We start from the raw sequence: 104681 nt of genomic DNA on the forward strand, positions 1-104681 counted from the left end.
CGGCACAACCGCCGGGGGCGTCACGGCCGGGCGGCACAACCGCCGGGGGCGTCACGGCCGGGCGGCACAACCGCCGGGGGCGTCACGGCCGGGCGGCACAACCGCCGGGGGCGTCACGGCCGGGCGGCGGCCTTAGGCCGGGGTCGGAGCCGGGGTCGGGGTCGGGGTCGGGGTCGGGGTCGTGAGTGTTGGGCGGCGGCGGATCACCAGGGCCATCAGCGCCGCCGCGGCGCACAACGCGCCCGACGCGTACCAGACCACGTCGTACGAGCCGAAGACGTCCCGCGCCAGTCCGCCCAGGAAGGCGACCAGGGCCGCGCCGATCTGGTGGGAGGCGAGGACCCAGCCGAAGACGATCGCACTGTCGTCGCCATAGTGCTCGCGGCACAGGGCGAGGGTGGGCGGGACGGTGGCGACCCAGTCGAGACCGTAGAAGACGATGAAGAAGATCATCGGCGGGCGCACGGAGGGGTCCAGCAGAATCGGCAGGAAGAGAAGCGAGAGGCCGCGCAGCGCGTAGTACACCGCCAGCAGCCGACGCGGCTCGAAGCGGTCCGTGAACCAGCCGGAGGCGATCGTGCCGACCACGTCGAAGACGCCGATCACCGCGAGAAGCGAGGCCGCTGCCGTCACCGGCATGCCGTGGTCGTGGGCCGCCGGGACGAAGTGGGTCTGGATCAGACCGTTCGTCGAGGCCCCGCAGATCGCGAAGGTACCGGCCAGCAGCCAGAACGGCCCCGTGCGGACCGCCGCGAAGAGCACCCGCAGCGTGCGTCGCGCAGCGCCCTCCACCGGGGGCGGCTTCGGCACGAACTCCTGTGCCCCGTACGGCTTCTGGCCGACGTCAGCCGGGTGGTCGCGCAGCAGCAGCCACACGAAGGGGACGACGGCGAGCGCGGCCAGCGCCACCGTCACGGCCGCCGGACGCCAGTCGTAGCGCGTGACGATCCACGACAGCAGCGGCAGGAAGATCAGCTGGCCGGAGGCGGAGGCCGCGGTCAGAATGCCGCTGACCAGGCCCCGGCGTGCGGTGAACCAGCGGTCGGTGACCGTCGCCGCGAAGGCCAGCGCCATCGAGCCCGAGCCCAGGCCCACCAACAGGCCCCAGCACAGCAGCAGTTGCCAGGCCGCCGTCATCCACACCGTCAGAAGCGAACCGGCCGAGATCACGGTCAGGGCCACGGCGACCACCCGACGGATGCCGAAACGATCCATCAGCGCCGCCGCGAACGGGGCTGTAAGGCCGTACAGCGCCAGGTTGATCGAGACCGCCGCGCCGACCGTGCCGCGCGACCAGCCGAAGTCCTCGTGCAACGGATCGATGAGCAGTCCCGGAAGCGACCGGAAGGCCGCCGCACCGATGATCGTGACGAAGGTGACGGCGGCGACGAACCAGGCGCGATGGATACGGATACGGATACGGGACGGCTGCTTCCGCCCCAGCGCCGCCGGGGCGACAGGGGTCTCAGAAGTTCCAGGTGCTTCAGAGGCTTCAGAGGCTTCAGGGGCTTCAGGGGCTTCAGGGGCTTCGGCTGTCTGGGTCACGTCAAAGAGCATCCAATGTCCGTCTTCTCCCAACGAGTGGCCCGAGAGACAGCATTCGCTAGGATCGGGCCATGCGTCGTCACACGGAGCAAGGCTTCCGCCCCCACCGCGTCGTCGTCCTCGCCCTCGACGGCCTCCTCCCCTTCGAGCTGGGCATCCCGCACCGCATCTTCGGCCGCCCCAAGGACGCCGAGGGACGGCACCTGTACGAGGTCGTCACCTGCTCGATCCGGCCTCCGGGGCCCGTCGAGACGGACGCCGACTTCGCGATCACGGTCGCGAACGGCCCCGAGACCCTGGCCACCGCCGACACCGTGATCGTCCCGGCCTGCTACGAGCTCGGCCCGGTCTTCGAGGAGGGCGTGCTCACCGACGGCCTCGCCACCGCCCTCGCCCACATCCGGCCCGGCACCCGACTCGCCTCCATCTGCACCGGCGTGTACGTCCTGGCCGCCGCCGGCCTCCTCGACGGCCGCCCCGCCACCACCCATTGGGCCGACGCCGACCGCCTCCAGCGGCTCTTCCCGCAGATCGACGTCGACCCGGACGTCCTGTTCATCGACGACGGCGACGTCCTCACCTCCGCCGGTGTCGCCGCCGGCATCGACCTGTGCCTGCACATCGTGCGCCGCGACCACGGCACCGCCGTAGCCAACGACGTCGCCCGCCGCACGGTCGTACCGCCGCACCGCGACGGCGGCCAGGCGCAGTACATCGAGCGCCCCGTGCCCGATCCGCAGACGGCGACCACGACCGCCGCCCGCGCATGGGCGCTGGGCCGCCTCCACGAGCCGATCCAGCTGCGCGACATGGCCGAACAGGAGGCCATGTCCGTGCGGACGTTCACGCGCCGCTTCCGCGAGGAGGTCGGGATCAGCCCCGGCCAGTGGCTCACCCAGCAGCGCGTCGAGCGGGCCCGGCACCTGCTGGAGTCCAGCGACCTGTCCGTCGACCAGATCGCCCGGGACGCCGGTTTCGGCACCGCCCAGTCGATGCGCCAGCACCTACAGACGGCGCTCGGCGTCACTCCGACCGCGTATCGCCGCACCTTCCGAACCGGAGCCGGCAGACCGGGAGTCGGCGGGCCCGGAGTCGTCGGATCCGGAGTCGGCACGACCGAGCGCAACCGCAGCAGCGGAACCAGCGCAAGCAGTGCAACCAGTGCAACCAGTGCAAGCAACGGAAGCGGCCGCGCCCTCCGAAGCAGCCGAGTCCTCGGAACCAGCCGATCCATCGCAGTCAGCGGAGGCGGCGAAAGCCACGGCGGGATCGGCGCCCTGCGCTGAGCGGTCGGCGTGCCGCATCTCGCCCCACCAGCCGAGCGCGGTCAGCGCCAGCGTCAGACCCACCCCGGCCAGGATCGCGGTCGACGGCGCCACCGCCTGGAGCAGCGCGCCGGCGAGCGATCCCGTCGCCGCGTAACCCGCCCCCGCCGCCGCGTACATGACGGAGTAGCCCGCGGCCAGGGCGCCCGGCGGCAGGGCCTCGCGCAGGGACAGGTTGCGGGTGAGCATCGCGCCCGTCTGGAGCGTGCCGCCCACGGCAAGCGCCGCAGCGATCCCGACGACGCCCGGTATCAGCGCGGCGAGCGTCACACAGACCGACGTCCCGACCATCAGCGCCACACTGCGGGTGCGGAGCATCCCCGGCCAGGCCCGCAGCCCGTAGACGAACCCCCCGAGTCCCCCGCCCACGGCCATCCCGGTCAGCAACGGTCCGGACCAGCCCACCTCGACGCCCCGCTGTTCGAGCAGCGCCGGCAGGACGAGCTCGGCCAGCCCGAGCAGGGCCAGACTCGCCGCGCCCGTGACATACACCGGCCAGGCCCCGGCCAGCACCCGCAGCCGCGCCCCGCCACCGCCGGCGTGGTCCGCACCCCAGGCGGCCGGCAGAAGCCACAGGCCCGCGACCGACGACGCCATCAGGGCGGCGGCCAGCAGCAGCGGGACGCGCGGCGCGACGCCGAGGGCCAGCCCGGCGACCGCGGCCGGCGAGGCCGCCCACACGCCGGCCGTCAGCATCGACTCGACCGACAGCGCCTGCGCCGCCGACCGTTCCGGGACCAGCGTCGTGAGCAGCGTGCGCAGCCCGCCGGTGGCGGCGGCCGGAGCTGCCCCGGCCACGAACGCGAACCCACCGAGAACGGCGGGGTGCGCGCCCGGTAAGCCCCCCAGTCCCGCGAACCCGACGGCCCCGCACGCAAGCCCGACGGCCAGGTGCAGGCGGACCCGCTCATACCGCAGCCGCATTCCGAGAACCGGAGCGCCCACGATCTCGCCGATGACATACGCCGCCGCGAGCATCGCGCCCAGCGAGTAGCCGCCGGGCCGCTCGCGCACCAGGAACACCAGGGCCAACGGGGCCATGGCAACCGGCATACGAGCGCCGACGGCGGTGCAGGCCCAGATCAACACCTGTCGGGAGACGACATCGCGGTAACTCATGAACCGACCGTAGGCGGTACAGCTGACACGGCCCACGGGTTTCCCGACCCTGTGGACAACCCCGCCGGGGCGAGTGCCGGCGCGACGGCCTCTCGTCCTTCGAACACCGTTGCCGGCCGGTGCCGCCCATCAGGGAGTCGGCAGCTGGTCGTACATTCGGAAGGTGTAGGTCGCGTCGTACGCCATCAGATTCTGGCTCGACGCCGGCAGGCCGAGCCGGCGGTTGAGTGGCACTGTCAGCGGCCCGCAGTCTTCAGCGGCGGGGGCGACGAAGGCGTCGTCGTACGCCGAGAACTTGATCACCGGCGGATCCTGGGAGACCCACTCCGAAGGGCCCGACCGCTTCAGCTGAAAGTCGACCGGCGCGCTCGCCCCGATGATGCATCCCTGTGGCAGCAGCGGGCTCAGCAGCCGGAAGCGCAGGCTGAATTGCCCGGTATAGAAGTCGGATCGGCCACCGTACTCCGGCTTGATCGCCAATCGAGGCTGCCGCGAGTGCTCACCGGCCGCACTGCCTGTCAGCCCGCCTGGAACGGCGGTTGCTGCACCGTGCATCGCACCCCATACCTGCCCGTCGGTACCGTCCGGCATGGGCCCCTCGGCATGCGTCATGGTGATCGGAGCGAGAGTCACGCTGATCTTGCCCATCGTCAACTTCGGTGCCGCAGTGTGCACTTCACATCTCCAGCGGGCCGGGTCGACCCCGGTGGGGAGGGCCGGGCAGTCGCTGAAATCGGCCGCGGACGGGGCCGCGGCGGCACTCGGCTCGGCGTACGCGGGACCCGGCGTGTACACGCCCGCAAGACCTGCCAGGGCAGCGGTGCCGGCGAGGGTGACCGCGACGCGGCGGGCGAGAGACGGGCGGGGGCCATCGGCAGTGTTCGACATGATCAACAGTCTGCTGGCCATGACCGGCCGCCCGCTATCAGTGACTCCCCTGCCGCACCCCTGAGCCGACCCTGATGGATCGTCAGGGTCCACCCGGACGGACGGTCGAACGGGACAGCCGTCCGAACGGGACAGCCGTCCGAACGGGACAGCCGTCCGAACGTCAGAACGTCAGAACGTCAGCACACCTCGCGCCACCCGCCCGGCCTCCGCGTCCGCCGTCGCCTTCTCGAAGTCCTCGACCGGATAGGTCTGCGTGACGAGTTCGTCGAGCAGCAGTCGGCCCTCGCGGTACAGCTCGGCGTAGAGGGCGACGTCCCGCTGCGGCCGTGAGGCGCCGTAGCGGCAGCCCAGGATCGACTTGTCCAGGAACAGTGAGGAGACGAGGAAGGACGCCTCGGCGGTCGCGGGCGGCACCCCGAGCAGCACCGCCTGCCCGCGCCGGTCGAGCAGGTCGATCGCGGCCCGGATCAGCTCGACCCGCCCCACGCACTCGAAGACATGGTCCGCCCCCGTCGGCAGCAGGTCCCGCACGTCCTTCACGGACGTCAGGAAGTCGGTCGCCCCGAACAGCCGCGCCACCGCCTCCTTCGCCGGATTGGAGTCCACCGCGACGATCCGCAGCGCCCCCGCGATCCGCGCCCCCTGCAGCACGTTCAGCCCGATCCCGCCCGTCCCGATGACGACGACGCTCTCCCCGTACCCCACCCGCGCGCGGTTGAGCACGGCCCCGACGCCGGTCAGCACCCCGCACCCGATGAGCGCTGCGGACGTCAGGGGGATGTCCGTCGGGATCCGCACCGCCTGCACGGCCTTGACGACCGTCCGCTCGGCGAACGCGGAGTTGGCCGCGAACTGGTACACCGACCTCCCCGCGCGCGTGAACGGCTTCTGCGGGCGTCCGATGGCCTGTCGGCACATGGTCGGCCGGCCGCGGTCGCACTCCGCGCAGGCACCGCAGTTGGCGAGCGTGGACAGCGCGACATGGTCCCCGGGGACGACATGCGTGACGCCCGCGCCGACCGCCTCCACCACGCCCGCGCCCTCATGCCCGAGGACGACAGGAGCCGGGAACGGAATCGTCCCGTCGACGACCGACAGGTCGCTGTGGCACAGCCCCGCCGCCGAGATCGCGACCAGCACCTCGCCCGGCCCCGGATCCCGCACCTGAAGATCGTCGACGACCTCGGCCCGCTTCCCGTCGAACACCACGCCTCGCATCAGACGACCCCCTTGCGCTCTCTGGGCAGGCCGAGCACCCGCTCGGCGATGATCGTGCGCTGGATCTGGTCCGAGCCGCCGTAGATCGTGTCGGCCCGGGAGAACAGGAACAGGTACTGCTCGTCGTCGAGTTCGTACGGCGAGGACGGCGACCAGTCCACCGGTCCGACGCCCGCCGCCGCCCCCCGAACCTGCACCGCCGCCTCCCCCAGCCGCTGATGCCAGCCCGCCCACAGCAGCTTGGCCACGCTCGGCGCGCCCGGCCCGCCGGAGCCCCCCAGCGTCCGCAACGCGTTCCACCGCATGGTGCGCAACTCGGCCCACAGCCGCACCAGCCGATCGCGTACGACGGGGTCGTCGGCCGCGCCCGTCTCGACAGCCGTACGCACCACCCGCCCCAACTCCTCGGCGAAGCCGATCTGCTGGGCGAGGGTCGACACCCCGCGTTCGAAGCCGAGGAGACTCATCGCGACCCGCCAGCCGTCGCCCTGCGCACCCACGAGGTGCTCCACGCGCGCGTGCGCCCCTTCGAAGAAGACCTCGTTGAACTCGCTGGTCCCGGTCAGCTGCCGAATGGGCCGCACCTCGATCCGCCCCGGCTGGTCCATGGGCACGAGCAGGAAACTCAGCCCGCGATGACGCGTCGACTCCGGGTCGGTCCGCGCCAGCACGAAGCACCAGTCGGCCTCATGGGCGAGCGAGGTCCAGATCTTCTGCCCGGTGACGCGGTACGACCGTCCGTCGGGGGCGAGTTCGGCTCTCGTACGGACTCCGGCGAGGTCGGACCCGGCGCCCGGCTCGCTGTACCCCTGGCACCACAGTTCGGCGCCGGCGGCGATCGGCGGCAGGAAGCGCGCCTTCTGCTCCGCCGTGCCGTGCGCGAGGAGGGTCGGCGCGAGCAGGTTCTCCCCGATGTGCCCGGAGCGGGCCGGGGCCCCCGACCGCGCGTACTCCTCGGCCCAGGCGACCTGCTGCGTAAGACTGGCGACCCGGTTTCCGTATCCGTTTTCCGCCCACCCGATCCCGATCCAGCCGGCGGCCCCGAGGGTGCGTTCCCATGAGCGTCGTTCGCCGGTGTGCGGGGCGCTCGCCTCGAGCCAGGCACGCGCCTCGGCGCGGAACGCCTCGTCCTCGGCAGTGAATCCAAAGTTCACGGAGCTCTCCTCTCGGCGCTGGTCGCGACAATCACCCCAGGGGCGCGGGACTGTACCGATGTGCGGCTCCGCCGCGTGGGCGCGACCAGCCGCAAGCAGCCCGCAGTCGCCGCACGCCACATCCCCCGAGCTACTGGGCGTTCGGTCGGGCCCCCTCCCGCGCGGCCCGAGCCATCTCCTCCAACCGCTCCAGCATCGGCATCGGATCGACCCCCACCGTCGCCGGCAGGGACTCCGCGATGGTTTCGGGCGTCCATCCGCCGGAGGCGTACGCCGAACGCAGTTCACGCGGCTGCGCCCACACCGCGATCTTCGGCCCGGCGACGGTGTACACCTGCCCGGTGACCCCCGCGTCCCGCGCACGGTCCGACAGCAGATACACCACGAACGCGGCCACGTCCTCGGGTTCGCCGATCTCCGCCAGCTCCATCGGCACGCCCGCCGACATGCGCGTACGGGCCACGGGGGCCACCGCGTTCGCCGTCACCCCGTACTTGTGCAGGCCCAGCGCGGCGCTCCGCACGAGCGAGATGATCCCGCCCTTGGCCGCGCTGTAGTTGGCCTGGGACACCGATCCCTGGTGGTTGCCGCTGGTGAACCCGATCAGCGTGCCCGCCCGTTGCGCCCGCATCACCGCCGACGCCGCCCGGAACACGGTGAACGTGCCCTTCAGATGGGTGGCGACGACCGGGTCCCACTCCTCCTCGGACATGTTGAACAGCATCCGCTCGCGCAGGATCCCGGCCACGCACACGACCCCGTCGAGCCTGCCGTACGACGCGACCGCCACGTCGACGAGCCGCTGACCGCCCGCCATGGTGGAGATGTCGTCGGCGACGGCGACGGCCTCTCCGCCGGCCGCCGCTATCTCCTTGACGACGGCCTCGGCGACCTCGCTCGTGGGCGCGGCCCCGTCCACGCCCACGCCGTAGTCGTTGACGACGACCCGCGCGCCCTCCGCCGCCGCCGCGCGCGCCACCGCCCGTCCGATGCCACGTCCTGCCCCCGTGACGGCGACGACCTTGCCGGCCAAGAATTTCCCCACGCCCGGCCCCCTCCCACAGTTTCTGACGGACCGTTAGATTTGGGTTGCGAGGTCTAGGTTGACCCGTCAGTCGGTCGGGGACAAGCCCCGGGGAGGCATGGAATGACACTGCCGGTCGAGTTCCACGACATCGCGAAGCGCGTCAACAACTGGGGGCGCTGGGGGGCCGACGACGAGATCGGCACACTGAACCTCGTCACCGACGACGTCGTCCGCGCGGCCGTCGCCGAGGTCCGCACCGGCCGCCGCGTCCCGCTCGCGCTGCCCCTGCGGGAGGACGGCGTGCAGAGCGGGCTGATCCCGGGCCGGGTCAACCCGCTGCACGCCATGGTGCAGATCAACCAGGAGATCTTCGGCCCGGGCACGGTGGCGTGCTCCGACGACGTCGTGACGATGGGCCTGCAGGCGGGCACCCATTGGGACGCGCTGACGCATGTCTCGCACTCGGGGAAGCTCTACAACGGCCGTCCGGCCGCCACCGTCACCGCGCACGGCGGGGCCGAGTTCAGCGGCATCGACAAGGCACGGCACGTCGTCTCGCGCGGGGTGCTGCTCGACGTGGCACGCGCGCGTGGCGTCGACCGGCTGACGGGCGGGCACGCGGTCACTCCGGAGGACCTGGAGGCGGCAGAGGATCTGGCCGGCACGCGCGTGCGTGCGGGCGACATCGTGCTCGTACGGACCGGGCAGGTCCAGGTCTATCTGGCCGGCGACAAGCAGGGGTACGGCTTTCCCTCGCCGGGGTTGTCGGTCCGCGCCCCGGAGTGGTTCCACGCGCGCGATGTGGCCGCCGTCGCCAACGACACCCTGACCTTCGAGGTCTTCCCGCCCGAGATCGACGACCTGTGGCTGCCCGTGCACGCGCTCCACCTCGTGGAGATGGGGATGCTGCAGGGGCAGAACTGGAATCTCGAAGAGTTGTCCACAGCCTGTGGAGAAACCGGCCGGTACGCGTTCCTGCTGTCGGCGATGCCCGAACCGTTCGTCGGCGGGACGGGAACTCCGGTGGCCCCCGTAGCCGTTCTCTGAACACCACGCATCCCCGAGCCGCCAAGCCCCACAGACCCCCGACATCCACGAACAACGTCGGCTGGCGGCGCGCAGCTGCCCGCCCCGAGCACGGCACCGCGCACCGCCATCCGACTCCGGCGTGCCTCCCCGCTCTCCGCTTCGCTCGAGCGGGGGGACCCCCATCGACTCCCCTCGGCCCTGAGGGAACCGACGCCGAATCACGACCCACACTCGGCGAGGGCCTCCGTCACCGAAGCCCTCGTCGTCCCCTCACGGCGAATCGCTGACCACAAGCGTGATCAAACGGACACGTCACGTCAACACCCGAACGGAGATTTATTACTTACGCCCTATTTGCGGTGGGCGCGCACGGAAGCACAGCCAGGCGCACCGCCCCCTGACCGGCCAAGGCCGACAGCGCTTTCTGCGCCCGTGCCCCACAGCCTGCCGACCCTCCGACGCCATGCGCCCATCAGGAGGGGCTCCCAGGCACTCCCGGAAACACCGAGGCCGACCAAGGCCGGCCGAGGAACACCCGGGTCGCTCAGACCACCTCGAAGGCGAACCCTTCACAGGCCGACTCCTGGCCGACCGCGCTTCCGCACTCCGTCACGTTCCCGTGGCCCACCGCGGCCTCGTCGGGCCCGGCGCAACGGTCCAGTTCGCACCAGATCCGCTTGCCCGCGCCCTCGACGCTCCACCCCCAGCGGTCCGCGAGGCCGTCCACGAGGGCCAGGCCACGGCCGCCGGTCGCGTCGTCACCGGCACACCGGGGCACGGGGGCCCGGTCGCTGGCGTCGGCCACCTCCAGGCGGACGACGGACGCTTCGGCCGAGTCGTCGGCCGTCTCGCCCGCCGGCGCGGACGGCAGGGACAGCCGCAGCACGGCCGGACAGCCGGTGTGCACCACGGCGTTGGTGACCAGTTCGGAGACGAGCAGGATCAGCGTCTCGGCGAGCGGCTCCTCGTCCCCTATCCCGGACCCGGCAAGACGCGAACGGGCCCACCTCCGGGCGCGCCCCACCTCAGCGGGGTCGGGCCGGATCTCCAGCTGCACTTGAAGCACCTGCACCGCTCACACCATCCGAACCGGCGGACACATGGCCGTGCGCCACGCAAGCCACGCGAGCCGCGTGTGCACCATGACGACGGGGGCCACGATCGTAGCCATTTTCTGCATGGCCAGAACAACAGCCAGAGGCAGGGTGACGGAACGTGAATCCCTTACGAGACAGCTTGGTTGACGTACAGTCACCTCAACAAGCGCTTCGGGCATATTCCAGCGCGAAGGAGTACCCGTGCGGCATACTGTGCGACGCTCGTTGCGGGGAGTCGAACAGGCGGGGGCCGACTGCCCGTCCGCCCAGCAAGTGGCGGCGCGCACCGCCGGATCCGGCACCGCCCCAGGGGCACCGCCGGCATGGCTCATGCTCGGAACCACTCGCATCACACAGAAGGTACCGGAGCGACCCTCCGACTCCGGGCCGTGACGGGTCACGCATCGGACACAACCCGATATCAACGCTCCGTGATTCCGGTATGCCACAATCCGCGACATCCGTACGACCGTCCGACCGGCCCCCTGCCGTCACCGCAGGCAGCAGCGGTCGTACGCGGTCAACGGCCCGCCCCTGACAGCAGGTCACCCGCGAGCAGCTCCTCACTCTCCGTAGCGCCTCCAGCACGTCGAGTGCGCACCCAGGCCCGCTTGAGCAGCAGATGTACGTCTGCCTCCCAGGTGAAACCCATGCCGCCGTGCACCTGGAGGCAGTCGCGCGCGCCGCGCACGGCCGCCTCGTCGGCGAGGAGCCGGGCGGCCGCGATGTCGGCCGGGTCGGCGGTGACGGCCGCCGCGTAGAGCGCCGCGCGGGCCACCTCGACCCGCACCAGCAGCTCCGCGCACAGATGCTTGACCGCTTGGAAGGCCCCGATCGGCTGTCCGAACTGCTCGCGCGCCCGGGCGTGTTGCACGGCCAGCTCGCACGCGCGCGTGGCGGTGCCGAGCTGTTCGGCGGCGGTGAGGAGGACGGCGACGGGGTCCACGGCGACCGCTGCGCCCGGGCACGCCTGAACCCGGTGCAGCGGCGTCAACGGATCCACAGACCGCATCCGTACGACCCCCTCAAGGCCCCTGACGCCCTTGAGGTCCTCAAGGTCCTTGAGGTCGTCAGCGCCCCCGGTGTCCGTAGCGCCGGCCCTCGTGCCCCCGCTGCCCCCGCTGCCCCCGCTGCCCCCGATCTTCCCGCCGCCCCCAAGGACGACGTCCGCCTCCGTCAGCCACTCCACCACCCCGCCGCCGTCCACCGCCGCGACGACCGTCTCGCCGTCCGCCGCGCCGGGCACGTGTCCTGCCGCGAGGTGGGTGGCGATCAGCGGGCCGGGCAGCAGGGCCCGGCCCGCCTCCTCGAACGCCAACACCGCTTCGGGCAGGCCCAGTCCGACGCCGCCGTCCGCCTCGGGCAGCCGCAGTGCGAAGAACCCGGCCGCCCCGAGCTCCCGCCACAGCGCCCGGTCCAGCCGTCCCGGCCGGTCCACGGCGGCCCGCAGCGCCGTACGGTCGAAACGGCGCGCGAGCAGCCCCCGCATCCCGTCCCGCAGCGCCCGCTGATCTTCCGTCAGTTGGAAACGCATGGCTGAGCGTTCACCGCCCCTTCGGCAGCCCCAGGATCCGTTCGGCCACGATGTTGCGCTGGATCTGCGAGGTGCCGGCCGCGATGGTGTAGGACAGCGAGGAGAGCCGGTCGCCGACCCAGGGGTGGTCGAGGTCGAGACAGGCGTCGCCCAGGACGTCGGCCGCGGTGTCGTACAGGTCCTGGCGCGCCTGCGAGTACCTCAGTTTGAAAACCGAACCCCCGACGCCCGGCAGGCCCCCCGTGGCCTCCGCCTCGCTCACGTTCCACTGCGTCAGCCGCCACAGCGCCCTGAACTCGGCGTTGAGGCGGCCCAGCCGCTGCCGTAGCGCGGGATCGTCCCAGCGGCCGTTGCTCCGTGCCTCGCGGGCGAGTTCGCCCAGCACACGGCGGCAGGCGACGACCTCGCCGACGAAGGCGGTGCCGCGCTCGAAGGACAGCGTCACCATCGTCACGCGCCAGCCGTCGTTCTCCTCGCCCACCCTGTTGGCCGCCGGCACCCGCACCTCGTCGAGGAACACCTCGGCGAACTCGGCGGACCCGGCGAGGGTGCGCAGCGGCCGTACCGTGACGCCCGGCGCGTCCATGGGCATCGCCAGCCAGGTGATGCCCTTGTGCTTCGGCGCGCCCGGGTCGGTGCGGACCAACAGCTCGCACCAGTCGGCGACTTCCGCGTGCGAGGTCCAGATCTTGGAGCCGCTCACCACGTAGTCGTCGCCGTCGCGCCACGCGCGCGTGCGCAGCGCCGCGAGGTCGGAGCCGGCGTCGGGCTCGCTGAAGCCCTGGCACCAGACCTCCTCGCCGCGCAGGATCGGCGGCAGCCAGCGCTCGCGCTGCCCTGCCGTCCCCTCGGCGGCGATGGTCGGTCCGGCGTGCAGCAGCCCGACGAAGCCCGCCCCCACGTAGGGGGCGCCCGCCTTCTCCGTCTCCTCCAGGAAGATCAGCCGGACGGTCGGGGAGGCGTCCCAGTGGACGTCGGCGTATCCCGCCTCGTACAGCGTCCGCTGCCAGCCGAGGTCGTAGGCGCGGCGGCCGGGCCAGTCGTCCGGGGACGGCTTCGGCGGGAGCGTCGGCAGCGCCTTGCCGAGCCAGTCCCGCAGCCGGGCCCGGAACTCCGCGTCCTCGGGGCTGTCCGAGAGGTCCATCAGCTGTCGAAGTCCAGGTCCAGCATGCGGATCGCGTTGCCCCGCATCAGCTTGTAGACCGTCTCGTCGTCGAGGCCCTTGACGTGGTCGAGGGCGACCTCCTTGGTGTGCGGGAAGGTCGAGTCGACGTGCGGGTAGTCGGTTTCGAAGGTGGCGTTGTCGCGCCCCACGACGTCCAGGGAGGCGACGCCGTGCTTGTCGCGGAAGAAGCAGCAGAAGATCTGCCGGTAGTAGTACGTGGACGGCGGCTCGGGGATGAGGTCCCGGACGCCGCCCCACGCGCGGTGCTCCTCCCAGACGTCGTCGGCGCGCTCCAGGGCGTACGGGATCCAGCCCATCTGGCCCTCGGAGTAGGCGAGTTTGAGGCGCGGGAAGCGGACCAGGACCCCGCTGAAGAGGTAGTCCATCATCGAGGCCATCGCGTTGTTGAAGGACAGGGACGCCTGGACGGCCGGGGGCGCGTCCGGTGAGGCGGCCGGCATCTGCGACGACGACCCGATGTGCATGTTGACGACTGTGCCCGTCTCCTCGCAGACCGCGAAGAACGGGTCCCAGTACCCGGAGTGGATGGACGGCAGCCCCAGGTGGCTGGGGATCTCGGAGAACGTCACCGCGCGCACCCCGCGCTCCGCGTTGCGCCGGATCTCCGCGACCGCCAGCTCGACGTCCCAGAGCGGGATCAGGCACAGCGGGATCAGCCGGCCGCCGCTGCCCCCGCACCACTCCTCGACCATCCAGTCGTTGTAGGCGCGCACGCAGGCCAGCGCGACCTCCTTGTCGTGCGCCTCGGCGAACGTCTGCCCGCAGAAGCGCGGGAAGGACGGGAAGCAGAGGGAGGCCTCGACGTGGTTGAGGTCCATGTCGGCCAGGCGTGCCTTCGGGTCCCAGCAGCCGCGGCGCATCTCCTCCCGGGTGATGCCCTCCAGCGTCATCTCGTCGCGGTCGAAGCCGACGGCGGCGATGTTGCGCTTGTACGGGAACTTCAGGTCCTCGTAGATCCACCAGTCGGTGGGCTGGCCGTCCGGGTCCATCGTGATCTGGTACTTCCCGGCGACGTAGGCGAGCTCGCCGATCCCGGCGGTGAGGGGCTGCGGCCCCCGGTCCCGGTACCTGCGGGGCAGCCAGGTCGCGAAGAGGTGCGCGGGCTCGATCACGTGGTCGTCGACGCTGATGATGCGGGGCAGTTCGGTCATGGGACTCCCCTATTATCTGATGGACCGTCAGATTCGGTTGTACCGAGAAGGCTAGTGCGGCCCCCCTGGACCAGCAAGGCACCGGGCTCTACGCTCTGCCCACGATCTGACAGTCCGTCAGCTTTTGGGGGCCGCCGTGACCGACACCGCCCGCGCGCTGAGCGCGTCCCGCACCCTCTGGGAGCTCCTCGCCCGCCGAGCCGACCTCACCCCCGACCGCCGGGTCCTCCTTCAGGATGACCGCGCGCTCACCTTCGGCGAGCTACGCGCGCGTGCCGAGCGGACGGCGGCCGGACTGCACGACCTGGGCGTCCGCCCCGGCACGGTCGTCGCCTGGCAGCTGCCCACCCGCCTCGAAACGGCCGTCCTGTCCTTCGCCCTGGCCCGCCTGGGGGCCGTGCAGTCACCCGTCATCCCCTTCTACCGCGACCGGGAGGTCGGCTTCGCGCTGCGCGAGTCGAAGGCGGAGTTCTTCGCGGTGCCGGGCGTGTGGCGGGGCTTCGACCACACCGAGATGGCGCGACGACTCGGCGCGAAGGGCGTCTTCGAGGCGTACGACGACCTGCCCGAAGGGGATCCCGCGGTCCTCCCCGCCCCGCCCGCCGAGGGCGTCTCGGTGCGCTGGATCTACTGGACCTCGGGCACCACCTCCGACCCCAAGGGCGTGCTGCACACCGACCGTTCGCTGATCGCGGGCGGGTCGTGTCTCGCGCACGCGCTGCACCTGTCGGCGGACGACGTCGGCTCCATGGCGTTCCCGTACGCCCACATCGCCGGCCCCGACTACACCGTCATGCTGCTGCTGTACGGCTTCCCGGCGGTGATGTTCGAGCACTTCGCACTGCCGGACGCGCTGGAGGGCTACCGGCGGCACGGGGTGACGGTCGCGGGCGGATCGACGGCGTTCTACTCGATGTTCCTCGCCGAGCAGCGCAAGCAGCCGGGCGTTCCGGTGATTCCCACCCTGCGGCTGCTCGCGGGCGGCGGCGCGCCCAAGCCACCGGATGTGTACCACGCCGTCGTGCGCGAGATGGGCGTGCAGCTCACGCACGGGTACGGGATGACCGAGGTGCCGATGATCACCATGGGCGCGCCGGACGACACCGCGGAGAACCTCGCGACGACGGAGGGACGGCCGCCCGAGGGCATGGAGATACGGATCGCGGAGGGCGGTGAGGTGCGGTTGCGCGGGGAGGCCGTGTGCCGGGGCTATCTGGACCCCGCCCAGACCGCCGAGGCCTTCGACGCGGAGGGGTTCCTGCGCACCGGCGACCTGGGGCACGTGACCGCGGGCGGGCACCTGGTCCTCACCGGGCGGCTGAAGGACGTCATCATCCGCAAGGGGGAGAACGTTTCGGCCAAGGAGATCGAGGACCTGCTCGCCGCCCACCCGGCCGTCGGGGACGTGGCGGTGATCGGCCTGCCGGACGCGGAACGCGGGGAACTGGTGTGCGCGGTGGTGGAGGCGGCGGCGGAGGAGGCCGGGGAGCCGCTGACTCTGGAAGCGGTTGCCTCCTATCTGCGCGCGGCCGGACTCTCCGTGCACAAGCTGCCGGAGCGGCTGGAGGTGGTGGACGCACTTCCGCGCAACGAGACGCTCAGGAAGGTACTCAAGTACAAACTGCGCGAGCGCTACTCGGGGACGGTGAAGTAGCGGGCGAAGGCGGGCACGATCTCCGCCTCGCCGACCTTGCCGTCCGCGTCGGCGTCGAGAACCGCGGCGGCTCCGCGGGCGACCTCGTCGGGGGCTCCGAGGGCCTTGAGGACCCGTACGGTGTCCGCGACCGTGGCCCGGCCGTCACTGTCGGCGTCGGCGATGTCCAGGGCCGCGTGCAGGAAGGGGCGGGCGATCTCGGCGAACCGCTCCGGGTTGTCGCGCAGGCGCTTGACCGCGCCGTTCACGAACTCCTCCCGGGTGATGCGCTGGTCGCCGTCCCGGTCGGCGATGCCGGCCATGCCCTGCCAGAACGCCTCGGCCCCCGCGTACAGGGCCTGCCCCTTGTCGGAGCGGGCCGCGACGTCGAACTCGGCGAGCAGTGCCTTGGCCGCCGCACCGAAGTCCGCCCGGTCGATGTAGCCGTTGCCGTCCTGGTCGAAGGTGGCGAACCGGGCGGCGATCCTGCGTTCGTACTCACTGCTGACCATGGCTTGTCGGCCGCCTTACGTCATCACGTGGGGATACTTCCGGCAGGAGCGTACGACGCCGGCGACGCCCCGACAGCGGGAAGGTGACGTCTGTACCAAGACCGGGGGAATTCCGGTACGAGGGTGTGGCAGAGCGGATCCCGGACTCCCGCCGGCCCCCGCCGAGCCCGTTCTGGCTCGCGCATAGCGCGGTTTCGGCTGCGCCGAGCGGGTTCCGGCTACGCCGAGAGCGGTTCCGTCCCGTCGTCCACGGCGTCCGCGAGGTCCGCGTAGACGTCGAAGAGACGGCGGACGCCCAGCGCGCCCAGGACCCGGTTGACGTGCGAGTCCTCGGCCGCTCCCCGCGCGGGAAGGATCAGGCGCAGCCTCCCCCGGCAGGAGCGGATGAGACGGCGGGAGGCTATGAGCACGCCGACGCCGCTGGAGTCGCAGAAGTACACCTCGGAGAGGTCCAGGACGAGATGGTGGCGACCCTCGGCCACCTCGTCGTGCACCCGCTGCCGCAGCACCGGCGACGTCACCAGGTCCAGCTCGCCCGACACATGGAGCACGGCCCATCCGCCCTGCTCGCCGCCGGTCACTTTGAAGGCCACCACCACGCCCTTCGCTCGCTGTAGCTCGCTGTAAACGGAAGCTGTCCCTTCGCTTCCTTGCAGCGCGGCTGCCCAGCGGCCGTGCCCCGAAACGCCGAAGGAAAAACAGAAACCAAAGGAAAGAGGCTTGTTTCCGTCACTTCCAGTCCGGTTCGATCCGTAACTGTCGGGTAGACGCGGCCCATACCAGGCGCTCGCGGACAGGGGGCGCACATTGAAACAAAGGGGCGTGCATAACCGGACGTGCCGACTACATTCGAGGTGACGGTGGACGCAGGCTGGACACAGGCACGGCCGAAGGCACAGGCGGGTGCCTGGGCACGGGTGAGGGGGCCGCATGGCGAAGAAGGACGCACCGCCCCGCTGGGACCGCAAGATGCAACAGCGACTCGCACGCGGTGAGGCGGCCGCCCTCGGCGAGCTCTACGACCGTTTCGCTTCACTCGTGCACGGTCTCGCCCACCGCGTGCTCGAAGACGAACACGCGGCGGACGGCATCACCCGCGAGGTCTTCGCCCACGTCTGGGAGCACCCCGACGCCTACGACCCGAAGCAGGGCCCCCTGCGCACCTGGGTCGCCGCGCTGACCCACCGCCTCGCCGTACAGCGACTGCACGCCACCGAGACCGCCGCGCTGGCCGAGACCGGCCACGGCTCCGCCGAGGCGACCGAGGAACTGGAACGCAAGGTGCGCCACGCCTCCGTCGCCGCCCGCGCCGACTACATCGTCCAGGCCATGCCCGCCCCGCTGCGCGCCGCCCTGGAACTGGCCTACTTCCAGCGCCGCGACTACCGCCAGACCGCGGTCGACCTCGGCGTCACCGAGGACGAGGCCCGCCGCCGGCTCCGCCTCGGCCTCCAACTCCTCTCCACCGCCCACGACGCCCCGTCCCCCGGCGCACCCCCCGGCTACGGGGGTGCGGCGTGAGCGACACGAACGGCTTCGAGTCGTACGACGGCGAGAACGAGGAGGACAGGAAGAACGGGGAGGACGGAGCGAACAGGGAGGACGCGAAGGGCCGCGAGGAGACGGGGCGGACAGACGGAACGGACGAGGAGAGCGTGGACACGAACGCCCAGGGCGGCACATCCGCGCCCACGCCCCGCATCCCGCTCCCCCGCGCCTCCGTGGAGGACAGCGGCCTGCCGCTGCCCGTGCTGGAGGACCCGACCTCCCCGGCACCGCCACCGCCACCGCTCACCCTCGACCACCCGGTGCTCAAGTCCCTGCTGGGCGCATGGGCGCTGGCCGCCTGCTCGGCCGAGGAGACGGCGGCCGTCGAGGAACACCTCGGCGACTGCGGGGCCTGCGCCGACGAGGCACGGCGACTGCGCGAGGCGGTCGGCCTGCTCCAGCGCCCGGAGAGCCTCGACCTCGACCCCGGCCTGCGCACCCGCGTCCTCGACGGCTGCCTGGACCGACGCCCGCCCCGCATCCCGGTGCCGGCCTGGGCCGCGTCGTACGACGCCGAGACCGCGCGGCTCGACGCCCTGCTCCAGGACTTCGGGGACGCCGAGTGGCACGCGCCCGTACGGCTGCGCTGGTTCCGCGGCGCGGGCGAGACGTATCGCCGGACGACCGTCGCCGGCGTCATCGCCCACCTGCTCGCCGTGGACGGACTGGTCGCGCTGGCCCTGGGCCTGGACGACCCGCTGGACGCCGTCGAAAAACCGGAAGAGCGGGAAGAGCGGGAAGAGCGGGAGCGGCTCGTGGGCGGGCCGCTGGACACGCCCGCCCGCCGCACCGAGGCGCTCTGGGCGGGCTCGCACTACCCGCCCACCCGTTCGGTGCGCGCCCCCTGGCGCGAACAGGCCCACGCCCTCGTGCGCACGGTCTCCTTCACCGGCGCCGGCCCGGGCCCCGGCACCCTGCCCGTCTCGTACGGCGGCTTCGAGCTGCCGCTGCGGGACGCGATGCTCGACCGCGCCTTCGAGTGCTGGGTGCACGCCGAGGACATCGCGGACGCCGTCGACTACCCCTACGCGCCACCCGCCCCGCGCCATCTCCACGGCATGATCGACCTGGCCGCACGGATGCTCCCGGAGACGCTCGCGGCCCGCCGCCGGGCCGGCCTCGCCACCCCCTCGCACACCCGCCACCTGGTGCCCGCCGGCCGCCCCGGCCGCAGTCTCCGCCTGGAGATCGAGGGCTCGGGCGGCGGCCAGTGGCTGATCCCCCTGGACTCCCCCGGCGCGGTCGGCTCCGCCGACCACGAGGTCGCCCACGTAGCCCTGGACGACGTCGAGTTCTGCCGCCTGGCCGCAGGCCACGTATCCCCGGAGGAAGCGGCGGCCGGCCAGTTGGGCGACCGGGACGCCATCAGGGACGTACTGTTCGCGGCGGCGGCGCTGAGCAGGATGTAGGGCGCTGAGCAGGAGGTAGGGGGCGGCGGGCCTACGGGAAGACGACCGTCCGGCGTCCGTTCAGCAGGATTCGTCGTTCCGCGTGCCACTTGACCGCGCGGGCCAGGGCCTGGCATTCGACGTCGCGGCCGATGGCGACCAGCTGGTCGGGGGTGACGCCGTGGCCGACGCGTTCGACCTCCTGCTCGATGATCGGGCCCTCGTCGAGGTCGGCGGTGACGTAGTGCGCCGTCGCGCCGATCAGCTTCACGCCCCGCGCGTGCGCCTGGTGGTATGGCTTCGCGCCCTTGAAGCTCGGCAGGAAGGAGTGGTGGATGTTGATGATCCGGCCGCTGAGCTGCTTGCACAGGTCGTCCGACAGCACCTGCATGTAGCGGGCCAGGACGACCAGCTCGACGCCCTGCTCCCGGACCAGCTCCAGCAGCTCCGCCTCGGCCTGCGGCTTGTTGTCCTTCGTCACCGGGATGTGGCGGAAGGGAATGTCGTACGAGCCCACGAGCTCGGCGTAGTCGGTGTGGTTGGACACCACGGCCGCGATCTCCACCGGCAGCGCGCCGATGCTGGCGCGGAAGAGCAGGTCGTTCAGGCAGTGACCGAACTTGCTGACCATGAGGACGATGCGCATCTTGTCGTCGGCCCGGTTGATCTGCCAGTCCATGTGGAAGGAGTCGCCGATCGCCGCGAAGCTCGCCCGCAGCTTGTCCACCGTCACCGGCGACTCGGCCGAGAAGTGGACGCGCAGGAAGAACAGACCCGTGTCGCGGTCGCCGAACTGCTGACTGTCCTCGATGTTGCAGCCGGTCATGAAGAGGTAGCTCGACACGGCGTGCACGATGCCCTGCTTGTCGGGGCAGGAAAGCGTGAGGACGTACTGATCGGCGGGGGTCGCCGCGGCTCGGGTGGACTGCTCAGTCATGCAGCCCAGGGTCTCATGCCCCTACCGGCCGGACGGAACGCTGTCCGCTACGCGGACCGGCCCTACGCGGACCTGGTCATGATCCGCAGCACCTCGAGGGTTCGGGGCGGGGCGTCGGGTTCGTCGCCGTCGGCCGTCGCCATCCGTACATGCGCGTCGCGCGCCGCCCGTACGGCGTCCGGCCAGCCCTGGTGCTCGACGTACGCGGAGACCGGGGCGTCCGGCCCGACCTGGTGCATGATCCGCAGCACGCGCAGCACGGCGGTGTCGACGAGCGCCGCCTCCTGCGAGTCGCGGAAGATCGTGCCGACGTACTTCTCGGCGGACCAGTTGTCGAGCCAGGTGTCCTCGACGAGGCGGTACACGGCGTCCGTGACGTCCCCGTAGCCCTCGACGCCGGCCAGCCAGACGTTCTGCTGGAACACCGGGTCGGAGAGCATGTGCAGCGCGGAGCGCACATTGCTGCGCCAGCGCCACCACGGCATGTCGTTGAGTGGCATGCCGCCCATGGTGGAGGAGCGACGGCCGCGACGGGAAGAGTTCTCCGAACCTTGCACGGTCATCGATCGTACGTTTCCCCGTCACAGCAGCCTCACGGGCCCCCGCAATTCACCTCGACGTCACCCCTCGTTGACCGTGAGTCACTCGCAGGTTGGCTGTGTGACGGAATCGTGCGTGTCCATGACCGGCAAGCGACGCACTTCCCTGCGAAGTACCTTCCTCCCCAGGTCCTTCCGCTTCACCAGGTCCGTCAGAGCGACCGCCCTCTCGGCGGGCGCCGTGGCCGCCTGTGCGTCACTCGCCGTCGGTTGCGGGGTCGTCCCCGGTACCACGGGGGGTTCCGGGGACGGCCCGATCGTCGTCATGACATGGGCGCCCGAAGAGACGTCGGCGACCAACAAGCCGGGCATGCCCGCCTTCGCCCGCGCCTACGCCCGCTGGATCAACGCGAACGGCGGCCTGAACGGCCGCAAGCTCAAGGTGCTGACCTGCAACGACCACAACGACACGGTGTCCGCCGCGAAGTGCGCCCGCCGGGCGGTCAAGGAGGACGCGGTCGCCGTCGTCGGCTCCTACAGCCAGCACTCCGACGCCTTCTTCCCCTACCTGGAGGGCGACGGCATCCCCTACATAGGCGGCTACGGCGTCACGAACGAGGAGTTCACCAGCCCGTTGTCGTACCCCGTCAACGGCGGCCAGTCCTCCCTCCTGGCGGGCCTCGGCAAGGAGCTGGCCGCGACCTGCGGCCCCGTCTCCCTCGTCCGCCCCGACACCATCGCCGGCGACGCGCTGCCCACGATGCTCAACGCCGGGCTGACCGCGGGCGGCCACGCCAAGGCCAAGGACCAGCGCGCACCGGAGGACGCCACCGAGTACTCGGCACAGTCCGAGACCGCCCTGGAGCACGCGACCGACGGCAAGAGCCGGAGCGGGAAGGGGTGCGTGGTGCCCGCCCTCGGGGACCGCACCAGCACCTTCATGGACTCCTTCCGGCGCGCCCGCACGGACTACACCGCCGTCAACACCGCGACCGTCCTCGGCAGCGTCGACCAGACGGTCATCGACGCGGCCGGCGGCGGCTCCGGGCCGTACGAGGGGTCCTACGTCACCGGCTGGTACCCCGTGGCGAGCGACCCCGCCTGGGACCCGATGAAGAAGGTCATCAGCGAGCAGGCGTTCTCCGACACCCGCATCGACGCCGGCGACACCGGAGTGCAGACCACCTGGATCGCCTACAACGTGTTCCGGCAGGCCGTGGAGTCACTGGGCGACGGCGAGGTGACCTCCTCCTCCGTGCGGAGCGCCCTGGACGACGGGCTGAAGGTCACCACCGGCGGGCTCACCCCGACGCTCCGCTGGCAGTTCACCGACCGCCTCGCCTCCATCGGCTTCCCCCGCCTCGTCAACGCCGACGTCACCCTCCAGACCGTGCAGAAGGGCCGGCTGGTGGCCGCGAAGAAAGGCTTCACCGACGTGACGAAGACCCTGGAGAAGGCGGACGTCGACTGACGGACCGCCCCCGCCGCCTCCTGGCTGGAGCTGGGTCCGCCGACTGAGGCCGGCTGGAGCCTGGTGGGCAGGCTAGAGCTGGGTGGGCTGGCGCTGGGTCAGGCCGTACGTCTTCGCGATCTCGTTCCACAACGTCGCGGCCTGCGACTTCTGCGCGCTGGCGGTGCCGCTCGCGCGGTTGCCGGCCTGGGTCTCGGAGGTGGTGCGGGCCGAGCCCTTCTTGCAGCTCTTCTTCTTGCTGCCGGCGACCTGGTCGGCCCAGGCCGCGTAGTGGTCGTCGGCGGACGCGGACGCCTGCCACGCCTTGGTGAGGGCGGTGGTCAGGGCGGCGTGGTTCGGCAACTGGTCGACCTTCAGCCCGGACAGGCTCGTCACCAGGTCGGTGCGCTGCTTCGCCGCGGCCCGCAGGTCGGTGGCGGCCTGGGCCAGGTTGCCGCAGGACTTCACCTCCGCCACCGCGCTGATCACGCTGGCCCGGCTGCTGCCGCTGTCCGCCAGCAGCTTGTCCAACGCGACGGCCTGCTGCTCGGCCGCACCGGCGCCCTGTGACGCGGACCCGCCGGTCGCGGGAGCGGACGCGGCGACGGTCTTGTTGTCGTCGCCCGTGCCGCCGCCCCCGCCGGAGAGCAGCGCGCCCGCGCCGACCCCGACGACCGCGAGGGCCACCCCGATCGCCGCGAACAACGGCACCCGCGACCCGCTACGGCCATCCCGGCCGCCGTCGTCGTCACGCCCCCCGAGCCGCCCGCCCGCCGCCGGGTCACCGGGCGGGGTGTAGGCGGGCTGCGGGGAGCGGGCGGCGGGCCCGGCGCCGGCGCCGTAACCCTGCGGGCCGCCGTGAGCGCCATGACCGCCATGGCCTCCGTAACCGCCGTATCCGGGGGGCTCCGGCTCGGAGAAGCGCGGAAGCTGCTGTGTGGAACCGGCCGGGCTCTCGCTGCCCGGGCCGCTGCGGAAGAGGTTCTCGAACTCGGCGGGCGGCTGCCGGTCCCCGCCGGCCTGCGCGGGGACGGGCGGGAGATACTGCGTGGCCTCGGCGTCGGAGTGCGCGCCCGGCTGGCCGTGGGCGGGCATCGGACCGGGGCCCGGAGCCGGAGCGTTCTGCGGGGCGCGGCCCAGGAAGTGGGTCGACTCGGCCGGGGTCTCGGGCGGCAACGCGCCCGGCGCGACCGGCGGCAGGTACTGCGTCGCACCCTCGTCGACAGGTGCGGCGGCGGGGACGGGCGGCAGGTACTGGGTGGCGCCCTCGTCGGCCGGGGACGCCGGACTCGGGGCCGACGGTATCGGCGGTATGTACTGCGTCGCGCCGTCGTCGAAGGCCGCCGAGGACGCGGAGGCGGCAGAAGCGGCGGGGGGAGCGGCCGGCGGCAGCGGGGCGCTCGGCGTGCCCTGGCCGTACGTCGGATGCGCCGGGGCCGGTGCGCCCTCGGGCGGGAGCGGACCCGCGCCCGCCTGCGTGCCGCCGCTCCACGGGGCCGCCTGCAGGGCGTTCCACTGGTCCTGCTGATCCTGCTGATCCTGCTGCTGGTGTGCCTGGCCCGTCCGGCCCGTCCGGCCCGTCCGGCCCGTCTGGTCCGCGGGGAGCGGCCAGCCCTGGGACGGCTGCTGCGGGGCGGGCGTCTGCTGGTCCGGGCCCCAGGGCTGCCCCCAGGTCTGGCCGCCGGCCGGCGTCTGCTGCCCGTACTCCGGTTGACCGTACTGCCGCTGCCCATACTCGGACTGCCCGTACTCGGACTGCCCGTACTCGGACTGCGCGTACTCGGGCTGCCCGTACTGCTGCTGGCCGCCGTAGTGCTGCTGACTGTGCTGCTGAGCGCCGTACTGGCCGGAACGGTCGTCCGACGGCGGGGCCGGCGGCTGTTCCGGACGGGGCGCCCGCCGTGGGGCGCTCGCCGTCATTCCCGGCAGCAGGGGTTCCCCACCGTCGGAGGGCAGCACGATGCCTTCGCGCGCGGGCTGCGCCGAGGGCTCCTCGCCCTGTCCACTCTGCGTCACCGGGACTCCTACGAATGGGGGACCTTCGGAATCGTCGGCTCACGCTACCGGGTCCCCGGAACCCCGTGCCACGCAGCTCAGAACGTGATCTCCCTCCCAGCGAGGCCGAAGTGACGTCGGTAACAGATCCGGAGCGCCGTGCGCTGTATCCGTGGCTCGCTGTGCGGGACCTCGCTGTTTCCCGCACGTTCACGCAGCGGCGCCCCGTCCGTTCACGCCGCGGTCTGCAGCTCCAGCCGCGCCCCGAACTCCCTCACCACCGACTCGTCCCGGAACGGCTCCAGTCGCTGCTGAAGATCCTCCAGGTACTCCGCGCCCCGGTTCGAGCGGAGCGTCTCCAGCAACTCGACCGCTTTCAGACCGGTGTTGCAGGCCTGTTCGATCTCGCGCTGCTGCACCTGCGCGGTGGCCAGCAGGACGTACCCGATCGCACGCCGGCGCGCACGGCTCCGCGGATGCCCGGCCAGGGCCTGCTGTGCGCAGCGCGCCGCCGCCTCGGCCTGGCCCAGGTCGCGGTGGCAGTGCGCCAACTCGTCGGCCAGATAGGCCTCGTCGAAGTGCGCGATCCACACCGGGTCGTCCCCGGAGGACGGATCGGCCGCCTCCAGCGCCGACACCGCCCGCCCGGACGCTTCCTGCGCGCCGCGCGCGTCACCCATCAGCGCGTGCCCGCGCGCCTCCGCCGCGAGGAACATCGCCTCCGCGCGCGGCGTCACGCGTCCACGCGCCCCCTCCTGTGCCGCCCGCGCCAACTGGGCGATCTCGCGCGGGTTTCCAAGCTGGGCCGCGAGATGGCTCATGGACGCGGCGAGGACGTACCCGCCGTACCCTCGGTCGCCCGCCGCCTGGGCGAGCCGCAGGGCCTGGATGTAGTAGCGCTGGGCGAGGCCCGGTTGGCCGGTGTCGACGGCCATGTACCCGGCGAGCTCCGTCAACCGGGCCACGGCCGCGAAGAGTTCCCGCCCGACGGCCTCCCGGTAGGAGCCGGCCAGCAGCCCCGAGACCACGCTGTTGAGGTAGTGCACGACGACCGGGCGGACGTGCCCGCTGCCGTACTGGTGGTCCAGGTCGACCAGCGCCTGCGTCATCGCCTTGACGGCGGCGACGTCGGACAGCCCCACCCGGGGTCCCGCCGAGCGCGCCACCTGCGCGTCGGGCGAGGAGATCAGCCAGTCGCGGCTCGGCTCGACCAACGCCGAGGCGGCCACGGACGATCCGGACAGGAAATCCCGCCGGCCCACGTCACTGCGCCACAGCTCGCAGACCTGCTCGATGGCCCCCAGTACCGTCGGCGAGAACTGGAGACCCACACCCGAGGCGAGGTTCTTGCCGTTGGCCATGCCGATCTCGTCGATCGTGACCGTACGGCCGAGCTTGCGGCCCAGCGCCTCGGCGATGATCGCCGGGGCGCGTCCGCGCGGCTGCTGTCCGCGCAGCCAACGGGCCACGGACGTCTTGTCGTAGCGCAGGTCGAGTCCGTGCTCCGCACCGCACATGTTGACGCGGCGGGCGAGCCCGGCGTTCGAGCACCCCGCCTCCTGGATGAGCGCCTGCAGCCGTTCGTTCGGCTGCCGCGCGACTAGCGGCCTTGCGGCCATTGGCACTACCCCCTGTGGAGTTCCGTACCGAAAAGTTCCGGCCGAGAAGATCAATGCCCCACGGACATGGCGAAAATGCGAGGCATGCGAGGATTGCCGAGTATTTCCGGGTTACCGACGGAAGCCCTCCCCTACCGTGACTACCCGCTCCCGCGCCCGTTCCTCCCGCGCGCCCCCGCACATGCACCCATGCGCCCCGGACGCGGAATCGATGCTCCTCCCCCGCGCAAACGGGCGGGCGTAACCCCTGATGACCACTAGAGTTGTGCTCATCGTGGAAGAGACCATCGCGGGCGCCGAAGCCACTCAAATCCCGAAGCAGCGCGGGGAATCGCTGCTCGAGACCGCTGTTCGCTATGCCGAGGAACGTCATTGGGACGTCTTCCCCGGCACCTGGCTGGAACCCGTCGACGGAGTGCAGCGCTGCTCCTGCGGCGAAGCGGCGTGCGACGCGCCGGGTGCGCACCCTGCGCGCCCCGACTGGGAGACGCAGGCCACCGGCAGTGCGACGGTCGCGCGCCGGATGTGGCAGAAGCAGCCGACCGCCTCGATCCTACTGCCGACGGGGCGTACGTTCGATGCGATCTCCGTTCCGGAGACGGCCGGGTTCCTCGCGTTGGCGCGCATGGAGCGGATGGAGTTGACGCTCGGTCCTGTCGCGTTGACGCCGGATCGGCGGATGCAGTTCTTCGTGCTGCCGGGGGCGTCGGCGAAGGTGCCGGACCTGGTGCGCAAGCTGGGCTGGTCGCTGGGGGCGCTGGATCTGGTGACGTTGGGCGAGGGGACGTTCGTCGCCGCGCCGCCCACGCGGTTCGGATCGCGGGGGGCTGTGCAGTGGGCCTGCCGTCCGACCGCCGCCAATCGGTGGCTGCCGGACGCGGAGGAGTTGATCTCGCCGTTGGCCTACGCGTGCGGCAGGGATCGTTAACGACAGATCGTCAATGGCGTGAACGACGTCAGCGGCAGATCGTTGACGACAGATGGTCAACAGTGCGCCGTAGGGTTCCCTGTATGACGTCCGTACGCGTGCGTGGGCTCTGGAAGCGGTTCGGTCAGCAGGTCGCTGTCGCCGGGATCGATCTCGATCTGCCCGCCGGGAAGTTCATCGGGCTGGTCGGGCCCAACGGGGCGGGAAAGACGACCACTCTGTCGATGGTGACCGGGCTGCTGCGGCCCGATCAGGGGTCCGTCGAGGTCGTCGGACACGACGTGTGGCGGGATCCCGTGGCGGTGAAGGCGCGGATCGGAGTGCTGCCGGAGGGACTACGGCTGTTCGAGCGGCTGTCGGGGCGTGAACTTCTCGGATACAGCGGGCGGTTGCGCGGGCTGCCCGGCGCCGAGGTCGACAAGCGGGCCACGCAGCTGCTCGACGTCCTCGACCTGGCCGGCGCCCAGCACAAGCTCGTCGTCGACTACTCGACCGGCATGCGGAAGAAGATCGGGCTCGCGGCCGCGCTGCTCCACAATCCCGAAGTCCTCTTTCTCGACGAGCCGTTCGAGGGCGTCGACCCGGTGTCCGCGCAGATCATCCGAGGGGTGCTGGAGCGGTACACGGCATCCGGGGCGACGGTCGTCTTCTCGTCCCATGTGATGGAGCTCGTCGAGTCGCTGTGCGACTGGGTGGCGGTGATGGCGGCGGGACGGATCCGGGCGCACGGGACGCTGGCGGAGGTGCGGGGGTCGTCCCCCTCGTTGCAGCGGGCGTTCCTCGAACTGGTCGGGGCGCACGGGCGGGACACGGGCTCCGACCTCGACTGGCTGGGCGGCGGGGCCGCCCGATGAGCGGCGTGACCGCCACCCTCGTCCGGCTGAAGCTGTCACTGCTGCGCAACGGGTTGCGGCAGTCGGGCGGGCGGCGGGCCGCCTACGTCGCCTCCGCCGTCGTCACCCTGCTGTTCGCCGCGTTGCAGCTGCTCGGGTTGATCGCGTTGCGCGGGCACGACCACGCCGTCTCGCTGGTGGTGCTCCTGGGGGCGGTGCTGGGGCTGGGGTGGGCGGTGATGCCGCTGTTCTTCCCCAGCGGCGACGAGACCCTGGACCCGACCCGGCTGGTGATGCTGCCGCTGCGGCCCCGGCCGCTGGTGCGGGCGCTGCTGGCGGCCTCGCTGGTGGGCATCGGGCCGCTGTTCACGCTGCTGATGCTGGTGGGGTCGGTGGTGGCCGTGGCGCACGGCGCGGCGGCCTGGACGGTGGCCGTCCTCGCCGTCGTGCTCGGGCTGCTGGTGTGCGTGGCGCTCGCGCGGGCCGTGGCCGCCGCCAACATCCGGCTGCTGTCCAGCCGCAAGGGCCGCGATCTGGCCGTGCTGAGCGGGCTGGTGATCGCGGTCGGCGCGCAGGTCGTCAACTTCGGGGCACAGCGGCTCGGGACGTCCGGGCTGGGGCAGCTCGACCCGGTGGCGGACGTGCTGCGGTGGCTGCCGCCCGCCTCCGCGGTCGGCGCGGTGGACTCGGTGAGCGAGGGGGCCTACGGGGTCGCCGTCGCGCAGATCGCCGTCAGCGCGGGGGCGTTGGCGCTGCTGGTGGGGGTGTGGGCGCGGACTCTGACGCGGCTGATGACCTCGCCCGACGGCTCCACCCTCCAGGCCGCCGAGCCGGCCGCGCGGAAACGGCGCAGCGCGGCGGGGTCGACCGGGCCGGCGGGGCCGGCGCGGCTGCTGCCCGGCGGGCGCACCGGACCCGTGATGGAACGCAGCCTGCGCTACATCTGGCGCGACCCGAAGACGAAGGCGGCCTGGGTGACCTCGCTGGCGATCGGGCTGATCGTGCCGGTCTTCAACGCGCTGCAGGGCACCGGCTCGATCTACTTCGCCTGCTTCGCCGCCGGGATGCTCGGCATCCAGATGTACAACCAGTTCGGACAGGACACGTCCGCGTTCTGGATGGTCGCGCTGACCATTTCCTCGTCCCGGGACGCCTACGAGGAGCTGCGGGCGCGGGCGCTGGCCCTGCTGGTGATCACCCTGCCGTACGCGACGCTGGTGACCGTGCTGACGACGGCGCTGCTCGGCGACTGGCCGAAGCTGCCCGAGGCGCTGGGGCTGTCCTTCGCGCTGCTCGGCGCGATGCTGGCGACGGGCGCCTGGACCTCGGCGCGCTTTCCCTACTCGATCCCGCAGGAGGGGCACAAGAACGTCGCCCCCGGCCAGGCCGGACTCGCCTGGATCGCGATCTTCGGCGGCATGGTCGCGGCGGCCCTGCTGTGCTCGCCCGTCATCGCGCTGACGATCTGGCTGAACGTCAGCGCGGGCGGCGACGCCTGGACCTGGCTGCTGCTGCCGGGAGGCGCGGTGTACGGCGTGGGCATCACCGTGCTGGGACTACGGCTGGCCGCCCCGAGGACGGCGGAACGGCTGCCGGAGATCCTCACGGCGGTCAGCAAGGGGTGAGGGAACGGCGACCGCAGCAGGGGCGACCGTGGGGAGGAGTCGGGGTTCTCAGGCAGTGTGTCGGTTCTCAGGCGGTGCGTCGGGGTTCTCAGGCAGTGTCGGGGGTGAGTACGGCGTCGAGGAACGGCTCGATCGCCGAGCGCCAGGCCTCCGGCTGGTCGTAGTACACGAGGTGCCCCGCGTCGGAGACCTCCGCGTACTCACCGCGGGGCAGCACCCGCACCATCTCCTGGGCCTCGGCCCGCCCGAGCTCACCGTCGAGGCCCCGCACGACCAGCGCCGGGCACTGCACCTGTGTGAGCTCCTCCCAGTGCGCGTCGTAGACCCAGGTCTCGCGGGACTTCAGCATCTGCTCGGGCTCGAAGACGGGCCGCCAGCCGTCGGGCGACTCCTGCATGACCTCGGCGTAGAACTCGCCTCGGGAGGGGTTCGGGCGCTCCACCCAGGGGTCGTCCTCGCCGAACCACTTGCGGACGTCGGCGAGGGTGGCGAAGGGGACCGGCCAGGACTTGAACCAGTCACCCCATTCGCGTTGTGAGGCCGCGCCGAGCGCGGAGGCCCGCATGTCGCAGACGACCAGGCCGCGCACCAGGTCGGGACGCTTGGCGGCGAGCTGCCAGGCCGTCAGTGCGCCCATGGCGTGGCCGATGAGGACGGCCGGGGCGAGGCCGAGCTGCTCCAGGGCGGCCTCCGCGTCCTCGACGTAGGCCTCGCGGGTGAAGGCGGCCTCCGGCGGCTTCTCGCTCTGGCCGTGGCCGCGCTGGTCGAGGGCGACCGCGCGGTGCCGCTCGGAGAGCCAGCGGGCGGTGGACGCCCAGTGCGAGGCCCGGCCCATCAGACCGTGCAGTAACAGGACGCCCGAGGACACCCCTGCCCCGGCGCCTTCCGCTTCCGCGGCGCTCGGGGCCCCTGCGGACTGTGCCGGGATCACCTTGGGTGGGTCCCCGAACTCCCAGGCCGCCAGGCGTACGCCGCCCGCCCCGGTCACGTCGATGCGTCGCGCCACAGTTCCTGGCACCCCCCTGGCCCTCGTACCGTTGTGCTGTCGTCAGACTTCGGATCACACGCAGGCTATCGAATACCCTTTCGAGATGGGCACTCTCCGCAAGCAACACCCCTCGTTCGAGTGACCTCGTCCAAGGAATGATCGCCGCTGCCGAGGGGAGACCTTCAGCGGGAGGCGGACCGGTCGGGGAAACCGGTCCGAGGGGAACGACCTTGAGAGCTCGGGGCTCCAGGTCGAAAAAGGGGAGGACAGGCCCCGGTGCCACCCGGCACCGGGGCCCTCCGCTCGTCTGCGGCAGACCATCCCCGCCCCCCTCAGGTCATATGCCTCACGCGACAGCGTGGCACGGGAAGCGCGTGCGCGCTGCCATTCGACACAGGGAATCTGCGATTCGACGAGATCGACAGGACGCCGCAACTGCCCCATGCGCCCCAGGAGTTGAACAATCCTCAGCGCTTCGCCACGAACACGTGGGACGCCACGTCCGACTGCAGCTCGGCCGCCTCGCCGCCGCTGCCGACCAGCACACCGCCCGCCGACTCCGTCACGCTCACCACCGAGCCGGGCTGCACGCCCGCGCGGCGCAGCGTGTACATCAGCTGCGCGTCCGTCTGGATCGGCTCGCCGATACGGCGCACCACGACCGTCTTGCCCTCCAGGCCCGGGTCGAGGTCGGCCAGCGAGACCATGCCCTCGTCCAGGAACGGGTCCGCGCCGTCCTTCTCGCCCAGCTCCTCCAGACCCGGGATCGGGTTGCCGTACGGCGACTCGGTCGGGTGCCGCAGCAGCTCCAGCACCCGCCGCTCGACGGCCTCGCTCATCACGTGCTCCCAGCGACACGCCTCCGCGTGCACCTGCTCCCACTCCAGGCCGATCACGTCGACGAGGAGACACTCGGCCAGCCGGTGCTTGCGCATCACCCGCGTGGCCAGCCGACGCCCCTCGTCGGTGAGCTCCAGGTGCCGGTCGCTGGCCACGGAGACCAGGCCGTCGCGCTCCATCCGCGCGACCGTCTGGCTGACCGTCGGACCGCTCTGGTCGAGCCGTTCGGCGATCCGGGCGCGCATGGGGACCACACCTTCCTCCTCCAGCTCGAGGATGGTGCGGAGATACATCTCCGTGGTGTCGATCAGTCCGGACATTCGTAGCCCCTCGATTAGCTCTGCCGAAGGCTGGACGGCTCTCCGGCGCGTGCGCTGGCCCTGGAGTCAATTCTGCCGGATACCACTGACAAGCGTGCCGCGCCGCCGAAACGAGGCGGTTACATCGGAGTGCGCGGCAGGGTGCGCGGCGACGGAGCGAGGACGGTCGCCGCCTCCGCTCCCCGCCGGCCCCCGCCGTATTGACAGGGCACTGGTCCAGACCGCACGGTGATCCGCGACCCGGGAACCGACCCGGACACCCGACACGGCAAAGGGGCCCCTCGGATGAGCGACCGCAAGCTCGCCGCCCAGTTCTTCGACGCCGCGATCACACTGCTGCAGCGGGCCCGCGACGAGGAGGCCGAGGCCGTCGAAGCCGCCGGAACGCTCCTCGCCGACACCGTCGCCGACGGCGGCCGCCTCTTCGCCTTCGGCGCCGGCCACTCCTCCCTCGCCGCCCAGGACGTCGTCTACCGCGCGGGCGGCCTCGCCCTGATGAACCTGCTCGCGGTGCCGGGCGTCGTCGGCGTCGACGTCATGCCCGCCACCCTCGGCTCCGCCCTGGAACGCGTCGACGGCCTCGCGAGCGCCGTCCTGGACACCTCGCCCCTGCGCGCGGGCGACGCCCTCGTCATCGTCTCGCTCTCCGGCCGCAACGCCCTGCCCGTGGAGATGGCCCAGAACGCCCGCGACCTGGGCGTGAAGGTCATCGGCGTGACCTCGGTGGCGTACGCCTCGCAGACGACGTCCCGGCACACCTCCGGGACGTTCCTCAAGGACCACTGCGACATCGTCCTGGACTCGAAGATCGCCGTCGGCGACGCCGAGCTCACCCTCGACACCGTCCCCGCGCCGTTCGCCCCCGCCTCCACGGTCGTCACCGCCGCCCTCCTCCAGGCCGTCATGGCCACGGCGGCCGGCGCCCTCGCCGACCGCGGCATCGAGCCCCCGCTCCTGCGCTCCGGCAACGTCGACGGCGGCCACGACTGGAACGGACGGATCATGGAGGAGTACCGGGACCGGATCTTCTACCGCCGCTGACACCGCTGCCGTCGTCGCGGCTGAACGCAGGCACGGCACGCGCCGCACGCGCGCGTGTCAGCCGCGGTCGGCCGGATCGACCAGGTCGGCCAGGTCCAGGGCCGTCGCTATGCGGACGGCGACGTCCTCGGCGTAGTTCGCGTCGGAGCGTTCGAAGGCGGTGCGGCCGGCGCCCCGCAGGAACGTCACGACGCCCAGCGTGCGGCCGCGGCTGCGCAGCACCGCGCACAGGGCGTACACCGTGTCCTCGGGCCACTGACGCGCCCGCGCCCACTCACGGGCCTCGTCCGCCGGGACGGTGCCGACGCCCGCCCGCACGGAGCCCGCCCGCGCGACGCACTGCAGCGCCGGATGCCCGTCGCCGTAGCGGACGGGCAGGCCCGTGTGTCCGGTGAGCGCGCTGGGGCCCGGACCGCCCGACGGAGTGGCCGCGACCCGCATCAGCCGCACCGGCCCCGCTCCCTCCACGTCGACCGACGCACCGCCCATCACCCGGTCGACCAGGGCGTGGTCGGCGAAGCCGGCGAGCGCGAAGTCGAGGTGGACGGTGGCGGCCTCGGCCGGGTCCTCGCACTCGGCTGCCGCACGGGCCGCCCGGTGCAGCTGGTTGGCGCGGAACCGCAGCATGGCGGCCTCCTGCTCGCCCTGTTTGGCCTCCGTGACGTCCTGGAACAGCCAGCCGACGCCGAGCGGCACCGGCTCCTCGGCGAGCGGCGACGCCAGCCGCAGGAAGCCGCTGCGCCAGCAGCGCCGCTTCTCGCCGTCCGGGGTCCGCACCCCGACCCACAGCTCGGCGGGCGCGGGCGGAGCGCCCTCGGCCAGGACGTGCGTCAGCGCGTTCTCCAGCTCCTCGGCGCCCCGGGTGAGCAGCTCCCCCAGCGGGCGGCCCAGGACGGCCGTACGGCCTGTGCCGAGTGCGCGGGCGGCGTGCGCGTTGACGACGGCGGGGCGCAGGTCGGCGTCGACCAGGACCACCCCCCAGGAGGCGTCGTCGAAGAGGGCCTCGCTGAGCGCGATGGAACGCTCCAGGTCGATCTGCGCATGCACCTCGCTGAAGGCGCAGTACAGCCCGGCGGGCTTGCCGTCCGGCCCGTGCACCGCGGCGGACTGCGTCCGCACGAGCACCCGGCCGCCGTCCTTCGTCAACAGAGCGAACTCGTGCACCTGACGGCCCGGCGCGTGCATGGCGGCCATCAGCCGCCCCTCGATGTCCTCGGCGTCCGCCTCGCGCACGGCCCAGCCGGCGAAGCCGTGCCGCCCCACGGCCTCGGCCGCGCTCCATCCGAGGATGCGCTCGGCCTCGCGGTTCCAGTGGGTGACCACTCCGTCGGCGTCGAAGGCGCACAGGGCCGCGTCCATGCCGTCGAGCAGCGCGGCGAGCAGGTCGGCGCCGTCCGGGCCGACCGGTCCGGCCTCGGTGTGCGCGCCCTCCGGGGTCTCCGGGCCGTCCTCGCCCGACCGCTCGGGCTGCTCGGGCTCGTCCGGCCCCAGCTCGTCGGTGGTCCCACTACGCCGGGAAGCACTCACCTGGACCCCCTGCAGGTTCGCTCACTTGCCCTCATTCAACTCGAACGTGACGCAGCCCACATATGATTCCCGCAAGATTGCCGAGGAATCGTTGCACCGGGCTCTAGTCAGGGTGGGGCATGAGCCGCAGGTCGACCCATTCCGCCGTCTCGCCGTCGAGCACATACCGCTCGACCTCGACGAACCCACGCGCCCGCGCGAACCGCAGCCCGCCCTCGTTGACGGCCAGCACGCACGTCTCGACCACCCGGGCGCCCAGCACGCGCGCGTGGGCGAGCGCGTGCTCGTACAGGGCAGCCCCGTACCCGCGGCCCCGGTATGCGGGCAGCACGCGCGCGATGACGGTCGCCACCGCCTCCTCGCCGTCGGGCGGCCGCACGGTCGAGCACCCGACGAGAACGTCACCGACGTAGGCGTTCTCCAGCCGATACCGCCCCGCGCGCTCACGCACCTCGTCCAGGGACATCGCAGCCGGCGGCACGATCGTGTTGTGGACGTGCCGCCACCCCTCCAGCGCGGCCTCTCCGACGACGGCCTCGACATGCAGACGAAGATCACTCACGCGAGCAGGGAACCGCTTCCCGGTCCGCCGGGTCAACCTCCCGGAAAAAAACACTTGAGCGAGCGCAGAGGGCTTCTTAGGGTGTGGCGTACCGAATGAAGGGAGGTGGTCCGAAGCATGTATGCACACCGGACGTCGGAGGTGGCTGCGGGCTAGTGGCCCGTCGCCCACTGAGTGCGGTGCCGGACCAGCGTGTGTGAGTCGCACGCAACCGGCCAATTCAACGCAGTCACCCGACCCGCGAGTCGCCGGTACGTCCGGCCGGCCCTCCTCTGGGAGGACCCGACTCGCGGGTCGTCTGCTTTTCCGGACCTCGGTCTTTTCCGGACCTCCGTCTTTTCCTGACCTCCGTCCGCAAGGTTTGCGGGGCGTGAGACGGGACACGTGCGAATTTTTTGGCAAGCAGTACTCTGGGCGCATGCTTTCGCTTGTTCGACGCCGCCATGTGGACTATGTCCGCGTCACGAGCATGGGCTGTCGACGCTCCATCTGAGCCCGTCCAGCCCCTTCGCGGTTCACCGCCGCCCGCGTTTTCGCACTTTCCTTTCTCTGACCGCCTGGCACCCGTGCGCCGCCCCACCCACGGCGGCGGCGGGCCCCGTACACCCACGGACGCATCATGACGAACGTGACACCCCTCGCGACGAACCCGTCGTATCGGCAACCGTCGTATCAGCACCCGTCGTATCAGCAACTGCCGATCATCGATCTCTCCGCCGCCGACCGCGGGCCCCAGGCGCGGGCGCTGCTGCATGCGCAGTTGCACAGTGCCGCGCATGACGTGGGGTTCTTCCAGTTGGTCGGGCACGGGGTGAGCCCTCAGGAGACGGATGAGCTGCTCTCCGCCATGCGTCGGTTCTTCGCGTTGCCCGAGGAGCAGCGGCTTGCGATCGACAACGTGAACTCGCCGCACTTCCGTGGGTACACGCGGACCGGTGACGAGCGGACCGGCGGTCGGCAGGACTGGCGGGACCAGCTCGACATCGGGGCGGAGCGGCCCGCGCGGATACCGGGTCCGGGTGAGCCGGCGTACTGGTGGCTTCAGGGGCCCAATCAGTGGCCCGACGGGTTGCCCGAGCTGCGGAGCGCCGCGCTCGCCTGGGTCGAGCGGCTCAGCGGTGTCGCCGAGCGGCTGCTGCACGAGCTGCTCGCCGCGATCGGGGCGCCGGTCGATTTCTACGACGCGGTGTTCGGGGAGCGGGCGCATCCGCATCTGAAGCTCGTGCGGTATCCGGGGAGTGCGGGGGACGGGGGCGGTCAGGGGGTGGGGGCTCACAAGGACTACGGGTTCCTGACGCTGCTGCTTCAGGACCGGGTGGGCGGGCTTCAGGTGCAGCGGGAGGACGGGCTGTTCCATGATGTGCCGCCGCTGGAGGGGGCTTTCGTGGTGAATCTCGGGGAGCTGCTGGAGGTGGCGACCAACGGGTATCTGCTCGCCACCAACCATCGGGTCGTGTCGCCCCCGAGTGCGGTGGAGCGGTTCTCGGTGCCGTTCTTCTACAACCCGCGGCTGGACGCCCGGGTCGAGCCGCTGCCCTTCCCGCATGCCTCCGCCGCGCCCGGCGTGACCGACGATCCGGCCAACCCGCTGTTCGCGGAGTACGGCTTCAACGAGCTGAAGGGCAAGTTGCGGGCGCATCCGCTGGTGGCCGAGCGGCATCACGCGGAGCTGCTCAGCCCCGCGTGATCACCGGCCTCGTGAGCACCGGCACGGCCCGTAGCGCGGCCGGTGGTACGGCTCAGCTCGCGATGTCGCCGTAGCCCTCGATCTCCTGGGGATTGCGGGTGCCGGGGCCGATGTAGCGGGCCGACGGGCGGACCAGGCGGCCGGTGCGCTTCTGTTCCAGGATGTGCGCGGACCAGCCGGCGGTGCGGGCGCAGGTGAACATCGAGGTGAACATGTGTGCCGGGACTTCGGCGAAGTCCAGGACGATGGCCGCCCAGAACTCGACGTTCGTCGCCAGGACGCGGTCCGGGCGGCGGGCGTGGAGTTCGGCCAGGGCGGCCTTCTCGAGGGCTTCGGCGATCTCGAAGCGGGGTGCGCCCAGTTCGCGGGCGGTGCGGCGCAGCACGCGCGCGCGTGGGTCCTCGGCGCGGTAGACGCGGTGGCCGAAGCCCATGAGGCGCTCGCCCTTGTCGAGGGCCTGCTTGACGTAGGCGTCGGCGTCGCCGGTGCGTTCGATCTCCTCGATCATGCCGAGGACGCGGGAGGGGGCGCCGCCGTGCAGGGGGCCCGACATGGCTCCTACGGCGCCGGAGAGGGCTGCGGCGACGTCGGCGCCGGTGGAGGCGATGACGCGTGCGGTGAAGGTGGAGGCGTTCATGCCGTGTTCGGCGGCCGATGTCCAGTAGGCGTCGACGGCCGCCACGTGCTTGGGGTCCGGCTCGCCGCGCCAGCGGATCATGAACCGTTCGACGACGGACTGGGCCTTGTCGATCTCCCGCTGCGGGACCATCGGCCGGCCTTGGCCGCGGGCGGACTGGGCGACGTAGGAGAGGGCCATGACGGCGGCGCGGGCGAGGTCCTCGCGGGCCTGCTCGGCGTCGATGTCGAGGAGGGGTTTGAGGCCCCAGACGGGTGCGAGCATGGCGAGCGCGGACTGGACGTCGACGCGGATGTCGCCGGAGTGGACGGGGATCGGGAAGGGTTCGGCGGGCGGCAGGCCGGGGTTGAAGGCGCCGTCGACGAGCAGCCCCCAGACGTTGCCGAAGGAGACATGGCCGACCAGGTCCTCGATGTCGACGCCCCGGTATCGCAGGGCGCCGCCCTCCTTGTCCGGTTCGGCGATCTCCGTCTCGAACGCGACGACTCCTTCGAGTCCGGGTACGAAGTCGGACATCAGGCGGCTCCTCGTGATGTGTGCGACGGACGGCTCCGGTGGATCCGCGGTCCCGGGGGACTCGCGGTCGTGGGCGGTCACCCCAGTGATGCCCCGTGCGGCGGGAGGTCACCCCACTGGGATGGCATCTGCACCATATCCCCGAGTGCCACCTTTGGGGAGTGGTTGCGGCACTCAGTGCCACCTTCGATGGTGTGGGGTGCGGTGGTGGGGCATGCGGCAGGATGACCTTGTGACCGACGCAGACGCCGTCTCTCCCGGCCCCGTTCCCGACCCCGCCGCGATGCGCAAGCAGTACCGGGCCGAGGGGTTCACCGAGGCCGAGCTGGCCGCCACGCCGGTGCAGCAGTTCGCCCGCTGGTTCAAGGACGCGGCCGTCGAGGCCCAGCTCTTCGAGCCGAACGCCATGGTCGTCTCCACGGCGGACGCCGAGGGGCGGCCCAGCTCCCGGACGGTGCTGCTGAAGCAGTTCGACGAGCAGGGCTTCGTCTTCTACACCAACTACGACTCCCGCAAGGCCCTCGACCTCGCCGAGAATCCGTACGTCTCGCTGCTCTTTCCGTGGCATCCGATGGCCCGGCAGGTCGTGGTGCGGGGCGTGGCTCGGCGTACCGGGCGGGACGAGACCGCCGCGTACTTCCGCACCCGGCCGCATGGCTCGCAGCTCGGCGCGTGGGCCAGCGCCCAGTCGTCGGTGATCGCCACCCGGGCCGACCTCGACGCGTCGTACGCCGAGCTGGCGGCCCGCTATCCGGAGGGCGAGCAGGTGCCGGTGCCGCCGCACTGGGGTGGTTTCCGGGTGGCGCCGGAGTCGGTGGAGTTCTGGCAGGGCCGGTTGAACCGGTTGCACGACCGGTTGCGGTATGTGGCGGAGGCGGACGGGAGCTGGCGGGTGGAGCGGCTCAGTCCGTGAGGCGGTGGGCCCCTCGGGGCGTCAGACCTTGCCCGGCAGGAACGCCGTACGGCGCCCGCCCAGCAGCTCGCCCATGCGGGCGCGGAAGTCCTCGCTGAGCGTGGGCCAGTTCCAGAACTGGAAGCCGAGGTGGACGAAGGCCAGGTGGTCGTCGGTCCAGTCCCACTCGGGCAGCGGGGCGGACTCGGCGCAGGAGGCGCACTCGGCGTCGGCCGTGCCCGTCTCGTACCAGACGTCCATCACGGTGAACACGTGCGACGACCAGACCGGGTCGTCGGGATCGGCGGCCGTCCCGCAGCGCGGGCAGATCGCCGTCGCCCCCTTGCCGGTGTTGAAGGTGCTGTAGAAGACGTGCCGCTCGGTGTGGACGGCGACGCCCTCCGGAGCGCCCCAGCGGGCGTGGGTGACCGCCTTGTGCCAGTTGGGGCCGGGTGGGTGGGCCGAATCGGCCCCCAGGGCCCAGCCGGGCTCCGCGTCGGCGAGCACGATGCCCTCGGCCACGAGCCACTCCACCACGGGCCGGGCGAGGCTCGGTGCGTCCTGTGGACCCGCGTAACGGTCGACGATCGTCTGGTAGGTGTCCCCCATGCCCGAACCGTAAGCCCTGCCACTGACAGGCAACCGGAGCATCAACGGGCCCGGCACGGCTGACCTGGGCGATCAGCCCAGCGTCTGCTCCAGCAGCCCCGACCACTGCGTCACCACCCGGTCGCGGCGTGCCGCGTCGTCGGTGAGGAGGTTGGCGAGGCCGAGGCCGCGGGCCATGTCCAGCAGGCCCTGGACGGTCTCGCGGACGCCGGGCACGCTCTCGTCGGCGCCGAGCAGTTCCACGGCTATGCGGTGGGTCTCGCGGCCGACGCGGGCTTCCAGTTCGGTCACGCGCGGGCGTAGGGGTTCCTCGTTGGAGGCGGCCACCCACAGGTGCAGGGCGGCGCGGAAGAGGGGGCCGGTGTAGAGGTCGACGAGGGCGGTGACGACCGCGCGGCGATCGCCGGCGGCGCCCTGGGGGAACAGTGCGCGCAACGCGCCGGAGCGTTCCTCGGCGACGTACTCGACGGCTGCGGTGAACAGGTCCTCGCGGGTGGGGAAGTGGTGTTGGGCGGCGCCCCGGGAGACGCCCGCGCGTTCGGCGACGACCAGGACGGTGGAGCCTGCCCAGCCGTGTTCGGCGAGGCAGGCGACGGCGGCCTCCAGGAGCCGCTGCCGGGTGGCCCGGCTGCGGTCCTGTTTGGGGGCGCGGTCGCCCGGGCCACGGTCGCCGGGGAGACGTGCGGCCGTGGTCACAGCACCCATGGGGGATCCCGTCGTTCGAGGAAGGCCGCCATTCCCTCGCGGGCGTCGCGGTCGGCGAACAACGAGGCCGAGAGCCAGGTCATCGAGCCCACGTCCTCGACGAACGCCTCCAGCACCTTAGCCGTGAGCAGCTTCTTCGTCCTGGCCAGGGCTTTGGGCGAGGCCCGCCGCAGGCCGTCGAGGACGGGTGCGAGGGCCTCGTCCAGGTCGGTGTCGCCGGCGGACTGGGTGACGAGGCCGATGCGGGCCGCTTCGGCGGCGCCGAAGGTCTCTCCGGTGAGGCAGTAGCGGGTGAGGGCGCGCGGGTCGACGCGGGGCAGCAGGGGCAGCGAGATGACGGCGGGCGCGACTCCGATGCGCACCTCGGTGAACGCGAAGGTCGACGTCTCGGAGGCGATCGCGATGTCGCAGGCGCCGAGCAGCCCCAGGCCGCCCGCCCTGACGTGCCCGGCGACCCGGGCCACGACGGGCTTGCGCAGCTCGAGGATCTGCTGGAGCAGCCGGGGCACCGCCTTGGGGCGCGGCGGGTCCTTGAGGTCGGCGCCGGCGCTGAAGGTGTTGCCGGTGTGGGTGAGGACGACGGCGCGTACGTCGTCGTCCTTGTGGCAGTTGGCGAGCGCGTCGGTCAGTTCGCTGACGAGGGCGTGGGAGAGGGCGTTGCGGGTGCCGGGTGAGTCGAGGCTGAGGGTCTCGATGCCCCGTTCGCGGGTGCGGCCGACGAGGGGCGCCGTCATGGGTGTCGTCATGCGCGTTCCCTCAGTTGCCGGCGGAGTATCTTCCCGGAGACGGCGCGCGGCACGGTGTCGATGAAGGTGACCTCGCGGACGCGCTTGTAGGGGGCGACGCGTTCGGCGACGTACATGGCGATCTCTCCTTCGGAGAGGTCGGGGGACGTCGGCTGGCGGACCACGTAGGCGTGCGGGACTTCGTTGCCGTCGTCGTTGTAGGCGCCGATGACGGCGGCGTCCGCTATGCCGGGGTGGGTGAGCAGGAGCGCTTCGAGTTCGGCGGGGGCCACCTGGAAGCCCTTGTACTTGATGAGTTCCTTGACGCGGTCGACGACGAACAGCCAGCCGTCGGCGTCGACGTGCCCGACGTCGCCGGTGTGCAGCCAGCCGTCGGCGTCGATCATGGCGGCGGTGGCGTCGGGGCGGCCCAGGTAGCCCTTCATGATCTGGGGTCCCCGGATGAGGATCTCGCCGGGTTCGCCGATGCCGAGGTCCTTGCCGGGGTCGTCGAGGGAGACGATGCGCATCTCGGTGCCGGCGATGAGTCTGCCGACGGTGCCGGCGGGGGCTTCGCGCATGGCGTCGAGCGGGACGACGTGGGTGCCGGGGGACAGTTCCGTCATGCCGTAGGCCTGGCCGAGGGGCGGCAGGTTGAGGCGTTCGGCGCAGGCCGCGGCGAGTTCGGCGTCCAGGGGTGCGGCGGAGCAGATGACGTACCGCAGCGACGACAGGTCGTACTGGGCGACCGCGGGGTGTTTGGCGAGGGCGAGGACGATCGGCGGGGCCACGTAGAGGGCGGTGATGCGGTGGTTCTGGATGGCCGCGAGGAACGTCTCCAGGTCGAAGCGGGGCAGCACGACGACGGTGGCGCCCTGGCGCAGGGGTGCGTTCATCAGGGCGGTGAGGCCGTAGATGTGGAAGAAGGGCAGCACGGCGAGGACGCGTTCGCCGGGGCCCGCGGAGATCGCTGCCCGCAGTTGGTCGAGGTTGGTGGCGATCTGCCGGTGGGTGAGCATGACGCCCTTGGGGGTTCCGGTGGTACCGGAGGAGTAGGGCAGGGCCGCGACGTCCGCCGTCGGGTCGATGTCCACCTGGGGCTCGGGGGCCGTGGAGCCGAGCATGTCGATCAGCGAGCGGTGTCCGCTCGCGCTGTCACAGACGAAGATCTCCTCGATGCCGCCGGCGAGTTCGGCCGCGCGCCGGGCGGTCTGGAGCAGGGGTGAGACGGTGACGATCCAGCGGGCGGCCGAGTCGCCGAGCTGCTTGGCGAACTCCTCGGCGGTGGCGAGCGGGTGCACGGTGGTGACGGTGGCGCCCGCGCGCGTGGCGGCGTAGAACGCGATCGGGAAGGCGACGGTGTTGGGGCTGTGCAGGGCGAGGACGTCGCCCTTGCGGACGCCGGCCTCGGCGAGCGCGGCGGCGACCCGGCGGTGGAAGCGGTCCAGCTGGTCGTAGGTGAGGGTGGTGCCGTCCGTGCCGTCGACGAGCGCGGGCAGTTCGCCGAACTCGGCGGCGCGGCCGAGCACGGCGTCGTGGATGGGGAGTTCTACGTGCGGGACGTCTGCGTACGCGCTGCGGAACACGGTTCCTCCAAGGCGGGTCGGTGCCCAGGCGGGTCAGTACGACTTGGGCAGGCCCAGGGTCTGGTGGGAGACGTAGTTGAGAATCATCTCCCGGCTCACCGGGGCGATACGAGCCACCCGGGAGGCGGTTATCAGCCGGGCGAGGCCGAACTCGTGTGTGAGGCCGTTGCCGCCGAGGGTGTGGACGGCCTGGTCGACCGCTTTCACACAGGCCTCGCCGGCCGCGTACTTGGCCATGTTGGCGGCCTCGCCCGCGCCGATGTCGTCCCCCGCGTCGTACAGGTGGGCCGCTTTCTGCATCATCAGGCGGGCCAGTTCGAGGTCGATGTGGGCCTGTGCGAGGGGGTGTGCGATGGCCTGGTGGGCGCCGATCGGGGTCTTCCAGACGGTGCGGTCGCGCGCGTACTGGATCGCTTTGGCGAGTGCGTGGCGGCCCATGCCGATCGCGAAGGCGGCCGTCATGATGCGCTCGGGGTTGAGGCCGGCGAAGAGCTGTTGCAGACCGGCGTCCTCGTCGCCGACGAGTGCGTCGGCGGGGAGCCGTACGTCGTCCAGGGTCAGTTCGAACTGTTTCTCCGTGCCGTGCAGTTCCATGTCGATGCGGCGGCGGGTGAACCCGGGGGCGTCGCGCGGGACGATGAACAGGCAGGGCTTGAGGCTGCCCGTGCGGGCGTCTTCCGTGCGGCCGACGATCAGGGTGGCGTCGGCCATGTCCACGCCGGAGACGAAGACCTTGCGGCCGGTCAGGAGCCAGTCGCCGCTCGCGCTGTCGCGGCGGGCCGTCGTCGTGATGCGGTGGCTGTTGGAGCCGGCGTCGGGTTCGGTGATGCCGAAGGCCATGAGGCGGGAGCCGTCCGCCAGGGCGGGGAGCCACTGCTGTTTCTGGGATTGCGTGCCGAAGCGGGCGATCACGGTGCCGCAGATCGCCGGGGAGACGATCATCATGAGGAGCGGGTTGCCTGCGGCGCCCAGCTCTTCCAGGACGAGGGAGAGTTCGGCGATGCCGCCACCGCCGCCGCCGTATTCCTCCGGCAGGTTGACGCCGATGTAGCCGAGCCCCGCGGCTTCCTGCCAGAGAGTCTTGGTGTCGTGGTCGTGGCTCTTCGCGAAGGCCGACACCGCTGCTCGGAGTGCTTTGTGCTCGTCGGTCTCGATGAGGGTGGTCACTGTGGCTCCTTCGGGTGCGGGTGGGTGTCCTGCACTACTGCCAGCAGAGTGCCGAGCTCCACTTGCTGTCCTGCCGTCACCGGTAGAGCCGTCAGGGTCCCCGTCACCGGCGCCGAAATGACGTGTTGCATCTTCATCGCTTCGAGCCAGACGATCGGTTCGCCCGCCTGGACACTCGATCCGGTGATGAGACCTTCCGCGAGCTTGACGATCGTTCCCGGCATCGGCGCCAGGAGGGAGCCGGGGGCGTGCTGGATCGCCGGGGCGGGGAAGCGGGGCAGGGCCGTGAGGGCGGTGGCGTTGACGTGGACCTGCTCGCCGTAACGGGCGATCTCGAAGCGGCGTCGTACGCCGTCGATCTCCAGGACGACCAGTGTCGGGTCCGCGTGCACGACGTTGACGCCCTCGGCCGTGAGGCCCCTGCGTCCGTGCCGGTAGGCGATCTCGATCTCCTCGCCGCCCCTCGCGTACCGCTTGGTCTGCGGCTGGGACGGCAGGTTGCGCCAGCCGCCGAACCGGGATCCGGTGTGCGCTTCGGCGAGCGCGGCGGCCAGGGGGGCGTGCGGGTCGGCGGGCACGGCCGTCAGTTCGGGCAGGTGGCGGTCGTAGAAGCCGGTGTTCATGCGGGCGGACGTGAACTCCTCGTGGCGCAGGGAGCGGACGAGGAGGTCGCGGTTGGTGGCCGGGCCGTGCAGGACGGTGCGTTCGAGGGCGCCCGCGAGCTTGCGGACGGCCTCCGCGCGCGTGGGGGCATGGGCGACGATCTTGGCGAGCATGGCGTCGTAGTGGACGCCGATCGGGTCGCCGTCCTCGAAGCCCGTGTCCAGGCGGACGCCCACGGGGACGGCCAGGCGGTGCAGGGCGCCGGTCTGGGGGGTCCAGTGATGCGCCGGGTCCTCGGCGTAGAGGCGGGCCTCGACGGCGTGGCCACGCGCGCGTGGGGGCTCGGGGGCCAGCGCGGCGCCCTCCGCGACGCGGATCTGCTCCGCCACCAGGTCGAGGCCGAAGACCGCCTCGGTGACGGGGTGTTCGACCTGGAGGCGGGTGTTCATCTCCAGGAAGTGCGCCCGGCCGTCGGCGACGAGGAACTCGACCGTGCCCGCGCCTGCGTAGTCCACGGCGCGTGCGGCGCGGACGGCGAGCGCGTGCAGTTCCTCCGTGAGGTCCTGCGGCAGTCCGGGGGCCGGCGCCTCCTCGACGACCTTCTGGTGCCGGCGCTGGAGGGAGCAGTCGCGGGTGCCCAGCGCCCACACCGTGCCGTGGGCGTCGGCGAGGATCTGCACCTCGACGTGGCGGCCGTCCTCGATGTACGGCTCGACGAACACCTCGCCGTCGCCGAAGGCGCTCGCGGCCTCCGCGCGGGCGCCCTCCAGTGCGGCGCCCAGCTCCTCCAGGCGGCGCACGACGCGCATTCCGCGCCCTCCGCCGCCCGCGGCGGCCTTCACCAGCACCGGCAGGTCGGCGTCGGTCACCTCGTCCGGGGCCAGCGGTGCGAGCCCCATGAGCTGCTTGGCGCGGGTCTTGGAGGCCATCGCCTCGATCGCCTGCGGCGGCGGTCCGATCCAGACCAGACCCGCGTCCAGGACCGCGCGCGCGAAGTCGGCGTTCTCGGAGAGGAAGCCGTAGCCGGGGTGGACGGCGTCCGCGCCGGCGGCGACGGCCGCCTTCACGATGAGGTCGGCGCGCAGGTAGGTCTCCGCGGGCGCCGCTCCCGGCAGTCGTACCGCCGTGTCGGCCACGCGCGCGTGCAGCGCCCTCTCGTCGGCGTCCGAGTGCACGGCGACCGTCCGGATTCCCAACTCACCGCAGGTCCGCACGATGCGGCAGGCGATCTCACCGCGGTTGGCGACAAGTACAGTCCCGATCACGTGATCTGATCCCTCACATCCGGAAGACGCCGAAGCCGCCGCGCGCACCCTCGTACGGCGCCGTGTGGATGGCCGACAGGCACAGGCCCAGGACCGTGCGGGTGTCGCGCGGGTCGATGACGCCGTCGTCGTACAGCCGCCCCGACAGGAACATCGGCAGGGACTCCGCCTCGATCTGCTGCTCGACCATGGCGCGCAGGGCGGCGTCGGCGTCCTCGTCGTAGGGCCGGCCCTTGGCCGCCGCGGACTGGCGGGCGACGATCGACAGCACGCCCGCGAGCTGCTGCGGGCCCATCACCGCCGACTTGGCGCTGGGCCAGGCGAAGAGGAAGCGGGGGTCGTAGGCGCGCCCGCACATGCCGTAGTGGCCGGCGCCGTAGGACGCGCCCATGAGGACGGACAGGTGCGGGACCTTCGAGTTGGACACCGCGTTGATCATCATCGCGCCGTGCTTGATGATGCCGCCCTGCTCATACTCGCGGCCGACCATGTAGCCGGTGGTGTTGTGCAGGAAGAGCAGCGGGATGTCGCGCTGGTTGGCGAGCTGGATGAACTGGGCGGCCTTCTGGGACTCCGCGCTGAAGAGCACGCCTTGGGCGTTCGCCAGGATGCCGACCGGATAGCCGTGCAGGGTCGCCCAGCCGGTGACGAGGCTCGTCCCGTACAGGGGCTTGAACTCGTCGAAGTCGGAGGCGTCGACGATCCGGGCGATCACCTCGCGCGGGTCGAACGGGGTGCGCAGATCTCCCGGGACGATCCCCAGGAGCTCTTCCTCGTCATACTCGGGGGGTACGGCCGGGCCGGGGTCCTCGTACGCCTTGCGGTGGTTGAGGCGGGCCACCACGCGGCGTGCCTGTCGCAGCGCGTCCCGCTCGTCGACGGCGAAGTGGTCGGCGAGACCCGACACGCGCGCGTGCATCTCCGCGCCGCCCAGGGACTCGTCGTCGCTCTCCTCGCCGGTGGCCATCTTCACCAGGGGCGGCCCGCCGAGGAACACCTTCGCCCGCTCCTTGACCATGATCACGTGGTCGGACATGCCGGGGACGTAGGCGCCGCCGGCCGTGGAGTTGCCGAAGACGACGGCGACGGTCGGAATCCCGGCCGCCGACAGCCGCGTCAGGTCCCGGAAGACGGCGCCGCCGGGGATGAAGATCTCCTTCTGCGACGGCAGGTCGGCGCCGCCCGACTCCACCAGGCTGATACAGGGCAGCCGGTTGGCGAGGGCGATGTCGTTGGCGCGCAGGGCCTTCTTCAGGGACCAGGGGTTGCTGGCGCCCCCGCGCACGGTGGGATCGTTGGCGGTGATCAGGCACTCCACGCCCTCGACGACCCCGATGCCGGTGACGAGCGAGGCGCCGACCGTGTAGTCGCTCCCCCAGGCCGCCAGCGGCGACAGCTCCAGAAAGGGCGTGTCGGGGTCGAGGAGCAGCTCGATGCGCTCGCGGGCGAGGAGTTTGCCGCGCGCGCGGTGCCTGGCGACGTACTTCTCGCCGCCCCCCGCCAGCGCCTTCGCGTGCTCGGCGTCGAGGTCGGCGAGCTTGGCGAGCATGGCGGCGCGATGGGCGCGATGGTCGGGGCCGTGGATGTCCAGGGCGGACGTGATGACCGTCAAAGGAGGGCCTCCGGGATGTCCAGGCGGCGGGAGCGCAGCCATTCGCCGAGCGCCTTGGCCTGCGGGTCGAAGCGGTGCTGTGCGGCGACGCCGGCGCCGAGGATGCCCTCGACGACGAAGTTCAGGGCACGGAGCGAGGGCAGGACGTGCCGGGTGACCGTCAGCTCACGGCTCTCCGGCACGAGCTCGCGGAACCGGTCGGCGGTCAGCGTGTGGGCGAGCCATCGCCACGCCTCGTCCGTGCGCGCCCACACCCCGACGTTGGCGTCCCCGCCCTTGTCCCCGCTGCGGGCGCCCACGACCAGCCCGAGGGGGGCGCGCCGTACGGGTCCGTCCGGCAGCGGATCGGGAAGCGGGGGTTCCGGTACGTCGTCGAGTACGAGGGCGTCGGCGGCCGGGGCCACGGGGATGCGGCGCCCGTCGGCGAGGACGGCCGTGTGCGCGACCTCGCCCTGGGGGACGTACGCGGCCTCGAAGACGCCGTAGGGGGAGCCCTTCCCCGGTGGGGCGAGGACATGGAAGCCGGGGTAGCTGGCCAGCGCCAGTTCCACGGCCGCGCCGCTCAACGCCCGCCCCACGACGGCCTGTTCGGGATCGCGTACGACGAGCCGCAGCAGCGCGCTCGCCGTCTCCTCGGTGTCGGCGTCTGGCCGGTCGGTGCGGACCAGCTCCCAACGCACTTCCTCTGGAGGGGACTTGGCAAGGGCGTCCGTCATCTGCTCGCGCACCAGCGCCGCCTTGGCCTCGACGTCGAGGCCGGTGAGCACGAAGACGACCTCGTTGCGGAAGCCGCCGATGCGGGTGCGGCCGACCTTGAGCGTCGGCGGCGGGGCCTCGCCGCGCACGCCGTCGATCCGGACCCGGTCCGGCCCGTCCTGGGTGAGCCGTACGGTGTCCAGGCGGGCGGTGACGTCAGGTCCCGCGTACCGGGCGGGGCCGGTCTCGTACAGCAGTTGGGCGGTGACCGTGCCGACGTCGACGAAGCCGCCGGCGCCGGGCTGCTTGGTGATGACGCAGCTGCCGTCGGCGTGGATCTCGGCGACGGGGAAGCCGGGGCGGCGCAGGTCACGGCCGGCCCGGCGTTCGTCCCGGAAGAAGGCGTAGTTGCCGCCGGTGGCCTGCGTCCCGCACTCCAGGACGTGTCCGGCGACGACGGCGCCCGCGAGCCGGTCGTACTCCCCCGGCTGCCAGCCGAAGTGGGCGGCGGCGGGGCCGGTGACGAGGGCCGCGTCGGTGACCCGGCCGGTGACGACGACGTCCGCGCCCGCCCGCAGACAGGCGGCGATGCCGAAGCCGCCGAGGTAGGCGTGGGCGGTGAGGCTGCCGGGGTGGCCGGGGGTGAGGTCGTCGCCCTCGACGTGCGCGACCCGCGCGGGAATGCCGAGCCGGTCCGCCAACTGCCGTACGGAGTCGGCGAGTCCGGCCGGGTTGAGGCCGCCGGCGTTGGTGACGATCCGGACGCCGCGCTCGTGGGCGAGGCCGAGGGACTCCTCCAACTGCCGCAGGAACGTTCGGGCGTATCCGGCGGAGGGGTCCTTCAGCCGGTCCCGGCCGAGGATCAGCATGGTGAGCTCGGCGAGGTAGTCACCCGTGAGGACGTCGAGTTCGCCGCCGGTGAGCATCTCGCGCATCGCGTCGAAGCGGTCGCCGTAGAAGCCTGAGGCGTTGCCTATCCGCAGGACGCTCACGAGGCCGTTTCCTTCGGCTCCTTCGGCTCCTTCGGCGGACGGCCCTTGCCGGGCGGGCCCGCGAAGGCCTGGGCGACGTCCAGCCAGCGGTCGGCGTCGGGACCCTCGGCGTGCAGGGCGAGGTCGGCGCGGTGGGCGCGCTGGGTGACCAGGCGGCAGAAGTCGAGGGCGGGCCCGGTCACGCGATCGTCGGCGTCCTGCGGGCCGTACGTCCACAACTCACCCGAGGGGCTGGTGAGTTCGACACGGAACTCTTCGAACGGCGTGGGCAGTCCGTGCACGCCGAAGGCGAAGTCGCGGGTGCGGACTCCGAGGCGGACGATGTGCCGGAGCCGGTCGGTGGGCACGGGCGTCGCGCCCAGCGCGTCCGCCACGTCCAGGCCGTGCGCCCAGGTCTCCATGAGCCGGGCGGTGGCCATGGAAGCGGCGGACATGGGCGGCCCGTACCACGGGAAACGCGCCCCCGCGGGCGCTGCCCGCAGGGCTTTCGCCAGGGCCTCGCGGCCGGCCCGCCAGTCCGCGAGCAACTGCGCGGGCGGCTTCTCCGCCCCCTCCCGCGCGCCGTTGTCCACGAAGTCCCCGGGCTCGGCCAGCGCCTTCTCGACCTCACGGGCGAAGGCGTCCTGATCGGTCACGGCCAGCACGGAGGAGCGGTCGGTCCAGGCGAGGTGCGCGATCTGATGGGCGACGGTCCAGCCGACGGCGGGCGTCGGCAGCGGCCACTGCTCCGGCCCCAACTCGGCGACCAGCCGGTCGAGTTCGTCGCTTTCGGCACGGAGATCGTCAAGCACGGGGGTCGGGTCGGCCATGGGGTGGAGCATGGCAGCACCCCAAAAAACAATCAAGCGTGCTTGCATTAATTTGCGCGGAACGGCCGTCCGGACCGGACAGCCGGCGAGGCGCGGCCCCGCCCCGCCCCGCGTCGCCCCGCCCCGCGTCGCCCCGCCCCGCCCCGCCCCGCCCCGCCCCGAGGTCAGGAAGCGGGGCGCTTCCTTCCTCGCGCCACCTGTGTCCGCACCGCGCCCATGCTCGCCCCGACGACCAGGGCGATCGCCGCCGCCTGGACGGCGGTCAGGGACTGGTCGAGGACGAGGAAGCCGGCCATGGCGGCGAGGGCCGGTTCCAGGCTCATCAGGACGGCGAAGGTGGAGGCGGGCAGGCGGCGCAGGGCGAGGAGTTCGAGGGTGTAGGGGAGGACCGAGGAGAGCATGGCCACCGCCGCGCCCAGGCCGAGCGTCACCGGGTCGGCCAGTTTCGTGCCGGACTCCGCGAGGCCCAGCGGGAGGAAGAGCAGCGCGCCCACCGCCATCGCCAGGGCCAGGCCGTCCGCCTGCGCGAAACGGCGGCCGGTGCGGGCGCTGAAGACGATGTACGCCGCCCACATCGCTCCCGCGCCGAGCGCGAACGCGACGCCCACCAGGTCGACGCCGCCGCCGAAGCCCCCGCCGCCCCCACCGTGTCCGCCGCTTCCCGCGCTGCCTGCGCCTCCCGCGTCCCCACCGCCGCCGAGCAGGAAGACGCCGGCGAGGGCGAGGCCCGCCCAGACGAGGTTCAGCGCGCGGCGCGAGGCGACGACCGAGAGCGTCAGCGGGCCGAGGACCTCCAGAGTCACCGCCAGGCCCAGCGGGATGCGGTCCAGCGCCTGGTAGAACAGGCCGTTCATCGCGGCCAACGTGACGCCGAAGGCGACGACCGTGCCCCAGTCCCCGCGCGAGTGGCCGCGCAGCCGCGGCCGGCAGACGACCAGCAGCACCACCGCCGCCACCAGCAGCCGCAGCGCCACCACGCCCAGCGCGCCGGCCCTCGGCATCAGCGTCACCGCCAGCGCGCCGCCGAACTGCACCGAGACCCCGCCGGCGAGCACCAGGCCGACCGGACCGAGGGAGCCGAAGCGGCCCGAAGCGGTGGCCGGGGCGCCGGCCGGGGCACCGGCTGGGGCGGAGGTGGCCGGGGCCGAGGTCGCCGAGATCTGTGGTGAGGCGGCGGTGTCGGGGGTCGTCACGGGCGGTCCAGGTGCTCGGCGTGGTCGGCGTGGTCGGGTTCGATCCAGGCCGTTCATCACGATGTACTGACCGGTCCAGGCTAGTGGACCACGTCAGGTGTGTGAACCCATTTAGCCGCTGTCTTGGGCTGTGAGACGTGCGACGCCGCCCACGACGAGACGCCCACGACGGCACGTGCGACGGCACGTGCGACGGCAGGTACCCCGACGCCTACCTTCGCGACATGTAGAGATCCAACGCCTTGTGCAGCAGCTTGTTGAGCGGGAAGTCCCACTCCCCCAGGTACTCCACGGCCTCTCCGCCCGTGCCCACCTTGAAGCGGAGCAGGCCGAGCAGGTGGTTGGACTCCTCCAGGGTGTCGGTGATGCCGCGCAGGTCGTAGACGGCGGCGCCGAGTTCGTGGGCGTCGGCCATCATCCGCCACTGCATGGCGTTGTTCGGCTGGACCTCGCGCCTGCGGCTCGTGGACGCGCCGTACGAGTACCAGACGTGCTCGCCGACGGTCAGCATGGTGGCCGCCGCGAGGACCTCGCCGTCGTGGTGGGCGAGGTAGAGCCGCATACGGTCGGGGTGTTCGGCGTTCAGCGCGCTCCACATGCGCTGGAAGTAGGGCAGCGGACGCGGGAGGAAACGGTCGCGTTCGGCGGTCTCGGTGTAGAGCGCGTAGAAGGCCGGGAGGTCCTCGTAGCCGCCCCGGACGACCTTCACGCCCGCCTTCTCCGCCTTTTTGATGTTGCGCCGCCACTGCTGATTGAGGCCGCCGTGGACCTCCTCCAGCGTCCGTCCGGCGAACGGGACCTGGAACACGTAGCGGGGCTGACCGGCCGCGAAGCCGTCCTCGCCGCCCGGCTCGGTCTGCTGCCAGCCCGCGCGGCGCAGCCGGTCGGCGACGTCCAGGGCGCCCGGCTCGTACGAACTCGCCTCGGCGTCCCCCAGCCGGTGGGCGGCCGGGTCGGCGATGGCCGCCTTGACGGCGTCGGCGCTCCAGCGGCGCACGACGACGGGCGGTCCCATCTTCACCGAGAACGCGCCCCGCGCCTTCAGGTACGCGAGCATCGGGGTCAGCCAGCGTTCCACCAGGTCGGGCGCGTGCCAGTCGAGGAGCGGGCCCTCGGGCAGATACGCCAGGTACTTCTTCAGCCTGGGCAGCGGCCGCAACAGCGCCAGCCCCGCTCCGACGAGCCGCCCCTCCTCGTCGAACCAGCCCAGGCTCTCCGCCCGCCAGTCCGGCTTCACATCCCCCCACGAGGGGACCTGCATATGGCTCGCGGAGGCGCGGGCCGCGACGAAACCCAGATGTTCGTCACGGCTGATGGACTGGACACGCAGACTCATGCTCGGGGCTCCTTCGAACGGCTGTGCAGAAGAGCGCAGACGAGTCAGCCTAGGAGGCGGTCACGGCCGCCCCGGGGACCGAACGCCTCCAGGACCGCCGTGTCGGTCACGCGCGTGTGCCCCTCCGCCTCCGCCCTCTTCGCGCTCTCCGCTCTCCGTCCCCCTCCGTGGAGCCCGTTCTCCCCTCCAGCCCCTCCGCCAGCACCTCCGCCAGATGCCTCCCCCGCACTCCCGCCAGTTGCTCCAGCTGTGTCCGGCAGGAGAAGCCGTCCGCCAGGACCACCGCCCCCTGGGGGGCGTCCCGGACGGCAGGCAGGAGCTGTTCCTCCGCGCAGGCCGTCGACACCTCGAAGTGGCCCTTCGCGAAGCCGAAGTCGCCGGCCAGGCCGCAGCACCCGCCGCTCAGCTCACCCGTGAGCCCAGCCGCCTCACGCAGCCGCCGCTCGGCCGCGTCGCCCAGGACCGCATGCTGGTGGCAGTGGGTCTGGCCGACCGCCGGACGGTCCACACGAGGCGGGGTCCAGTCGGGGGCGTGCCGCTCCAGGGCCTCCGCGAAGGTGAGGACACGGGCGGCGAGGCGACCCGCGCGCGGGTCGTCGGACAGCAGCTCGGGCAGATCGGTGCGCAGCGCGGCCGCACAGCTCGGCTCCAGGACGACGACCGGGGCAGCCGTCTCCAGCACCGGCTCCATCAGGTCGAGCGTGCGACGCAGCACCACGCGCGCGTGGTCGAGCTGGCCGGTGGAGACGTACGTCAGCCCGCAGCAGACCCGTCCCCGGCGGGCCATCAGCAGCGCGGCCAGTGCGCCCGCGCCCCTCGACCGGCCGTCGCCCACCGGCCGGCCCCGCATCCACAGGGTCGGCGGCAGCGCCACCCGCAGCCCCGCCGCCTCCAGGACCCGGACGGCCGCCCGGCCCACGGACGGCGACAGATGCTCGGTGAAGGTGTCGGGCCACAGGACGACCAACTCGCCCCTGCCGACGAGCGACTCGCCCATAGGAACGAGCGGTTCGCCCCTGCCGACGAGCGGTTCGCGCCTGCCGACGAGCGGTTCGCCCCTGTTGGAGGCCGACCGCACGCGCTTGCGCCACCACCCGCTGAACGTCTCCCGCGCCAGCCGGGGAATCGCCCGCTCGGGCGCGATCCCGCCGGCCCGTTTCGCCGCCCACGCGACGGGCCGCACGCGCGCGAGGGCGTTGACGAGACCCGCCGCGCGCGTGCGGGACGCCCACCGCAGCCACACCGGCAGCCGCCCCATGCTGTAGTGCGCCGCCGGACGCCGTCGTCCCGCGTAGTGGTGGTGCAGGAACTCCGCCTTGTAGGTGGCCATGTCGACCTCGACCGGACAGTCGGAGCGGCAGCCCTTGCAGGACAGGCACAGGTCCAGCGCGTCCCGCACCTCCGTGGAGCGCCAGCCGTCGGTCACCAGCTCACCGGCAAGCATCTCGTGCAGCAGTCGGGCACGCCCGCGCGTGGAGTGCTCCTCCCGGCCCGTGACACGGAACGACGGGCACATCACGGACTCGCCGGCCGCCGACGTCGTACGGCACTTCGCGACGCCCACGCAGCGGCGGACGGCCGCCGAGAAGTCGCCGCCGTCGGCCGGGTAGCCGAAGGCCACCGGGACGGGCTCGCGCGGCAGCACCGAGAAACGCAGGTTGCTGTCGAGGGGTGCCGGGCGCACCAGCACGCCCGGGTTGAGCAGGTCGTCCGGGTCCCAGACGCCCTTCGCCTGCTCGAACAGCGCGACCATCTCCGCCCCGTACATCTTCGGCAGCAGCTCGGCCCGCGCCTGCCCGTCGCCGTGCTCGCCGGAGAGCGAGCCCCCGTGGGCGACCACCAGCTCGGCGAGCTCCTCCGAGAAGCGGCGGAAGCGGCCGACGCCCGCCGCCGTCAGCAGGTCGAAGTCGATACGGACGTGGATGCAGCCGTCCCCGAAATGGCCGTACGGCGTCCCGCGCAGGCCGTGCGCGGCGAGCAGCCCACGGAAGTCCCGCAGATACGCGCCGAGCCGGGCCGGCGGCACCGCGCAGTCCTCCCAGCCGGGCCAGGCCTCGGACCCTCCCCCAGCCCCAGGGGGCTGGGAGGTGCCCCCAGGCATCCGGGTCGCCGTCCCGCTCGCGTCCTCCCGGATCCGCCACAGCGCGCGCTGCCCGGCGGGGTCGGTCACCACCCGCGCGTCGACGACGTCCGCCGCGCGGACGATCGTCTCCGCACGCGCGCGTGCCTCTTCGCCCGTCTCCCCGCCGGTCTCCACGAACAGCCAGGCCGCGCCCCTGGGCAGCCCGGCCGCCGACGACGACGGCACCAGGTCGGCCGCCATCCCCTCCACGGTCAGCGGGCCGTACGGCAGCAGCCCGGCCGCGGCCTCGGCGGCGGCGCCCTCGTCGGCGTACCCGAGCACCGCGAGCGCACGCGCGCGTGGAGCCTCGACGAGCCGCACGACGGCCTCCGTGAGCACGCCCAGGGTGCCTTCGGAGCCGCAGAAGGACCGGGCGACGTCGGCGCCGTTCTCCGGCAGCAGCGCGTCCAGCGCGTACCCGGAGATACGGCGCGGCAGCTCGGGAAAGCCGGTCCGCAGCCGCGCCAGCTCCCCCTCGACCAGCCCCCGCAGCCCGTCCGGCGCCCCCGCCCACCCCTGCCCGAGCCGCAGCCGTCGCCCGCGCGCGGTGACGACGTCCAGCTCGCGCACACTGTCCGCGGTCGTCCCCCAGGCGACCGAGTGGGAGCCGCACGAGTTGTTGCCGATCATCCCGCCGAGCGTGCAGCGGCTGTGCGTGGACGGGTCGGGCCCGAAACGGAGTCCGTGCGGGGCGGCGGCCTCCTGGAGCCGGTCGAGCACGAGCCCCGGCTGCACGACCGCCGTCCGCGCCTGCGGATCCAGGGCGACCAGCCGGTTCATGTACCGCGTGAAGTCCAGCACCACCCCGACGCCGGTGGCCTGCCCGGCGATGGACGTCCCGCCGCCCCGCGCGACCACCGGCGTCCCGGCCTCCCGGCACACCGCGAGCGTGGCGGCCACGTCGTCCGCGTCCCTGGGCGCGACGACCCCGACGGGGACACGGCGGTAGTTGGACGCGTCCATGGTGACCAGGGCCCGGGAGGTGACGTCGAAGCCGACATCACCCCGCACGGCCCGGCGCAGCTCACCCTCAAGACCCTGAAGACTTTCCGGAACTGTCACCCGTCCAGGAAACCAAAAACCCCGTCTCACCCGACGGACGAGGTTTCGCCCAGGTTTCCCCCAACGGCTACGCTCCCTTCCGTGGCTGAGATCCAGATTCCTGCTGACATCAAGCCCGCCGACGGTCGATTCGGCGCGGGCCCCTCCAAGGTGCGGGTGGAGGCGCTGGACGCCCTGGCCGCCACCGGTACGTCCCTCCTCGGCACCTCCCACCGCCAGGCCCCGGTCAAGAACCTGGTCGGCCAGGTGCGCGCGGGCATCTCCGAGCTGTTCTCCCTCCCCGAGGGCTACGAGGTCATCCTCGGCAACGGCGGCTCCACCGCGTTCTGGGACATCGCGACCCACGGCCTGATCGAGAACAAGTCGCAGCACCTCACCTTCGGCGAGTTCAGCTCCAAGTTCGCCAAGGCCGCCAAGCTCGCCCCGTGGCTCGCCGAGCCCACCGTCGTCTCCTCCGACCCGGGCACGCACCCCGAGCCCGCGGCCGAGGCCGGCGTCGACGTCTACGCCTTCACGCACAACGAGACCTCCACCGGCGTGGCCGCCCCGATCAAGCGCGTGCCGGGCGCCGACGAGGGCGCGCTCGTGCTCGTGGACGCCACCTCGGGCGCCGGCGGCCTCCCGGTCGACGTCACCGAGACGGACGTCTACTACTTCGCCCCGCAGAAGTCCTTCGCCTCCGACGGCGGCCTGTGGATCGGCGTGTTCTCCCCGGCGGCGATCGAGCGCGCCGAGCGGATCCACGCCTCCGGCCGCCACATCCCGGAGTTCTTCTCGCTGCCCACGGCGATCGACAACTCCCGCAAGAACCAGACGTACAACACCCCGGCCCTGGCCACGCTCTTCCTCCTCAACCAGCAGCTGGAGTGGATCAACGGGCAGGGCGGCCTGGACTGGTCGACGGCCCGCACGAAGGACTCCTCGACGCGCCTGTACACCTGGGCGGAGGAGTCGAAGCACGCCACCCCGTTCGTCACCGACCCGGCGAAGCGCTCGCAGGTCATCGGCACGATCGACTTCTCCGACGAGATCGACGCCGCCGCCGTCGCCAAGGTCCTGCGCGCCAACGGCATCGTCGACACCGAGCCCTACCGCAAGCTCGGCCGCAACCAGCTCCGCGTCGCGATGTTCCCGGCGGTCGACCCGGCGGACGTCGAGGCGCTCACGAAGTGCATCGACTACGTGATCGACAAGCTCTGATCACTCCGGCACGACACCGAAGGGCGCCCGGTACGGCAGTCACCGAACCGAGCGCCCTTCGTCATGCGCGTTCAGCTCGCCGTACAGCTCACGCTCGGCGCACCCCCGCCCCCGGGCGCGCCCCCGAACCCGAAGCTCGCCGAACCGCCCGCCGGGATCGAACCGTTGTGCGCGGCGTTCACCGCGGTCACGGTCGAGCCCGTCTGCGTGTACGTCGCGTTCCAGATGTTGGTGATCTGCTGGGAGCCGCTCCAGGCCCAGGTCACCTTCCAGGACGAGAGCGCGGTCGTCCCCGTGTTGGTCACCTTCACCTCGGCGTTGAAGCCGCCGCCCCAGTCGCTGCTGACGGTGTACGCGGCGGAGCAGGAGGCCGTACTCCCGCCACCGCCACCGCCGCCACCGCCGCCACCGCCGTTGCTCGGGAAGCCCGGGGCTTTGACGCTCGTCAGGTAGCCGTCCTTCACCGTGTCGACCGTCTGCCAGTCGTCCTTCAGGATCCCGCCCGTGTCACCGGAGTTGGGGTTCCAGGACCAGAACGTCCAGTGGAAGGAGTCGGCGCCGTACGTCGAGGTCGGGCGGAGGTAACTCACCAGCGCCGCAAGCCACTTCTGGTCGACGGTGGCCTGGAGGGTGGTGCCGAACTCGCCCACCCACACCGGCGCGATGTTCTGCTTGAAGATGTAACCCCAGTACTTGTCCCAGATCCCCGGCATGTTCGCGGGGAACGTCGGGTCGCTGAACCAGCTCTGCTGGGCGACGCTCGTGGCGTAGTCGTGGGCCGAGTACACCACCCGGTTGGCCACGGTCAGCTGCACCGGGTACTGCGCGACGCCCATCAGGTTGCCGCCCCACCAGCCGGAGACGCCGTTGAAGGACTGCACGCCCTCGACGAAGATCAGCAGGTCCGGATTGACGGACAGGACCGCGTTGCCGGCCCGCTGCGCGGCCAGCCGCCAGTCCGTCGCCGTGTCCCCGCAGCCCCAACAGGCGGGATCGTGGGGCTCGTTGTGAAGATCGATGCCTACGACCGTGTTCTGGCCCTTGTAACGGGTCGCGAGGGCCTTGAGGTTGGCGATCCACGTCGACTCGGGGACCGCGGAGGTGTACCAGAGCGCCGACTGCCCGCCCGCGTCCGGGCGGTGCCGGTCGAGGATGACCTTCAGGCCGTCCTGACCGGCGTACGCGACCAGCTTGTCCAGCACGCCCAGCGAGCCGAGCCCCTGCAGGTCGGCGTTCTTGCCGCTGCTGAAGTCGATGCTGTTGGGGACGGTCGTGCTCTTGAAGATGTCGTCGCTGTACGGGATGCGGATCGTGTTGTAGCCGAGCGACTTCATCTGGTCGATCATGCTCTTGTAGTCGCGGGACCAGAGGCCGTGGACGACGTAGTTGCCGGTCTCGAAGCCGAACCAGTTGATCCCGGCGATCCGGACCGGCTGCCCGGCGGCGTCCAGGATCTGGCGGCCGCTGGTGTGCCAGTAACCCGCACCGGCATCCGCCGCGACGGTATCGGCCGCGCCGCCATCGGACGCGACGGCGGCCCCGGCGGGACCGGTCGCGCGGGCCTCCGCCGCGTCGGCCGTCTGCGCTACGGATCCCAGCGGTATCAGGAGCGCGGCGGCGCCGGCGCACAGCGCTCTTCGCAAGCTGCGGAACATCTCGCTGCTTCCTCTCGGGAGGCGCGGGCCCGGAAATTATGGGAGCGCTCCCATACACCGCGCTTCCCCCAGGAAACTGACACCCCATGACCACGTCAAGAAGTTCGACGGGGGAAGCCTGAGGACGCCGGAGGAAGCCCGAGGGCCCCGGCTCAGTTCCGGCGCAGGAGACGGCGGAAGCCGAAGACGACGGCGGCGATCGCGGCGACGGCGAGCGCACCGAACTTGACCCCGCTGCCCGCGGCCGAGGACCCGCCGCCGTCGCCCGAGGCGCTCGAACTCCCGCCCCCGGAGGACGACTTGGAGCCGGAGGACCCGGCGCCGTCGGGTGCGTCCTCCGCCACCACCGAACTCCCGGCGCCCTCGCTGCCGTACATGAGCTTGGATCCGTCGGCGGAGTAGCTGACGGACTCCCCCTGCCGTTGCAGCGGCACGTCGAGCCGCCCCTTGCGCTCGATCTTGCCGCCGTTCCAGGCGTAGTAGACGCCGCCGAAGTAGCCGCGGACGGCGAGTTGGGCGCCGTCCGGGGAGAAGGCGGCGTCGGTGGCCCACAGGTCGACGGCGGCGACGGGCCTGAAGATGTTCGTCCCCGAGGCGGAGAGCTTCGCCGGACCCTCGTAGAGGTGCCCGCCGTCCTCCTTCTTGTCGATGATGTAGACGCGGCCGGTCTTGGGGTGCACGAGGAGCGACTCGGCGTCGCGGGCGCCGTCGGAGTACTTCACGACGTACTGCGTGGCCTTGACCGTCTGGTCGACGAGCTTCGCCGGCTCGGGCAGCCGGTAGATCCACACGTACTTCCAGGTGCCGCCGAGGTTGTCGCCGATGTCGCCGACCCAGATCTCGTTGCCGGGCCCGATGGAGATGGCCTCGACGTCGCGCGGGGAGCCGATGCCGGTGAGGGTGAGCCGGGCGACGGTCTTTCCGGTCGCGCTGTCGACGGCGTAGAGGTACGGGCCGTCGTCGCTGTCGTTGTGGGTCCAGTAGACGCCGGGGTGCTGACGCGAGGCGGCGAGGCCGCTGGACTCGGTGATGCGCGGGTCCTCGATGGTGAACCCCTTGTCGCCGTCGGCGGCGAAGGCGGCGGGCACGGCGAAGCCACCCGCGAGGAGGACCCCGAGAACCCCCAGGACCCCGAGAACCCTGAGGACTCCGAGAACCCTGAGGACTCGGAAGACCCCGAGGACCCTGGCGAGGTGGGCTCCGGCTCGGACGGCGAAAGGTCGGCGCATGCGAACAAGCCTGCCATCCCGCACGGACGTTCACGGGCTCTCCTGTGCCCTCATGGCCTCGTGCACCGTCTCGTGCACCGTCTCTGCTCACTCTCGTGCACGGTCTCGTGGCCGGTGTCACACGTCCCCGGCCGCGGTGATCCTTCTCCGATCCCTCATCATGAGCGGATGCTCAGGTTCATGCCCGTAGGCGACTCGATGACCATCGGCAGCACGGGCGACCACACCTGGCGTTACCGCCTGTGGCGACACCTGTGCGGGACGTACGGGGGCCCGTTCACCCTCGTCGGTCCCCGCGAGACGCTCTACGACAAGGCGACGGACACCCCGACGTCGTACGCGTACGCCGAACCCGACTTCCCCCGCGGCCACTTGGCCGGCTGGGGCGAGGGCTGGCAGCACATGGTCCCGCTGATCGGCGAGGCGGTGCGCAGGTCGAAGGCGGACGTCCTGCTGGTGTCGCTGGGCCTGATCGACCTGGGCTTCTACACGAACGCCGAGCAGACCGCGGCCAACGCCCGCGCCTTCGTGACCGAGGCCCGGGCGGCGCGGCCGCGGATACGGATGGTGTGGCTCCCGGTCATCCCGAACATCCGCGCCGCGAACGACGCACCCTTCGCCACCCAGGTCGCCCTCTTCAACGAGCTCCTGGCGAAGACGGCCGCCGACCTGGACGAACCGGCCTCCCCGATCCTCCTGGCGTCGATCCCGGAAACCTGGGACATCGACACCGACACCTACGACGGCACCCACCCCAACGCAGCCGGCGAACACCGACTGGCGTCCGCCTTCGCGGCGGCGATGCACCAGGGGTGGGAGCTGGGCGGGGAGTACGAGCGCTCCACGTGACCTCGTCACCGTGCGTATCGTTTCACTGCCCGGCGGCACCGATCCATGGGGTCGCCGGGGAGGAGCGCCAGATGACCGTCCTGGAAGACAGGATCACGATGGCCGACGCCAACACGCAGCGCTTGGACGAATGGTTCGAGCGACTTGAGCGGATGCCCGTCCCCGAAGGCTTCAGGGTCGAGATCGTCGAGGGCAACGTCTTCATGACACCCCAGCGGGACACCCACTGGGGAATCATTCGCCGGATCGCACGCGCCTTCGAGGACAGGTTCGGGATGGACGTCAAGATCTTCTCTGACGTCCGCATCGACTTCCCGGGACACGAGAACGGCTTCTGCCCTGACATCGCCAAGCTCGGCGATTCGGCGAAGAAGGACGACGAAGGCCGCTGGCAGTACCAGGACGTCGAGTTCGTCGCCGAAGTCATCTCCGAGGGGACGGCCGCCAACGACTACGGCCCGAAGAAGACCGCCTACGCCGTCGCCGAGGTCCCTGTCTACGTCATCGCCGATCCCTACCAGGGGCGGTGCTACGTCTACACGGACCCCAAGGACGGCGACTACTGCACCAGGAAGCCAGTGGACTTCGGCGTCGACATCGACCTCACCGGCGCCGTCGTCGACCTCACCCTCAAGACCGACGAGTTCCCCCGCGACTGACCCCCGCCGCCGTCACGTGTCTGGTCGTCGCCGTCGGTCAGAACATCGTGTTGTCGTTGGCCGACGTGGCCGGGACGTCCTGGAGTACGTCCCAGTGTTCGACGATCTTGCCGTTGCGCACGCGGAAGAGGTCCACGACCGCCTGGCCCCGCTCGCCCGGGGCGTTCACGTAGTGGCTGTGGACGGCGACCAGGTCCCCCTCGGCGACGATCCGCTTCGGTGAGACGGACAGCTGGGGGAACGCCTTGAAGTACGCGCCCAGTCCCGCCTTCGCGCCGGCGACGCCGTCCGCGATGTTCGGGTTGTGCTGGTGGTACTCGGGGCCCCAGTACCTGTCGAGCGCCGACAGGTCCTTGCGCACGAGCAGTTGCTCGACGGCCGCGGTCACCAGCTTCTTGTTGTACGCCGTCAGCCGTCGCGAGCCCGGGGCCTCCGTCCGCGGCCGGCTCACCGTCGAGAACATGTCGTTGCCGTTGGCCGTGGTCTCGGGCACGTTCTGCCCGGCGTCCCAGTGCTCGGCGATCTTCCCGCCCTGGAAGCGGAAGATGTCGAAGACGGCCGAGCCCCGGGTGCCCGGAGTCAGGACGACGTTGGAGTGCACGAGGACGAGGTCGCCCTCGGAGATGACCCGCTTGATGTCGTACTCGGCGTCCGGGAACTGCTGGTGCACCGAGACGGCCAGGTTCTTCAGCGTCTCCGCGCCGTCCGGCGCCAGCGGGTTGTGCTGGATGTAGTCCGTCCGTACGAAACGGTCCACGACCGCGGTGTCGCCGCGCTCGAACACCCCCTTGAGGACACCGGCGGCAACGGCCTTCTGATAGCCGAGGCGGGCGGAATCGCCCTGACCGGCGTATCCGGCGTATCCGGCGTATCCGGCAGAGGCGGCGGAGGCGGCGGAGGCGGTGTGGGGCGCAGCGACAGCCGGGACGGCGGCGGCGCCCAGGACGGCGGCTGAGGCGGCGAAGGCGACGAACGCCCTGCGGACAGAGGCGGTGGGGGGCATGCGGCTCTCCAGAAGTAGATATTGAAACTTCAAGCTCACGCTTCCCACAGGAAAGCACTAACCAACAGTTAGCGTCAAGATCTCCCTTGCTTAGAGCGCACTCCACGCCGTTGGCTTGATGCCCATGAAGTACACGCAGCTCGGACGCACCGGCCTCAAGGTCAGCCGCCTCGTCCTCGGCACCATGAACTTCGGACCGCAGACCGACGAAGCCGACAGCCACGCGATCATGGACGCGGCGCTGGACGCCGGGCATCAAATTCTTCGACACAGCCAAACAGCAACTTTGACGCCAGGTTGCACCTGGTAGCCCACCGCTGACGCTCACCGCTCTTGCGGAACCTGAGTCGGAGACGACGAAGCCGCCGCCTCCGTCTCGCCCCGAACGCAGGCAGAAGGCGACGGCCTCTCAGAGCAAGCGTGCTACTTCACCATGCGAAGGCTTCGGGAGACGGTCCGGGGCCGGGGAAGATCTCGTTCAGCGATGCCAGCAGTTCCTCGTCCAGCTCCAGCTCCAGGGCACGCAGCGCCGAATCCAGCTGCTCCTGCGTGCGGGGGCCGACGATCGGGCCGGTCACGCCAGGTCGGGTGAGCAGCCAGGCCAGGGCCGCCTCGCCCGGCTCAAGGCCATGCTTGTCGAGGAGGTTCTCGTACGCCTGGATCTGCTCGCGCGCCCTGGCGTCCTTGAGCGCGTCGGCGGCGCGGCCACTCGCCCGGCGCCCCTGGGCAGCCTCCTTCTTGATGACGCCGCCGAGCAGTCCGCCGTGCAGCGGGGACCACGGGATGACGCCGAGGCCGTACTCCTGCGCGGCCGGGACGACCTCCATCTCGGCGCGGCGCTCGGCGAGGTTGTAGAGGCACTGCTCGCTGACCAGGCCCATGCGGCCGTGCCGGGCGGCGGTCTCGTTGGCCTGGGCGATCTTGTAGCCGGGGAAGTTGGAGGACCCGGCGTAGAGGATCTTGCCCTGTTGGACGAGCACGTCCACCGCCTGCCAGATCTCCTCGAACGGCGTGCGCCGGTCGATGTGGTGGAACTGGTAGAGGTCGATGTAGTCCGTCCGCAGCCGCTTGAGCGACGCGTCGACGGCCCGCCGGATGTTCAGGGCGGACAGCTTGTCGTGGTTCGGCCACGCCTCGCCGTCGGCGGCCATGTTGCCGTACACCTTCGTGGCGAGCACGACCTTGTCGCGCCGCCCACCACCCTGAGCGAACCAGTTGCCGATGATCTCTTCAGTGCGGCCCTTGTTCTCGCCCCACCCATACACGTTTGCCGTGTCTACAAAGTTCAGACCCGCGTCGAGGGCGGCATCCATGATGCCGTGGCTGACTACTTCGTCTGTCTGCGGACCGAAATTCATCGTGCCAAGCACGAGTCGGCTGACCTTGAGTCCGGTACGTCCGAGCTGTGTGTACTTCATGGACCGCAAGCCAACTGCTTCGAGCCCGCTCCAGGCAAGAGCATCACGCACCGCCGTCAGGAGTCGTCTCCGAGGTGCCGGTACAGGGTGACTCGCGACATACCCAGGGCCCTGGCGATGGCCCTGACACTCTCTCCCTTCGCCTTCCTCGCGCGGGCCACGGTCAGTACGTCCTCGTTCACGACGGACGGACGTCCTCCGGTACGCCCCTGCGCTTTGGCTGCGTCGAGTCCGGCGCGGGTGCGCTCCTTGATGAGGCTGCGCTCGAACTCCGCCATGGCTCCTACCACTTGAAGCATGAGACGGCCATCGGCCGTGCCGGGGTCGATGTTGGCCAGTGCACCCGTGAGCACCTTGAACCCAATTCCGCGCTCCCGAAGGGCGTCGACCATGGTCACCAGGTCGATGAGCGATCGGGCGAAGCGGTCGAGCTTCCACACCGACAGGTGTCGCCGGCGCGGGCGTAGTCGAGTGCTGACCGCAGCTCCGGCCGGTCGGTGTTCTTGCCCGATTCCATGTCCTCGAAGATCCGGGCGCAGCCTGCGGCCGTCAGCGCATCGCGCTGCAAATGCGCTTCCTGGTCATCGGTGGAGACGCGGGCGTAACCGATGAGCTGACCGTTGACCGTGTTCGTCGTCACTTGGTTTTCGAGACGTCCACTCCTGGTCACGTTGCGCCACAGTCGTTGCCCTGCGCCATGGAACCTTGAGCGCGTGTCACCGAAGATCACGTGCGTCGCGCCAGGAAGACAGATCGCGGCGAGTCGTGGATACGCGAAGCAGTCGTCAGCCAGGCGGCCGAACGTATGCAGAGCTGGGCCGGACAGCTACTGAGTTTCGTCGACAGTTCCCCTACGGCATCAGTGCACGGCAGAGCGCGGGGGCAGAGGGGTGGGGCATGACCCCCTGGCCAGAGCTTGGCGACTGCCAGGTCTTACCGGCTCAGATCCTGCCACGGCTTCAGTGGCTTTCAGGCTGGCCGGCGCTCCAGCTGGCTGCGACGTAGCGCCTGATCACAGGCTTGCGCTGGCCCCTTGGCTACGGGGGGGGGAGGAGTGCACGGAACGGAGCCTTAGGCCCGCCTTAGGCCTCGCCTGTGGGGGCGCGGCAGCGCCCCCCTTGGGCTTGCTCCGGCCCCTACGGGGGCGCTCCGTCGTAGAGGCCTCGAACTGTGGCGGCCGTTCGGCCGCACGTGCTGCCTACCGCTTCGCCGATGCCTGTCTCTTGGGGAGCTGTCGCGCCTCTGCTTCGCTTGCCGTAGGTCGAAGGTGCATTCCTCTTTCTGCCCCTGCGGGACCGCAGTCGTAAGGACAAAAAGAACACCTGCGGTGTGTTGCTCACCGGTTCTGGTGGACGCGGCACGGTACCGGTGCACCCCTCACCTTCTGGAAAAGGTGAGCAGGCAGGACCATGCAAGCGGCACCCGACCGGGGTGAGACGAGCCCAAGCCTCTTGGCGCGGTTGACCGCGTTGGTCGTGCTCTGGTCGGACAGGGACTTGCCCTGCTTGCCCAGCGAGGCGGGCAGCTTTCCGGGGGCGAAGGCTGCGTGCCCCTGACGATCGGCCCATCCAATGGCGGCGAAGTGCACACGGTAGGCGAGCGGGTGTGCAGGGTCCTGCGCCATGCGCCTGTACTCGCGCTGGGAGACCCCTCCCCACAGGCGGTCATGACCGAAGCTGATGGCCACTGGTTTGCGGCTCCTCCCTGTGAGACGCACACGGGGGCGTCAGCGACCCCCGCCGGACGGCGGGACATGTGCCTCCCGCGAAGGAGGGCCCCAACCACAGGGCCCTCCTCAACGCACGCTCCTGTCGGTCAGCTCTCGCTACGGACCGCCGCCACGTTGCGCAGCCGCTGCTTGAAGTCCATCGGGATCAGGACCTGAACCCTTCCGACCGGGTGCTGCCACATCCCGTCATGACCATCGGGGGCCATGAGCTGTGAGGCGGTCAGCCCGGTGATCGGCTCGGCGTGGATGACGGCCATGATCCCTGCGGCACGCAGCTCCTTGCCCTTCTCGTGCTGGGTGGACAGCTTGCTCCACCGCTCCCGGTAGGTCTCCCCCGTCGGGATCTCCTTCCAGGTGTCCGGGCGCGTGGGCTGCGAGATGAGCTGTTCGCGTCGCGCGTCCAGTCGCTTGTACGTCTCCCGGAATTCATGCTTGCCCAGCTCGCTGGAGTAGAGGCCCGCCTCGCGGTCTTCCCTCAGGTCTGCCAGGGCGCGGTTCGCTTCCTCGATGTCGCGGGCGTAGTCGACGCCTGGTCGGAAGACCTTCCGGACGATCTCGACGTCCCCGGCAGCCAGGAGGAACGCCTCCTCCACAGCGTCCTCCAACGTGTGCGCCGCGATGCCCTTGCTTCCGGTCGGACACGGCTTGTGCGTGGTGCGGGAGGCGCAGCGGTAGTAGGGCCAGTTACGGCCGGGGCCGCGGTATGCGGGCTCCCCGCACGTGCAGAACGCGACCCGGAGGAGGGGCGACCCGCCCTTGCGATTGCCGTTGCGTTTGCTGGTGTTCTCGTCCAGCTTCTTGTTGGCCAGCTCCCACTCCTCGTGCGTGATGAGAGGCTCCGCGCGCTGGAGCGGCTGACCGTCCGCGTCCCGGACGACCCGGCGTCGTGTCGTCTTCTTCCCGTCGACCATCACCTCCTCGGACACCTCCATCTGCCCCAGGATGCAGCGGGAACGTACGACCTTGGCCGTGTTCGCGGCGGTCCAGCGGCTGCCCTTCGGTGTCTTGCCGCTACGGATCATCTGGGCGTCTAGTGACGTCGGGGTCTTCGACACGTCCTCGTTGAGCCACTGCGCGATGCTGTTCGCCGACTCCCCCTCGATGAGGCGGCGGACGATCTCACGAAGCGTTCCGGCCGTGTCGGTCCCGTAGTCATCAAGGGTCAGCTTCCACCCGTCGCCGGTCTCCTGCTTCTCCTCCCGATACCCGTACGGGATGCGACCGCCGCGCCAGCGCCCCTCCTTCACCAGGTGGTTGTACGAGGACTTGGCCCGCGCCTTGATGGCTTCGAGCTCTCCCTCCGCCAAAGACGCGATCAGGCTGAGGAGGAGCTTCCCCATCTGCGTGTTGAGGTTGATCCCGTCCTCGACGGTGGCAACCTCCTTGCCGTTCTTCTCGCACCACTCCAGGAGGGTGTGCACGTGGAGCACGCGCCGTGAGAGACGGTCGATCTTCAACGCGCAGATGATGTCGTACTCATCGGCGCGCGACTCCTCCATCGCGATCCGGTACTCGATCCCGCTGGTCTCCTTCCCAATAGTCGAGGGAAGCCACTTGCTGAACGCCGGGCGCTTCCACGGCTCGACCCCGCCGGATACGTCGATGTCCTCGACCCACCCCACGACAACGTGCCCCTCCTGATCGGCCCATCGCTGGATGGACCGACGCTGACGCTCCGGCGATGTGGTCTCGTCCGACACCCTCGACAGACGAACCACACCCAGAACTCTCGCCATGCTCGCCCCCCTCTCCCCTGCAGTAAGCGGGAGATTACGTTAAGTGTTCAGAATCATGGCGTCAAAATGAATCTTTGGATACCGCAAACGTGTACGGCTGGGGTGAGAACAAGGGCCGTACCGAGGAGATCATCGGGAACTGGTTCGCGAAGGGCGGCGAGCGGCGCGACAAGGTCGTCCTCGCCACCAAGGTGTACGGCAACATGGCCGCCGACGGCGACGCCTGGCCGAACCACGACAAGCTCTCCGCCGTCAACATCCGACGGGCCGTCGACGCCAGCCTCAAGCGGCTGCAGACGGACCACATCGATCTCTACCAGTTCCACCACATCGACCGCGCCACTCCCTTCGAGGAGATTTGGCAGGCGATCGACGTGCTGGTGCAGCAGGGGAAGATCCTCTACGCCGGGTCGTCCAACTTCCCGGGCTACAAGATCGCCCAGGCCAACGAGGTCGCGGCCCGGCGCGGGTCGTTCGGGCTCGTCAGCGAGCAGTGCCTCTACAACCTGGCCGAGCGGCGCGCCGAGATGGAGGTCGTCCCGGCCGCGCAGGAGTACGGCCTCGGGGTCATCCCCTGGTCGCCGCTGCACGGCGGTCTGCTCGGCGGCGTCATCAAGAAGGAGGTCGAGGGCGGGCGCCGGGCGAGCGGCCGGGCCGCCGACACCCTCGCCGACCCCGCCGTCCGCACCCAGATCCAGGCGTACGAGGACCTTCTCGAAAAGCACGGCGCCGAGCCCGGCGAGGCCGCACTGGCCTGGCTGCTCACCCGGCCCGGTGTGACCGGCCCGATCGTCGGGCCGCGCACCGCCGGGCAGCTCGACTCCGCCGTGCGCGCGGTCGAGCTGGAGCTGAGCGAGGACCTGCTGTCCGGCCTGAACGAGATCTTCCCCGGCCCGGGCCCGTCCCCGGAGGCCTTCGCCTGGTAGGTCCCCTGGCAGGACGCCCGCGCCTCACAGCATCGCGCCTCAGAGCATCAAGGGCAGAGCATCAAGGGCAGAGCATCGCGAGGCAGGGCGTCACAGGGCAGGGCGTCACAGGGCAGGGCAGCGTGCGGGGGCGGTCGGCGGCGGTCATCTGCCGACCGCCGCCGCCACCGCCACCACCACGAACATCAGTACGAGCGCACCGGCCATGATCCGGTTCCGGGTCTTCGGGTCCACGCGTCGAGACTAACCGGCCCCGCCCAGAGCCCAGCGCCCGACCGGCTCGTAACGCGGCTGCTCCCCCGGCACCCCGGACTTCGGCAGGTTGCTGCGCACCAGTACCAGCTCCCCCACCGTCCAGGTACGGCTCTCGAAGGCGTCCAGCGCCTCGACGTACGGCCGCGCGTCCACCGCGTCCCGGCTGCGGGCCAGCGTCAGGTGCGCCTTGTAGCGGCGGTGTTCGCCCATCTCCACGCCCGCCTTGCGCGCCGCCGCCTCGGCCCGGTCGGCGAGCAGGCGGAGGGCGGGCACGTCTCCGCTCGCCCCCGTCCACAGCGCCCGCCCGCGCCCGAACTGTCCCCCGCCGCGCAACGCCAGCGGGAACGGCGCGCTGCGGTGCGCGGCCCGCTCCAGCCGCGCCGACAGCTCCGGTACGAGGTCGTCGTCGACCTCGCCGTAGAAGGCGAGGGTGAAGTGCCAGCCGGGGCGGCCCGTCCAGTGCAGCCCGTCCGCGCCGGGCAGCTTGCGCAACTCGACCAGTTCGGCGTCGAGTTCATGGGCGACGTCGTCCGGGGGCAGCACGGCGGCGAAGAGTCTCATGAAGTCAGTCTCCCCCCGGCGCCCGCACGCCTGAGCGTGTCCTGGTCACTGTGCGTATCGTTGTACTGCGCGGCTGCCCGTGTCCAAGCGGAAGCCGGGGAGGAGCGCCACGATGACCGTCCTTGACGACAGGATCGAGATGGCCGAGGAGTGCGGCGAGCTGACTTTGGACGTCTTGTTCGAGTGGCTTGAGAAGATGCCCATCCCCGAGGGAACGAAGGTCGAGATCGTCGGGGGGAACATCTTCATGTCGCCGCAGCGGCAGACACACTTTGAGATCGTCTTCGGGATCCTGGAGCAGCTGCGCGGCAAGTTCCCGCGCAACCGGCTGGCGTCGGACGTGCGGATCGACTTCCCCGGACATCTGAACGGCTTCGCCTCCGATGTGGTGGCCATGGCCGAACGGTCAGTGAAGGACAGCAAGGGCCGCTGGCGCTATCAGGACGTGGAATTCGTGGCCGAGGTCATCTCCAAGGACACGGCGGCCAACGACTACGGATCGAAAAAGGACGCCTACGCCGCGGCCGAAGTGCCGGTGTACCTGATCGTGGACCCGTACACCGGCGATTGGCATCTGCACACCCTGCCGAAGGACGGCAAGTACCACAGCGACGTCAGCTTTCCCTTCGGGAATGACATCGACCTGACCGGTACCCCGATCGGCCTCGTCCTCGAGACCGACGAGTTCCCCCTCGACTGACCAGGACGCCCTCCTACGCCACCGTCGCCAGCTCCTCCCGCCGCTCCCGCGGCACGAACCGCACGCGCGGGTGTCCGTGATTCCAGCCCACCGACAGGCGCAGGTTGCCGACGCGGGCCAGGACCAGGCCGACGGTGACGGCGGCGGCGGCCGAGATCACGCCGCCGACCGCGAGGCCCGCCCGGACGCCGTACGCGTCCGTGACCCAGCCGGCGATCGGCGCGCCCACCGGCGAGCCGCCCAGGAACACCATCATGTAGAGGGCCATGACCCGGCCTCGCATGGCCGGGTCGGTGCCCATCTGGATGCTGGTGTTCGCCGTGACGTTGATCGTCATGCCGAACATCCCGATCGGGGCCATGAGCAGCGCGAACAGCCAGAGCGAGGGGGCGAGCGAGGCCACGATCTCCATCGCGCCGAAGGCCACCGCGGCGGCGATCATCACCCGCATGCGGGCTGTGCCGCGCCGGGCCGCCAGCAGGGCGCCCGCCAGCGAGCCGACCGCCATCAGCGTGTTGAAGAGGCTGTAGGAGCCGGCGCCCGCGTGGAAGACGTCGTCGGCGAAGGCGGAGAGGTAGACGGGAAAGTTGAAGCCGAAGGTCCCGATGAAGCCGACGAGGACGATGGTCCAGATCAGGTCCGGGCGGCCGGCGACGTAGTGGAGTCCCTCCCGCAGCTGGCCCTTGCCGCGGGGCGCGCGCTCGACGACGTGCAGTTCGCGGGGCCGCATCAGCAGCAGGCCGGCGATGGGCGCGACGAAGGACAGGCCGTTGGCGAGGAACGCCCAGCCGGTGCCCACGCCGGTGATCATCAGACCGGCGACGGCGGGGCCGACGAGGCGGGCGGACTGGAAGTTGGCGGAGTTGAGACTGACCGCGTTCTGCAGCTGGTCCGGGCCGACCATCTCGGAGACGAAGGACTGGCGGGCCGGGTTGTCGACGACGGTGGCGAGACCGACGGCGAAGGCGACCACGTACACGTGCCAGACCTCGACGTGCCCGGAGAGGGTCAGGGCGGCCAGCACGATGCCGGTGAGAGCCATCGCGGACTGGGTGAACAGCAGGGCGCGGCGCTTGGGGAGGCGGTCGACGAGGACCCCGCCGTAGAGGCCGAAGAGGAGCATCGGCAGGAACTGCAGGGCCGTCGTTATGCCGACGGCGGTCGCGGAGCCGGTGAGGCTGAGGACCAGCCAGTCCTGGGCGATGCGCTGCATCCAGGTGCCGATGTTGGAGACGACCTGGCCGAGGAAGAACAGCCGGTAGTTCCTGACGCTCAGGGAGCTGAACATCGAGGCCTTGCGGGGGGACGTGCCGGCGCCCCCCGGAGTGCCGGGGGGAGAGTCGTGGGTGGTCGGTGCGGGGGCGGAATCTGCTCCGGATCCCGTACTCAAAAGGGTTCGCCTCCTCGAAGACTGCTTACAGATGCGCGAGTTTCTCCAGCACGGGGGCGGCGGCGCGCAGTTTCGCCCACTCGTCCTCGTCGAGGCCGTCGACCAGGGTGGCCAGGAAGGCGTTCCGCTTGGCGCGGCTCTCCGCGAGCATGGTCTCGGCCTGCTCGGTCTTCGTGACGACCTTCTGGCGCCGGTCCTCGGGATGCGGCTCCAGCCGGACCAGGCCCTTGGCCTCCAGCAGCGCCACGATGCGGGTCATCGAGGGCGGCTGCACATGCTCCTTGCGGGCGAGTTCGCCGGGTGTGGCGCTGCCGCAGAGGGAGAGGGTGCCGAGCACCGACATCTCGGTGGGGCTCAGCGACTCGTCGACCCGCTGGTGCTTGAGCCGACGGGACAGCCGCATCACGGCTGATCGCAGGGAGTTCACGGCGGCCGCGTCGTCGCCATGGCTTAGGTCAGGCATCTCTTTAGGGTAACTCATTACTCTCGCTAAACAAGCTGGGGCGCGCCAGGATTCCCGTGACCCTGGCCACGGAGGCATCACGCTCACTCGAACGAGTGAGTAGACAGCGGAAAGTGACCGGACTTCGGTGCGCGGACGCGACCCTGGTCTCATGGGGACCACTGTGCTCAGCCTGCGGATCGACGGGGAGCTGCTCGAACGACTCCGGCAGCATGCCGCGAAAAGGGGAATGAGCGTCCAGGACTACGTCGTCCAGACGCTCATTCGTGATGACTTCGACGAGCGGTTCCAGACCGCCGTCGAGGAGACGGAGAAGTTCTACGGGCTCATGTGAACCCGGCCTCCCGGTCGCCCCGGTCGCCCGGCGGCCCGGTCACAGAGAGGGTCAGGTCAGGTCCAGGGCCGGCATCAGGTAGTAGAAGGTGAAGACGGCGGAGACCACGTACATCGGCACCGGGACGTCCCGGCCGCGCCCGGCCGCCAGGCGCAGCAGCACGAAGGCGATGAAGCCCATGCCGATGCCGTTGGTGATCGAGTAGGTGAACGGCATCATCACCATCGTGATGAAGGCGGGCATGGCGATCGTGTAGTCGCTCCAGTCGATCTCCTTGACCGAGCCCGCCAGGATCAGGAAGCCCACCGCGAACAGTGCCGGGGTGGCGGCCTGGGACGGGACCATCGTGGCGACCGGCGTGAGGAACAGCGCGACGGTGAACAGGCCGCCCGTGACGAGGTTCGCGAAGCCGGTGCGGGCGCCCTCGCCGACGCCGGCTGTGGACTCCACGAAAGCGGTGGTGGCGGAGGAGGAGCTGGCGCCGCCCGCGGCGACCGCGAGACCGTCGACGAAGAGGACCTTGTTGATGCCGGGCATCTCGCCCTTGGCGTTGGTCAGCTTGGCCTCGTCGGAGACGCCCATGATCGTGCCCATCGCGTCGAAGAAGCACGACAGCAGCACGGTGAAGACGAAGAGGATGCCGGTCAGCACGCCGACCTTGTCGAACCCGCCGAAGAGGCTGACGTCGCCGATGAGACCGAAGTCGGGGCTGGCGACGGGGTTGCCGGGCCACTTCGGGGTGGTGAGGCCCCAGGAGGGGATCGTGGCGACGGCGTCGATGATCAGCGCGAGGCCGGTCATCGCGACGATCGAGATCAGGATCGCGCCGGGCACCTTGCGGCTGATCAGGGCCAGCGTGAGCAGCGCGCCCAGGATGAAGACGAGGACCGGCCAGCCGTTGAGGTGACCGTCGGCGCCGAGCTGGAGCGGGACGGTGGTGTGGGCGGCGTCCGGGATGCGGCTGACGAAGCCGGAGTCGACGAGCCCGATCAGCATGATGAACAGGCCGATACCGATCGAGATCGCCTTGCGCAGACCGAAGGGCACGGCGTTCATCACGCGCTCGCGCAGGCCGGTGGCGACCAGGAGCATCACCACGAAGCCCGCGAGCACGACCATGCCCATGGCGTCCGGCCAGGACATCCGGGGCGCGAGCTGGAGCGCGACCACCGAGTTCACGCCGAGGCCGGCGGCCAGCGCGATGGGCACGTTGCCGATCACGCCCATGAGGAGGGTGGTGAAGGCGGCCGTCACACAGGTGGCGGTGACCAGCTGACCGTTGTCGAGCTGGTGCCCGTACATGTCCTTTGCGCTGCCGAGGATGATCGGGTTCAGCACGATGATGTACGCCATGGCGAAGAAGGTGGCAAAACCGCCCCGGATCTCGCGCGGCAGTGTGCTGCCCCGCTCGGAGATGCGGAAGTAGCGGTCGAGGGCGCCGAGGGCGGGGCTGGACATGTTTTGGCGGTTCCTACGAAGAGAAGTGGTCAGACACAAACCGTTTCAGTATGAACCTATAGCGTTCAGAACAGCCATCTCCGCGCGTAGATGTGACCTGCTCGTAAGCTGTGCCCCATGGCCGCGTTTTTCTCGGGACCCACCAAGCACGAGGCGCCGGAGCCCCTGGAGGGCCCGGTCGTCGCCACCATCACCGGCGGCACGATCCTCTGGTTCGTCCTCTTCATCGTCCAGCTCCCCTTCTACGGCTGGTTCGACGACCACGGCCATCTGTGGTGGCTGTGGACCTGTCTGGCCGGAGCCGGGCTGGGACTGATCGGCATCCGGATCGTGCGCAGCCGGGACGCGGCGATCAAACGCGCGGCGGCGGCCGCGGACACCTCGGCGGCAGCGGCGCCCGCAGCCGCGGCCGAGAGCACCGAGACGCCGCCCGCCGAGTAGAACGGGCCCTGGCCGTACAACCGGCGCACTATCCGTCTCCTCCCCAGGTCGGATCTTCCGCCCCTCCGACGGGTGAACGCCGATATCCACACGTACCGTCGATTCCATGGCCCACACCGACGCGCCCGCCTCCGTGCCGACGACGGCGACCGGTCTCACCGCCGCCGAGGTCGCGGACCGCGTCGTGCGCGGTCAGGTGAACGACGTACCCGTCCGCAGCAGTCGCACCGTCGGCGAGATCGTCCGGGCGAACGTCTTCACCCGGTTCAACGCGATCATCGGCGTCCTGTGGGTGATCATGCTCGCCGTCGCGCCCATCCAGGACGGCCTGTTCGGGTTCGTGATCCTCGCCAACACCGGCATCGGCATCATCCAGGAGTGGCGGGCGAAGCAGACCCTGGACTCCCTCGCCGTCGTCGGCGAGGCCCGCCCCACCGTCCGCCGCGACGGCACGGCGGTCGAGGTCTCCACCTCCGAGCTCGTCCTGGACGACCTCATCGAGATCGGTCCCGGCGACAGGGTCGCCGTGGACGGGGTGTGCGTCGAGGCCGACGGGCTGGAGATCGACGAGTCGCTGCTCACCGGCGAGGCCGATCCCGTCGTGAAACGCCCCGGCGACCAGGTCATGTCGGGCAGCTTCGTGGTGGCCGGCGGCGGCGCCTTCCGGGCCACGAAGGTCGGCCGCGAGGCCTACGCCGCCCAGCTCGCCGAGGAGGCCTCCCGCTTCACCCTCGTCCACTCCGAGCTGCGCTCCGGCATCTCCACCATCCTCAAGTACGTGACGTGGATGATGATCCCGGCCGCGATCGGCCTGGTCGTCACCCAGTTGTTCGTGAAGAACAACGACCTCAAGGACTCGATCGCCCGCACCATCGGCGGCATCGTCCCGATGGTCCCGGAGGGGCTGGTCCTGCTCACCTCCGTCGCCTTCGCGATCGGCGTCATCCGGCTCGGCCGGAAACAGTGCCTCGTGCAGGAACTCCCGGCCATCGAGGGCCTCGCCCGCGTCGACACCGTCTGCCTGGACAAGACCGGCACCCTCACCGAGGGCGGCATGGACGTCACCGAGCTCAGGACCCTCGACGGCTTCGACGAGACGTACGTACGGCGGGTGCTCGGCGCCCTCGGGGAGTCCGACCCGCGGCCCAACGCCTCCCTGCAGGCCGTCATCGCCGCCTACCCCGACGCCGAGGACTGGCGCTGCACCGAGTCCCTGCCGTTCTCCTCCGCCCGCAAGTACAGCGGCGCCAGCTTCAGCGAGGGCAACGGGGAGAACAACACCTGGCTGCTGGGGGCGCCGGACGTGCTGCTGGCCGACGACGCCCCCGCCCTCGCCGACACCGAGCGGCTCAACGAGCAGGGCCTGCGCGTGCTGCTGCTGGCCCGCGCCGCCCGCGACCTCGACGACCCCGACCCGGCCCACGACGCCAAGCCCGCCGCCCTCGTCGTCCTCGAACAGCGGCTACGGCCCGACGCCGCCGACACCCTGCGCTACTTCGCCCAGCAGAACGTCCACGCCAAGGTCATCTCCGGCGACAACGCGGTGTCGGTGGGGGCGGTGGCCGCGAAGCTGGGGCTCGACGGCGGCACGGTGGACGCCCGCCGGCTGCCCGCCGACCAGGCCGGCATGGGGCAGGCCCTGGACGAGGGCACCGTGTTCGGACGGGTCACCCCGCAGCAGAAGCGGGACATGGTCGGCGCGCTCCAGTCCCGCGGGCACACGGTCGCGATGACCGGAGACGGCGTCAACGACGTCCTCGCGCTGAAGGACGCCGACATCGGCGTGGCGATGGGGTCGGGCTCCGAGGCCACCCGGGCCGTCGCGCAGATCGTGCTGCTGAACAACAGCTTCGCGACACTGCCGTCGGTGGTCGCGGAGGGCCGGCGGGTCATCGGCAACATCACCCGCGTGGCGACCCTGTTCCTGGTGAAGACGGTCTACTCGGTGCTGCTGGCGCTGCTGGTGGTGTGCTGGCAGGTCGAGTACCCGTTCCTGCCCCGCCACCTCACGCTGCTGTCCACCCTGACCATCGGCGTCCCGGCGTTCTTCCTCGCTCTCGCCCCCAACACGGAACGGGCCCGCCCGCACTTCGTACGGCGGGTGATGCGGTACTCGATCCCGGGCGGGGTGATCGCGGGCGTCGCGACCTTCGTGACGTATCTGATCGCCCGTCACTACTACGTCGGCGAGGGCTCGTTGGACGCCGAGACCAGCGCGGCGACGCTCACGCTGTTCCTGATCTCGATGTGGGTGCTGGCGATCATCGCCCGCCCGTACACCTGGTGGCGGGTGCTGCTGGTGGCCTCGATGGGCGCCGCGTTCCTGCTCGTCCTGGTGGTCCCCTGGCTCCAGCACTTCTTCGCGCTGAAGCTGGTCGGGGTGACGATGCCGTGGATCGCGGTGGGTGTGGCGGCGGTGGCGTCGGTCGCCCTGGAGTTCTCCTGGAAATGGGTCGACCGCCGTTTCCCCGCTTAGCGCTCGCCTTGAACCGAAAGCGGCCGGTCCCGGAGGTCCCGGGGCCGGCCGCTCTCACGTTCTGCGTGTGCCGAGTTACCGCACGTCGACGTAGTCACCCGCGGCGACGGTCGCCGGGGAGGTCGTGGTGCCGACGAAGGAGTAGCGGTAGTAGCCGTCCACGCCGGCCTTGACGGTGGTGGCCAGACCGCCGGTCGAGGTGGTCTTGACGGACTTCACCGTGCTGTAGGTCGTGGTGCCCGCCTTGCGGAACTGCAGCTGGGCGTAGACGCCGGCGTAACCGGTGTACGTGCCGGTGTCCCAGTTGGCGCGGGTCAGGCGGCCCGTGACGGTGATGGTCTTGCCCTTCTTCACCGGCTCCGGCGCGGCGTTGACCGTCAGCTTGGACGCGCGCTGCAGCTTGGTGACGGCCAGGGAGTCGGCCTCGACGTAGCCGACCTTGCTGAAGTCGATGTCGGTGGCGTTCGGGTCGACGTCGTTCCAGTCGACGATGTAGCCGGCCGCCTTCCACGTGGTGGCGTCGACGTTCTCCAGCTCGTCGGCCGGGAGGATGTCGATGGTGCCCTTGCAGGTGGCGACCGTGGCCGAGGTGTTGGTGCAGGACGGCCAGTCGTCGCCGATGAGGAGGTTGTCCGGCTCATCGGAGTTGCCGCGGTAGATGAGCAGGTCCAGCTCGGTGTCGTCCGCGGTGACGTCGACGCCCGCGCCGTGCGTGACCGTGAAGGTGACCGGGGCGGTGGCCTTGCCGCCGGTGCTCGCGAGGATCGGCTTGCCGTTGTTGATCCGGACGTTGCCGAACTTGGCGTCCAGCGCGTACGGGGTGCCGGTGTCGGCGGCGGTCGAACCGGTGAAGGCGCTCTTGCCGGAGGTGGCCGCGTGCAGGGCCTTGAAGGTGTCGACACGGCTGTGCGAGTCGCTGCCGGTGGCCTGTGCGGCCGGCACGGCGAAGGCGGACAGGGCCACGGCGCCGGTGACGGCGACCACGGTGGCGCGTATGCGCATTGCGTTTCCCCCTGAGGAGAGGGGCCCCGGACGGTGGCCGCTCACGCGGCTCGTCGTCACATCCGGGGCCCAAAGTGATGGTGGAGTCTGTTGACTCACCCCATCAGATGGCCGACGGGGACGGATGGTTGTACGTCCCGTGAGGAATTCGTGGGGAATTTCTTCACCCGAGCCCTCAGTCGAACCAGCGGTCCCTGGCCAGTTCCTGAGTGCGTGACGGGTCCTCGAGCAGGGCCGCGACCTCGAACCGGCGCGGCCACTGGCGGGCCGCCCAGGCGAGCCCGGCGGCGACGCCCTCCAGGGTGGCGGCGTGCAGGACGCCGTCGTCCGTCAGCCGCCAGTCGATCTCCACGCCGTCGACGACGAGTTCCTCGTGCTCGACGTACGTGTCGGGGGTGAGCGGCCCGAGCAGCACCCGCACCGACTCCGGCACGTCGTGCTCGGCGCCCTCGGAGTCGACGGCCCCCGTGACGGACTCGCTCAGTCGCCGCACCTGGAACAGCTCGGCCAGCTCGGCGGCCCGGGCGGGCCGTACGGGCAGCAGCGGGACGCCCTCCGTGAACGGCAGCAGATCGGGTGAGTCGACGACGACGGCGTCGGCGGCGTCCACGACCTCGACCCGCCCGTCTACGACGGCCCGCAGCTCGTCCGGCAGGGTCACCTGCTCGGGGTCCAGCTCGGCCAACGCGCCGTAGAGGCCGTGCAGTTGGGCGGAGGTGACGGGGCGTTCGGGGTCGGCGAGCCGGTCGAGGAGTTCGGCGGAGCCGCCGGGCTCGTCGAGGAGGGCCGCCACGGACGTCCGTACGCCCAGCGCCCGCAGCACCTGCTCGTCGTCGAACCCGGTGGCGTCGGCCTCGTCGTACAGGCCGTGCAGGAGCGGGTCGCCGCCGGCGGCCAGCAGGCCGGCCGGGCGGCGGCCGTCGAGCACCGGGTTTCCGCGCAGCCACCAGGCCGTGTACGGGCGTACGACCTCGTGGGTGCCGTCCGGGAGGAGGATGCGGACGGGCTGGGTGAGGGCGTCGCGCAGCGGCGGCCGGGCGAGCAGCGCGAGGGCCTGCGGCCAGCGGTCCTCGTCGACGAGGTCGAGGTCGCGGACGGCGACGAGTTCGGTGGCGACGGGCGGCACGGGCGAGTCGGGGAAGCGGTCGAGGATGTCCTCGCACCACACGTCGACGGCGTCCAGCAGACCGGCGTCGTCGGGTTCGGCGAAGTCCCCGTCGCGCGGCTCCAGTTCGTCCGGGTCGAGGACGACGTCGGTGGCGCGCACGAGCGCGAAGTCGGCGAGGACGCCACAGGCCGCGAGCGGCTGTTCACCCCATTTGTCCGCCAACTCGGCGTCGACGGCGGCGAGTTCGTCCTCGCGGATGACGGAGGCGAACGGGCTGCCGGGGAGGACGAGTTCACCTGCGGGGACGAGTTCGCCGTCCTCGTCGGGCAGCGCGAGGGCGCCGAGCCAGGGCTCGTCGCCGGGTTCGAGACCGGCGTCCCGGACGAGGGCGAGGACCAGGTCGGCGAGTTCTTCGGCGTCCGGGGTGTCCTGGTCGTCCCAGGCGCCGCCGTCGTCGTCCAGGGACGCGGCGACGGCTGCCCGCACCTGCGGGGTGGTCAGGACGGCGCGGGGCGTGGCGGGCAGGGCGCCGAGCTTCTCCAGGAGGGGGTGTGCGGCGTCCCGGTGGGCGACCTTGAGGCCGAGCCGGGCGAGGGAGGCGGAGGTGGCGGCCCAGGTGTCGTCGGGGGTGGGCCCGTCGGGGAGGGGCAGCAGCACCTGGCGCGGGCCGATGGTGGTCCGCCGGTCGGCCAGCGGCACGGGCAGCCCCGAGAGCCGGTCCGGATCGACGCCCGCGAGGCTGTCGTAGAGCCGGTACCACCAGTCCGGGTCCTTCTCCAGACCGGCCAGCCGGTCGATGGCGTCGGCGAGCGGGATCCGGGCCACGCCCAGCGTGCGCAGCTCCGCCCGCCGCTCCAGCCCGGCGGGCAGCAGGGTCGGCAGGACCTCCGCCAGCACCCGCACGGTCTCGGCGCCCGCGCCCTCGACGACCTCGGCGTCCCGGGGCCGGAGGGCTTCGGGAAGCTCGACGTCGTGCTCGGCGTGCTCGGCGTGCTCGTCGGGCCGGTTCTTGACGGGCTCGACGGCGGGCGGCAGGAAAGCCGTCCGCGGCAGCCGTTCGAGGACGGCCTGGCGAAGGGCCCCGTCGAGCTCGCCCTTGCCCAGCGGGCCGGGCACCAGGTCGATGATCCCGGCGCCCACCGGCCGCCAGCCGGCGAGGAGTTCGGCGTACACGTCCGCCGCCCGCTGCACGAGGTGGTCGGTCAGCGGTCCGGGGGCGGCGTGCCGGCGGGTGGTGTCCAGCGGGAAGGAGGCGATCAGCAGGGCGGGCACGCCGAGGGACTCGTCGCTGGGGGTGGGCGCGTGAACGACGGGGGTGGTGCGGGGCCGCACGGGCGCGCCGTCCTCGTCGACGGGCACGGCCCAGGTGACCGACCAGTGGGGCCGCAGCCGCTCCTCCACCGGCCGGTCGGCCAGCAGCTCGGGGCCGAGGGAACCGTGCGCGGCGGCGACCCGCCACCGGGTGCTGCCGTCCCGGGTGTCCTCGACGACGGTGAGGGCGCCGTCGGCGGAACGGCTCAGGGTGCGCGGGGCGTGACCGTCGATCTCGATCACGACCTCCGCCAGCCCCGGCAGGGCGAGGAGCAGGGCGTCGTCGACGGCGGTGAGGAGCCGCTCGGCGAGATCGGCGGCGGCCGGGTCGCGCAGCGGCAGGATGACGGCCGTGTCGTACGGGTCGGGCGCGGTGCCCTGGGCGGCGAAGGGCAGCCGGAGCAGCGGCACATGTCCGTCGCGCCGCCGGATCTCGTCGCCGAGTCCGGGGCTGTGCCGGGCGGTGTCCCGGGCCAGCTCGCGGGCCTCGGCGAGGGACCAGCGGACACCGCCGTGGCGGCCCACCACGGCGGGCTCGTCGGTGACGGCGATGACGGCGGCGAACCCGACGCCGAACCGTCCGACGGCCACGGCCGACTGCTGGGCCTCACGCTTGGCGGAGGCACGGAGGGTGGCGAGGGACTCGACGCCCGCGGCGTCCAGGGGGGCGCCTGTGTTGGCGGCGACGAGGACGCCGTCCCGGAGGGTGAGCCGCAGTCGCCCCGGCACTCCGGCCCGGGCCGCGGCGTCGGCGGCGTTCTGAGCGAGCTCGACGACGAGCCGGTCCCGGTACCCGCCGAGGACGAGATCCTCCTCGGCGTTGGCGTCCTCCCGGAAACGGGCGGGGCTCGTGGCCCAGGCGTCCAGCACTCCGCGACGCAGGCGGGCCGTGCCGAAGGGGTCCGCGCCCTCGGGCGCCGGCCGCACGAACTTGCTCACGTGTTCCACTCTCCTCATCGGCGTGAGGACGAAGGTACCGCTCGCGAAGAGTGGCCGTGCCGCCTGGACTCCCGGGCCCTGATGCCGTAGGGCGGCGGAGTCGGCCGCCGGCCGCGCACGTCACGAAGCCCGCCCGAAGACCCCCAGCCAGTGAGACCTTCGTCACATCGGGCCGGGGAGCCGGGTCAGGAGTGCCCCAGCTCCGCCGTGTCCTCGTCCGTCGCCTCCGGCACCGAGCCCGAGTCCGGGGCGGGCCGCAGCGGGAAGGGGTCCACCCGGGTCTCGTCGATCACCGGCGCGGGGGGCCGCGGCGGCGCGGGCATGACCGCCGCCTCCGAGTGGCCCCCGCAGCCGTACGCCAAGGAGACGACCCGGCCGTCCGCCGGGGAGAACTCGTTGGCGCAGACACCGAAGGCCTGTCCCAGGGAGCCCCCGATGGGGGTGAGGAAACCGCAGCTCACACAGGTCGCGGGGGCCGCCTGGGCCATCGGCGTCTGGGGGCCGAAGCCCTCCTCCCAGCGGTCCGCGGCAACGTGCAGGCCGTACCGGGACAGCACCCGCGCCCGGCGCATCCCCAGCTCCTCGGCCACCGCGGCGATCGTCCCCCGCACCGGCGCCGTGGGCAGCTGCGCCGGCGCGGCCGGAGTCACCTCGGCGTCCTCCGCCTCCACCAGCTCGGCCATCTCCTCGGAGAACGGCGAGTTCGGCAGCGGCTCGTCCACGCCGGTGAAGCCCGGCTCCAGCCGGAGGTCCTCCGCGTCCGTGGGCAGGAGATCGCCGGGACCCATGTCCCCGGGCCGCAGCCGCTCGCTCCACGGGACCCACTCCGGGGCCAGCACCGCGTCGGGGCCGGGGAGGAGAACCACCTCGTCCAGGGTGACGATCTTCGCGCGGGAGGCCCGCGCCACCGTCGCCGCCCAGCGCCAGCCCCGGTACCCGAGCTCCTTGCACTCGAAGTAGTGGGTGACGACACGGTCGCCCTCGGAGAGCATCCCTACGTGCTCGCCGACCACGCCGGGGGCGGCTGCCTCCTCGGCTGCGGCACGGGCGAGGTCGACCGCCTCGGCGCACAGGCGGTCGGGGGTGCGGCTTCGCGTGGTCGCTGCGCTCACAGGTATCGCTTCTCTCCTACGCCGTCTCTCGGTGCGCCTGCCTGAAGGCGGCGGGTGCGGACGGAGCGGACCAAAGGGCCGCGTCGACGTCCGCGCCCGATCGCGCTCGGGCGCACCTGCTGTCATCCATTCTGCGGGATGGCCGGGAGGCGCGCGGCCGAGAACGATCGCCACGGCGCGCTACGCACGCTACCTGCTCCCGGACGCTCGGCCTACACCGACGGGACGTTTCCCCCCACCGAACGCTCCCAGAATGCCCGATCACACGGCCATACGCGCGGTAACCCCACTACATACCGCGTTCTCGGGGCACTATGACGGGGTGGCAGCCGCGCAGACACCCCAGGGCGCCACCGGCATCGGTGCGACGAAGGGGATCAAGGGGAGGAGCCGGGTGAGCGGTTCGGGCCGGATGAGCGGGTCCGTCCGCGCGGTCGGCCGTGCCCTGCACCTCCCGTTCACCGGCACCGCCCGCGGCATCAGGAAGGCCACGCACGCACACGGCGCCGGCGAGTCCGGGCTCGGCAAGCTGATCGAACTGCACGCCGTGAACGGCGCCGGCGACGTCATGATCACCGTCGCGCTCGCCTCCACCGTCTTCTTCTCGGTGCCGACCGACGAGGCCCGTGGGCGCGTCGCGCTCTACCTCGCCATCACCATGGCCCCCTTCACCGTCCTCGCCCCCGTGATCGGCCCGCTCCTCGACCGGCTCCCGCACGGCCGGCGCGCCGCCATGGCCGGGTCCATGGTCGCCCGGGCGATCCTCGCGCTCGTCCTGTCCGGCGCGGTCGCCACCGGCAGCATCGAGCTGTACCCGGCCGCGCTCGGCGTGCTCGTCTCCTCCAAGGCGTACGGGGTGGTCAGAAGCGCCGTCGTGCCCCGTCTGCTGCCGCCCCGCTTCTCCCTCGTCAAGGCGAACTCACGCGTCACCCTGGGCGGCCTCCTGGCCACCGGCATCGCCGCGCCCATCGGCGCCGGACTGCAGGCCCTCGGGCCGCGCTATCCGCTCTACGGCGCCTTCGCGATCTTCGTGGCAGGCACGATCCTGTCGTTCTCGCTGCCCCGCAAGGTGGACTCCGCCAAGGGCGAGGACGTCGCCCTGCTCGCCGCCGACGAGCAGCACCTGCACGGCCCGCACCGCAGGGAAGTGAAGCGGCCGGGCCTCAGGACGGTCGGCATCGCCGTCACCCACGCCCTGGGCGCCAACGCGGCCCTCCGCTGGCTGTCCGGGTTCCTCACCTTCTTCCTGGCGTTCCTGCTGCGCGAGCACCCGCTGACCGGGCAGAGCGCGGCGGTGTCGCTGGGCATGGTGGCCGTGTCGGCGGGCGTGGGCAACGCGCTCGGCACGGCGGTGGGGGCGTGGCTGCGCTCCAAGGCCCCGGAGCTGATCATCGTCACGGTCGTCGCCGTCGTCCTGGGCGCGGTGCTCGTCGCCGCCCTCTTCTTTGGGGCGTTCCTGGTGGCCTGTCTGGCGGCGGTCGCCGGGTTCTCGCAGGCGCTCGCCAAGCTGTCCCTGGACGCGCTGATCCAGCGCGACGTGCCGGAACTGGTGCGCACCTCGGCGTTCGCCCGCTCGGAGACCATCCTCCAGGTGTGCTGGGTGTTCGGCGGCGCGGTCGGCATCGTGATGCCGCTGAACGGCACGCTGGGCCTGTCGGTGGCCGCCGCGGTGGTCGCGCTGGGCTGGCTGACCACGGTCCGCGGCCTGCTGTCCTCGGTCCGGCAGGGAAGCGGTGCGAAGCCCCGCGTGGCGTAACACACAGCCACGCCGTACCCCGCGTAGGGAGGCGGCTGGACGTGCCCGATAGCCTTCCGCCATGACCATCCTGCCCCGCGGCGGAGCCGCTGATGCATTCGGCGCCGTGCGACGCCGCCGCGCCGTCGCCGCCGTCGGCGCCGTTTCCGCCGGACTGCTCGTCCTGTCGGCCTGCGACAAGCCGACCCCTCTGTCCACGATCACCGTCGGCCGCGACTCGGTCAGCTCCGAGGCCACCTGCGGCGGCGAGGGCGACACCCTGGACGCCGCGGCGCTGACGAAGTGCCTCGCCGACAAGGACATCAAGTCCATCAGCGTCGACCCGGACGAGACCGTCCGCTTCGGCGTCGACCCCGACGTCGCCGACAAGCGCTGGACGATCCTCATGAACGGCCAGCCGCTCACCGAGGACAGCGACAAGACGTACCGGACGATCCCGGGCAGCGTCTTCTTCAACGCCCAGTACGGCGCCCAGGGCGACTCCACGCTCGTCACCATCAAGGCGGGCGACGGCAAGAAGGCCAGCCAGGCGGCGACCGGCCTGTGGTCCTTCAAGCTCAAGAAGGACGACTGACCACGCCCCGCGCACGCATCCTCGTGGCCACCGCGGTCCCCGCCGAACGGGACGCGGTGGCACGGGCGTTCGTCGAGCCCGCCCAGGAGGCGCGCCTGCCCGGGGTGACGCTCCACCGGCTGGACGCGGACCGTCCCGACGTGGCCTTCGACCTCCTCGCCGCCGGAGTCGGCCCGGCCCTGGCCGCGGCCTCCGTCTCTGCCGCCCTCACCGCGGCCTCCCTGCACGACGACCCCTACACCGTCGTCGTCTCGACGGGCATCGCCGGCGGCTTCGCGCCCGCCGCCCCCCTCGGCGCCCTGGTCCTCGCCGACGAGATCACCGCCGCCGACCTGGGCGCCGAGACCGCCGACGGCTTCCTGCCGGTCACCGAGCTGGGCTTCGGCGCCGTCACCCACCGTCCGCCCGAGTCCCTCGTACGTGAGTCCGCGGCCGCCACCGGGGCCCTCACCGGCGTCGTCCTGACCGTGTCGACGGTCACCGGCACCGCCGTCCGGGCCGCCGCCCTGCGCGAGCGCCATCCGCGGGCTCTGGCCGAGGCGATGGAGGGGTTCGGGGTCGCCGAGGCGGCCGCCGCGCACGGCGTGCCCGTGCTGGAGCTCCGCGCGGTCTCCAACCCCGTCGGGCCGCGCGACCGTGCCGCCTGGCGCATCGGCGAGGCGCTGGCGGCCCTCACCGAGGGTTTCGGGAAGCTCGCACCCGTACTGGAGAGTTGGAACAGGCATGACCAGTGAGCAGCCGCAGCCGCTGCAGATCGCGTACTCGCCCTGCCCGAACGACACCTTCGTCTTCGACGCCCTCGCCCACGGCCGCGTGCCGGGCGCGCCCGTCCTCGACGTGACCTTCGCGGACATCGACATCACCAACGGCATGGCCGAGCGCGGCGAGCTCGACGCGCTGAAGGTGTCGTACGCCGTGCTGCCGTACGTCCTCGACGAGTACGCGCTGCTGCCCTGCGGGGGCGCGCTGGGGCGGGGCTGCGGGCCGCTGGTGCTGACGCGGGAGGCGGGCGTCGACCTGACGGGCCGTACCGTCGCCGTGCCGAGCGAGAAGTCGACGGCTTACCTGCTGTTCCGGCTGTGGGCGGCGGAGACGGTCCCCGGGGGCGTCGGCGAGATCGTCGTCATGCCGTTCCACGAGATCATGCCGGCCGTGCGGGACGGAAAGATCGACGCGGGCCTGGTCATCCACGAGGCCCGCTTCACCTACCAGAACTACGGCCTGCACAAGCTCGCGGACATGGGCGAGCACTGGGAGGACACCACCGGCCTGCCGATCCCGCTGGGCGCGATCATCGCCAAGCGGTCGCTGGGGGCGAAGACCCTGACGAAGCTGGCCGATTCCGTCCGCGCCTCCGTGCGCGCCGCCTGGGACGACCCCGAGGCCTCCCGCCCGTACGTCATGGAACACGCCCAGGAGATGGACCCGACCGTCGCCGACCAGCACATCGGCCTGTACGTCAACGAGTTCACCGCGGACCTGGGCGAGGACGGGTATGCGGCGATCCGGGGATTGCTGACGCGGGCGGCGGCGGAGGGCTTGGTTCCGGCCCTGGGGCCGGAGGCACTGGCCTTTCCCTGAGCTGCCGGTTCGCTGAGGTTCCGGTTCGCTGAGGTTTCCGGTCCCCTGAGGTTCCGGTTCCCTAGGGTTTCCGGTCGTCGCCCTCGCCCAGAGGCGTGCGGGGCGGCCAGTGGGCCAAAGACAGCATCCCCAGGACCTTGCGGATGAGGAACACGGCCAGGGGCAGTTCGACGCACACCGCGAGCACCGCCGACAGCCACACGTCGGGGGTGCCGAGGGCGAGCGACACGTCGAACCACGCGTCGCAGACCAGCAGGGCCGCCGTCGCGGCGGCCGCCACGGCGACGGCCCGGTGCCGACGCCAGCCGAGCAGGGCGGTGCACGCCATCGCGAGCACGAGCAGGACGTCGAATCCCACCCAGGCCGTGCGCCACTGGCGGACCGTGTACCCGCTGGGCAGGGTGAACCAGAGCAGGACCGTCCACGGGACCAGGCCGACGCTGGACACGGTGAGCAGTTCCAGGGTGTGCCGCCGCTGCCGCCGGATCCGCTCCAGCAGCTCAGGGGGCGGGGGCGGGGCGGCGGCAGCGCCGCCACCGGGCTGGGTTCGTATGTCGCTCACGTCGGCCTGTCCGAGGGACTACACGTCCAACTGGTCGGCGACCGCGCGCAGCAGACCTGCGATCTTCTTGCCGGAGGTCTTCTCCGGGTAGCGGCCCTTCTCCAGCATCGGGGTGATGTTCTCCAGGAGGGTGGTCAGATCCTGGACGATGGAGGCCAGTTCGTCGGGCTTCTTGCGCTGCGCCGCGGCGACCGACGGGGTCGGGTCGAGAATGACGACGGAGAGGGCCTGGTCGCCGCGCTGTCCGGCGACGACGCCGAACTCCACTCGCTGGCCCGGCTTCAGCGCCTCGACTCCGGCAGGCAGGACGGAGGAATGGACGAAGACGTCACCGCCGTCGTCACGGGAGAGAAAGCCGAAGCCCTTCTCACTGTTGAACCACTTGACCTTGCCCGTCGGCATGGGATGTGACCTCGTCCTCGGTGTGTCGGAGCCGGATGGCTCGTTGGAAACGGCGGAGACCCTATGTGCCTAGCAGAACCACTTGACCTTGCCGGTAGGCACGTCTGTCCTCGTCCTCGTACTCGTCGGAAAACTGCTTCGGAAACAGCTCTGGAACCGTTACGGAACGGCTCTGGATAGCACTTGGGCGGGTCGTCCATGACCCGCCGGTACCAAGGCTAATGGTCTTGCGTCCGGTGACAAGACGTCCCCCGGTTGTTCCTCAGGGCTGGGAACTACCCTGGTCCGGTGCGTGACAAAACCCAAACGAATTCCGCCGCCCCCGGTGACCGACTGATCCGTGCCGGTGCCATCGTGTTCTTCGTCGGCGCCGTGGCCACACTCGTCACAGTCGCCCCGCTGTTCCTCGGCACGACGCCTTTTCCTACGTACATGTTCGGATTGAGCATGCTCATGGGCGTCGGCTTCCTGATCGCCGCCGCGGGCGTTCTCCAGTCGGTCGCGGCCGGCCGCCGTCAGGCGCGGGGCGCGGAACGTTAGTCGCCCAGGTGGGCGGAGAGCCAGGCGGGGAATTCGGTCAGGTCGGCGAGCACGATATCCGCACCGGCCGTCCGCAGTTCCTCCGCACCGATCGGCCCGGTCGGCACGGCCACCGAGAGCGCCCCGGCGGCGTGCGCGCCGCGGACGTCGCCCACGTGGTCGCCGACGTAGACGCGCGCGCCGTGCTCGCGCAGCGCCTCCGCCTTCCGCTCGGCCCACAGGTCGCCGATCACCGCGTCGGGGGCCAGGCGCAGATACTCCACCTGCAGCTTCGCGTTGGGCTGGTGCTTGGCGGTGACGACGATCGCCCGCCCGCCGGCCGCCTGCACGGCCGCGATCGCCTCCCGGGCGCCGGGCAGCGCGGTCGCTCCGGTGACCCCGTGCTCGGGGTACAGCGAGCGGTAGACGTCGGCGACGGCCGCCACCTGCTCCGCCGGGTACCAGTGGGCCAGCTCGGTCTCCGGCGGCGGACCGAGGCGGGTGACCACGAGGTCGGCGTCTATGTACGTCCCCGTCCGCTCGGCGAGCGCCAGGTAGGTGGCGCGGATGCCGGGCCGGGAGTCGATCAGGGTCATGTCGAGGTCGAAGCCGACGGTGAGCACGGGTGACGTCATGCGGCCATTCTGCCCGGCGGCCGCAACCGTCCTGTTCTCTGTCCTGTTCTCTGTTCCTGCTTCTCCTACTTCTGTTTCTGCGAGCGCCAGACCAGGAACAGCGCCGACGCCACGGCCGCACCCCGGAGCACCCAGGGCCAGGTCTGGGCGACGGCGTCGCTCATCTGCCCGTCGACGATGGGCTCGCCCCAGCGCTTGGTGGACCGCCCCCAGAGCCAGACCAGCCCGGCGGTGACCGAGAGACCCGGCAGCCACATGACCGCCGCCTTCGTCTCCCGCTCGGTCAGCCGTCGCGAGGCGTAGGCGATGGCCCAGCCCAGGACCAGCGCGAGGAGGCCCTTCCCGTTGCCGAGCACCGCACCCGCGACCAGGCACGCGGCGGCGAGGAGGAGCAGCGGGTTGCTCCAACGACGCCTCGGCCCACCGGCGGAGGCCCGGCGGAACCGAAGCCGTCGACGCCGGCGGAGGCCGGCGCCCTCGTCCTCCGCCGCCTCCGCTTCCGCACCCGCGACAAGGACCTCGTCCTCGTCCTCATCGTCGTCCTCGTCCTCGTCGTCCTTCGCTCTCGGCGGGGGCTTGAGCAGGTCGGGGATCTCCACGCCGCCGACGAAGCCCGGCACGTCGTCGCCGAGGCCGAGCGGGGCGGGCTCGTCCAGCCACCAGTCGGGCGTCTCCCGGCCGTCCTCCAGCGGCGGGGACGGGACGTCGGAGGGGGGTGCGGGGGGCGGCGAGCCGGGCCGGGGGCGTGGCACGACCCGCCGGATCCCCTTCGACCGCCCCGGTCGCGCCGGCCGCTCCTCGCGGTCCCGTTGGACGGGCACGGCGGGCGTCGGCGTCTGCGGGGCGCCGGCGCCGCCGTCGGCTGCGGCGGCGACGATGTCGTCGGGGCTGCCGAGGCGGTCGATGATGCGGCGGACGGCGGCGGGCGAGTCGACCGTGGCCTTCGCCCGGCGGCGGTCGATCTCGTTGCGCAGCTCGGAGACGAGCCGCATCCGGGTGGCCGACGACAACTGCCGCTGCTGCGCGACATCCCCGACCCGGCTCAGATACTCGTAGACGACTTGGTCGCTCTCGATCCCCACGGGAAGAAGCTACCCCGTCTGTTTGCCCGCGCCGCGCAGCCGAGAGTGCAGGAGTTCGAGGGCAGGCCTCGCAGGACCGACGGCGGGGGCAGCGGGGCGGCAGCCCCCGTCGACGCCCGCCCCACCGGCAGAGGCACCCGCTACCGTGGGCAAGATGAGCACCGAGGACCAGCTGGCCCCCCGCTCCCTGGCGGCAGCGCTCCGCGCCCGGGACGACGCTTCCCTGGCCGCGCTCCTGCGCGCCCGACCCGACCTCATCACCCCGGTCCCCACCGACCTCACCCAGCTCGCCACCCGGGCCGGCACGCGTGCCTCGGTCGTGCGCGCCCTGGAACGGCTCGACCGGTTCGCCCTGCAGAGTGCGGAGGCGCTGGCCGTTGCCGACGACCCGGCGACGTACGAGGAGCTGCTCGGGCTGATGGCGGGGGACGCCCGCGACCCGGCCGTCGCCGACGCGCTCCCCGGCGCCCTGGCCGCGCTGCGCGAGCAGGCCCTGGTGTGGGGCGCCGACGACCGCCTGCACCTCGTGCGCACCGCCCGCGAACTCCTCGCGCCGTCCCCGCAGCACCCGTCCCCGACGGGACTCGGGCCGAATGTGCGGGAGGCGACGGCGGGCATGTCGCCGGGCCGGATCCAGGAGATCGTGGCGGCGGCCGGGCTGCCGTCCACGCATGACTCGGTGTCCGCGGTCGCCGCGCTCACCGCCCTCTTCGGGCACCGCAAGAAGATGGCCGCGCTGCTCGCCGAGGCCCCCGCCGACTCCCTCGACGTGCTGGAGCGGCTGGTGTGGGGGCCGCCGTACGGGTAGGTCACCCATGATCCGGCGGCGCGGCTGCGCTGGCTGCTGGACCGGGGGCTGCTACTGCCGACGGCGCCCGGGACCGTCGTCCTGCCCCGGGAGGTCGCCCTGCATCTGCGCGGGGGGCGGGCTCATCGCGCGCCGGAACCGGCGCCGCCGGCCGTGGAGCCGGGCGCCGTGCATCCTCCACAGGTTGTGGACGCGACGGCGGCCGGGCAGGCGTACACGGCGCTCGCGACGGTCGAGGAGCTGCTGAAGGACTGGGACGAGGGCGGTCCCGCGGTGCTGCGGGCCGGCGGGCTGAGCGTGCGCGACCTCAAGCGGACGGCCGTCGCGCTGGACGTGTCCGAGCCGGTGGCCGCGTTCTGGGTGGAGCTGGCGTACGCGGCGGGGCTGCTCGCCTCCGACGGCGAGGCGGACGAGCGGTACGCGGCGACGCCGGAGTACGACGAGTGGCTGGAGCGGCCGCCCGCCGAGCGGTGGGCCCAGCTGGCGCAGGCGTGGCTGGCGGCGACCCGGACCTCCGGGGTGGTCGGCGGCCGGGATCTCAAGGAGCGGGCGCTGTCGGCGCTGGGTCCGGGCCTGGACCGGTCCGCCGCGCCCGAGGTGCGTCACCGGGTGCTGGCGCTGCTGGCCGCGCTGCCCGAGGGCGCCACGCCCGACGCGGAGGCGCTGCTGGCCCGCCTGCGCTGGGAACGCCCCCTGCGCGGCCCGCAGGGGCCTCAGGGCTCGCAGAGCTCTCAGGGGTCTCACGGTTCTCAGGCCGGTGACGGGGATCTGCGCTCCCGGCTCGCCCGGTGGACCCTGGCGGAGGCCGAGATGCTGGGCGTGACCGGCCGGGGCGCGTTGTCGGCGCACGGGCGGGCCCTGCTGGGCACGCCGCCCGCGACGAAACCGTCCGCCGGCGCTCATGACCACCCGCATGACCACTCCCATGACCGCCCTGGCGGCGCCGCGCACGACGCCCCGGCCGCCGGCCCCGGCGATAAGCTGCCCGCCCACCACCACCGTCCGGCCGCCCGCGCCCAGGCCCCCCTCTCACCGCCCGAGCAGGCCGTCGCGACCGCGTCCGCCGCCCGGCTGCTGGCCCCGCTCCTCCCCGAGCCCCTGGACCACGTCCTGCTCCAGGCGGATCTGACCGCGGTCGCGCCCGGCCCGCTGCGGCGCCCGCTCGCGGCCGTGCTGAACGTGCTCGCGGACGTCGAGTCCAAGGGCGGCGCGACCGTCTACCGCTTCACGCCCGGCTCCGTGCGCCGCGCCCTGGACGCCGGCCGCAGCGCCTCCGACCTGCACGCCTTCCTCGCCGAGCACTCGCGTACGCCGGTGCCGCAGCCGCTGGCGTACCTGATCGACGACGTGGCGCGCCGGCACGGTCATCTGCGGGTGGGCGCGGCCTCGGCGTATGTGCGCTGCGACGACGACGCCGTGCTGAACGAGATCCTCGCCGACAAGCGCGCCGCCGCCCTGCGGCTGCGCAGGCTGGCCCCCACGGTGCTCGCGGCCCAGGCCGACCCGGCGACCCTCCTCGACGGGCTGCGCGCGATGGGTTTCGCGCCGGCCGCGGAGTCCGCCGAGGGCGACGTCCTGATCACCCGCGCCCACGCGCATCGCACCCCGCCCCGCACGGCCCCCGAGCCGGTGCCGGACGGGCCGCCGGTCCCCGACGCCACGCTCCTCACGGCGGCGATCCGCGCGATCCGGGCCGGCGACCTGGCCGCGACCGCTCCGCGCAAGCCGACGGAGGACGCCGGCCCGCTCGCCCACGGCGAACTCCCCCGCACCAGTTCCGCCGAGACCCTCGCCACCATGCAGGCCGCCGTCCTCACCGGCGAGGCCCTGTGGATCGGCTACGTCAACGCCGAGGGCACCGCCAGCCAGCGCGTCATCGCCCCGGTCCGGGTGGAGGGCGGCTTCGTGACGGCGTACGACCACACGGCGGACGAGGTCCGCACCTACCCGCTGCACCGGATCACGGGCGTGGCGGAGCTGGCGGGAGACTGAGGGCCCAGGTGAAAGCCGGCTCCCGGCGTTTTCAGCACTCCCTGACGGAGGCGTCCGCGGGCAGGCCGAAGTGGGCGCGGGCCTCGGTCTCCAGGGCGGCGGAGGACATCGGCTCCCGGAGCGAGGACCTGACGTAGACGCCGAAGTGGGAGTGCGTCCACCGCCCGTACCCCGCGCCGTCCGGCGGTTCCTCCCGGGAGACGACCCGGTAGCCGCCGTCGGCCGAGCCGTCCCGCTGGAGCCGCACCACCTGCGGGTGCTGTCCGGCGCCGCACTCCACGAGGCTGCCGTCCTGGACGCCGTACTCGATGCACAGGGTGTTGACGCCCGCCCGGACGTCGCCCGCGTGCGCCTCCAGTTCGAGCGGCTCCGCCCGGCAGAACCAGCGGGCGTCGAGCGCGGGCACCGTCGCGCCGAAGCCGCTGCCGCCTGACTCCGCCGCGATCCGGGCCTCGATCACCGGCCGCACCTCGGCCCACAGCGCCTCGTCGACGTTCCCCGGCCACAGCACCCAGCTGCCCGTGGCGGCCAGCACCGCCGCGGCGCCAGCGCCGACCGCCCCCCTGCGGAACGACAGGACCGACATCCCGTGAACTCCTCACCGCGTCGCGCCCACCGCGCTGCTCCCCTGGTCAGACACCCGACCGGGGTGCAGGGTTGCGCAGGGTCGGCGCGAGGTCCGCACGGGTTTCGCCGGGAAGCCCGAGCGTTCCAACCCGGTCGCTGGCGAAATGCTGCGCGCAGCTCATGGAGTGGCCCTTGGACGCGCGGAACTCCAGGGAGAACCGAGAAGTCGCATCTATCGCGCGAGTTGCCCTCTCTGAGGGAAAAAATGGCCTAGCCCAGTGTTCTCGTCCCTATATCAGGTCGAGAGTTCACCAGCAATCAGGCTCCGTGCCTTCTCGATGGCCTCGAAGATGTCGGCGTCGGTCTCCTGCTGCCACGACGGGAGGTCGGGCCAGTCGGCCACGTATCCCGGCTTCGGGTCCCCGAAGTACTTGAACATCTGGGCCGTCCAACACGTCGCAACGAAGCGGCTCTTCTGCTCACGGGACAGCCGTGCCGTGGTGCCGCCGCTGATCTCGATGAAGTGACGGACCTGCTCGTAGACGGAACCCGCTGCCTCGCGCTCCCACTGCGGTGTGTCATCCCACGGGGTCACGTAGCCGGCCTTCGGCTCTCCCGGGAAGTGCTGGCGGACTCCCGCGATCCAGGCTTCCCGGAACAGTCGTGCGCCCTCGGTCTGCGACATGCCTACCCCTCTCGTCACGGCGTGCTCAGCGTGGCGATCTCCGCCCCCAGTTCCGCCACGCGGTGGTCGCGGCTCAAGGGACCGAACTCGTCGCACAGGGCTTGGAGTCTACGGACGACGTACCCGGACCCGGAGGAGCGGGCCAGTTCGATGGCTTCCCTGCCATACACCACAACCTGTTCGACATCCCGCCGCTTCGCACCGATGGCGGCCAGGTCGGTGAGCACTGCTCCCCGCCGCCGGTACGACTGCCCGGACGCCAAGGCTGTCTGCTCCAGGGCATCCCTCAAAGCGTTCTCCGCGAGGTCGAGACGGCCCAACTGTACGTAACGCGACCCCCGTTCCTCTGCCAGACGCGCTCCGTCGAACCGGAGCCATCCACCGTTGGTGCTGTCCAGCATGTACGGGGCGAGCGAAAAGTCCTTCGACACACTCACCCAGCGCCGTGGTGCGTGGAAGGCGTTCCGGCGTGGCATGTACGCCGCACGCGAGGCGGGCCTGCAGCTGCGTATCAACGTCGTGGTGACCGAGGACAACGCCTCTGAAGCCGACGAGATGGCTGCCCTCGCCGAGGAGTGGAACGTCGAGAACCACGCGTACACGAACATGACGCCCACAATCTACGGCGGCGGTGAGCCGCTGCTCGCCCAGTCCGCCGCCCACCTGCGGCAGCGCAAGCCGTTCGCGGGATGCAACGCGGGACACACCTTCTTCCACGCCGACCCGCACGCCAAGGTGTCGATCTGCAAGGTCGGCCGGGACGACCAGATCGACCTCATGGCCGAAGGGATCGAAGGCCTCACCCGGCTCGGTGCCATCGCCGACCGCCTCATGCTTCGCACCGGAGGGTGCGAGGGCTGCGCCTTGTCCGGCACCTGCCGGGTCTGCCGCCCCCTGGCCAAGCACTATCAGGAGGCGAAGGCGCCGCTGCACAGCTACTGCCAACACGGAGACAAGGAGAACGGATCATGACCCCTCCCGTACTGGTGACCCTTCTGCCCGGCCCGCCAGCCTCGGCGCGCCGGGCGGCACCGCCCGTCGCAGCCCTCTCAGTGACCGCCGTCCCGGATCTGGACGACGTCGTGGAGAGCGCGGAGTGCTCCTGCGACGCAGGCGACGACAATCCCCACTGACGGACACAATCCAGTCGTTCCGTTCAGGCCCTGGCGCGTTCGCGTCGGGGCCTGAGCCCTGACCGGCCGACCGTTAGGGTGCCGCTCATGTTCTTCCGCTGGGACTGGCTCCGGCCCGTATTGACCGCGCCGATCGTGCCGACTCTCGGCCCCGTCCACCCTCAGGTCCTCGCCATCGACCTCTTCGAGGACACCCTGCGAGCGGCCGTCACTGACCGATCCTTCCTCCACTACGACAAGGACCGGCGCTGGGGAAGCGAGAAGGACGAGACGGTCCTTCGCGGCGAAGTGGTTCACCAACCCGGCCACACCCTCATCCCCACCCTGGCCCGGCGCGGACGCGGCACCGTCAAGGTCTTCGCCTACGGGCACCGCGACAGCGTCGTGGACGAAGCCGCCGAACTGGCCGCGAAGCTCGCCGCCGTGCACGACGCAGTCAACGCGAGGGTCGTGCGCCCGCTCGGCCCCGAGACCGAATCCCCGCGCGGCACCCGCATCCAGCTCCAGGACTTCACCGCCCGCTCCTGCCCGGACCCCAGCGGCCCGGTCCGCCCCGTCACCGACTGGCCAGCCGCCGTGCAGGAGACCTTCGCCCCATTCGCCACCGCCATGGCCGCCGACGGCCTGGCCTTCCTCCACGCCCAGATGCAGGCCGGCCGGTGCGGCCCGGTCCTCACCGCTGCCGTCGAGAACCGTATCGTGGGCGCGATCGGCCCCATGGAAGTACGCCCCGACGCGATCGGATGCCCTCAGCTCCTGCCCCAGTACTTCGCCCTCCTGCCCGAGGCCCGAGGACAAGGCCTGGGCCGCGTCCTCTGGCGAGCCGCGATGCACTGGGGCCAGTCCCACGGCGCCACCTACCAGCTTCTCCAGACCGAGGTCGGCGGCCCCTCCGACATGCTGTGCCAATCTGAAGGACTGGCCTCTCTCGGCTTCGCCCACACCACACGGGCATAACCGTCAGATGGACTTGCCCGATGCGAGCCCCGGGCCGAACAGGTGGGTAGAGCCCTGGAGACCGGCCGCTCATGTCGGTCCTGTCGTTCCGCAGGGGGGCGGTCGGCGCGGGCGCCGCGGCGGTGCTGGCCGCCACGGGCAGCTGGGTGCTGTGGCCGGGGAACGTCGACGGGGCGCTGTGGGCCGAGGTGCGGCGGGTGATCGAGGCCCGGATCGCGGCGGGGTCAGGCGACAGCGGCTTCGGCGCGACGGTGCCCGCGCTCGACGATGTCGGAGTCCTCAGCGCTCTCGGTGGCGTACTTGGCGTCCTCACCGCGTCGCGCCCACCGCGCTGCTCCCCTGGTCAGACACCCGACCGGGGTGCAGGGTTGCGCAGGGTCAGCGCGACGTCCGCACGGGTTTCGCCGGGAAGCCCGCGAGTCAGCGGCCGACCGTTTGGGCGCGCCGTGCGGCACACTGGACGTTTGGTCCGTGCGGAAGGGATGTGCGCGTACGTGAACGGTCCTCTCATCGTCCAATCCGACAAAACCCTGCTCCTGGAGGTCGACCACGAGCAGGCCGACGACTGCCGTCGGGCCATCGCGCCGTTCGCGGAGCTGGAGCGGGCGCCGGAGCACATCCACACCTACCGGGTGACCCCGCTGGGCCTGTGGAACGCGCGGGCGGCCGGGCACGACGCCGAGCAGGTCGTCGACGCGCTCGTGCAGTACAGCCGCTACCCGGTGCCGCACGCGCTGCTGGTGGACATCGCCGAGACGATGGACCGTTACGGCCGGCTGACGCTGAGCAAGCACCCGGCGCACGGTCTGGTGCTGACGACCACCGACCGGCCGGTGCTGGAGGAGATCCTGCGCTCCAAGCGGATCACCCCGCTGATCGGGGCCCGGATCGACCCGGACACCGTGGTCGTGCACCCCTCCGAGCGCGGGCAGATCAAGCAGACGCTGCTGCGGCTGGGCTGGCCGGCCGAGGACCTCGCGGGGTACGTCGACGGCGAGGCGCACGCGATCGAGCTGGACGAGGACGGCTGGGCGCTGCGGCCCTATCAGAAGCAGGCGGTGGAGAACTTCTGGCACGGCGGGAGCGGGGTCGTCGTCCTGCCGTGCGGCGCGGGCAAGACCCTCGTCGGCGCGGGGGCGATGGCCCAGGCGAAGTCCACCACCCTGATCCTCGTCACGAACACGGTCTCGGCGCGGCAGTGGAAGCACGAGCTGGTGAAGCGGACGTCGCTGACCGAGGACGAGATCGGCGAGTACAGCGGGACCAGGAAGGAGATCCGGCCGGTCACCATCGCCACCTACCAGGTGCTGACGACCCGGCGGAAGGGCGTCTACCCGCACCTGGAGCTGTTCGACTCCCGGGACTGGGGGCTGATCCTCTACGACGAGGTGCACCTGCTGCCGGCGCCCGTGTTCAAGTTCACCGCGGACCTCCAGGCCCGCCGCCGTCTCGGCCTGACCGCGACGCTCGTCCGCGAGGACGGCCGCGAGTCGGACGTGTTCTCGCTGATCGGGCCGAAGCGGTTCGACGCGCCGTGGAAGGAGATCGAGGCGCAGGGCTACATCGCGCCCGCGGACTGCGTGGAGGTCCGGGTCAACCTGACCGACTCCGAGCGGCTGGCGTACGCGACGGCGGAGGCGGAGGAGAAGTACCGCTTCTGCGCGACGACCGCGACGAAGCGGAAGGTCACGGAGGCGATCGTGCGCCGGTTCGCCGGGCAGCAGATCCTGGTCATCGGCCAGTACATCGACCAGCTGGACGAGCTGGGCGAGCACCTGAACGCACCCGTGATCAAGGGCGAGACCTCCAACGCCCAGCGCGAGAAGCTCTTCGACGCGTTCCGGGAGGGTGAGATCAGCGTGCTGGTCGTCTCGAAGGTCGCGAACTTCTCGATCGACCTGCCGGAGGCGACGGTGGCGATCCAGGTGTCGGGCACGTTCGGCTCCCGCCAGGAGGAGGCACAGCGCCTGGGCCGCGTCCTGCGCCCGAAGGCGGACGGCCACCAGGCCCACTTCTACTCCGTCGTCGCCCGGGACACCATCGACCAGGACTTCGCGGCCCACCGCCAGCGCTTCCTGGCGGAACAGGGCTACGCCTACCGGATCATGGACGCGGACGAGCTGCTGGCGGAGAGCTGAGTTCCGGGCTTAGTTCGGGGCTGAGTTCCGGGCTGAGTTCCGGGCTGAGTTCCGGAGCATCCAAGGCGGGCTCGGCCGGGGTCACTTACGGCGGACGCCCGCTTCCGCTCCGTACTCGCCGAGGATGATCACGTCGAAGGCGGCGCGTGTGAAGACCTTCACGGCGCGCAGGGCGTCGCCGAGACGGTGGCGGTGTATGTCGACGTCGGACAGGGGGGTCGCGCCGGACGGGCGACCGGGGGCTGGGTTGAGGGTCGCTGCACTCATGTCTCCATGATGGGATCCGAGGCATAAAGGGGGCATCGGTCCCAGGTCCCCAGTTCTCCTACTACCTGAGTACACCTGTGGGGGTGGAGCGTCCCCTGACGGGTGGAGGGCCGTCCCGTAGGGGTCGCACGGGGGGCGTTCGCGGACGGCCGGAAAATCCGTTGGCACGCGCCTCCTCCGTGCACCTAGAATCTCCGCTCTTGCCCGCCTCCCTCAACCGGAGCGCCGCCGCCCGGACGGAAACCGGACGGCATCCCGCAGCCCGCAACCCCACCTTCAGCCGGCCCGGAGGCACCCCCTTGTCCACGCCGTCCACGCCCGCCCACGACGACGACCCCCTCGCCCGCGAACGCGGCCACCTCGCCTCCTCCCGTGCCGCACTGCGCGCCATGCGCGAGGACGTCGAGTCCCTCGACATCAGCGACGTCACCGCGAACTGGGTCAACGCGCAGATCCTGGAACGGCAGATCGGGGAGCGCATCAAGGCGCTCGCCGACCTCAGCGACACCCCGCTGTTCTTCGGCCGCCTCGACTACCTGCACGCTCCGGGCGCGGAGCAGGCGGAGGGCGCGGAGGGCGAGAGCCCGCGGCCGGAGGCCGCTGATCAGAAGCTGTACATCGGGCGACGGCACGTGCACGACCACGACGGCGACCCGATGGTCATCGACTGGCGTGCGCCGGTCTCGCAGCCGTTCTACCGGGCCTCGAAGAAGGACCCGATGGACGTCGGGCTGCGCCGCCGCTTCGGTTACACCCGCGGGGACATCACGGCGTACGAGGACGAGCACCTCTCCGACCCCTCCGAGGCGGCCGCCACCAGCAAGCTGCTCCAGCAGGAGATCGAGCGGCCGCGCGTCGGCCCGATGCGGGACATCGTCGCCACCATCCAGCCCGAGCAGGACGAGATCGTCCGCAGCGGGCTGGGCGGCACGGTCTGCGTGCAGGGAGGCCCGGGCACCGGGAAGACGGCCGTCGGTCTGCACCGGGTCGCCTACCTCCTCTACGCGCACCGCGAGCGGCTCGCCCGCACGGGCACGCTGGTCATCGGGCCGAACCGGTCCTTCCTGCACTACATCGAGCAAGTACTGCCCGCCCTGGGTGAGTTGACGGTCCGCCAGGGCACGGTCGACGACCTGGTGGCCCATGTGGAGGTGCGGGGCGCGGACGACTCGGCGGCCGCGGTCGTCAAGGGCGACGCGAGGATGGCGGAGGTGCTGCGCCGGGCGGTCTACTCGCACGTCGGCACTCCGGCCGAGCCGATCGTCGTCGTGCGCGGCTCACGGCGCTGGCGGGTTCCGGCGTACGAACTTCAGGAGATGGTCCGGGAGTTGCTGGACCGGGACATCCGCTACGGCGCGGCCCGCGAGGCCCTGCCGCAGCGCATCGCGCACGCGGTGCTGGTGCAGATGGAGCGCTCGGGCGAGGCCCCGGACGACCGGGTGCAGGACGCCGTCGCCCGCAACAGCGCGGTGAAGGCGGCCGTGAAGGCGGTCTGGCCGGCCGTGGACCCGGCGAAGCTCGTCCTGCGGCTGCTGTCCGACGCGGAGTTCCTCGCCGTGCACGCGAAGGGTGTGCTCAGCGAGGACGAGCAGAAGACGATCCTGTGGGCGAAGCCGGTGCGGTCGGTGAAGTCGGCCAGGTGGTCGGCGGCGGACGCGGTGCTGATCGACGAGACGACGGACCTCGTCGAACGCACGCACTCCCTCGGCCATGTCGTCCTGGACGAGGCGCAGGACCTGTCCCCCATGCAGTACCGGGCGGTCGGCCGCCGCTGCACGACGGGCTCGGCTACTGTGCTGGGCGACCTCGCGCAGGGCACCACTCCCTGGGCGACCCGGAGTTGGGAGGAGGCCCTCGGCCACCTCGGCAAGTCGGACGCGGTGATCGAGGAGCTGACGGCCGGTTTCCGTGTCCCGACGGACGTCATCACCTACGCCTCCCGCCTCCTCCCGCACATCGCCCCGGGTCTCACCCCGGTCGCGTCGGTCCGCGAGAACCCCGGTTTCTTCGACCTCCGCCCGGTCTCGGACATTGCCGAAGTCGTCGCGGCCTGCGAGGAGTCGCTGCGCAACGAGGGCTCTACGGGCCTGATCGCGGCCGACGCCCGCATCCCGGCCCTCACCGAAGCCCTCACGGCGGCCGGCCTCGCCCACCTCTCCCCCGGCGAGGAGACGACGGCCGAAACCCGCCTCACTCTGGTCCCGGCCTCCCTGGCCAAGGGCCTGGAGTACGACTACGTCGTCCTGGACGAACCCCAGGCGGTGGTCGACGCCGAACCGGACGAACGCACAGGCCTGCGACGCCTGTATGTAGCCCTGACCCGAGCAGTCTCAGGCCTGACCGTCACCCACACAGCCCCACTACCACCACAACTCGGCTGACAGCCCAAGCCAACCCGACGCATCTCGCCAGGCCGACGCCCCCGCTCGGCCTGGCGACCCCGGCTCGGACTCAGCCCAGCTCGGCCCGACGAACCCGCCTCAAGCTCACGACCCACCAGGCCGACGACCCCGCTCAGCCTGGCGAACCCGGCTCGGACTCAGCCCAGCTCGGCCCGACTAACCCGCCTCAAGCTCACGACCCACCAGGCCGGCAGCCCCGCTCGGCCCGACCAACCCGCCTCAAGCTCACGACCCACCAGCCCGACGACCCCGCTCGGCCCGACGAACCCGCCTCAGGCTCACGACCCACCAGGCCGACGACCCCGCTCAGGCTGGCGAACCCGGCTCGGACTCAGCCCAGCTCGGCCCGACTAACCCGCCTCAAGCTCACGACCCGCCAGGCTGGCAGCCCTGCCCAGCCTGACGAACCCCGCTCGGGCTACTCGGCGGGTCCGGGCTGGGTGGGTGGGTTTTCGTCCAGTGTGTGGCGCCACTGCGCTACGGCGTGCGCGGACGCGGGGCCGGTCCAGCCGTTGGGGCGGGCCGCTCCGCCGATGTGGAAGGCGTCGATGCCGGCTGAGCGGAGGGTGGGGACGTGGTCGAGGCGGAGGCCTCCGCCGACGAGGAGGTGCTGCTCATAGCCCGGTTCTCCGCGGCGGGACGCTTCGGCGAGGAGGGTGGGCAGGCCGACGTCGACGCCCGCCGCGGCGCCGGCCGTGAGGTAGGCGTCCAGTCCGGGCAGGCCGTCCAGTTGCTTGCGCAGGGCGTCGCGGTCGGCGGCGTGGTCGAGGGCGCGGTGGAAGGTCCAGCGGCAGCCGTCCAGCTCGGCGACGATCCGTTCCACGACCGGCAGGTCCACCCCGCCCTCCGCGTCCAGGAACCCGAGGACGAACTCGTCCGCGCCCGCCGCCCGCAGCTCGCGGGCGACCCGGACCAGGCGGTCGACGTCGGCGGCGGCTCCCGCGGCGAAGCCCGCGGACAGACGCAGCATCACGCGCAGGGAGAGGTCGACGGCGGCCCGGATCCCGGCGAAGGTCGCGACCGGCGGGGTGAGCCCGTCGGCGGCCATGTCGGTGACCAGCTCGAGGCGGTCCGCGCCTCCGGCCTGGGCGGCGACCGCGTCCTCGACGTCGAGGGCGATCACCTCCAGAACTGCACGCTTGCTCATGGGACCCCATTCGTCGGCGTTCGTCGAGCGCCATCGGGCGTGGCGGCTACAGGTCTAGTCCAATTTCAGGATACGCCGTCGCGGCTCCCGGCTCACCCGGGATCGGCCCCCCGCGCGACAATGAGGCCATGGCCGATCTCGATCTCGACGTCCTGCGCAGCCGCTTCAGTCACGCCCTGGAGAGAGCCAGGTCCCCCGTCGGCGGCCCCGACCCCACGCCGTACGCCGACGATCTCCTCGCCCGCTGGCAGGAGCCGCAGCGCCGCTATCACACGCTCACGCACCTCACGGCCGTCCTCGACCGCGTCGACGAGCTCCAGCCGCACGCCGACGACGCCGACGTCGTCCGGCTGGCCGCCTGGTTCCACGACGCCGTCTACCTGCCCGACCGCTCCGAGAACGAGGAGCGCTCCGCCCGGCTCGCCGAGCGCGCGCTGCCCGAGGCCGGCGTGTCGCGGGAGCGGACCGCCGAGGTCGCCCGGCTCGTCCGGCTCACCGTCACCCACGACCCGGCCGACGACGACCGCGACGGCCAGGTCCTGTGCGACGCCGACCTCGCGATCCTCGCCGCACCGCCGTCCGCGTACGCCGCCTACACCGCCGCCGTCCGCGAGGAGTACCACTTCGTCCCCAACGACGCCTTCCGCGCCGGGCGGGCGGCGATCCTGCGCCAACTCCTCGATCTGCCCCGGCTGTTCAGGACGCCGTACGGGAGCGCGCGGTGGGAGGAGACGGCCCGCTACAACCTGCGGGGCGAGCTGGAGCTCCTCGCCTCATGACCGCCCCTGCGCCCCCGCGCATCCCCGCCGCCCGGCTCACCCTCGAAGGCGTCACCCCGTCCGCCGCCGCCGGACTGCGGGCGGGCGGCGGCGGGGGCTTCCGCTGGCTCGGCGGCGGCCCGTTCGAGGGCACGCGGGACGCCGCCGGAATGCTCGTGAAGGCGTACGTGAACGGCGTGCACCGGCCCGAGTTCGGCCTCTACGTCCTCGTCCGACGGGAGGACGGCCGGGCCGTCGGCAGCATGGGCTTCCACGCGGCCCCCGACGAGGACGGCCGCACCGAGATCGGCTACGACCTGGTCGAGGCCGCCCGCGGCCACGGCTACGCCACCGAGGCGCTGCGCGCGCTGGCCGCCTGGGCGCTGGCGCGGGACGACGTACGACGCCTGTTCGCGGTCGTCGAGCACGCCAACGCCGCCTCCCGGGCCGTGCTCGAACGGGCCGGGTTCGTCCGGGTCGGCGGCGACGAGGGCGACGGCGTGGGCGAGGAGGGCGCGGGCGAGTACGCGTACGAGCTCACGCGACTCAGGGGGTGACCCCGGGGCCGCCGCCCTTGCGTCTGCGCAGACCGGACGTCGTCAGCAGCCGGATCACCTCACGGCTGCTGACCTCCACCGCACCGGCCGCCACGACTTCGGCGTACCGATGGGACGGGATGTCGTAGTGGTCGCGTTCGAAGGCGCGCCGGGGAACGCCCAGCCCGTCGGCGAACGCCTGCAGTTCGGCGTACGAGACGTCGCTGACGAGGTGGGACCACATGCGGCCGTGGCCCGGCCAGTTCGGCGGGTCGATGTAGACGGTCACGAGAGCCTCACGAGGACGACGCGCCTCCCATGGCCGACCCCAGCGAGCCCACCGACGCGACCTTCACGCCCGCCTTGTGGCACACCCAGTGCGGGTCCGGGCCGAGTTCGGGCTCGACGTCGAGCGCGTGCGGGTCGCCGGAGCCGCAGACCGGGCACAGCGGCCAGCGGCCGTGGCGTTCGAGCAGCGCGTCCTGCACGTCCTGCGCGACCAGCCCGGCCACGTACTGCGCGCCCTCCGGCCACTGCTCGACCCACCATCGCCGCTGCACGACGGACTCCTCGACCATCGACACGACGTCTGCCGCGGCGACCTCGCCCGAGGCCAGGTCGGCGAGCACGAGGGCGCGGGCGGCGTGCAACGTCTGTTCCAAGGGGCTGACGGGGTGGTCGATGGGATCCATGCCCCTATTGTGCGCACTCTTGACCGCGTACCCAAAGGTCGTCCCCACGCTTCGGAAAGAGCCAGCCCCGATGAACTCACGTGATCTGCGCGCCGAACTCGACGTACTGACCACCGAAGGCTTCCGCCCCGAGCTCGCCGAGATCGATCTGCTGCCCACGCTCGATCTCGCCCGGCTCATGAACGGGGAGGACGCCGGCGTGCCCGGGGCCGTGGCCGCGCAGCTTCCGCGGATCGCGGCCGTCGTCGACGCCATCGCCGAGCGGATGGGGCGTGGGGGGCGGCTGGTGTACGCCGGGGCGGGCACCGCCGGACGGCTCGGGGTGCTCGACGCGTCGGAGTGTCCGCCGACGTTCAACACCGGGTCCGGGCAGGTCGTAGGGGTGATCGCGGGCGGGCCGGCGGCGATGGTCACGTCCGTGGAGGGGGCCGAGGACTCCCGGGAGCTCGCCGAGGCGGACCTGGCCGCGCTCTCCCTCACCCCGGACGACACCGTGGTCGGCGTCTCCGCCTCCGGCCGCACCCCGTACGCCGTCGGCGCGCTCGCCTACGCCCGGGCACGGGGTGCGCTGACCGTCGCGCTGGCCTGCAACGCGGGAAGTGCGCTGGCGGCCGCCGCCGAGCACCGGATCGAGGTGGTCGTGGGGCCCGAACTGCTCACCGGCTCCACCCGGCTGAAGGCGGGCACGGCGCAGAAGCTGGTCCTCAACATGATCTCGACGATCACGATGATCCGGCTGGGCAAGACGTTCGGGAACCTGATGGTCGACGTCCGCGCCTCGAACGAGAAGCTGCGCGCCCGTTCGCGGCGGATCGTGGCGCTGGCGACCGGCGCGGACGAAAGCGACGTCGAGGCGGCCCTCGCGGCCGGCGACGGGGAAGTGAAGAACGCGATCCTGGTGCTGCTGGCGGGGGCGGACGGGCCGACGGCCGCCCGCCTTCTGGAGGAGTCCGGGGGACATCTGCGCGCGGCGCTCGCCGCCGCGAACGGCTGAGCCGCACGCTCGGGGAGTGCGTACCGACTCCTCCTCCCCGGCCTCCTCCCCGGCCTCCTCCACAGCCGCCGCGATCCTGCCCCTGGTCGGCGGCCCCGCGAACGTCGTCTCCGTCGCCCACTGCATGACCCGGCTGCGGCTGGGCCTCGCCGACCCGTCGCGGGCGGACGAGGAGGCGCTGCGGGCGGTGCCCGGGGTGCTGGGGGTCGTCGTGGACGACGGCTCGTACCAGGTGGTCCTCGGACCGGGCGCGGTGACGACGGTGACGGCCGCGTTCGAGAAACTGCTCGGCCCCTGTCCGGCCGGCCTCTCGACCGCCGATGAACTGGCCGCGCGGGGGGCCGAGTTGAGGGCGGCCCGGCGGCGGCGCAACGCGACCCCGCTGAAGACCGCCCTGCGCCGCCTGGCCGCCGTCTTCGTGCCGCTCGTCCCCGCCCTCATCGGCTGCGGGATCCTCGCCGGCGTCAACGGGCTCCTCCTCAACGCCGGCTGGCTGCCGGGCCTCACGCCCGCGCTGACCGCCGTCGCCTCCGGCTTCATGGCGCTGATCGCCGTCTTCGTCGGCTACCACACGGCGAAGGAGTTCGGCGGCACACCGATCCTGGGCGGCGCGGTCGCGGCGATCGTCGTCCACCCGGGGGTGGCGAAGGTGACGGCGTTCGGGGTGACGCTCGCCCCCGGCCAGGGCGGGGTCCTCGGCGCGCTGGCCGCCGCACTGCTGGCGACGCGCGTGGAGAGATGGTGCCGCGGCCGCGTCCCGCAGACCCTGGACGTGCTCCTCACCCCCACGCTGACGGTCCTCGTCGCGGGCCTCGGCACGCTGTACGGCCTGATGTACGCGGCTGGCGCGGTCTCGTCGGCCATCGGCACGGCCGCGAACTGGCTGCTCGCGACGACTGGCCCCTTCGCCGGCCTCGTGCTCGGCGGCCTCTTCCTGCCGCTGGTGATGCTCGGCCTCCACCAGGCCCTCATCCCCGTCCACACCACCCTCATCGCCCAGCAGGGCTACACGGTCCTCCTGCCCGTCCTGGCGATGGCGGGCGCGGGCCAGGTCGGCGCGGCGATGGCGGTGTACGTCCGACTGCGCCACGACACGTCCATCCGGACGACGATCAGGTCGGCGCTCCCGGCCGGACTGCTGGGCATCGGCGAACCGCTCGTCTACGGCGTCTCCCTCCCCCTCGGCCGCCCGTTCCTCACCGCCTGCGCGGGCGGCGCGGCCGGCGGAGCGTTCGTCGGCTTCTTCGCGATGCTCGGCGACAAGGTGGGCGCGACGGCGATCGGCCCGTCCGGCTGGGCCCTGTTCCCCCTCCTCTCGGGCAACCGAGGGCTGGGCGTGACAGCGGCGATCTACGCGGGCGGCCTGCTGACGGGCTACGCGGTCGGCTTCACGGCGACCTACCTCTTCGGCATCCCCGACCGCCCACCCAAACCCACCGCGCCTCCATCACCGTGACATAAACGCCCACTCACCCGCCTCAACAGGCCAGCCCCATCCCACCCCCCGAAAACCACTGCCCCCTCAGGGGCCCACTGAGCCCTCCGAAAACACCTCACCCCTCCACAGACCACCCCACCCTCCGGGCAACCGGTCTCCCCTCCGCAAACCACCCGCTTGCCGGGAGCCCCCCGCCCCTCGATGAATCACCCCGCCCTCCGGGAACCGGTCGCCCCCGTTATGTTCTTCGCGGTCCTGCAACGGGGCCGCTGGCCTCCGGGCCCGGCATGACTGTGTCCCCCTGTCGAAGGCATGACCTGGGGGGTG

At 71.7% G+C, this 104681-nt stretch carries 86 protein-coding genes and 8 pseudogenes; 36 read left to right on the plus strand and 58 right to left on the minus strand.

Features of this window, described 5'->3' with window-relative positions:
- Positions 1 to 132: 132 nt before the first annotated feature.
- Positions 133 to 1545: an MFS transporter gene (locus tag ACIBAF_RS12125; RefSeq protein ID WP_399463082.1), complete on the minus strand. Its 1413-nt coding sequence runs from the start codon at positions 1543 to 1545 to the stop codon at positions 133 to 135.
- A gap of 71 nt (positions 1546 to 1616) precedes the next feature.
- On the opposite strand from ACIBAF_RS12125, the pseudogene ACIBAF_RS12130 reads away from it, so the two are divergent.
- Positions 1617 to 2621: pseudogene (locus ACIBAF_RS12130) on the plus strand (GlxA family transcriptional regulator); the annotation flags it as partial.
- On the opposite strand, the gene ACIBAF_RS12135 reads toward ACIBAF_RS12130, so the two are convergent.
- From ACIBAF_RS12135 to ACIBAF_RS12155, 5 genes are all read right to left on the minus strand, one after another.
- The gene (locus ACIBAF_RS12135) at positions 2550 to 3989 is read right to left on the minus strand and encodes an MFS transporter (protein ID WP_399463083.1); all 1440 of its coding nucleotides are present in this window, start codon (positions 3987 to 3989) and stop codon (positions 2550 to 2552) included. The pseudogene ACIBAF_RS12130 and the gene ACIBAF_RS12135 sit on opposite strands and share 72 nt — an antisense overlap.
- Positions 3990 to 4118: 129 nt before the next feature.
- A complete protein-coding gene (locus ACIBAF_RS12140; protein WP_399463084.1) occupies positions 4119 to 4877 on the minus strand; it encodes a hypothetical protein in 759 nt (252 codons plus the stop codon).
- A 171-nt stretch (positions 4878 to 5048) separates the two neighbouring features.
- The gene (locus ACIBAF_RS12145) at positions 5049 to 6098 is read right to left on the minus strand and encodes a Zn-dependent alcohol dehydrogenase (protein WP_399463085.1); all 1050 of its coding nucleotides are present in this window, start codon (positions 6096 to 6098) and stop codon (positions 5049 to 5051) included.
- The gene (locus tag ACIBAF_RS12150; protein WP_399463086.1) at positions 6098 to 7252 is read right to left on the minus strand and encodes an acyl-CoA dehydrogenase family protein; all 1155 of its coding nucleotides are present in this window, start codon (positions 7250 to 7252) and stop codon (positions 6098 to 6100) included. Before ACIBAF_RS12150 ends, ACIBAF_RS12145 begins: the two co-directional genes overlap by 1 nt.
- 130 nt (positions 7253 to 7382) lie before the next feature.
- Positions 7383 to 8297: an SDR family oxidoreductase gene (locus ACIBAF_RS12155; RefSeq protein ID WP_399463087.1), complete on the minus strand. Its 915-nt coding sequence runs from the start codon at positions 8295 to 8297 to the stop codon at positions 7383 to 7385.
- 102 nt (positions 8298 to 8399) lie between these two features.
- On the opposite strand from ACIBAF_RS12155, the gene ACIBAF_RS12160 reads away from it, so the two are divergent.
- The gene (locus tag ACIBAF_RS12160; RefSeq protein WP_399463088.1) at positions 8400 to 9326 is read left to right on the plus strand and encodes a cyclase family protein; all 927 of its coding nucleotides are present in this window, start codon (positions 8400 to 8402) and stop codon (positions 9324 to 9326) included.
- A 526-nt stretch (positions 9327 to 9852) separates the two neighbouring features.
- Here ACIBAF_RS12160 and ACIBAF_RS12165 read toward each other — a convergent pair.
- The 4 genes from ACIBAF_RS12165 to ACIBAF_RS12180 all read right to left on the minus strand — a co-directional run bounded on the left by ACIBAF_RS12165 (position 9853) and on the right by ACIBAF_RS12180 (position 14276).
- Positions 9853 to 10365, minus strand: coding sequence for an ATP-binding protein (locus ACIBAF_RS12165; protein WP_399463168.1), 513 nt, complete (start codon positions 10363 to 10365; stop codon positions 9853 to 9855).
- A gap of 560 nt (positions 10366 to 10925) precedes the next feature.
- Positions 10926 to 11939 carry an acyl-CoA dehydrogenase family protein gene (locus tag ACIBAF_RS12170; protein WP_399463089.1) on the minus strand — a complete coding sequence of 338 codons (1014 nt, stop codon included), beginning with the start codon at positions 11937 to 11939 and terminating at the stop codon, positions 10926 to 10928.
- A 10-nt stretch (positions 11940 to 11949) separates the two neighbouring features.
- Positions 11950 to 13083: an acyl-CoA dehydrogenase gene (locus ACIBAF_RS12175; protein WP_399463090.1), complete on the minus strand. Its 1134-nt coding sequence runs from the start codon at positions 13081 to 13083 to the stop codon at positions 11950 to 11952.
- Entirely contained in the window at positions 13083 to 14276 is a 1194-nt protein-coding gene (locus ACIBAF_RS12180) for an amidohydrolase family protein (RefSeq protein ID WP_399463091.1), read from the minus strand. Before ACIBAF_RS12180 ends, ACIBAF_RS12175 begins: the two co-directional genes overlap by 1 nt.
- Before the next feature lie 136 nt (positions 14277 to 14412).
- On the opposite strand from ACIBAF_RS12180, the gene ACIBAF_RS12185 reads away from it, so the two are divergent.
- Positions 14413 to 15930: a class I adenylate-forming enzyme family protein gene (locus ACIBAF_RS12185; RefSeq protein WP_399463092.1), complete on the plus strand. Its 1518-nt coding sequence runs from the start codon at positions 14413 to 14415 to the stop codon at positions 15928 to 15930.
- Here ACIBAF_RS12185 and ACIBAF_RS12190 read toward each other — a convergent pair.
- Positions 15909 to 16421 (minus strand): EF-hand domain-containing protein, encoded by a 513-nt coding sequence (locus ACIBAF_RS12190; RefSeq protein ID WP_079661579.1) that lies wholly within the window; start codon positions 16419 to 16421, stop codon positions 15909 to 15911. The two genes, ACIBAF_RS12185 and ACIBAF_RS12190, sit on opposite strands and share 22 nt — an antisense overlap.
- 218 nt (positions 16422 to 16639) lie before the next feature.
- On the minus strand, positions 16640 to 17020 hold the full coding sequence (locus ACIBAF_RS12195; RefSeq protein WP_399463093.1) for an STAS domain-containing protein: 381 nt from the start codon (positions 17018 to 17020) through the stop codon (positions 16640 to 16642).
- A 331-nt stretch (positions 17021 to 17351) separates the two neighbouring features.
- Between ACIBAF_RS12195 and ACIBAF_RS12200 the strand changes: the two genes are divergently transcribed.
- Together ACIBAF_RS12200 and ACIBAF_RS12205 are read left to right on the plus strand one after the other, a co-directional pair.
- The gene (locus tag ACIBAF_RS12200; protein WP_399463094.1) at positions 17352 to 17942 is read left to right on the plus strand and encodes an RNA polymerase sigma factor; all 591 of its coding nucleotides are present in this window, start codon (positions 17352 to 17354) and stop codon (positions 17940 to 17942) included.
- A complete protein-coding gene (locus ACIBAF_RS12205; protein ID WP_399463095.1) occupies positions 17939 to 19378 on the plus strand; it encodes a maleylpyruvate isomerase N-terminal domain-containing protein in 1440 nt (479 codons plus the stop codon). The genes ACIBAF_RS12200 and ACIBAF_RS12205 overlap by 4 nt, the downstream gene beginning before the upstream one ends.
- Positions 19379 to 19409: 31 nt before the next feature.
- Here the strand turns inward: ACIBAF_RS12205 and purU are convergent, their stop codons facing one another.
- Together purU and ACIBAF_RS12215 are read right to left on the minus strand one after the other, a co-directional pair.
- The gene (purU, locus tag ACIBAF_RS12210; RefSeq protein ID WP_399463096.1) at positions 19410 to 20294 is read right to left on the minus strand and encodes a formyltetrahydrofolate deformylase; all 885 of its coding nucleotides are present in this window, start codon (positions 20292 to 20294) and stop codon (positions 19410 to 19412) included.
- A 62-nt stretch (positions 20295 to 20356) separates the two neighbouring features.
- Positions 20357 to 20857, minus strand: a complete 501-nt coding sequence (locus tag ACIBAF_RS12215; RefSeq protein WP_399463097.1) for a hypothetical protein — start codon at positions 20855 to 20857, stop codon at positions 20357 to 20359.
- A 118-nt stretch (positions 20858 to 20975) separates the two neighbouring features.
- On the opposite strand from ACIBAF_RS12215, the gene ACIBAF_RS12220 reads away from it, so the two are divergent.
- Positions 20976 to 22304 carry an ABC transporter substrate-binding protein gene (locus ACIBAF_RS12220; RefSeq protein WP_399463098.1) on the plus strand — a complete coding sequence of 443 codons (1329 nt, stop codon included), beginning with the start codon at positions 20976 to 20978 and terminating at the stop codon, positions 22302 to 22304.
- A gap of 72 nt (positions 22305 to 22376) precedes the next feature.
- Here the strand turns inward: ACIBAF_RS12220 and ACIBAF_RS12225 are convergent, their stop codons facing one another.
- Together ACIBAF_RS12225 and ACIBAF_RS12230 are read right to left on the minus strand one after the other, a co-directional pair.
- On the minus strand, positions 22377 to 24299 hold the full coding sequence (locus ACIBAF_RS12225) for a hypothetical protein (protein WP_399463099.1): 1923 nt from the start codon (positions 24297 to 24299) through the stop codon (positions 22377 to 22379).
- Between the two features lie 212 nt (positions 24300 to 24511).
- Positions 24512 to 25897: a transcriptional regulator gene (locus ACIBAF_RS12230; RefSeq protein WP_399463100.1), complete on the minus strand. Its 1386-nt coding sequence runs from the start codon at positions 25895 to 25897 to the stop codon at positions 24512 to 24514.
- Between the two features lie 265 nt (positions 25898 to 26162).
- On the opposite strand from ACIBAF_RS12230, the gene ACIBAF_RS12235 reads away from it, so the two are divergent.
- The 3 genes from ACIBAF_RS12235 to ACIBAF_RS12245 all read left to right on the plus strand — a co-directional run bounded on the left by ACIBAF_RS12235 (position 26163) and on the right by ACIBAF_RS12245 (position 29283).
- A complete protein-coding gene (locus tag ACIBAF_RS12235) occupies positions 26163 to 26825 on the plus strand; it encodes a bifunctional DNA primase/polymerase (protein ID WP_399463101.1) in 663 nt (220 codons plus the stop codon).
- An 83-nt stretch (positions 26826 to 26908) separates the two neighbouring features.
- Positions 26909 to 27679, plus strand: a complete 771-nt coding sequence (locus ACIBAF_RS12240; RefSeq protein WP_399463102.1) for an ABC transporter ATP-binding protein — start codon at positions 26909 to 26911, stop codon at positions 27677 to 27679.
- Positions 27676 to 29283, plus strand: coding sequence for a transporter (locus tag ACIBAF_RS12245; protein WP_399463103.1), 1608 nt, complete (start codon positions 27676 to 27678; stop codon positions 29281 to 29283). The genes ACIBAF_RS12240 and ACIBAF_RS12245 overlap by 4 nt, the downstream gene beginning before the upstream one ends.
- A gap of 88 nt (positions 29284 to 29371) precedes the next feature.
- Here ACIBAF_RS12245 and ACIBAF_RS12250 read toward each other — a convergent pair whose 3' ends face one another.
- A complete protein-coding gene (locus tag ACIBAF_RS12250) occupies positions 29372 to 30289 on the minus strand; it encodes an alpha/beta fold hydrolase (protein ID WP_399463104.1) in 918 nt (305 codons plus the stop codon).
- A gap of 449 nt (positions 30290 to 30738) precedes the next feature.
- Entirely contained in the window at positions 30739 to 31431 is a 693-nt protein-coding gene (locus tag ACIBAF_RS12255; protein ID WP_399463105.1) for a metal-dependent transcriptional regulator, read from the minus strand.
- A 285-nt stretch (positions 31432 to 31716) separates the two neighbouring features.
- Here ACIBAF_RS12255 and ACIBAF_RS12260 point away from each other — a divergent pair, with 285 nt between their 5' ends.
- Positions 31717 to 32472: an SIS domain-containing protein gene (locus tag ACIBAF_RS12260; protein ID WP_399463106.1), complete on the plus strand. Its 756-nt coding sequence runs from the start codon at positions 31717 to 31719 to the stop codon at positions 32470 to 32472.
- A 57-nt stretch (positions 32473 to 32529) separates the two neighbouring features.
- On the opposite strand, the gene ACIBAF_RS12265 is transcribed toward ACIBAF_RS12260, so the two are convergent.
- Together ACIBAF_RS12265 and ACIBAF_RS12270 are read right to left on the minus strand one after the other, a co-directional pair.
- The gene (locus tag ACIBAF_RS12265) at positions 32530 to 33999 is read right to left on the minus strand and encodes a PAS domain-containing protein (protein WP_399463107.1); all 1470 of its coding nucleotides are present in this window, start codon (positions 33997 to 33999) and stop codon (positions 32530 to 32532) included.
- A 103-nt stretch (positions 34000 to 34102) separates the two neighbouring features.
- Positions 34103 to 34561: a GNAT family N-acetyltransferase gene (locus tag ACIBAF_RS12270; protein WP_399463108.1), complete on the minus strand. Its 459-nt coding sequence runs from the start codon at positions 34559 to 34561 to the stop codon at positions 34103 to 34105.
- 619 nt (positions 34562 to 35180) lie between these two features.
- Here ACIBAF_RS12270 and ACIBAF_RS12275 point away from each other — a divergent pair.
- Complete coding sequence (locus ACIBAF_RS12275; RefSeq protein WP_399463109.1) at positions 35181 to 36248, plus strand: isopenicillin N synthase family dioxygenase; 1068 nt, start codon at positions 35181 to 35183, stop codon at positions 36246 to 36248.
- A gap of 52 nt (positions 36249 to 36300) precedes the next feature.
- On the opposite strand, the gene ACIBAF_RS12280 is transcribed toward ACIBAF_RS12275, so the two are convergent.
- Positions 36301 to 37401 (minus strand): citrate synthase 2, encoded by a 1101-nt coding sequence (locus tag ACIBAF_RS12280; protein WP_399463110.1) that lies wholly within the window; start codon positions 37399 to 37401, stop codon positions 36301 to 36303.
- Between the two features lie 214 nt (positions 37402 to 37615).
- On the opposite strand from ACIBAF_RS12280, the gene pdxH reads away from it, so the two are divergent.
- On the plus strand, positions 37616 to 38314 hold the full coding sequence (pdxH, locus tag ACIBAF_RS12285; protein WP_399463111.1) for a pyridoxamine 5'-phosphate oxidase: 699 nt from the start codon (positions 37616 to 37618) through the stop codon (positions 38312 to 38314).
- A 21-nt stretch (positions 38315 to 38335) separates the two neighbouring features.
- Here the strand turns inward: pdxH and ACIBAF_RS12290 are convergent, their stop codons facing one another.
- From ACIBAF_RS12290 to ACIBAF_RS12345, 12 genes are all read right to left on the minus strand, one after another.
- Positions 38336 to 38902: a hypothetical protein gene (locus ACIBAF_RS12290; protein WP_399463112.1), complete on the minus strand. Its 567-nt coding sequence runs from the start codon at positions 38900 to 38902 to the stop codon at positions 38336 to 38338.
- Positions 38903 to 38974: 72 nt separating this feature from the next.
- Positions 38975 to 39607, minus strand: a complete 633-nt coding sequence (locus tag ACIBAF_RS12295; RefSeq protein WP_399463113.1) for a TetR/AcrR family transcriptional regulator — start codon at positions 39605 to 39607, stop codon at positions 38975 to 38977.
- Positions 39595 to 40353 carry an enoyl-CoA hydratase family protein gene (locus tag ACIBAF_RS12300; protein ID WP_399463114.1) on the minus strand — a complete coding sequence of 253 codons (759 nt, stop codon included), beginning with the start codon at positions 40351 to 40353 and terminating at the stop codon, positions 39595 to 39597. Before ACIBAF_RS12300 ends, ACIBAF_RS12295 begins: the two co-directional genes overlap by 13 nt.
- Positions 40350 to 41918, minus strand: coding sequence for a 4-coumarate--CoA ligase family protein (locus ACIBAF_RS12305; protein ID WP_399463115.1), 1569 nt, complete (start codon positions 41916 to 41918; stop codon positions 40350 to 40352). Before ACIBAF_RS12305 ends, ACIBAF_RS12300 begins: the two co-directional genes overlap by 4 nt.
- Before the next feature lie 33 nt (positions 41919 to 41951).
- The gene (locus tag ACIBAF_RS12310; RefSeq protein ID WP_399463116.1) at positions 41952 to 43085 is read right to left on the minus strand and encodes an acyl-CoA dehydrogenase family protein; all 1134 of its coding nucleotides are present in this window, start codon (positions 43083 to 43085) and stop codon (positions 41952 to 41954) included.
- Positions 43082 to 44953, minus strand: a complete 1872-nt coding sequence (locus tag ACIBAF_RS12315) for a biotin carboxylase N-terminal domain-containing protein (RefSeq protein WP_399463117.1) — start codon at positions 44951 to 44953, stop codon at positions 43082 to 43084. Before ACIBAF_RS12315 ends, ACIBAF_RS12310 begins: the two co-directional genes overlap by 4 nt.
- 13 nt (positions 44954 to 44966) lie before the next feature.
- Positions 44967 to 46565 (minus strand): acyl-CoA carboxylase subunit beta, encoded by a 1599-nt coding sequence (locus ACIBAF_RS12320; RefSeq protein WP_399463118.1) that lies wholly within the window; start codon positions 46563 to 46565, stop codon positions 44967 to 44969.
- Positions 46562 to 48253 carry an acyclic terpene utilization AtuA family protein gene (locus ACIBAF_RS12325; protein WP_399463119.1) on the minus strand — a complete coding sequence of 564 codons (1692 nt, stop codon included), beginning with the start codon at positions 48251 to 48253 and terminating at the stop codon, positions 46562 to 46564. The genes ACIBAF_RS12320 and ACIBAF_RS12325 overlap by 4 nt, the downstream gene beginning before the upstream one ends.
- The gene (locus tag ACIBAF_RS12330) at positions 48250 to 49062 is read right to left on the minus strand and encodes a TIGR03084 family metal-binding protein (RefSeq protein WP_399463120.1); all 813 of its coding nucleotides are present in this window, start codon (positions 49060 to 49062) and stop codon (positions 48250 to 48252) included. The genes ACIBAF_RS12325 and ACIBAF_RS12330 overlap by 4 nt, the downstream gene beginning before the upstream one ends.
- Positions 49063 to 49226: 164 nt before the next feature.
- Complete coding sequence (locus ACIBAF_RS12335; RefSeq protein ID WP_399463121.1) at positions 49227 to 50255, minus strand: EamA family transporter; 1029 nt, start codon at positions 50253 to 50255, stop codon at positions 49227 to 49229.
- A gap of 211 nt (positions 50256 to 50466) precedes the next feature.
- Positions 50467 to 51591: a lipid II:glycine glycyltransferase FemX gene (locus tag ACIBAF_RS12340; RefSeq protein WP_399463122.1), complete on the minus strand. Its 1125-nt coding sequence runs from the start codon at positions 51589 to 51591 to the stop codon at positions 50467 to 50469.
- A gap of 106 nt (positions 51592 to 51697) precedes the next feature.
- Complete coding sequence (locus ACIBAF_RS12345) at positions 51698 to 54775, minus strand: FAD-binding and (Fe-S)-binding domain-containing protein (RefSeq protein WP_399463123.1); 3078 nt, start codon at positions 54773 to 54775, stop codon at positions 51698 to 51700.
- An 81-nt stretch (positions 54776 to 54856) separates the two neighbouring features.
- Here ACIBAF_RS12345 and serC point away from each other — a divergent pair, with 81 nt between their 5' ends.
- The gene (gene serC / locus ACIBAF_RS12350; RefSeq protein ID WP_399463124.1) at positions 54857 to 55975 is read left to right on the plus strand and encodes a phosphoserine transaminase; all 1119 of its coding nucleotides are present in this window, start codon (positions 54857 to 54859) and stop codon (positions 55973 to 55975) included.
- Positions 55976 to 56046: 71 nt separating this feature from the next.
- Here the strand turns inward: serC and ACIBAF_RS12355 are convergent, their stop codons facing one another.
- Together ACIBAF_RS12355 and ACIBAF_RS12360 are read right to left on the minus strand one after the other, a co-directional pair.
- Positions 56047 to 57630, minus strand: coding sequence for a cellulase family glycosylhydrolase (locus ACIBAF_RS12355; protein WP_399463125.1), 1584 nt, complete (start codon positions 57628 to 57630; stop codon positions 56047 to 56049).
- Positions 57631 to 57782: 152 nt separating this feature from the next.
- Positions 57783 to 58859 carry a WD40 repeat domain-containing protein gene (locus tag ACIBAF_RS12360; RefSeq protein WP_399463126.1) on the minus strand — a complete coding sequence of 359 codons (1077 nt, stop codon included), beginning with the start codon at positions 58857 to 58859 and terminating at the stop codon, positions 57783 to 57785.
- A 168-nt stretch (positions 58860 to 59027) separates the two neighbouring features.
- On the opposite strand from ACIBAF_RS12360, the gene ACIBAF_RS12365 reads away from it, so the two are divergent.
- Both ACIBAF_RS12365 and ACIBAF_RS12370 read left to right on the plus strand, forming a co-directional pair.
- Complete coding sequence (locus tag ACIBAF_RS12365) at positions 59028 to 59708, plus strand: GDSL-type esterase/lipase family protein (protein ID WP_399463127.1); 681 nt, start codon at positions 59028 to 59030, stop codon at positions 59706 to 59708.
- Between the two features lie 71 nt (positions 59709 to 59779).
- Positions 59780 to 60367: a Uma2 family endonuclease gene (locus ACIBAF_RS12370; RefSeq protein WP_399463128.1), complete on the plus strand. Its 588-nt coding sequence runs from the start codon at positions 59780 to 59782 to the stop codon at positions 60365 to 60367.
- A gap of 37 nt (positions 60368 to 60404) precedes the next feature.
- On the opposite strand, the gene ACIBAF_RS12375 is transcribed toward ACIBAF_RS12370, so the two are convergent.
- Entirely contained in the window at positions 60405 to 61370 is a 966-nt protein-coding gene (locus tag ACIBAF_RS12375) for a nuclear transport factor 2 family protein (protein ID WP_399463129.1), read from the minus strand.
- Between the two features lie 124 nt (positions 61371 to 61494).
- Here ACIBAF_RS12375 and ACIBAF_RS12380 point away from each other — a divergent pair.
- Positions 61495 to 61645 (plus strand): annotated as a pseudogene (locus ACIBAF_RS12380) (aldo/keto reductase); the annotation flags it as partial.
- Positions 61646 to 61798: 153 nt separating this feature from the next.
- Here ACIBAF_RS12380 and ACIBAF_RS12385 read toward each other — a convergent pair.
- From ACIBAF_RS12385 to ACIBAF_RS12400, 4 genes and pseudogenes are all read right to left on the minus strand, one after another.
- A complete protein-coding gene (locus ACIBAF_RS12385) occupies positions 61799 to 62788 on the minus strand; it encodes an aldo/keto reductase (RefSeq protein ID WP_399463130.1) in 990 nt (329 codons plus the stop codon).
- Positions 62789 to 62844: 56 nt separating this feature from the next.
- Positions 62845 to 63428: pseudogene (locus ACIBAF_RS12390) on the minus strand (recombinase family protein).
- 696 nt (positions 63429 to 64124) lie between these two features.
- Positions 64125 to 64475: a hypothetical protein gene (locus ACIBAF_RS12395; RefSeq protein WP_399463131.1), complete on the minus strand. Its 351-nt coding sequence runs from the start codon at positions 64473 to 64475 to the stop codon at positions 64125 to 64127.
- 128 nt (positions 64476 to 64603) lie between these two features.
- Positions 64604 to 66253 (minus strand): recombinase family protein, encoded by a 1650-nt coding sequence (locus ACIBAF_RS12400; protein ID WP_399463132.1) that lies wholly within the window; start codon positions 66251 to 66253, stop codon positions 64604 to 64606.
- Between the two features lie 77 nt (positions 66254 to 66330).
- Between ACIBAF_RS12400 and ACIBAF_RS12405 the strand changes: the two are divergent.
- A pseudogene (locus tag ACIBAF_RS12405) lies at positions 66331 to 67179 on the plus strand (aldo/keto reductase); the annotation flags it as partial.
- 243 nt (positions 67180 to 67422) lie between these two features.
- Here the strand turns inward: ACIBAF_RS12405 and thpR are convergent.
- Complete coding sequence (gene thpR / locus ACIBAF_RS12410; protein ID WP_399463133.1) at positions 67423 to 67995, minus strand: RNA 2',3'-cyclic phosphodiesterase; 573 nt, start codon at positions 67993 to 67995, stop codon at positions 67423 to 67425.
- Between the two features lie 112 nt (positions 67996 to 68107).
- On the opposite strand from thpR, the gene ACIBAF_RS12415 reads away from it, so the two are divergent.
- On the plus strand, positions 68108 to 68695 hold the full coding sequence (locus ACIBAF_RS12415; protein WP_399463134.1) for a Uma2 family endonuclease: 588 nt from the start codon (positions 68108 to 68110) through the stop codon (positions 68693 to 68695).
- A gap of 13 nt (positions 68696 to 68708) precedes the next feature.
- Here the strand turns inward: ACIBAF_RS12415 and ACIBAF_RS12420 are convergent, their stop codons facing one another.
- Together ACIBAF_RS12420 and ACIBAF_RS12425 are read right to left on the minus strand one after the other, a co-directional pair.
- A complete protein-coding gene (locus ACIBAF_RS12420) occupies positions 68709 to 70085 on the minus strand; it encodes an MFS transporter (RefSeq protein WP_399463135.1) in 1377 nt (458 codons plus the stop codon).
- A 25-nt stretch (positions 70086 to 70110) separates the two neighbouring features.
- Positions 70111 to 70548, minus strand: a complete 438-nt coding sequence (locus ACIBAF_RS12425; RefSeq protein WP_079661527.1) for a MarR family winged helix-turn-helix transcriptional regulator — start codon at positions 70546 to 70548, stop codon at positions 70111 to 70113.
- A 151-nt stretch (positions 70549 to 70699) separates the two neighbouring features.
- Between ACIBAF_RS12425 and ACIBAF_RS12430 the strand changes: the two genes are divergently transcribed.
- A complete protein-coding gene (locus ACIBAF_RS12430) occupies positions 70700 to 70882 on the plus strand; it encodes a ribbon-helix-helix protein, CopG family (protein WP_399463136.1) in 183 nt (60 codons plus the stop codon).
- A 51-nt stretch (positions 70883 to 70933) separates the two neighbouring features.
- On the opposite strand, the gene ACIBAF_RS12435 is transcribed toward ACIBAF_RS12430, so the two are convergent.
- Positions 70934 to 72340 (minus strand): NCS2 family permease, encoded by a 1407-nt coding sequence (locus ACIBAF_RS12435; protein ID WP_399463137.1) that lies wholly within the window; start codon positions 72338 to 72340, stop codon positions 70934 to 70936.
- A gap of 117 nt (positions 72341 to 72457) precedes the next feature.
- Here ACIBAF_RS12435 and ACIBAF_RS12440 point away from each other — a divergent pair, with 117 nt between their 5' ends.
- Complete coding sequence (locus ACIBAF_RS12440) at positions 72458 to 72781, plus strand: DUF2530 domain-containing protein (RefSeq protein WP_399463138.1); 324 nt, start codon at positions 72458 to 72460, stop codon at positions 72779 to 72781.
- 106 nt (positions 72782 to 72887) lie between these two features.
- On the plus strand, positions 72888 to 75257 hold the full coding sequence (locus ACIBAF_RS12445; protein WP_399463139.1) for an HAD-IC family P-type ATPase: 2370 nt from the start codon (positions 72888 to 72890) through the stop codon (positions 75255 to 75257).
- 75 nt (positions 75258 to 75332) lie between these two features.
- On the opposite strand, the gene ACIBAF_RS12450 is transcribed toward ACIBAF_RS12445, so the two are convergent.
- The 3 genes from ACIBAF_RS12450 to ACIBAF_RS12460 all read right to left on the minus strand — a co-directional run bounded on the left by ACIBAF_RS12450 (position 75333) and on the right by ACIBAF_RS12460 (position 80729).
- On the minus strand, positions 75333 to 76259 hold the full coding sequence (locus ACIBAF_RS12450) for a hypothetical protein (RefSeq protein WP_399463140.1): 927 nt from the start codon (positions 76257 to 76259) through the stop codon (positions 75333 to 75335).
- 175 nt (positions 76260 to 76434) lie between these two features.
- Positions 76435 to 79617 (minus strand): sacsin N-terminal ATP-binding-like domain-containing protein, encoded by a 3183-nt coding sequence (locus ACIBAF_RS12455; protein WP_399463141.1) that lies wholly within the window; start codon positions 79615 to 79617, stop codon positions 76435 to 76437.
- 185 nt (positions 79618 to 79802) lie between these two features.
- On the minus strand, positions 79803 to 80729 hold the full coding sequence (locus ACIBAF_RS12460) for a DUF3027 domain-containing protein (protein ID WP_399463142.1): 927 nt from the start codon (positions 80727 to 80729) through the stop codon (positions 79803 to 79805).
- 322 nt (positions 80730 to 81051) lie between these two features.
- On the opposite strand from ACIBAF_RS12460, the gene ACIBAF_RS12465 reads away from it, so the two are divergent.
- The 4 genes from ACIBAF_RS12465 (at position 81052) to ACIBAF_RS12480 (ending at position 84640) form a co-directional block, all read left to right on the plus strand.
- A complete protein-coding gene (locus ACIBAF_RS12465; protein WP_399463143.1) occupies positions 81052 to 82485 on the plus strand; it encodes an MFS transporter in 1434 nt (477 codons plus the stop codon).
- Between the two features lie 61 nt (positions 82486 to 82546).
- Positions 82547 to 83059, plus strand: coding sequence for a DUF2771 domain-containing protein (locus ACIBAF_RS12470; protein WP_399463144.1), 513 nt, complete (start codon positions 82547 to 82549; stop codon positions 83057 to 83059).
- Complete coding sequence (locus ACIBAF_RS12475) at positions 83029 to 83793, plus strand: futalosine hydrolase (protein WP_399463145.1); 765 nt, start codon at positions 83029 to 83031, stop codon at positions 83791 to 83793. Before ACIBAF_RS12470 ends, ACIBAF_RS12475 begins: the two co-directional genes overlap by 31 nt.
- Entirely contained in the window at positions 83783 to 84640 is an 858-nt protein-coding gene (locus ACIBAF_RS12480; RefSeq protein WP_399463146.1) for a 1,4-dihydroxy-6-naphthoate synthase, read from the plus strand. Before ACIBAF_RS12475 ends, ACIBAF_RS12480 begins: the two co-directional genes overlap by 11 nt.
- A 61-nt stretch (positions 84641 to 84701) precedes the next feature.
- On the opposite strand, the gene ACIBAF_RS12485 is transcribed toward ACIBAF_RS12480, so the two are convergent.
- Both ACIBAF_RS12485 and ACIBAF_RS12490 read right to left on the minus strand, forming a co-directional pair.
- On the minus strand, positions 84702 to 85202 hold the full coding sequence (locus tag ACIBAF_RS12485) for a hypothetical protein (protein WP_399463147.1): 501 nt from the start codon (positions 85200 to 85202) through the stop codon (positions 84702 to 84704).
- 18 nt (positions 85203 to 85220) lie between these two features.
- Positions 85221 to 85604, minus strand: a complete 384-nt coding sequence (locus ACIBAF_RS12490; protein ID WP_057579095.1) for a cold-shock protein — start codon at positions 85602 to 85604, stop codon at positions 85221 to 85223.
- A gap of 288 nt (positions 85605 to 85892) precedes the next feature.
- Here ACIBAF_RS12490 and ACIBAF_RS12495 point away from each other — a divergent pair, with 288 nt between their 5' ends.
- Positions 85893 to 86144, plus strand: coding sequence for a hypothetical protein (locus ACIBAF_RS12495; protein WP_399463148.1), 252 nt, complete (start codon positions 85893 to 85895; stop codon positions 86142 to 86144).
- Here ACIBAF_RS12495 and ACIBAF_RS12500 read toward each other — a convergent pair.
- Positions 86141 to 86758 (minus strand): HAD family hydrolase, encoded by a 618-nt coding sequence (locus tag ACIBAF_RS12500; protein WP_399463149.1) that lies wholly within the window; start codon positions 86756 to 86758, stop codon positions 86141 to 86143. The two genes, ACIBAF_RS12495 and ACIBAF_RS12500, sit on opposite strands and share 4 nt — an antisense overlap.
- 65 nt (positions 86759 to 86823) lie before the next feature.
- On the minus strand, positions 86824 to 87840 hold the full coding sequence (locus tag ACIBAF_RS12505) for a hypothetical protein (protein WP_399463150.1): 1017 nt from the start codon (positions 87838 to 87840) through the stop codon (positions 86824 to 86826).
- A gap of 154 nt (positions 87841 to 87994) precedes the next feature.
- Here ACIBAF_RS12505 and ACIBAF_RS12510 point away from each other — a divergent pair.
- A pseudogene (locus ACIBAF_RS12510) lies at positions 87995 to 90640 on the plus strand (helicase-associated domain-containing protein).
- A gap of 31 nt (positions 90641 to 90671) precedes the next feature.
- Here ACIBAF_RS12510 and ACIBAF_RS12515 read toward each other — a convergent pair.
- From ACIBAF_RS12515 to ACIBAF_RS12525, 3 genes and pseudogenes are all read right to left on the minus strand, one after another.
- On the minus strand, positions 90672 to 91226 hold the full coding sequence (locus ACIBAF_RS12515; RefSeq protein WP_399463151.1) for a hypothetical protein: 555 nt from the start codon (positions 91224 to 91226) through the stop codon (positions 90672 to 90674).
- A 276-nt stretch (positions 91227 to 91502) separates the two neighbouring features.
- Positions 91503 to 91892: a hypothetical protein gene (locus ACIBAF_RS12520; protein WP_399463152.1), complete on the minus strand. Its 390-nt coding sequence runs from the start codon at positions 91890 to 91892 to the stop codon at positions 91503 to 91505.
- Positions 91893 to 91906: 14 nt separating this feature from the next.
- Positions 91907 to 92278, minus strand: a pseudogene (locus tag ACIBAF_RS12525) (transcriptional regulator); the annotation flags it as partial.
- 7 nt (positions 92279 to 92285) lie between these two features.
- Between ACIBAF_RS12525 and ACIBAF_RS12530 the strand changes: the two are divergent.
- The 4 genes and pseudogenes from ACIBAF_RS12530 to ACIBAF_RS12545 form a co-directional block, all read left to right on the plus strand.
- A pseudogene (locus ACIBAF_RS12530) lies at positions 92286 to 92864 on the plus strand (radical SAM protein); the annotation flags it as partial.
- Positions 92861 to 93025 carry a hypothetical protein gene (locus ACIBAF_RS12535; protein ID WP_359274138.1) on the plus strand — a complete coding sequence of 55 codons (165 nt, stop codon included), beginning with the start codon at positions 92861 to 92863 and terminating at the stop codon, positions 93023 to 93025. The pseudogene ACIBAF_RS12530 and the gene ACIBAF_RS12535, both read left to right, overlap by 4 nt.
- An 87-nt stretch (positions 93026 to 93112) precedes the next feature.
- Positions 93113 to 93982, plus strand: a complete 870-nt coding sequence (locus tag ACIBAF_RS12540; RefSeq protein ID WP_399463153.1) for a GNAT family N-acetyltransferase — start codon at positions 93113 to 93115, stop codon at positions 93980 to 93982.
- A gap of 494 nt (positions 93983 to 94476) precedes the next feature.
- Positions 94477 to 96120: a DNA repair helicase XPB gene (locus ACIBAF_RS12545; protein WP_399463154.1), complete on the plus strand. Its 1644-nt coding sequence runs from the start codon at positions 94477 to 94479 to the stop codon at positions 96118 to 96120.
- Positions 96121 to 96201: 81 nt separating this feature from the next.
- On the opposite strand, the gene ACIBAF_RS12550 is transcribed toward ACIBAF_RS12545, so the two are convergent.
- Positions 96202 to 96387, minus strand: coding sequence for a hypothetical protein (locus ACIBAF_RS12550; protein WP_399463155.1), 186 nt, complete (start codon positions 96385 to 96387; stop codon positions 96202 to 96204).
- Between the two features lie 299 nt (positions 96388 to 96686).
- On the opposite strand from ACIBAF_RS12550, the gene ACIBAF_RS12555 reads away from it, so the two are divergent.
- Positions 96687 to 98768, plus strand: a complete 2082-nt coding sequence (locus tag ACIBAF_RS12555) for a HelD family protein (RefSeq protein WP_399463169.1) — start codon at positions 96687 to 96689, stop codon at positions 98766 to 98768.
- 439 nt (positions 98769 to 99207) lie between these two features.
- Here ACIBAF_RS12555 and ACIBAF_RS12560 read toward each other — a convergent pair whose 3' ends face one another.
- Positions 99208 to 99936: a copper homeostasis protein CutC gene (locus tag ACIBAF_RS12560; RefSeq protein ID WP_399463156.1), complete on the minus strand. Its 729-nt coding sequence runs from the start codon at positions 99934 to 99936 to the stop codon at positions 99208 to 99210.
- 128 nt (positions 99937 to 100064) lie between these two features.
- Here ACIBAF_RS12560 and ACIBAF_RS12565 point away from each other — a divergent pair, with 128 nt between their 5' ends.
- The gene (locus ACIBAF_RS12565) at positions 100065 to 100715 is read left to right on the plus strand and encodes a hypothetical protein (protein WP_399463157.1); all 651 of its coding nucleotides are present in this window, start codon (positions 100065 to 100067) and stop codon (positions 100713 to 100715) included.
- Between the two features lie 20 nt (positions 100716 to 100735).
- Positions 100736 to 101251, plus strand: a pseudogene (locus ACIBAF_RS12570) (GNAT family N-acetyltransferase); the annotation flags it as partial.
- On the opposite strand, the gene ACIBAF_RS12575 reads toward ACIBAF_RS12570, so the two are convergent.
- Both ACIBAF_RS12575 and ACIBAF_RS12580 read right to left on the minus strand, forming a co-directional pair.
- On the minus strand, positions 101241 to 101519 hold the full coding sequence (locus ACIBAF_RS12575) for a DUF4031 domain-containing protein (RefSeq protein WP_399463158.1): 279 nt from the start codon (positions 101517 to 101519) through the stop codon (positions 101241 to 101243). The pseudogene ACIBAF_RS12570 and the gene ACIBAF_RS12575 overlap by 11 nt on opposite strands.
- 7 nt (positions 101520 to 101526) lie before the next feature.
- Complete coding sequence (locus ACIBAF_RS12580) at positions 101527 to 101922, minus strand: hypothetical protein (RefSeq protein ID WP_399463159.1); 396 nt, start codon at positions 101920 to 101922, stop codon at positions 101527 to 101529.
- 70 nt (positions 101923 to 101992) lie between these two features.
- Here ACIBAF_RS12580 and murQ point away from each other — a divergent pair, with 70 nt between their 5' ends.
- The gene (gene murQ / locus ACIBAF_RS12585) at positions 101993 to 102916 is read left to right on the plus strand and encodes an N-acetylmuramic acid 6-phosphate etherase (protein ID WP_399463160.1); all 924 of its coding nucleotides are present in this window, start codon (positions 101993 to 101995) and stop codon (positions 102914 to 102916) included.
- Between the two features lie 16 nt (positions 102917 to 102932).
- Entirely contained in the window at positions 102933 to 104372 is a 1440-nt protein-coding gene (locus tag ACIBAF_RS12590; RefSeq protein WP_399463161.1) for a PTS transporter subunit EIIC, read from the plus strand.
- Positions 104373 to 104681: the final 309 nt, after the last annotated feature.

The organism is Streptomyces sp. NPDC051677 (assembly GCF_044453465.1).
Taxonomy (GTDB): Bacteria; Actinomycetota; Actinomycetes; order Streptomycetales; family Streptomycetaceae; genus Streptomyces.

What these genes read in the sequence shown, in the direction of transcription:
- ACIBAF_RS12190 (WP_079661579.1), bottom strand. Translation starts at nt 16,421, where the DNA reads ATGGTCAGCAGTGAGTACGAACGCAGGATCGCCGCCCGGTTCGCCACC.
- ACIBAF_RS12245 (WP_399463103.1), top strand. Translation starts at nt 27,676, where the DNA reads ATGAGCGGCGTGACCGCCACCCTCGTCCGGCTGAAGCTGTCACTGCTG.
- ACIBAF_RS12375 (WP_399463129.1), bottom strand. Translation starts at nt 61,370, where the DNA reads ATGCCCCCCACCGCCTCTGTCCGCAGGGCGTTCGTCGCCTTCGCCGCC.
- ACIBAF_RS12370 (WP_399463128.1), top strand. Translation starts at nt 59,780, where the DNA reads ATGACCGTCCTGGAAGACAGGATCACGATGGCCGACGCCAACACGCAG.
- ACIBAF_RS12145 (WP_399463085.1), bottom strand. Translation starts at nt 6,098, where the DNA reads ATGCGAGGCGTGGTGTTCGACGGGAAGCGGGCCGAGGTCGTCGACGAT.
- ACIBAF_RS12230 (WP_399463100.1), bottom strand. Translation starts at nt 25,897, where the DNA reads ATGGCCGCAAGGCCGCTAGTCGCGCGGCAGCCGAACGAACGGCTGCAG.
- ACIBAF_RS12290 (WP_399463112.1), bottom strand. Translation starts at nt 38,902, where the DNA reads ATGGGGGACACCTACCAGACGATCGTCGACCGTTACGCGGGTCCACAG.
- ACIBAF_RS12490 (WP_057579095.1), bottom strand. Translation starts at nt 85,604, where the DNA reads ATGCCGACGGGCAAGGTCAAGTGGTTCAACAGTGAGAAGGGCTTCGGC.
- purU (WP_399463096.1), bottom strand. Translation starts at nt 20,294, where the DNA reads ATGACTGAGCAGTCCACCCGAGCCGCGGCGACCCCCGCCGATCAGTAC.
- ACIBAF_RS12550 (WP_399463155.1), bottom strand. Translation starts at nt 96,387, where the DNA reads ATGAGTGCAGCGACCCTCAACCCAGCCCCCGGTCGCCCGTCCGGCGCG.
- murQ (WP_399463160.1), top strand. Translation starts at nt 101,993, where the DNA reads ATGAACTCACGTGATCTGCGCGCCGAACTCGACGTACTGACCACCGAA.
- ACIBAF_RS12470 (WP_399463144.1), top strand. Translation starts at nt 82,547, where the DNA reads ATGACCATCCTGCCCCGCGGCGGAGCCGCTGATGCATTCGGCGCCGTG.
- ACIBAF_RS12140 (WP_399463084.1), bottom strand. Translation starts at nt 4,877, where the DNA reads ATGTCGAACACTGCCGATGGCCCCCGCCCGTCTCTCGCCCGCCGCGTC.
- ACIBAF_RS12445 (WP_399463139.1), top strand. Translation starts at nt 72,888, where the DNA reads ATGGCCCACACCGACGCGCCCGCCTCCGTGCCGACGACGGCGACCGGT.
- ACIBAF_RS12415 (WP_399463134.1), top strand. Translation starts at nt 68,108, where the DNA reads ATGACCGTCCTTGACGACAGGATCGAGATGGCCGAGGAGTGCGGCGAG.
- ACIBAF_RS12200 (WP_399463094.1), top strand. Translation starts at nt 17,352, where the DNA reads ATGGCGAAGAAGGACGCACCGCCCCGCTGGGACCGCAAGATGCAACAG.
- ACIBAF_RS12220 (WP_399463098.1), top strand. Translation starts at nt 20,976, where the DNA reads ATGACCGGCAAGCGACGCACTTCCCTGCGAAGTACCTTCCTCCCCAGG.
- ACIBAF_RS12160 (WP_399463088.1), top strand. Translation starts at nt 8,400, where the DNA reads ATGACACTGCCGGTCGAGTTCCACGACATCGCGAAGCGCGTCAACAAC.
- ACIBAF_RS12255 (WP_399463105.1), bottom strand. Translation starts at nt 31,431, where the DNA reads ATGTCCGGACTGATCGACACCACGGAGATGTATCTCCGCACCATCCTC.
- ACIBAF_RS12565 (WP_399463157.1), top strand. Translation starts at nt 100,065, where the DNA reads ATGGCCGATCTCGATCTCGACGTCCTGCGCAGCCGCTTCAGTCACGCC.
- ACIBAF_RS12540 (WP_399463153.1), top strand. Translation starts at nt 93,113, where the DNA reads ATGTTCTTCCGCTGGGACTGGCTCCGGCCCGTATTGACCGCGCCGATC.
- ACIBAF_RS12450 (WP_399463140.1), bottom strand. Translation starts at nt 76,259, where the DNA reads ATGCGCATACGCGCCACCGTGGTCGCCGTCACCGGCGCCGTGGCCCTG.
- ACIBAF_RS12300 (WP_399463114.1), bottom strand. Translation starts at nt 40,353, where the DNA reads ATGACGACACCCATGACGGCGCCCCTCGTCGGCCGCACCCGCGAACGG.
- ACIBAF_RS12170 (WP_399463089.1), bottom strand. Translation starts at nt 11,939, where the DNA reads ATGCGTTTCCAACTGACGGAAGATCAGCGGGCGCTGCGGGACGGGATG.
- ACIBAF_RS12295 (WP_399463113.1), bottom strand. Translation starts at nt 39,607, where the DNA reads ATGGGTGCTGTGACCACGGCCGCACGTCTCCCCGGCGACCGTGGCCCG.
- ACIBAF_RS12355 (WP_399463125.1), bottom strand. Translation starts at nt 57,630, where the DNA reads ATGTTCCGCAGCTTGCGAAGAGCGCTGTGCGCCGGCGCCGCCGCGCTC.
- ACIBAF_RS12425 (WP_079661527.1), bottom strand. Translation starts at nt 70,548, where the DNA reads ATGCCTGACCTAAGCCATGGCGACGACGCGGCCGCCGTGAACTCCCTG.
- ACIBAF_RS12135 (WP_399463083.1), bottom strand. Translation starts at nt 3,989, where the DNA reads ATGAGTTACCGCGATGTCGTCTCCCGACAGGTGTTGATCTGGGCCTGC.
- ACIBAF_RS12560 (WP_399463156.1), bottom strand. Translation starts at nt 99,936, where the DNA reads ATGAGCAAGCGTGCAGTTCTGGAGGTGATCGCCCTCGACGTCGAGGAC.
- ACIBAF_RS12430 (WP_399463136.1), top strand. Translation starts at nt 70,700, where the DNA reads ATGGGGACCACTGTGCTCAGCCTGCGGATCGACGGGGAGCTGCTCGAA.
- ACIBAF_RS12515 (WP_399463151.1), bottom strand. Translation starts at nt 91,226, where the DNA reads ATGTCGGTCCTGTCGTTCCGCAGGGGGGCGGTCGGCGCTGGCGCCGCG.
- ACIBAF_RS12330 (WP_399463120.1), bottom strand. Translation starts at nt 49,062, where the DNA reads ATGGCCGACCCGACCCCCGTGCTTGACGATCTCCGTGCCGAAAGCGAC.
- ACIBAF_RS12440 (WP_399463138.1), top strand. Translation starts at nt 72,458, where the DNA reads ATGGCCGCGTTTTTCTCGGGACCCACCAAGCACGAGGCGCCGGAGCCC.
- ACIBAF_RS12520 (WP_399463152.1), bottom strand. Translation starts at nt 91,892, where the DNA reads ATGTCGCAGACCGAGGGCGCACGACTGTTCCGGGAAGCCTGGATCGCG.
- thpR (WP_399463133.1), bottom strand. Translation starts at nt 67,995, where the DNA reads ATGAGACTCTTCGCCGCCGTGCTGCCCCCGGACGACGTCGCCCATGAA.
- ACIBAF_RS12500 (WP_399463149.1), bottom strand. Translation starts at nt 86,758, where the DNA reads ATGACGTCACCCGTGCTCACCGTCGGCTTCGACCTCGACATGACCCTG.
- ACIBAF_RS12180 (WP_399463091.1), bottom strand. Translation starts at nt 14,276, where the DNA reads ATGACCGAACTGCCCCGCATCATCAGCGTCGACGACCACGTGATCGAG.
- ACIBAF_RS12435 (WP_399463137.1), bottom strand. Translation starts at nt 72,340, where the DNA reads ATGTCCAGCCCCGCCCTCGGCGCCCTCGACCGCTACTTCCGCATCTCC.
- ACIBAF_RS12365 (WP_399463127.1), top strand. Translation starts at nt 59,028, where the DNA reads ATGCTCAGGTTCATGCCCGTAGGCGACTCGATGACCATCGGCAGCACG.
- ACIBAF_RS12535 (WP_359274138.1), top strand. Translation starts at nt 92,861, where the DNA reads ATGACCCCTCCCGTACTGGTGACCCTTCTGCCCGGCCCGCCAGCCTCG.
- ACIBAF_RS12175 (WP_399463090.1), bottom strand. Translation starts at nt 13,083, where the DNA reads ATGGACCTCTCGGACAGCCCCGAGGACGCGGAGTTCCGGGCCCGGCTG.
- ACIBAF_RS12275 (WP_399463109.1), top strand. Translation starts at nt 35,181, where the DNA reads ATGACGAACGTGACACCCCTCGCGACGAACCCGTCGTATCGGCAACCG.
- ACIBAF_RS12340 (WP_399463122.1), bottom strand. Translation starts at nt 51,591, where the DNA reads ATGAGTCTGCGTGTCCAGTCCATCAGCCGTGACGAACATCTGGGTTTC.
- ACIBAF_RS12360 (WP_399463126.1), bottom strand. Translation starts at nt 58,859, where the DNA reads ATGCGCCGACCTTTCGCCGTCCGAGCCGGAGCCCACCTCGCCAGGGTC.
- ACIBAF_RS12280 (WP_399463110.1), bottom strand. Translation starts at nt 37,401, where the DNA reads ATGTCCGACTTCGTACCCGGACTCGAAGGAGTCGTCGCGTTCGAGACG.
- ACIBAF_RS12480 (WP_399463146.1), top strand. Translation starts at nt 83,783, where the DNA reads ATGACCAGTGAGCAGCCGCAGCCGCTGCAGATCGCGTACTCGCCCTGC.
- ACIBAF_RS12215 (WP_399463097.1), bottom strand. Translation starts at nt 20,857, where the DNA reads ATGACCGTGCAAGGTTCGGAGAACTCTTCCCGTCGCGGCCGTCGCTCC.
- ACIBAF_RS12240 (WP_399463102.1), top strand. Translation starts at nt 26,909, where the DNA reads ATGACGTCCGTACGCGTGCGTGGGCTCTGGAAGCGGTTCGGTCAGCAG.
- ACIBAF_RS12400 (WP_399463132.1), bottom strand. Translation starts at nt 66,253, where the DNA reads ATGGCGAGAGTTCTGGGTGTGGTTCGTCTGTCGAGGGTGTCGGACGAG.
- ACIBAF_RS12260 (WP_399463106.1), top strand. Translation starts at nt 31,717, where the DNA reads ATGAGCGACCGCAAGCTCGCCGCCCAGTTCTTCGACGCCGCGATCACA.
- ACIBAF_RS12580 (WP_399463159.1), bottom strand. Translation starts at nt 101,922, where the DNA reads ATGGATCCCATCGACCACCCCGTCAGCCCCTTGGAACAGACGTTGCAC.
- ACIBAF_RS12385 (WP_399463130.1), bottom strand. Translation starts at nt 62,788, where the DNA reads ATGAAGTACACACAGCTCGGACGTACCGGACTCAAGGTCAGCCGACTC.
- pdxH (WP_399463111.1), top strand. Translation starts at nt 37,616, where the DNA reads ATGCGGCAGGATGACCTTGTGACCGACGCAGACGCCGTCTCTCCCGGC.